We start from the raw sequence: 114,466 nt of genomic DNA on the forward strand, positions 1-114,466 counted from the left end.
GCCCTGGGCGAAGCCGATGCCCGCGGCGATGGCCAGGCCACCGATCAGAGCGATCTCAAGCATGTAGCGGGGCACCGCGCCGAGGAAGGACTGGTCGGCGCGGGCCTGGGACGCCTTGCGCCGCTCCTCCAGCACCACGCGCTCAAGCTCGGCGGCCTTGTCCCGCAGAGTGATCTCCTTCAGCGAGTGGACCATCTCGGACACCAGCCGCACCGAGCGCACGGAGTAGGTGCGGTTGTCCTTGCCAGCGGCCACTGCCCGGCGCAGCACCCACAGGTACATGACTAGGGCGACGACGCCGAAGTAGAGGACGGTGATGGCCGCCATCACGGGCCTGGCAACGAAGAGCACCGCCATGACGGCCACAAAGGTGCACACCTCGCCGGCCAGCTGGGTGAAGGGGATCAGCACGCCGGAGACGGTGGAGGCCACGCCCACATCCGTGGAGCGGACCAGGTCGGTGGAGTGGCGGCGCAGCCGCTCGGCCCAGGGGGCGTAGAAGAATGAGTCGAGCAGCTGTGCGCCCAGGTCCTGCTCGAAGCCGGCGAAGCGCCTGGTGGAGGCACGCTGAATGGCAATGGCGAGCAGGTCCTTGCTGATGATGAGCACGCACACCACCAGCAGCAGCCAGACGGTCCCGGACCCGCCCACGCTCATGCCGATCACAGGAATGGTGAAGGCCGCACCGGTCATCAGCGGGGTGAGCAGGAGGGCGAGCAGACCCAGCGCGGCAACGTCGAGCAGGGACAGCGCCGAGAACAGGCCCGCGAAGGTGAGGATGAAGCGCTTGGCGTCATGCGGCAGGACGCTTAGCAGATTCCTGACGGTGCGCAGCAGCAGACTCACCCGGCGAGTATATCCGGACACATCCGTGCACGTGCCCTTACAGCGGGGGCTTCGCCGTCGCGTCCTGCCCACAGCTGTGCCGATACGGCGGTGGCGAGACGGTGGCAGTGCCGCGACGACGCGGCCGCAGGCCGGTAGAGTCCGGGGCATGAAGGTGCTGTCCGTGGTCGGGGCCCGCCCCCAGTTCGTCAAGCTTGCCCCCATTGCCCACGCCTGCGCCGCCGTCGGCGTGGAGCACGTGATCGTACACACCGGCCAGCACTACGACCCCATGCTCTCCGACGTCTTCTTCCGTGACCTGGGCATTCCCGCGCCCGACGTGCACCTGGGCGTGGGGTCGGGCTCGCACGGGGTGCAGACCGGGGCCATGCTCGCGGAGATGGACGGGGTCCTGGCCGAGCACGCCCCTGACTGGGTGCTGGTCTACGGGGACACAAACTCCACGCTCGCCGGGGCGCTGGCGGCGGTGAAGCTGCACGTGCCCAGCGCCCACCTGGAGGCGGGGCTGCGCTCCTTCAACCGCGCCATGCCCGAGGAGATCAACCGGGTGCTCACCGACCACGCCGCCGACCTGCTGCTCACCCCCACCGCAATAGGTGCTGCGCACCTGGCCGCCGAGGGCCTGGCGGAGCGCACCGTGGTGGTGGGCGACGTCATGACCGATGTACTGCTGCGGGTGCGCGATCAGGTGGCGGGGGCGCCGTCGCCGGTGATGCGTGAGCTGGGTCTGGCGGATAGGGGCTACTCGCTGGCCACGATCCACCGGGCGGAGAACACCGACGACGCCGACCGGCTGCGCGCGGTGCTGGATGCGCTGGCCCGCGTGGATCATCCGGTGGTGCTGCTGGCGCATCCGCGGCTGGTGGCCAAGTGCGCCGAGCACCGCATCGACCTGGAGGCCGTCGGCGGGGCCCCGGGCTCGCAGCTGCTGGTGCACCCGCCCCTGCCCTACCCGGAGTTGATTGCCTCCGCCCTGCACGCCCGCGGCGTGGTCACGGACTCAGGTGGACTCCAGAAGGAGGCCTTCCTGCTGCGGGTGCCGTGTACGACGGTGCGACCGCAGACCGAGTGGGTTGAGACCGTGGAACTGGGCTGGAATGTGCTGGTCGAGCCCGGTGAGTCACTGGTGGCGGCGGCCTCCCGGCCCAGGCCGGCCGAGCCGGACCCGGGCGCGGCCACCCCCTACGGCGACGGTCACGCCGCCGAGCGGGTGGTGGCCGAGCTGCGCGCCCGCGTCGGCAGCGTCACCTTCTGACCGTCCCGCTCCCGGCCGGGCCGTTCTGACTGGCCCGGCTCGGCCGAGCGCCTGGACCGTCACCCGCCTCTACGAGCACAAAGTCGTGTGTCAGTCCGCCGCCGACGCCCCTGCCAACAACACCTCGGCGGCGTCGCGCAGGGCGGCCTGCATGGAGCGGTGCCGCATGACCCACTCCCGACGGCGCTGCGCCGCCTGGGCCCGCTGCGCGTCGTCCGCCCGGGACGCCTCCAGGGCGGCCAGCATCGCGGCGGCGACCTGCTCGGCGTCGTAGTCGCTCGCCCAGCCCAGGGCGTTGGCGGGCAGGTCCGTGCGCGCCGGCCCGGGTCCGGCGTAGACCACCGGGGTGCCGCAGGCCAGAGCGGCGAAGATCTTGGTGGGGTAGGCGAAGTCGTAGCCAAGCCCCGGGCGAATGGACACCACCGAGGCCACCGCCCCGCGCTGCCAGGTGGCGGCCTGCGCGGCCGGCACCAGGTCGCGGAAGACCACGCGCGCGTCCCCGCCCGCCAGGTCCTTCAGCGCCTGCCAGTCGCTGCCCTGCCCCAGGAACACCAGCCTGGCCTCGGGCTCCTCCCGGTGCACCAGGCGCAGCGCCTCAATGAACACGCCCGCCCCCTGCCACTCCGAGGCGGTGCCGGCGTACAGGAAGTACGGCGCCGACGGTGCGTCGGCGGCACGCGCGCCGTCCGGGGTGAACACGTCGGTGTCGATGCCGTTGGGCACCACGGTGACCGCGCGGGCGCCCAGTTCCCGTACCCGCTCGGCCACGCCGTCGTTGACGGCCAGCACGGTGCGGGCGCCGCGCAGCACCAGCCCCTCCACGCCCCGCAGGGCGCCGACCACCCAGCCGGGGGCACCGGTGGAGGCGGCCGCATCGGACCAGACGTCGGCGCGTAGTAGGCGTAGGGGGCGCCGCGCAGGGCGGCGGCCACGCCCACCACCGCCCCGGTGGTGGGCGGCGGCTCGGCGACGATCAGGTCCGGCGCCGGCCCGGCCAGCAGCCGTGCCGCGAGCGGGATGTCGAAGCTGAGGTACTGGGCGTATCCGCGGATGTAGCCGCCCTCGTCACGCAGCGCCGGGGCGGAGCTGACGGTGACCCCGGGGTCGGCGCGCAGCCATGCCCGGCGGGGTGGAGGTCAGCACCCGTACCTGCGCGCCGGCGTCGGCCAGGGCGCGGGCCAGTCCGCGCAGCCGCAGCGCGGCGGCCGCAGGCTCGGGGGCGTACAGGCGGGTCGCCAGCACCACCCGGGGCTCTCCCCGCGCGGACGGGCGCGCAGGGCGGCGGCCGCAAGCACCGCCGCCCCCGCTCCCGCCGCGGCCAGGGCGAGCAGACGGCGGTTCACAGCTGCACGGTGCGGCCCTCGGCAGCGGAGGTGAGCACCGCCTCGACCACGCGCAGCGTGTTGACGCCCTCGGCCATGGTGACGTGCTCACCGCCCACGCCGCGCACGGCGTCACGGAAGCGCTCCTGCTCCAGGGCCAGCGGCTCACGCTTGGGGATGGCGTAGCGGATGACGTCGCCCTCGGTGACACCGCGGAAGTTGGCGACCTGGTCCCAGTCGGAGGCGACGGTGCCGTTGGCGTAGAAGGTCAGGTCCCCGGTGAGCGTGTCAGCGACGAATGCGCCCTTCTCCCCGGTGACGATGGTGACGCGCTCCTTGAAGGGGGTCAGCCAGTTGACCACGTGGGAGACGATCACACCGCTGGCCAGCCGCCCGGAGGCAACCACCATGTCCTCGTTGTCCCGTCCGGAGCGGTGCGCCACCTGGGCGCTGATGGACACGTACGGGGAGCCCGCCACCCAGGCGGTCAGGTCGACGTCGTGGGTGGCCAGGTCCTTGACCACGCCGACGTCGCTGATGCGCGCCGGGAAGGGCCCCTGGCGGCGGGTGAGGACCTGGTAGACCTGGCCCAGCTCACCGGCGTCGAGCCGCTCCCGCAGCGCCCGCAGGGCCGGGTTGCAGCGCTCCACATAGCCGACGGCGCCCACCAGGCCGCGGGACGCGAAGGCGTCGCGCACCCGCTCGCCGGCCTCGACGGAGTGGGCGATGGGCTTCTCCACCATGGTCGGCACGCCCGCCTCCGCCAGCGCCAGGGCCACCTCCTCGTGGAAGACGGTGGGCACTGCGACCAGGGCGGCGTCCAGGCCGGCGTCGATGAGGGCGTGCACGTCCGGCAGCACCGGCAGGTCCCCGGCGACGCCGAAGCGGTCGCCACCCGGGTCGGCCACGGCCACCAGCTCCTCGCCCTCGGTGGCGCGGATGACGCGGGCGTGGTGGCGGCCCATTGAGCCCAGGCCGATCAGGCCGACCCGCAGCGGGCCGCCGGCGTCAGTCTTGATCGTCTCAGTCGTCTCAGACATCTCAGGCACCCGCCTTCACGACTGCGGTGACGGCCTGGACGATGCGGTCCAGGTCAGCCTGCGTCAGGGAGGGGTGCACGGGCAGGGACAGGCACTCGCGCGCCACCAGCTCGGTGGCGGGCAGCTCCAGCCCGGGCGCATAGGGGGCCAGGGAGTCCAGGCGGTGGTTCGGGATGGGGTAGTACACGCCCGAGCCGACCTGCCACTCCTCGCGCAGCGCGCTCTGGGCGGCGTCGCGCTCGGCGGCGGTGGCGCCCTCCAGGCGGATCGTGTACTGGTGGTACACGTGCCGGTAGCCGTCCGGGACAGCGGGGGTGATCACGCCGGGGACGTCGCCGAGCCCGGCGTCCAGTGCCGCGGCGTTGGCGCGGCGCGCCTCGGTCCAGCCGTCCAGTTTCTTCAGCTGCACCCGGCCCACGGCGGCGGCCACATCCGTCATGCGGTTGTTCAGGCCCACAAGCTCGTTGGCGTACTGCTTCTCCATGCCCTGGTTGCGCAGCAGCCGCACACGGCGGGCGAGCTCGGCATCGGGGGTGGTGACCATGCCGCCCTCCAGGGTGGTCATGTTCTTGGTGGGGTAGAAGGAGAAGGAGCCCCACGCCCCGAAGGTGCCCACGGGCTTGCCGTTGATCGCGGCGCCGTGCGCCTGCGCACAGTCCTCGAAGACCGCCAGGTCGTGGCGGGCGGCGATACCCATGATCGCGTCCATGTCCGCGGCCAGGCCGTACAGGTGCACCACCTCGATGGCGACCGTGTTCTCAGTGATGGCGGCCTCCACCGAGGCCGGGTCCAGGGTGAAGGTGACCGGGTCGATGTCGGCGAAGACGGGCTTGGCGCCGGTGATGGCGACGGAGTTGCCGGTGGCGGCGAAGGTGAAGGAGGGGACGATGACCTCCGGCACGCCGCCCTCGGACTTCAGGTCGCAGGCCAGCGTGGCCAGGTGCTGGGCGGAGGTGCCGGAGTTGACGGCGACGGCGTGGGCGCCGGCCACCACCCGGGTGGAGAACTCCTCCTCGAAGGCGGCGACCTGCGGGCCCTGGACGACCATGCCGGAGGCCATGACGGCGTCGACGGCGGCACGCTCCTCGTCTCCGATGATCGGCTTGGCGGCGGGAATGAACTCGCGTGACATCAGTGGGTGACCTCCCGGATCGTGTTTTCGTGACTGTTGCTTGCGATGGTCTCTTCGTACAGCGCGCCGGTGGCGGGGCAGCGCCACATGCGGGTGCCCGCGCCGGACCCGGGGGCCTCGCCGTCGCCCTCCACGGGGACCAGCGGCTCCCCGGCGCGCCCCACCCAGCCGATGCGGCGGGCGGGGACCCCGGCGACCAGCGCATGCGCGGGCACGTCCTTGGTGACGACGGCGCCGGCGGCCACGGTGGCCCACGCCCCGATCTGCACGGGCGCGACACAGACGGCGCGGGCCCCGATGGAGGCGCCGTCCTGCACGGTTACGCCCACCGGCTCCCAGTCGGAGGCGGACTTGAGGGACCCGTCGGGGTTGACGGCGCGTGGGAAGTGGTCATTGGTGAAGGTGACGGCCGGGCCCACGAATACGCCGTCGCCCAGCCGGGCCGGCTCGTAGATCAGCGCGTAGTTCTGCACCTTGCAGTTGCGGCCCATGCGCACGCCCTCGCCGATGTACGCGCCCCGGCCCACGATGCAGCCCGGGCCGAGCTCGGCGTGCTCGCGCACCTGGGCCAGGTGCCAGATGGATGATCCGTCCCCGATACTCGCCTCGGGAGAGACATCGGCGGACGGGGCTATCCGGGCGGGGCTGGCCGGGCTCATGGCGGCTCCTGACTGGGCGGGCGTTCGAAGTGCTGCCGGATACCGCCCCTGCGGACGGCCCTGCGTCGCCATCCTAAGCCAAGCTTGTGCGAGAATGCGGCGGTGACATCCACTGAGGGCTCCCAGACGCGATTCACCACGCCGGTAACCGACGCCTGGCTCGTTGTGCCCCTGTACAACGAGGCCCAGGTGGTACGTGACGTCATTGCGGCGGCGCGCCGGGTCTTTCCGCTGGTCGTGGCCGTCGACGACGGCTCGGCGGACGACTCGGCGGCACAGGCGCAGGCCGCCGGCGCCGTCGTGGTCCGCCACCCCCTGAACCTGGGGCAGGGCGCCGCCCTGCAGACCGGCATCACCTACGTCCTGGAGCGCACCGACGCCCGCTACGTGGTCACCTTCGACGCCGACGGCCAGCACTCGGTGGCCGACGCCGCCGCCATGGTGGGCGCAGCGGAGCAGGAGGACCTGGCCTTCGTGCTGGGATCACGCTTCCTGGACGGGGCCTCCCCCGTCGGCTGGCTAAAGCGCCTGGTGCTCAAGACCGCGGCGGTAGCGGCCTCACGTACCACCGGCATGCACCTGACCGACGCGCACAACGGGCTGCGGGTGATTCGCCGCGACGCCGCCACCAGGCTCGACCTGCGGCAGAACCGGATGGCCCATGCCTCCGAGATCGTCCGGCAGCTCGGCGCCACCGGACTGCCGTGGCGCGAGTTCCCCGTGCACATCGAGTACACCGACTACTCCAGGGCCAAGGGCCAGTCGCTGTGGAACTCCATCAACATCCTGGTCGACCTGCTGTTCTCGTGACCGCCGTCCTGCCCCGCACTGCCCGTTGAACCCGCAATACTTGTTGCCATGAGCTCGCAGATCGTCATCCAGGTGTTCCTGATCGCCGCGGTAGGTGCCGTGGGGTGGATGATGCTGCGCTCCCCGGGCGGCGCCCGCCACCAGGCCGGCCGCCGCCTGCTGACGCTGGCCTTCGTCGTCTTCGCGATCGCCGCGATCCTGGCCCCGTCCCTGCTCACTCGCCTGGCGCACCTGGTGGGGGTCGGCCGCGGCGCCGACCTGCTGCTGTACGCGCTGGTGGTGGCGTTCCTGTTCCAGATCCTGTCGTCCTTCCGGCGCAACGCCGCCCGCGAGCGGCAGATCACCCGGCTGGCTCGGCGCGTGGCCCTCAACGACGCCCCGCCGCCGCCGACGCTCTGAGACGGGCCGGGCGCCGGCCTCAGCCGCGCCTGGCCGCACGCACCGCGATCTCCTCGCGGGCCCGCAGCCCCGCCGACACCGCCCAGCGCACGGGTGCCTGCCACACGGCGGGGTGGCTCGCGCTCACGTAGCGGCGCGCGGAGGCGTGGTGGGCACGGATCATGCGCTCGGGCCGGCTCTTCCAGCTGGCCCCCTGCGCGTGTACGACGACCGCGCCCGGAACCTGCAGGTTGAGCCAGCCGGCTCGTCCCACGCGCGCGCCGAGGTCGACGTCCTCGAAGAACATGAAGTACTCCTCGTCGAATCCGCCCAGGCGCTTCCAGGCGGCCGCGGGCAGCAGCAGGCAGGCGCCGGAGAGCCAGCCGACGGCGTGCGTGGTGTCCTCATTGGTGCCGTGGTAGGCGGCTGAGAAGGGGTTGCCGGGCCATACACGCCCGAGGACCGCGTGCCCCGCACCGCCGATCAGCGTCGGCAGGGCCCGCCCGGACGGGTAGACGCTCCCGTCCGGGTTGAGCAGGCGCGGCCCGAGGCAGCCGGCCCGGGGCTCGGCCCGCCCCGCCTCAATCAGTGCGTCCAGGCTTCCCGGGCGCCAGACGATGTCCGGGTTGGCGACCACGATCCAGTCCTCGGTCAGGTCCCGGGCAGCCAGGTTGGCCCCGCCCCCGTACCCGCGGTTGGTGCCGTCGCCGACGACGCGCGCCCCGTATCGCTGTGCGGCCCGGTTCACGCGCTCATGGTCACTGCCGTTGTCCGCTATGACCACAGTTGGGTTACGAGTTGTGGCGGCGCTCAGGGAGTCGAGGAAGCGCTCCAGCTCCTCGCCGGGGTTGTAGGCGACCGTGACGACGCGAACTGTTCCCGGCGGCGTCTCGGCCACGGCGCGGGGCGGAGTGGGTGGTGCGTCAATCACGCGTGGGAGACTACACGCGCCGGGCGCCCGCGTGTACAGGGCAGCGGGGCGCGGCATCCCGTAGGGTGGGAAGATGACAAGCATCTGAGATTCCTCCTTGCGAGGGACGAAGGATCGCAGCTGCTCACAGACGGGTTCCTTATGATCATGGCCGTGTCATCCCACGACAAAGCCAAAGCTCAAGCGCGACACTCCGCCAAGGACATGACTCGGCGCGCCGCGCGCAAGCTCGTGCTGGCCGGATTCGCCGTCGTGCTGTTCATCGTCTCCGGCGTCGGCTTCGCCTGGTATGACCTCCAGTCCCAGGTGAACAGGCTCGACATCGACGACTTCCTCGGCAAGGACCGCGCCCGCCAGGTGGTGGACAGCTATGAGGGCCGGCCGGTCAACATCCTGATCCTGGGCACCGACTCCCGCGCGGGCGCCAACAACGTGGACGGCTCCGAGGGCAGCGAAGAGGTGGCGGTCGCGCGCTCGGACACCACCATGATCCTGCACCTCCCGGCGGACCGGTCCCGTATCGAGATCGTCTCCATCCCGCGCGATCTGCTGGTGGAAATACCCTCCTGCAAGACCGCCGACGGCGGCACCACCGAGGCCATGTCCTACACGCCGTTCAACACGGCCTTCGCCAACGGGGCCGGCGCCAGCGCCGATGATGACGCCGTCGCCGCCGGCGTGGCCTGCACCATCGCCACGGTCGAGGACCTCACCGGGCTCTACATCGACGAGTACCTGGTGGTGGACTTCAACGGCCTGATCACCACGGTGGATGCGCTCGGAGGCGTCACCCTCTACGTGGACGAGGACATCAACGACACCGAGTTCACCGGGCTGGTGCTCAGCCAGGGCTGCCGTCACCTGGACGGCACGACCGCACTGCAGTATGCACGCGTGCGCCACGGCGTCGGCGACGGCTCCGACCGCCAGCGCATGCCCCGCCAGCAGAACCTGGTGTCGGCAATGCTGCGAACCGCCAAGTCCAAGAACTACTTGACCGACGCCGACGCCCTGTACAGCTTCGCCCGCGCCGCCCTGGGCTCGCTGACCACTTCCCCGGGCATCAGCTCCCTGAGCACTCTGGCCGGGCTGGCCATGTCGGTCGGCAACGTCGGCAGCGACCAGACGGTCCTGATGACCATGCCGAACGAGGAGGCGCCCTGGGATCTCAACCGCGCACTGCCCACAGACGAGTCCGACGCCGTGTGGGCGGCGATCAAGGCCGACACCCCGATTTCGGAGGCCTTGGAGCAGACCGCCGCTCAGGACACCGCCGACGCCTCGTCGCAGGCGGACGCCACCGAGCAGACGCAGGATGCGCAAGCGCCCGAGCCCGATTCCGGGGATGAGCAGACCGACGCCGCCTCGGACAGCCACACTCGCACTCCCACCACCGATGCGACCACGGAGGACCCCGCCGCCCAGTGCTTCTGAGACAGCCAGACGACGCGCACACCGAGCCGCAGGGACAGGAGGCCAGCCAGCAGTGAGCAGCAACGACGATCTTCCCCCGTCATTCGACCCCGGTACCGGTGGGTCGCGACGGCGGGCCGGAGCCGCCGGTTCCTCCTCCCGGCGGGCGGGTCGCTCGGGCCGCCCGTCCGCGCCGCCGCCTCGCAGCCGGGCAGGAGCGCCGCCGACGGCGCCGGCGCACGCAGCGGTGCCGCGCCGCGCCGACCGCGCGCACAGCAGCGGCCGGCCGCGCCGTCCTCAGGCGGCGATTCCGGGACCGCTGCCGCTGCGGGACGTAGCGCTGCGGGAGGTGCAGTCCGCCCGGATGCGGTTCCCGGACCCCCGGGGCGCACGCATTCAAGGAGCCGGGCACGCACCGGTTCCTCGGCGGTGCCGCTGTCCTCCGCATCGTCCCGCCCGGTGCGGGGCGGCGAGGGCACCCGCGTCATGCCGGCCGGGGCCGCGCCCTCCGCCCGCAGCCACAACGTCGCCAGGCCACGCACCACGGTGCACTCGTCGAGGTACAGGCCATCGCCGTCGCTGACCCAGCACACGCAGCCGGCTCCGCCCTCGCCCCCCAGGCGCAAGCGGCGCCGCCCGCTGCGGTGGGTGGCCATCGCGCTGGCCGTCCTGCTGGGGCTCGTGGGCGCTCGCGTCGCCTGGCTCGCCCATAACGTCGACTCCAAGCTGCAGCGCGTGGAGGCCCTCACCGGCGCGGAGAACACCCCCGGTGAGACGTGGCTGATCGTCGGCTCCGACTCCCGGGCCGACGGCGCCGTCGTGGACAACACCGAGGGCGCGCGCTCCGACTCGATCATGCTGCTGCACCAGGCCGGCGGGCAGAGCTCCCTGACCTCCCTGCCCCGCGACACCTACGTGGAGATCCCCGGGTACGGCGGCAACAAGATCAATGCCGCCTACTCCTACGGCGGCCCGTCCCTGCTGGTGTCCACCGTGGAGCAGCTGACCGGGCTGACCGTCGACCATTACGTGGAGGTCGGCATGGGCGGGGTGTCCTCCCTGGTGGACGCCGTCGGTGGCATCAGCGTCTGCATGGGCTACGACGTCGACGATGCCGATTCCGGGCTGGTGTGGGACAGCTCCCAGGGCGAGTGCCAGGAGGTCGACGGCGCCAAGGCGCTGGCCTACTCGCGCATGCGCAAATCCGACCCCGACGGCGACATCGGCCGCGCCCTGCGGCAGCGGGCAGTCATCTCCGCAGTCGTGTCCAAGGCGGTCTCGCCCTCCACCCTGACGAGCTTCTCCCAGCAGGACAGGCTGGTGGACGCGGGCACGCAGGCACTCACCGTGGATGAGGACGCCTCGATGATCGACCTGGGCAGGATGCTGCTCGCCTTCCGCTCCGCGTCGAACGCCGGCCTGACCGGAGCCCCGCCTATCGCCACCGTGGACTACGAGCCGGGCGGCATCGGTGCCGCCGTCCTGCTGGAGGAGACCACCGCGCCGGACTTCTTCGCCAAGCTGCGCGAGGGCAGGCTGACAACCGCGGACTTCAACCAGTCCTGAGCACCCCGCTCGCCCGGCACGCAACAAGCGCCCCGCGCGCCCCCGATTGGGGGGCTGCGCGGGGCGCGTGCCAGGTGGCAATGGGCCTCAGCCGAAGTGGGGACGATCCGGATCGGCCTGCCAGGCGGAGAAGGACGAGGAGACGATGTCGTCCAAGTCGTGCTCCGCCACCCAGCCGAGCACCTCGCGGATCCGGGTGGCATCACCGATCAGCTGCGGCGGGTCGCCGGCGCGACGGTCCAGCTCCTCCGGCTGCACCTCGTTGCCGGTAGCGGCGGCCACGGCGTCGATCACCTTGGACACGACCTCACGCACCGAGGAGCCCTTGCCGGTGCCGACGTTGAAGACGTGCTCGCGCATCTCCTCCTGCCCGTCCAGGTGATCCAGTGCCGCAATGTGCGCGCCGGCGAGGTCACGCACGTGAATGTAGTCGCGGATGCAGGTGCCGTCCGGAGTCGGGTAGTCGGTTCCGAAGATCTTCGGGGACTCGCCGCGGGCCAGGCGGTCCAGCACCATGGGGATCAGATTGAGCGTGGCCATGTCACCCAGGTCGTCCCAGCCGGCGCCGGCGACGTTGAAGTAGCGCAGGCCCGCCCAGCGCAGGCCCCACGCGCGCTCACAATCCGCCATCATCCACTCGCCGATGAGCTTGGTCTCCCCGTAGGGGTTGATGGGGCGGCAGTCGATGTCCTCGGGCACGACCTCCACCGGCGGCATGCCGTAGACCGCCGCTGAGGAGGAGAAGATCATCTGCTCCACGCGCGCCTGCTCCATGGCCAGCAGCATGTTGGCCAGCCCGCCCACGTTCTGCTGGTAGTACCAGGCCGGCCGGGCCACGGACTCGCCCACCTGCTTACGGGCGGCGAAGTGGATGACCGCCTTGACGTTCCTACGATCCATCAGGTCCGCCAGGACCTCGGTGGCGTTGCCGGCGGCGACGTCGAGCTCAACCAGCTCCGCGTCCCCGACCCGCCCCGGTGTTCCGTAGGACAGGTCATCCACGACGACGACCTCATCCCCACGCTCTTGCAAAAGACGCACAACATGGGCGCCGATGTATCCGGCGCCACCTGCAACCAGGATGCTCATGGGGGGCGATCGTACCGGCGAGACCGCCACCCCGTATACGCCAAAAGTCCAAGCAGTGCACGCAGGCCCGGACGGCGCAGGCACGCCGGACGGGCCCCGCCTCACGCGTGCGGCCCGACGCGCACGGACCGGCCGGCCTCAGCCGCGGGGCGGCGACCTCCCGGCGCAGGGCCTCACCCTTGGCGTGAGCGGTATCGGCGAGCTCCGCCTGGAACCCGCGCATGGCTCCGCGCAGCCGCTCGGCCTCGGGCCCCTCCCCCGCCCCCAGGATGCGTGCGGCCAGCAGGCCCGCATTGCGGGCGCCCCCGATGGAGACGGTGGCCACCGGCACGCCGGCGGGCATCTGCACGATCGACAGCAGCGAGTCCATGCCATCCAAGTACTTCAGCGGCACCGGCACACCGATCACGGGCAGCTCGGTGACGGCGGCGAGCATGCCCGGCAGGTGGGCGGCGCCGCCGGCCCCGGCAATGATGACCCGCAGCCCGCGGTCGGCGGCCTCGCGTCCGTAGGCGAGCATCTCGTCGGGCATGCGGTGCGCGGAGACGACGTCGGCCTCATAGGGCACGCCAAGAGCGTCAAGGGCGTCGGCGGCCGCGCGCATGGTCGGCCAGTCGGAGTCCGATCCCATCACGATGCCGACGACTGGTTGCTGGTCCTGCTGCTTGCTCATGAGGCTGCTCCTACGCTGAAAACGCCACTTGGTCCGCTGCCCGGGCCGCCCTCGGGGCGCGACTCGGACGCGTCAAGCCTATGCCGTCCGGGCCGGGCGGGAGCCGACTCAGGCCTCTCCCCGCAGAACCGCGACGACGGCGCGAGCGCGCTCGCGGACGGCGGCGACGCCCGCCGCGTCCGTTGACGTGGTGGTCAGGTTGACGTGCCCCAGCTTGCGGCCGGGACGCCACTGCTTGCCGTACAGGTGGATGCTCGCCTCCGGGTCGAGCGCCATGGCGCGCGCGAGGGCGTCGGCGGGCGCCGCCTGCTCCCCGCCCAGGTAGTTGACCATGACGGTGGTGGGTGCGGTCGGCGCAGTCGCCCCCAGAGGCAGATCGAGGACGGCACGCACGTGCTGGGCGAACTGGCTGGTGACCGCCCCGTCCTGGGTCCAGTGCCCGGAGTTGTGGGGGCGCATGGCCAACTCGTTGACGTACAGGCGGGTGCCACCCGGACCTTCGACGGCGAACAGCTCCACCGCCAGCACCCCGGTGACGTCGGCGCGCTCGGCGATGGTGCGTCCGATCTGCTCGGCCTGGCGGGCGGCCGCAGCATCCAGCCCCGGCGCCGGGGCGACGGCCTCAACGCAGATGCCCCCCGCCTGCACCGACTCGATCACGGGCCACACCGCCACCTGGCCGGAGGGCCGGCGCGCCAGTAGCACGGCGAGCTCACGGGTGAAGGGAACCGCCTCCTCCACCAGCAGGCTCGTAACCGCGCCGCCGCCCAGGCTGCCGCCGCCACCCGCGCCGACGCCGGCACGCCCGGCGCGGGCCTGCGCCGTCGAGTCCAGCCAGGCCGCCGCCGCACCGCCGTCCAGGTCGGCAGCCGTGTCCAGCATGAGTACCCCGTGACCGTCGTAGCCCCCGCGGGGCGTCTTGAGCACCACGGGCCAACCGTGCGCCTGGGCGAAGGCAACCACCTGCGCGCGCATCTGCTGCGCATCGCCCGCGACCTCCATCCAGGCCGGCTGGGGCAGCCCGGCGTCGTCGACGGCCCGACGCATGGCGAGCTTGTCGCGGGCCAGCAGCAACGCCCCGGGGGCGGGGCGCACCGCGACGCCCTCGGCCTGCAACTGGGACAGCAGCGCCGAGTCCTGGTGCTCGTGCTCAAAGGTGAGCGCATCCGCCCCCGCCGCCAGGGCGCGCACGGCGTCGGCGTCGTCGGCCCGCCCCACCGGCGCGTCGACCGTCACCTGCCCGGCCGAGCCGTCGGCCGCCTCTACCAGGGTGCGCAGGTGAATCCCCAGGGCGGAGGCCTCCTCCTGCATCATGCGGGCCAATTGCCCGCCTCCGATGACGGCAAGAACTGGTGTGCTCACGGCGCCAGCGTAGCGGTCACCCCAGCGGCGGCCACGGGAGGTCCGGCTGCCGGGCCGCGCACCTCAGGCATCCGCCCCGGGGAGGTCCGGGTACCGGGGGCGGCGCGGCCGTACGCTGGCGCCGTGTCCGCAGCCTTCTCCCCCGCCGCCTCGTCCGTGCCCGCAGCCTCCCGCGCAGCCGCCGGCGGGCGCCGACGGCAACTCGGCGCAGTGCTGGCGGTCTGGGCCGCCGCAACGGCCCTCTCCCTGCTACTGCTGCGCCTGAGCGCCCAGGACACCGGGGCCACGGTGTGGGCGCCGGCGGCGCCGTCGTGGATGCAGCACGCCTCCTTCTGGGACTCGGGCTGGTATGAGCGCATCGCCCGGGCGGGCTACCCGACGGAGCTGCCGACCGGAGCGGACGGCACGGTGCTGCAGAACCCGTGGGCCTTCATGCCGCTGCTGCCGCTGCTGGCGAGCGCGCTGGCCTGGACGGGCTGGTCGTTCTACGCGTGCGCCACGGTCGTGTCACTGGCGGCGTCGGCGGCGGCGGCGCTGGTCATGGACTGCTGGCTCGAGCCCCGTGTGGGACGGCGGGCCTCCCTGTGGGCGGTGGCGCTGGTGTGGTGCTCGCCGTGCGCCGTGGTGCTGCAGCTCCCCTACGCCGAGTCGCTCGGGCTGCTGGCCGTTGGCGCAGCCCTGCTGCTGGCGCAGCGCGGCCGTTTCCTGGCGGCGACCCCGGCGGTGCTCGCGGCCGCGCTCGCCCGTCCGCTGGGGGTGCCGCTGACGGCGTCCCTGGGGCTGTGGTGGCTGTGGGAGACGGTGCGCGCTCACCGCTCCGCGGCCGCGCAGGCGAGCGGTTTTCGGCTGCGCCTGCTGGGACTGACCGGGGTGGCGGCGGCGGGCACGCTCGCGTGGCCGCTGCTCGCCTGGGTCGTCACCGGCCGCCCGGACGCCTACACCGCCACGGAGACCTCCTGGCGGGGCGGCACGCTGGCGCCCCTGTTGCAATGGTTAACGCGTAGCCAGTGGTGGGTGGGAGACCATCTGGGCTGGGCACTGCTCGCCGGGGTCGTTGCGGTGGGGGGCCTGGTCCTGTCCGCACCCGCGCTGCGGCGCCTGGGCGCGCCTGCGTGGCTCTGGTGCGTGGGCTACTGCCTGTACCTGCTGGTCTTCTTCGACCCGACGACGTCGCTGCTGCGCCTGCTGCTGCCGCTCGCCCCGGCGGGCTGGGCGCTGGCCGCACGGGCGACACCCCGGATGCGCCTGCTGCTGCTGGCCCTCGGCATCATCGGGCAGGTGTTCTGGATCAGCTGGGTGTGGAATGGCTACAGCAACATCACGTGGGTGCCGTAAGATCAGCTCCGTGACGAAAGCGAGACCTGGACTGCTGGCGGTGGAGTCGACGGCATCGGCGCACGCTCCCCGCCATCCCACCGCAGCCGTGACGCAGCCGGACACTTCGGCGCCCAGTGCGGCGGGACATCCCGCCGCCACGACGGCCGACGGCGCCGACGCCCCACGCCCCCTGGGGGCACGCCTACTGGACTGGTTGCGGGAGCTGACCCAGTTCGGGATGGTCGGCGCCCTGGCATACGTAATCGACTCCGGGCTGTTCAACCTGCTCCAGCACGGACCTACGGGCGTGCTGGCGGGCCACCCGAACACCGCCAACATCATCTCCGCGTGCGTGGCCACCTGCTTCTCCTGGGTGGCCAACCGGACCTGGACCTACCGCGGCCGCACGCGCGAGAGCACGGCCCGGGAGGCGCTCCTGTTCGCCTTCGCCAATGTCGGCGGCATTCTGATCACCCAGTTCTGCCTGCTGTTCACCCACCACGTCCTGGGGCTGACGGGGCCGCTGGCGGACAACCTGTCCGCATACGTGGTCGGCTTCGCCCTGGGCACCGCCTTCCGCTTCTTCTTCTACCACTACGTCGTCTTCACCGGCGACGCCGCCGCCGAGTCCAGCTGAGCGCCGGGCCCGCGCGGGCCCGGTGAGCATCCGCCAGCCGCGGCGAGCCTCCGGGCTCACACGCGCGTGCCCGATTCCACAGCCGGGATGCGGCGCTCGTCTCGGCGCACGCCCAGGGTTTGTTCCTACGCTGAGGGGGTGATTGTGCTGCCTACTATGCCCGCCCCTGCTCTCGGTCCTGAATGGCTCGACGCCGCCAACCTCATCACCAAGATCGTCGAATGGTTCGGCCCCTGGGCCATCGTCGGCGTCATGCTGGTCATCTTCGCCGAGACCGGCCTGCTGGTCGGCTTCTTCCTGCCCGGGGACTCCCTGCTGTTCACGCTGGGTATGTTCGTGGCCACCGGCGCCGTCGGCGTGCCCATCTGGGTGGCGGCGCCGCTGGTCTGGGTCGCCGCGATAGTCGGCAACCAGACCGGCTACGCCATCGGCCGCAAGGCCGGGCCGGCGATCTTCAACCGGGAGGACTCGCGCCTGTTCAAGCAGGAGTACGTCGAGCGCACCTCCGCCTTCTTCGCCAAGCACGGCGGCAAGGCGATCACGCTCGCCCAGTTCGTGCCGATCGTGCGCACCTTCACTCCGGTGATGGCGGGCGTGGGCCGGATGCGCTACACCCACTTCTTCGGGTTCAACGTGCTCGGGGCCACCTTCTGGGCATTCGCCATCACCTGGCTCGGTTACTTCCTCGGCTCCATCAAGTGGATCCAGGACAACATCGACGTGATGATCCTGTGCATCGTCTTCGTGTCGGTGCTGCCGATGCTGATTACCGCACTGCGCAACAAGCTGGGCTCTTCCAAGCGCGAGGCCGCCGCCGAGCCCGTCGTGGTGGAGGCGGCCGAGTAAGGTCGCCGATACGCCCGGCGGTTCCACCGGCCCGATTCAGAGTCGGCGGCGCCGCCCCACGCTGACCAACGCACCGCGGGGCAGCACGTTGTTGGGATCCAGCGACTTGGGGACCGCGTTGAGCAGGATTGAGAACACCGCTGGCTTGCGCTGGGACAGCTCGATGCGCCCGCCGTCGGCCTCCACCAGATCCTTGGCCAGGGCCAGGCCAACACCCGTGGAGCCGTGCCCGGACACGCTGCGCTCGAAGACGTTCGGGGCGATGTCCTCGGCCACGCCCTCACCCTCGTCGGCGACGTCGATGAAGACCCCGTGCCCACCGTTGGCGCTGCGCACGGACACGCTCGTGGTTCCGCCCCCGTAGCGCAGCGAGTTCTCGATGACAGTGGCCAGCACCTGGGCGAGTGAGCCCGGCGTTGCCAGTACCGGCATCTCAATCTCGTCGGTGAAGGTGATCTCGCGCCCGGCCTCGTGGAAGGCGGGCTCCCACTCCTCGCGCTGCTGCTCGAACAGGTCTGCCAAGTTGAGCGCCTCGGTGGTGCCGCCCCCGCTGCGCCTGGAGATTCGCAGCAGGTCCTCGACTACCCCGGTGAGCCGGTCTACCTGCTCAATACAGGCACGGGCCTCCTCACGCACATCGTCCTGGTCGGACAGCAGCTCGATCTCCTCCAGCCGCAGGCTCAACGAGGTCAGCGGAGTGCGCAACTGGTGCGAGGCGTCGGAGGCGAACTGGCGCTCGGCGGCGATACGGCCGGCGACCCGCTCGGCGCTGCGCACCAGCTCGGCCTGTACCAGGTCGATCTCCTCGATGCCGCTGGAACGCAGCCGGGGACGCACCTGCCCGGAGCCGAGCTGCTCGGCCTCGGCCGCCAGGTAGATCAGGGGCGCGCTGATGCGGCGCGATCCCCTGGCCGCCACGATGTAGGCGGCCACAAGGGCAACCGCGGCCAGCGCCACGGTGGTCAGCACGACGATGAAGATGACCCGCAGGTGGTCCTCCCTGTCGGAGGAGGCGCTGGAGGCGACGGCGATCCACGCCCCGCCCAGGGGCACCCCCAGAAGGATGACGGCAACGGAGACAGCCGCCATCGTCATCTGCATCGCTCGGCGTCGCATCGCTCCTGCCTTCTTCGACGACCGGATTCAGGCGGGCTAGACCGTCAGCCGGTAGCCCCCGGACTCGGCAGTCAGGCGCGTGGAGGCGTCGGCGTCGTCACCGAGCTTCCGACGCAGCCAGGTGATGTGCATGGTCAGGGTGTGCTCGGTGCCGGTCGGGTCCTCGCCCCACACCTCCTTGAGGATGTCCTCGGTGGACAGCACCTGGCCGGCGCCGCGCACCAGCACGCGCAGCAATTCGAACTCGCGCGTGGTCAGCGTCAGCTCCTCCCGGCCGTTGAAGGCGCGGTGGGCGGCGACGTCGACCCGGATGTTCCCGGCGACCAGCTCATCCTCCGTGGCCTCCCCGGAGGCGCGCCGCACCTGGGCGCGCACACGCGCCAACAGTTCCGCCAGGCGGAACGGCTTGGTGACGTAGTCGTCCGCGCCGGCGTCGAGGCCGACCACCAGGTCGGTGTCCTCGGAGCGGGCGGTGAGCATGAGGATGGGGATGGTCAGTCCCTGGGCGCGCACCTGCCTGGCCACATCAAGGCCGTCGATGTCCGGCAGGCCGAGGTCGAGGACGATGATGTCGGCACCGTCCAGGTCCGCGAGCGCACCCTTCCCGGTGCCGTGGGCGTGGACTTCATAGCCCTCACGGCCGAAGGCGCGGGCGAGAGGCTCGGAGATCGCGGGGTCGTCCTCAACGAGAAGCACAGTCGTCATGCCCTGGATCGTATGCGACCAGGGCGGGAGGCGTCATCCTCCGGGGGCAGGAGGTGTCCAATCTCAGGCCAGGGCGAGCGACCAGGGCGTGACGTTGCCCAGGCCCTTGGCGACCACCTCGTGGCAGGGGTGGACCGTGTACCGGTAGGCGTCTGGCCCGTTGAGGATCTCCATGGCGGTGGCCTCGTCCATGCGGATGCCTCCGGGTTCTGCGGTGTCCACCAGCCGGGAGGCCAGGTTCACGGGGGGACCGAAGACGTCGCCGGAGCGGGACACGACCCGCCCCTGCACCAGGCTGGCGCGCACCCGCATCATCTCCGGCCCGGACTGGAGCTCCTCGACGAGCGCGGTGACGACGTCGGCCGCGGTGGCAAGGTCATCGGCGATGTACATGACGGCGTCGCCGATGGTCTTGACCACACGGGCGCCGCGGGAGGTGACCACGTCGCGGGCGGTCGACTCGAAGTCGTCGAGCATCTCCGACAGCTCCAGGCGGCCCATGGTCTGGGCGCGCTGGGTGAAGGAGACGATGTCCACGAACCCCAGGGAGCGGATCAGCGGGTAGTAGTCGGGGCCGGCGTCCTCGCGGCCGCGGCGGGAGACCTCCGAGTCGGTGCGGTCCAGCAGCGAGGCCAGGTGCCGGCGCCACACGTAGGTCAGCTGGCCGGACAGGGAGTCGATCATCTCGTCGATGTGGTCCAGGGCCACCAGCCGGGCGGCCGTGTCATCCAGGTGGAGGCGCTGGGAGATGTCGGCCACGAGCGTCTCCAGCTGCCAGAGCACCAGGCGATCCATGGTGAAGGACTGGGCGCGCAGCAGTTCCAGGACGCTGCTGGCGGCCAGCCCGCCCCCGGGGGCATCGGCGGAGGGCAGGCCGTCGTCGTTGTCGTCAATGAGGTCGGCGACGTTGCGCAGGGCCACCGCGTCCTGCTCGGTGAAGCGGATCTCGTCGGGGTCGACGTCGGCGAAGCCCATGGCCCGCCAGAAGCGGCGGGCCAGGTCCAGGCCCGTGCCCGCGTGCGCGGCGACCTCTCGCAGGCTGAGTCTGGGGACCCCTTGCAGCAGCCGCTGCTCGTGACCGCTCACAGTGCCCCAGGACTTGCCCGTCGGCGCCCCCGTGGAGGTGGCGCCGGTGGGGTCCCCGGCAGGGGTGCGCGGGTCGGGCGTCTGTTGGGCAGTCACCGCGCAAGAGTAGCGCACATCACAGGCAAGTGATCAATCGCCGAAACAGTCTCCCCGGGCCTTCTCCCCGACGCCGCCCGCTCCCGCCCCGCGCACGTTGCTGACATCTCCTGCGGCGACGACGACGCGCCGTGAGCCGCCGCCCGCGTCCACCCGCAGCACCAGACCCGGCTCGAGGTCGACGGCGGTGCCGGCGATGACGCCGTCGGGGCCGGTTACGCGCACGGCCTGCCCGAGCGTGGCGCAGGTGCCGCGCAACTCGGCCCCCAGAACTCCGTCGCCGCCGTCGGGGTCGCCGCCGGCCGCCTCCCAGGCGGAGACCAGGTCGTCCAGGTGGCGCCCGCAGTCCTCCAGCAGCGGCGCAGCAGCAGCGGCCTCCGCCGAAGCTCCGAGCCCAGTCAGGGATGCGGCCCAGGGCACCGGAAGCCGACCGGGCGGCTGGGTGAGGTTGATGCCGATCCCGACTACCACGGCCGCGGCCCCGCCCCGGTCATCCGGAATGGCGCGGGCCTGCGCTCCGGAGTGGGCGCGCGGGGCGATCAGCTCGGTGAGAATGCCGGCCAGCTTGCGGCTGGCCCCCCAACCCGGCACCGCCGCGGGGCCCGGCGCGGAAGGCACCGGGTGGGCGATGACGTCATTGGGCCATTTGGTGGCGGCCCGCCACCCGGTGCCACACAGGCGCGGAGCGAGGGCGCGGGTCACGGCCAGGCCGGCCAGCAGTGGCAGCCAGGCCAGGCGGTCGGCCGGCACGAGGGGACGCAGCACGATGGAGGCGGTCAGCGCCCCGGAGGGCGGCGTGGTCCAGGTGTGTTCGGCGCGGCCGCGGCCTGCGGTCTGCGTCAGCGCGCGCAGGGCCGACATGTGGGGCCACGCGCCACAGGCTCCCGGATCGAGGAGACCGTCAGGTGCGCTCAGGGCACGCCGCAGGTCCGTGTTGGTGGAGCCGGTGCGCGCAACCACGACGAGTCGGCTGAACGGTGATCTGGCGCTCATGCGGCCAGCCTATGCGACCGCCGAGAGCGGCCGCGGCCGCCTGCCGATGTCCGCCGCCCCGATCAGTGGGGTCCCGCCGGCCGTCGGCGTCGCCGCGGGGCATTAGGCTTGGGCACGTGCTTGTTCTGGCGTCTCAGTCCACTGGTCGGCTGGCTACTTTGCGGGCCGCCGGCGTCGAGCCTCAGGTGCGGGTGTCCGAGGTCGATGAGCCCCGGGTACTGGCAGAACTGGCCGCCTCCTGCCGCGCCGACGGCGCCCCGGCCCCGACACCGGCGCAGCAGGTGCAGGCACTGGCAAGGGCCAAGGCGCTTGACGTGGCCGCCGGCCTGGGCCCGACGGCGTGGCAGGAGGACCCGGACCTGGTCGTCGTGGGCTGCGACTCCATGCTGGAGATCGATGGCGCCGTGGTCGGCAAGCCGGGGACGGCGCAGCGGGCGCGGGAGCGCTGGCTGGCGATGCGCGGGCGCACCGGCACCCTGCACACCGGCCATTGCCTGGTGCACGTGGGTGATACCGCCACCGCCGAGGGCGTGTCATCCACCATTGTTCACTTCGGGTGCCCCAGCGACGCCGAGATCGACGCCTATGTGGCATCCGGTGAGCCCCTGTGGTGTGCGGGAGCCTTCACCATCGACGGCCTCGGTGGGGCCTTCGTAGAGGGCGTCGACGGCGATCCCCACGGCGTGGTGGGGATCTCCCTGCCCCTGCTGCGCCGCCTACTGGCTCGCCTGGGAGTGACCTGGACGGATCTGTGGCACTCCCCCGGGACCGAGGCCGACTGCACGGCGCAGTAGCACGACGCGCCCGTCGGCGGTCAGGGTGCCGTCCGCGTGGATGGTCACCGTCGCCGCCCGGCCCGGCCGTAGCGGCACAGCCCCGCTGAAGCGCAGGTCCACGGCTCCGGCCGCCGGCACGCACGCGAGGCTGAGAGCCCCGAGCAGCAGCCCGTGGGCGACGACGTCGTCCTCCCCCACCGGCATTCCGTGCCGACGTGCCCGGCCGGGGCTGAGGTGGATGGGATTGTGGTCCCCGGTCGCCTCGGCCCAGGCACGCAGGTCGGCGGCGGTCAGGGCGAGCCGCTGCGCCGGAGTCGACGCCGTCTCCCGGATGCCTGCGCCGGGGACGCGCACCGACGCCGTCGCGCGGCGGGCCAGGTCATGGATGACCCGGGCGCCGTCCGGCCAGGCGGGGCCGGCGTCGGTGACGGTGGTGGCGCTGCGGATGAGCTCCCAGCCGCCGCGGGAGCTGCGGCGCAGGGCCTCACCGGCGCCGTGCCGGCCGCCCGCGGCGGCGACTCCCGCCGGGAGGACTAGACAGCGGCGGTGTATGAGCCCCTCCAGGCCGACGGCTCCGGACCCTGCGGCGAGCTCCTGGGCGAGCCGGTCCGCCAATCCGCGCAGCGCCGAAACGGCGGGGAGGAGCGCCTGCGCGGCCCCGGGGGCATCCATATGCCATGCGCCCGGGGCGCGGGTGAGCACGACGGCGAGCACCGCGGCCATGTCCTCGGCCACGGCCGCGGTCGCCGCACTGCCCGCAGGCGCCGGAATACAGCGAGGCCCCGGCGATCGGTGATCGTCGGGGCCCTTGTGCGTGCCGCGCACCGCCATTGTCAGCGGGTCTCGCGGTGCTCCGTGTGCTTGCGGCAACGGCGGCAGTACTTCGACAGAGCCAGCCGGTCCGGCGTGTTCCGGCGGTTCTTCTTGGTGATGTAGTTGCGCTCCTTGCACTCCGAGCATGCCAGAGTGATCTTGGGGCGAACGTCGCTGGACTTGGCCACGCCACTCTCCTCTCACTGATCCTCGAGCAGCCCGTTGGGTGCCATGCTCGAACTTGCGTAGCGGGGGAGGGACTCGAACCCTCGACCTCACGATTATGAGTCGTGCGCTCTAACCAGCTGAGCTACCTCGCCAGATGACACGGCAGGGGCCCGTAGGCCCCCGCAGCATCAGAGCCCCGAAAGGGAATCGAACCCTTGACCTTCTCCTTACCATGGAGACGCTCTGCCGACTGAGCTATCGGGGCAACGAGCGGAACCTTAGGCAGATCGGATTCGCCGATGCAAATCCGCTCACCGTGGCCTCGCTCACCGCGGCCCCGCCCCTGCGGGCGGGCTCTGGATGCGGGCACGAGTGCGCCGCAACCATGGTGGCGGGTGAGGGATTCGAACCCCCGTAGCATACTGCGGCTGATTTACAGTCAGCTCCCATTGGCCGCTCGGGCAACCCGCCGTGCTCCTAGCTCATCGTAGGCCGCTGCCGCGCCCCACGTATTCGCTCGGTGCCGTGGAAGGATAGCAAGCCGACGGCGGCGCGCGCCAATCGCCGCCGTAGGACCCTGCTCACAGCGACGAGGGCGTCGCCTGCAGCGCCGCTCAGTAGCCGGCCATCTGCTCCAGGCGGGCGATGCGCTGCGCCATCGGCGGGTGCGTGGAGAACAGGTTCTTCACCCCGCCGAAGGGGTTGGCGATCATCATGGCGCTGACCGGCTCCAGGCGCGGATCCTGCGGCATGGGCGCGGCGGCCACGCCCGTCTCCAGCTTGCTCAGCGCGGAGGCCAGGGCCAGCGGATCGTTGGTCAGCACCGCGCCGTCATGATCGGCGTCGTACTCGCGGGTGCGGGAGACGGCGAACTGGGTCAGGCCGGCCGCCAGCGGAGCCAGCAGCGCCAGCAGCAGGAGGACGAGCGCGTTGCCGTCACGGCGGTCGCGGCCCCCGCCGAACCACATGATGCCGGTGGCGATCGAGGAGATGACCCCGGCGATGCCTGCCGCGATGGAGCCTGTGAGGATGTCCCGGTTGTACACGTGGGACAGCTCGTGGCCGAGTACGCCGCGCAGCTCCCGTTGATTGAGCAGCTGCAGGATCCCCTGAGTGCAGCACACGGCGGCGTGCTGGGGGTTGCGGCCGGTGGCGAAGGCGTTCGGGCTCATGGTGGGCGCCACGTACAGGCGGGGCATGGGCTGCCCCGCGGCCGTGGACAGCTCGCGCACGACGGCGTACATGACCGGCTGCTGCGCCTCGCTGACCTCTATGGCCCCCATGGAGCGCACCGCAAGCTTGTCGGAGTTCCAGTAGGAGTATGCCGTCTGCACCACCCCGATCGCGGGCATGAGCAGCAGCCACAGCCCCGAGCCGGTTCCGCGCGCCAGCAGCCAGCCGAGCAGGAGCAGCAGCCCCCACAGTCCTCCCATGAGGACCGCCGTCTTGAGGCCGTTGTGGTGGTTCTTGCCTGTCATGGGAGCGAGTGTATGAACACTCGCTGTGACGGGGCTGAGAGCGCGGCGCAGGGACTCAGGCGAGCAGCTCGGCTACGTCGGCGACGTCAAGGTCCAGCGCCTGGCCGACCCCGGCCGTGTACAGGGCCCCGCCGTGGGTGGCCAGGCCGCGGGCGAGTTCCGTCCGTCGTCGGCAGGCCTCACGCCAGCCGTGGTCCGCCAGCGCGACGGCGTAGGGCAGGGTCGCGTTCGTCAGCGCATAGGTGGAGGTGTAGGACACCGCCCCCGGCATATTGCCCACGGCGTAGAAGACCTTGCCGTCCACCTCATAGGTGGGCTCGGAATGGGTGGTGACGTGGGAGTCCTCGAAGCAGCCCCCCTGGTCGATGGCGATGTCCACCAGCACGGATCCGGGACGCATGGCCCTGACCATCTCGCGGGTCACCAGCCTCGGGGTGCGGGCACCGGGAACAAGCACGGCGCCGATCACGAGGTCGGCGCCGGCGACGGCGTCCGCCACGTCCAGCGGGGTGGAGAAGCGGGTGCGGACCGCTCCGCCCGTGAGCTCGTCGATCTGGCGCATGCGGACCGGGTTGATGTCCATGACGGTCACGTCCGCACCCATGCCCGCGGCCACGCGCGCCGCGGCCAGGCCCGCCGTGCCCCCACCGAGGACGACGACGCTGCCGCGGCGCACGCCGGCGGCACCACCCAGCAGCACGCCGGAGCCGCCGTTCGGTGCGAGCAGCGCGTCGGCACCCACCTGCGCCCCGAGGCGCCCGGCGATCTCGGACATGGGGGCGAGCAGCGGCAGGCCGCCGTCGTCGGTGGCGACCGTCTCATAGGCGACCGCCGTGACGCGCCGCTCCAGCAGGGCCTCCGTCAGCGCCCGGTCTGCCGCCAGGTGCAGGTAGGTGAACAGCAGCAGGTCCTCGCGCAGGTAGTCGAACTCGGCGGGGATCGGCTCCTTGACCTTGAGGATCATCTCCGCGTCGCCCCACACGGAGGCGGCTTCAACCGCGATGGTCGCGCCGGCATCGAGGTACTGCTCGTCGGTTATGCCGGCACCCAGGCCGGCCCCGGCCTGCACGGTCACCTCGTGTCCGCGGCCCACGAGTGTGTCCACACCGGCCGGCGTGAGCGCGACCCGGTACTCGTTGTCCTTTACCTCGGTGGGGACGCCAATGCGCATGGGGCTGCCTTTCGACGGTTGAGCTGTGGGCGCCCCAGCCTACCGCCCCACCCGGCGATCAGTCCTGCAACCGGTGCGCGACCCGCTCGGGCACCCGCTCGGGATCCGGCTCGCCGACCAGGTCAGCGGGCGCCTCCGTGCGGCGGGAGATGGCGGTCATGGCGTCGCGGGCGACCACCTTGACGCGTTCGCGGGGCTTGGACTTCCCCCCGGTGACGGTCACCTCACCGAACTCGTCCCCCAGGCGGCGCTCATATGCGTCCAGCAGCTCCCAGCCCTCCCAGGTGGTGTAGGGCACCTCGCGGGATTCGAGCAGGGCGAGCAGGGCGTCGTGGCCGATCTGTGCATCGTCGTCGGTGTTGGCGTGCAGCAGCCCGGCCTGGGCGTCGGCGACCAGGTTGGTGATCGTCTCCTGGGCGTCGGACTTGGTGGATCCGATCAGGCCGACGGGACCCCGCCGGATCCAGCCCGTGGCGTAGATGCCGGTCAGCGGCTCGCCGTCGTCCCCGAGCACCCTGCCGCCGGCGTTGGGGATCACGTGCCGGTCGGCGTCGAAGGGGAGTCCCTCGATCGGGCTGCCCGCGTAGCCGACCGCCCGGTAGACGGCCTGGACCGGCCACTCCTTGAACTCCCCCGTGCCGGATACGGTGCCGTCGCCGTTCAGCCGGGTACGCTCGGTGCGCAGGGCGCGCACGTGCCCGGCGTCGTCGGTCAGGATCGCGGACGGCGCCTGGAACAGGTGAATGTGGATGGTGCGCGAGGCAGTCAGGTCCTCGGGCTCCTGCATCGCGTAGCCCTCCAGGGCCTTGACCACCTGCCGCTGCTGGTTGGATGCGGCCAGGGCCTGGCGAGAGCCCTCGTCGTACTCGAAGTCCTCCTCGTCGACGGTGACGTCGACGTCGGGCTGCTTGCCCAGTTCCCGCAGCTCCAGCGGGGTGAACTTCACCTGGGCGGGGCCGCGGCGCCCGAAGACGTGTACGTCAGTGACCGGGGACTGCGCCAGGATCTGGGCCACATTAGCCGGGATCTCCGTGGTCATCAGGTCCTCCACGTGCTTGGCCAGGACGCGGGAGATGTCCAGGGCGACGTTGCCGACGCCGATCACGGCGACCTCCTTGGCCTCCAGCGGCCAGGTGCGCGGATGGTCGGGGTGACCGTCGTACCAGGAGACGAAGTCGGCGCCGCCGTATGACTCGGGCGCGTCAATCCCGGGGATGTCCAGGGGGGCGTCGGTGTCGGCGCCGGTGGAGAAGATCAGCGCGTCATAGTGCTCGTGCAGCTCGGCGACGCTGATGTCGCGGCCGACCTCCACGTTGCCGATCAGGCGGATGTCACCGCGCTGGAGGATCTTGTAAAGGGCCACGATGATCTGCTTGATGCGCGGGTGGTCCGGGGCGACGCCGTAGCGCACCAGCCCGTATGGGGCGGGAAGGCGCTCGAACAGGTCGATGCTCACGTCCAGGCCCGACTTCGACAGGATGTCCGAGGCGTAGATGCCGGCGGGACCTGCTCCGATGACGGCGACATTGAGGGGGCGTGCGTTCACTGCTCTTCGTTCCTGGTGACTACAAGTGGGATTTCTGGCGACCACGCGTGGGTGGCCCCGGCGCGCACCGGGCGGTGCGCCGCTTAGGTCGGCCCAAGTGTATGCGGGTGTTCGCCGACCGCGGTGTGGCGTGCATCCCGCTCACCCAACCATCCTCTCCCCGCTCCGCTCCCCTCGCCGAGGGCGGCACGGGTAACGCGACGAGATCGGCGGGCGCGTCGCGCCGCAGTCGGCGCCGGGCGATTCCACGGCGGGTCCACAACAACACCACGCGATATAGAATTGATATAATTCTTGCGTTTGGAATGAGGAGCTTCATGAATCGCCGTCATCTTCTCCGCGGCATGCTGGCAGCCGCCGCGCTCCCCCTGGCTAGTGCCTGCCGCCCGCGGACGCCGTCGAGCGACCCCACCGCTCGGACATCCCCAGCCGGAGCAAGCGCAGCGCCCTCCGCAACGTCCGCCCCGCGTACGCCGAGCGCCTTCGCCGACGCCGGAAGTCTGCCGGGGTCAGACTTCCGGCCCGAGTCATTCACCTGGCTCCGTGGCCGCTACCTCGTGGGCAGCAGCGGCAACACCTGGTGGTACGGGGATCCATCCGCCATGAACTACTGGTACTTCACAGCCGACGGCACCGACGCCGACTCCATGAAACTGGTAGCCATGGGCTCCGCCGAAGAGCTTCAGAACCTCGCCCCGCAGGTCGGACCGGCCCAGATCCTCACCGACGAGATCATGGTTGTTGACGCCGCGGCCCGCTTCGGCTATGCCGTCGTCACGGCGGTCCGCACCGGGACGGCTCAGGACTCCGCCTGGCAGGCGCATCTGCTCAAGGTGGATCTGGAGGCTGCGGCTGTCGTGGCAGTGCTGCCGCTCGACGTCGACGCCGCGGTCGACACCACCATCGGCAACTGGGCTATGGCACTGGACGCCGACGGCACCAGGCTGGGCATCGGTACCGGGAGAATCCGTGGCGACACCCGCGTGTGGGCCATCAACACCGAGACGCTGGAGGTTGCCCGCAAGGATCCGCATCAAGTCGGTTATGACGCCTTCCACCAAGTCAGCGGTGACGCGCTGCTGACAGGCACGGCAAGCTCCCCCTACTCCGAGGGCGCATACCCGCCCTACATCGTCTACTCGCTCGAGTCCGGCAACCTGATCACCCAGGAGAACAACCTGGACACCTACTTGTTGGGCTCCTGGCTGTACTGGTTGGAGACCGCCTACGACGCATGGCGTGTTATGGACCTGACGACCGGCGAAGAGGTGTCCATAATCGACCCGCTTCCCGTCGGCTCACCGGACACTCGACCAGTCCTCTGGGAGACGGGCGGGTACTCGGTGATGCGCACCGAGTCCGCGCTGGATGTGCGCCCGCTCGGCTCTCCGACCAGCAGCCTGTCCCTGTCCACCGACGCCGGGGATACCATCCCCGCGGCGCTCGCCGTCCACCGCGATGTGGCTTATGCGGCCCATCCCTCCGCCGCGCATGAGCTGCACCTGATCGATCTCGCCACTGGCGAGGAGCTGGCCACTGCCAGGCTTGGAACCGAGGAGGACGGAATCGATCGTGAGCCGCAGGCGCTGACGGTGTCGGAAGTCGGCGCCGGCTACTTCTACAGCCGGGGCGGGGCCTGCACCTTCTATGCGGCCACCGACTGGCTCAGCTGACCGGTATTGGCGCCTCGCCCGCCCCTACCGGCGGGTGGGCGGGTGGACGGAACAGCCATAAGCTGAGACACGAAGCGCCCACCCCTACCGGCGGGTGGGCGGGCAGCGGAGTCGGCAGGCCGCTCATCGCCTTGCCCGCCTGCTCCGTCCTTGCCGCCACGTCGACGTCCCCACCGGCGTCGGCTACACCCCCACCCTGGCGCCGTCCCTTCCGCATTCAGCGGCCAGTCACTCTGGCCCGGCGATTCCCGCGTGACCACCACCGTCACCGCGGTGCGTAAGCGGTCAAGTCCTGTGTGGCGTAAATCTGGTCATGCGGTGATGGCCATGATGGAGTGGGTGGGCACGGCCTGAGCGCGCCGCACGCTCATTTGCGACACCGTTCTAGAGGCTCTTCGGGTTTGTGGGTGTCGTGGCTGCGGAGGGGTGGGTGTCTGCTGCGCCGGTTGGACGTTAACAACGCTACTTAACGGTCTGCTGTATACCCCTGGGGCCTTCAGCAGACGGTTAACTGGCGTTGTTAACCCCGAAGGGGCGTTGCAGACGGTCCAGCTCCCAGGCGAGCCTGCCAAAGTGCTTGTAGGCGCGGCCGGGTGACGTGGGAGGCGAAGCGAAGGCAGCCGGTCCACCGGGGTGGTGCCCCAGACGAACGGCTGACCGCACATTCGGACAGGCGGATCCCGCAGGCGCAGCAGGGGAACACCTACTTGGACCGCTCACCCCCGGTTGGACCGCTCACCCCCGGTTGGACCGCCTGAGACAGCGTCTAGAGCGGTCCAAGTAGAGGCTGAGCGGTCCAAGTAGAGGCTGAGCGGTCCAAGCAGAGGCAGGCGGTCCACACGACCCCGCCGACCCGAACACGACCCCGCACGCCCGAGAACGACCTGCACCGGTCGAACACGTCCTCATAAGCCCGAAACCCTCCCGAACGTGGAGGGTTTGGGGATGACGAGGACGTTCTCGACAAACCAGCACCCACCGAGCACGACCCCGCCGACCCGAGCACGACCCCGCACGCCCGACAACGACCCCGCCGACCCGAACACGCCCCCGCGCACACCGCGCATCCCGAGCCGAAACCACCACACCCGCAAACCGGAAGAGCCGTTCTAGAGACTTGGCGGAATCATGCGGAAACCACATCAGGCGATGAACGGAGCAGTTGGCTCCCATGTGCGCCGACCCCCGGGGCGCACGTGGGAGCCGACCAGCCTCCTTCGATTGAAAACCACGAACGTTGAGATACCGGGCAAAACTCGCTGTCCGGTCAGAGCGGCAAAGTGACTGAGCGTGCGTCGTCCCCGGGAGCGCTCACCCGACCGGGCCCTAACCACCCGACGAGCTCAACCACCGGAGCTCCCGACCGGGACAAGAGCCGATTCGAGCACAGGCACCCGTACACATCTCGCACCGACCTCGGCACGTAACAACTACCGACCTCGGCACGTAACAACTACCGACCTCGGCATGTAACAACTACCGATCTCGGTGGAGGGAGGGGTCAGTCAGGCGGCGCGGTCCACCAGCAGGTGGGCGAACTGCACCATGCCGTCGCGCACCAGCGCCACCCGTCTCCGGGCGTCGGCGAGGGCCGCCACTCTGCCCTCACCCGTCACGCCCGCAGCGTCGAGCCGCTCCCCCGTGCCAACCAGGACGGCCTCCTCCAGGCCGTCCAAGGCCGCGACGGCCTCTTCCGCCCAGGCCATCGCCATCTGCCGGGTGCGTGCCAGCACCGGGTGGACGCGCAGCTGGGCGACGACATCGGCCAGAACCGCGTCATCGGACAGGTCCCCGCCCGAAAGGGCCGCCAGAATCGCCTGCCCGCCCGCGTCCAGCTCACCCGCCGCCAGCGCCTGGCGCAGCAGCAGTACGGGCATCGTGTCCACGCCCTCGCGCAGGTCGGTGCCTGGAGTCTTGCCGGTGGTGGCGGCATCACTGGTCAGGTCGATGCAGTCATCGGCCAGCTGGAAGGCCACCCCGATCTTCTCCCCGAACTCCTCCACGATCGCCTCGGTCGCCGCACCCGCGTGGGAGAGCATGGCGCCGTACCGAGCCGACACGGCGATCAGGGAACCGGTCTTGTCCGCCAGCACCTGTAAGTAGTGCGCCACCGGGTCGGTACCGGCTGGCCGCGGCAGCGTCTCGTGCAACTGCCCCATGCACAGCCGCTCGAAGGTCTTGGAGTGAGCCAGCACCGCCTGCGGGCCGAGCGCGGCCACGAGTTGAGAGGCGCGCGCCACCAGGACGTCCCCGGTGAGGATCGCCGCGGAGTTGCCCCACACGGTCTGCGCGCTCGGGGCCCCGCGTCGCAGCGGCGCCTCATCCATGACATCGTCGTGGTAGAGGGTGGCGATGTGAGTGAGCTCGACGGCGACTCCTGCATCCAGCACTGATTCGCCGGCCGCAAGCTCCGGGTCGCCGAGCTGAGCGGTAAGCAGCGTGAGCACGGGGCGCAGCCGCTTGCCCCCCGCCGCGGCCAGGTGGGAGGTGGGCGGGTTGATGGTCTCGTCGGCGTTGCTGACGACCTCGAGCAGACGAGTCTCGACGGCGTCGAGCCCCGGGGCGATCCGGTCCTCCAGCTGCGGCAGGCTGAGGGGCAGCGTTCCAATCACGGCAGGAGCATAGCGGCGTTAGTCAACGCGCCTGCCACAGTCTGCGGCAGTACGCCGATGAGGATGGTGGCGGCGGCCGCCAGGCCGATCGTCAGCGCGGTCGGTCCCATGGAGCCGACCACTACCACTGCCTCGCCCTCCGGCTCCCGGAAGAACATGAGCACAATCAGTCGCATGTAGAAGAACGCCGTGGCCACGGAGCTGACAATGGCGACAATGACCAGCCAGGTGGATCCACTGGCGATTCCGGCGAGGAACACCTCGAACTTGGCCATGAAGCCGGCAGTCAGCGGGATACCCGCGAAGGACAGCAGGAACACGGTCATCGCCCCGGCCAGCCAGGGACTGCGACGGCCCAGCCCGACGAAGGCGTCCAGACCGGTCGCCTCGGCACCGGGGGCGCCGTCATGGCTCTCCCGCACCAGGGTGATCACCCCGAATGCACCGACGGTGGCAACACCGTAGGTGAGGGCGTACAGCAGCAGCGCGCTCACGCCCACCCGGTTCCAGGAGACGATGCCGATGAGCATGTACCCGGCATGGGCGATGGCCGAGTAGGCCAGCATGCGCTTGACGTCGTTCTGCACCACGCCGACGACGGTGCCCACGAGCATGGTCAGGATTGCGACCGCCCACAGGAACGGCATCAGGTCCCAGCCGAGCAGCCCGCCTACCACGTAGTAGAAGCGCACCAGGGCGAGGAAGGCAGTGGCCTTGACACCCGCGGCCATGAAGCCGGTCACCGGGGTGGGGGCGCCCTGGTAGACGTCCGGGCTCCAGGCGTGGAAGGGCGCCGCCGCCGTCTTGAACAGCAGGCCGATCGTCACCAGGACGACGCCCGCCAGAGCCAGCCAGTCCATGCCGAGCACGCTCCCGCCGATGATGGCGCCGGCGATGCCCGTGTAAGACAGTGAGTCGGATACGCCATAGAGGAAGGCCGCGCCCATCAGTAGGAACGCGGAGGCGAAGACGCCCAGCACGAAGTACTTCAGGGCCGCCTCCTGGCTGAGCAGCCGACGGTGGCGCGCCATCGCCGCCATGATGTACAGGGGCAGCGACACCACCTCCAGGCTGACCAGCAGCGTGATCATGTCATCCGCCAGCGGGAACAGCATCATGCCACCCAGCGAGAACAGGGTCAGCGGGAACATCTCGGTGGAGACCCAGCCGGCGTGGAGGGACTCGGCCTCCTCGGCGCTGCCGGGCCGGTCGGCGGCCTGGGCGGCGAAGGCGCCGTCGTCGGCCGTGGTGCGGTCGGACATCACGAGGATGGCCAGCAGGCCGATCGTCAGCAGGATGGCCTGGGCGGCGACGCCGAAGGGGTCCTCGACGATGCCGGTGGCCGACTCCCGGCCGGTGCCGGCGGAGACGACGGTCCAACGGCCCGCCAGCGCGACGGCGGAGCCGAGGACGGCAAGCAGGCTCAGCAGCGTCTGGACGGCCGGGCGGATGGTGCGGGAGACGAAGGCCTCCACGAGGACGCCGAGTACGCCGGCGCCCAGGATGATCAGTACCGGGGTGAGGGCGGCCCATTCGATGACCGGAGCGGTGAAACTCACTTCGTGTTCCCTTCTGCGATCACGACGGCGACGGCGGAGTCGGCCGGGGCGGGGACGGGCACCGTGGCCTGGGCGGTCGCCCGCCCGCCGGCATCCAGTGCGGTGACGACCTGCCCGGCGACGTCCTCGAAGGCGTCAGTCAGGAATGCCGGCGCCAGCCCGAGGGCCAGCATGGCGGCGATCACCGGTACCAGGACGAGCTTCTCCCGCCCGTCGAGGTCGGCGCTGCCCACCCGCTCCCGGGCGGGGGCGCCGGTGAAGACGCGCTGGTAGGGCAGCAGCACGTACACGGCGGCGATGACAACACCGAGTACGGCAACGATTCCGAGGGGCACCGACTCGGAGAAGGTGCCCATGAGCACCATCCACTCCGGGACGAATCCGCTCAGTCCCGGCAGGGCGATGGAGGCCAGGCCGGAGATGAGGAAGGTACCGGCGATCAGCGGCATCACCCGCTGGATGCCGCCGAGCTCGCTGATGGCCACCGTGCCGGTGCGGCGGGCCAGGAAACCGGTGACCAGGTACAGGCCGGCGATCGATAGCCCGTGCGCGACCATGTACACCATGGCACCGGTGGCGGCCACCTGGCTGCCGACGAACAGTCCCAGGACCATGAATCCGAAGTGGCTGATCGAGGTGTAGGAGATGAGCCGGTACAGGTTGTCCTGGGCGATGGCGGCCAGGCCGCCGTAGATGATGCCGATCACCGCGAGCACCAGGATCACCGGGGCCGCCCAGGCGGACTCGCGCGGGAACAGCGGCAGCACCAGGGCGGCCATACCGTAGGTGCCGATCTTGTCCAGCACGCCGATCAGCAGCACGGAGGTGCCCGGGGTGGCCTGCTCGGCCGTGTCCGGCAGCCAGGTGTGCAGCGGCACCATGGGCGCCTTGATGGCGAAGGCCACGAAGAAGGAGGCGAAGATCCAGCGGCCGGTCGTGGCCGAGGCGCTGATCTGACCGGCGATGTTCTCGATCAGGTAGGCGTACTCACCGCGGGGCCCGTACACGTACAGGGCGACTACGCCCACCAGCATGACCAGTCCGCCGGCCAGCGAGTACAGCAGGAACTTCAGGGCGGCGCGGCGTCGGCGCTCACCACCGAAGTGGCCGATCAGGAAGTACACCGGCACGAGCATGGCCTCGAAGCAGATGTAGAACAGGAAGACGTCGCGGGCGGCGAAGATGACCACCACGAAGGCCTCCAGCACCAGCACCAGGCCGCTGAACAGGGCCTGGTGGTCCGCGGGCACCTCCCCCCAGCTGGCCAGTAGCACCAGCGGCACCAGGAAGGCGGTCAGCAGCAGCATGGCCAGGCCGAGCCCGTTGACTCCCAGCGCCCAGGACACGCCCAGCATCGGGATCCAGGAGTGGATCTCGACCAGTTGCGTGGTGCCGGCCTGGGAGAAGTCGAAGCGGGCCAGCGCCCAGATGCCGACGCCGAGCGTGGCCAGGGAGAAGAGCAGGCCGATTACCCGCCCCTGGCGCCGCAGCGGCGGCAGGAGCCACAGCAGCAGTGCCCCGAACAGCGGGACGATCGCCATGACGGTCAGGATCGGGAAGGTTTCATTCATGGGCTGCATGTGCTCGTGTCCTCTCAGAACCTGCCGGCCAGCACGGCGATGAGTGCGAGAACCGCCCCGCCGAACATGTACCCGGCGTAGGAGCGGACGTAGCCGGACTCGGTGCGTGCGGTGAGTCGGCCCAGCGCGGCGGTCCCCTTGGCTAGTCCCTCTACGGCGCCGTCGACGACGTAGCGGTCGGACGCACCTGCGGCGAGGACGAGTCCCTGCCCGGGGCGCATGGCCACGGCCTCGTTGATGGTGTCCTGGTACATGTCGTGGCGGGCGGCCTCCACCAGGACGTTCGCACGCTGCACCACTGTGGGCACGTCGCGGCGCACGTACATCGTCCAGGCGGTGATGATCCCGACGATCACCAGCGCAAGGGTGGCGAGCATGATGGCGGTGGCCGGGAGCACCGGCTCACCGTGGGTGGCGTGCCCGGTGACCGGCTCCAACCAGGTGACGAAGGCGTTGCCGACCGTCAGTGCCCCACCCAGGCCCAGTGAGAAGACCGACAGCACGATCAGCGGAAGGGTCATCAGCCAGCCGGACTCGTGGGGGTGAACCTCGCCCTCAATGTCCTTGGCGGTGGTCCACCGGGGGCGGCCGTGGAAGATCATGAAGAACAGCCGCGACATGTAGAAGGCGGTGAGGCCGGCCCCCAGCAGGGCGATGGTGCCCAGGATCCAGGGGCGGGCGCCGTCACCGACGAAGGCCGCCTCGATGATCCGGTCCTTGGACCAGAACCCGGAGAAGGGCGGGATGCCGAGGATGGCCAGCCAGCCGATGCCCATGGTGATCCAGGTGATCTTCATGGCGCGGCGCAGGCCACCGAAGCGGCGCATATTGACCTGGTCGCTCATGGCGTGCATGACGCTGCCGGCGCCGAGGAACAGCTGAGCCTTGAAGAAGCCGTGTGTGAGCAGGTGGAAGATGGCGAAGGCGTAGCCGATCGGGCCGAGTCCGGCGCCGAGCATCATGTAGCCGATCTGGCTCATGGTGGAGGCGGCCAGCACCTTCTTCATGTCGTCCTTCGCGCAGCCGATGACGGCGCCCAGCACCAGCGTGATGGCGCCGACGACGACGACGGCCAGCTGCGCGTCGGGAGCGCCCTCGAAGACGGCGCCGGAGCGGACGATCAGGTAGACGCCGGCGGTGACCATGGTGGCGGCGTGAATCAGCGCGGACACCGGGGTGGGGCCGGCCATGGCGTCACCCAGCCAGGCCTGCAGCGGGAACTGGGCGGACTTCCCGCAGGCGGCGAGCAGCAGGCTGAAGCCGATGGCGGTCAGCCACCCGGCGGAGATGCCCCCTTCCTGGGCGGCGGGCAGCACCGTGTCGAAGGCGACCGAGCCGACCTGTGCGATGCAGGCCATCATGGCCAGCAGCAGGCCGACGTCGCCGATGCGGTTCATGATGAACGCCTTCTTGGCGGCGGCGGCATTCTCCCGGCTGGTGAAGCGCTCTGCCTGCGGGGCGTCGGCGTCGGCGGTGTTCCAGAAGCCGATGAGCAGGTAGGAGGCCAGGCCCACGCCCTCCCAGCCGATGAACAGGGCGATGTAGGAGTCGCCGAGCACCAGGGTGAGCATGGCGGCGATGAAGAAGTTCAGGTAGGCGAAGAAGCGGCGGCGGTCGCGGTCGTGGGCCATGTATGCCACCGAGTACAGGTGGATCAGGAAGCCCACGCAGGTGACCAGCACCACGAAGGTCAGCGACAGCGGGTCCAGGCGCAGGCCCAGGCGCACGTCCAGGTCGCCGGCGCCGAACCAGCGCCACAGGGGCACGCCCAGGACCCGGTCCGCGGCGGGCAGCCCGAGCAGCTGGGTGAGGATGACCAGGCCGAGCCCGGCGCTGAAGGCGGAGGCGAGCACGCCGAGCCAGTGCCCCCAGGGGTCGGCGGCCCGGCCGGCCAGCAGCAGGACAGCGGCGGAGGCGGCGGGTACGGCGATGAGCAGCCACGCCAGCGCGGCGGCGCCGGTGGCCGGGGCGGCGGAGCCGACCACGGACTGGGCGGCGAGCAGCCCGGAGGAGAGCGCGAGAGAGGATGCGGTCATGATCTCGGCTCCTTCTAGTTCTTGAGCAGGTTCAGGTCGTCAACGGACGTGGACCTGCGGGTGCGGAAGACGGATACGACGATGCTCAGCCCAACCACGGTCTCGGCCGCGGCCACGACGATCGCGAAGAAGGCGAACACCTGCCCCGTCAGGTCCCCGTACATGCGGGAGAAGGTGACCAGGACGAGGTTGACGGCGTTGAGCATGAGCTCCACGCCCATCAGTTCGATGATCGCGTTGCGCCGCAGCAGCACGGTCAGGGCGCCGAGGGTGAACAGCACCCCGGCGAGCACGACGTAGGCGGTTACGGGGACGCTCACTTGTGCTCCTCCTCGGTTTCCTCGGCTGATGCCTCGGCGGGAACGCCCTGCGCCGGGGTGGCCGGCGGGGCGACGGGCTGGGCGACAACGGGGGCGGGGGCGCCGGGCATCGCCGGCATGCCGGAGCGGCCGACGGTGGCGTCCTCGCGCTGCGCGATCCGGCCGGCGCGCTGAGCCGCGCCCATCTCCGGGGAGACGTCGGACAGCTCCAGGGCCTGCCCGCGAACACGCAGCACCCGGGAGACCGACTCCTCCAGGGCCTCGCCGGAGGCGGACAGTGCGGGTGCGGCGGCCGTGTTGGTGGCGGCGTATACACCGGACATGGGCTTCTGACCGGGGTGGGTGCCCGCGGCCGCGTAGGCGCGCATCCTGGCGTCGACGCGGTCTCGCTGCGACAGGCGGGGGCGGACCCGCTGGCGGTGGGTGAGGGTCAGTGCCCCGACCGCGGCGGTGATGAGCAGGATGCCGGTCAGCTCCATGGTGACGACGTGGTCGCCGAACAGGACCGCGGCCAGTGACTGCGGGGTGGCGTCGTCGCCGCCCGCCAGGCCGGTGGCGGGCGGGAACACGGTGCGCCAAACGACGGCGGCGATCACTGCGATCAGGCCGATCCCGAACAGGGCCAGCAGCCACTTGGTGGCGGCGGAGTGGGCTGCGACGGGCTCGTCTCCGCCGACGCCCACCAGCATCACGACGAACAGTACGAGCGTCATCACCGCTCCGGTGTAGACCACCACCTGGATGATTCCCAGGAAGGGCGCCTCATTGGCTACATACAGCACCGCCAGGCAGATCATGATCAGGATCATGCTCACGGCGGCGTTCACGGCGCGCTTGGCGGTGAGCAGGATGAGGCCGCAGGCGACCATGATGACGGCGACGACGGCGAACAGGATCGTCTCGCCTCCGGACAGGGTGCCGGCCGCCGTCAGGCTCGTCGGCAGGGTGGTCGTGGGCATCATGAGTGCACCGCCTCCTTCTGTGCCGTCGCCGGCGCCGGGACTGGCCGCGCGGACTTCAGCGTGGGGTCCTCGGGGCGGTTCTCACGCACCCAGTCGACCTGCGCCTGAGTGGGTCCGGTGACGGCTCCGCGGTAGTAGTCGCCGTCCTCGGTGCCCTCGACCATGGGGTGGGGGGCCGCCAGGGCGCCGTCGGGGACCGGTGCCAGCAGGTCCTGCTTCTCGTAGATGAGGCCGGAGCGGGTGGGGCCGACCAGCTCGTCGATCTCATGGGTCATGGTCAGTGCGCGCGTTGGGCAGGCCTCAATGCAGAGCCCGCAGAAGATGCAGCGCAGGTAGTTGATCTGGTACACGCGCCCATAGCGCTCACCGGGCGAGTACTGCGCCCCGGGTGCGTTGGGCGCGGCCTCCACGTAGATGGCGTCGGCGGGGCAGGCCCAGGCGCACAGCTCGCAGCCGATGCACTTCTCCAGGCCGTCGTCGTAGCGGTTGAGCTGGTGGCGCCCGTGGTACCGGGGCATGAGCACCGGCTCCTCGAAGGGGTACAGCTCGGTGACCGTGGGCCGGAAGATGGAGGACAGCGTGACACCGTATCCGGCGACGGGGGCGAATACGCGTCCCAGGGCGCTGGGCTCGTCCCGCAGCCACTGGTCGTGGTCGGTGTCCTCCCGGCCCTCCGGGCGGGGTGCCTGGGGCGTTGGGTCAGTCATCGGTTCCCTCCTGAGCGGTGACGTCGGAGTCGGTGGCCGTCTGGATCGAGGCCGCGGACAGCGAAACATCGCTGGCGGCGTCGAGCACCGGTGCGGCGGCGCGGTCTGCGCGGCGGGCGCGCGGGGACGGCGGCAGCTTCTGCCCGGGCAGCGGCGGCACCGGGAATCCGTCCGCGAAGGCATCGAACTCCTCACCCGGCACGGTGATCGACTCGGCGTCGTCCTCCAGCGTGCCGGAGTCCTCGAGCTCGTCCTCCTCTCCGCCCTCGGGCAGGATCAGCAGGATCACCATGGCCACTAGGAAGATGGCGGCGAGCACGAGCAGCAGCCCCTGGGTGGAGCCGCCGGAGAAGGAGCGGTAGCCCTGCACGATGGCGACCAGCACGAACCACACCAGGGAGACGGGGATGAGGAACTTCCAGCCGAGCTTCATGAAGTGGTCGTAGCGGATACGCACCAGCGTGCCGCGGGTCCAGATCATGAAGAGCATGACGCACCAGACCTTCATGACGAACCACAGCATCGGCCACCAGCCGGAGTTGGCGCCGTCCCAGAAGCTGGCCAGGATGAAGGAGCGCCAGCCGCCCAGGAACAGGGTGGTGCACACCGCGGAGACGTTGAACATGTTGATGTACTCGCCCAGGTAGTACCAGGCGAACTTCATGGAGGAGTACTCCACCATGTGGCCGGCGACGAGCTCGCCCTCCGCCTCGGGCAGGTCGAAGGGCAGGCGGTTGACCTCACCGACCATGGAGACCACGTAGATGAGGAAGCTGGGAATCATGGCCACGCACCACCACAGGCGCTCCTGCGCGCCGACGATGCCGGAGGTGGACATGGTGCCGGAGGCGAGGAAGACCGTCAGGATCGACAGGCTCATGCTCAGCTCGTAGGAGATGACCTGCGCCGCCGAGCGGACGGAGCCGAACAGCGGGTAGGTGGAGTGAGTGGACCAGCCGCCGAGGATGATGCCGTACACACCGAATCCGGTGATGGCCAGCACGTACAGCACGGAGACGGGGAAGTCCGTCAGCTGCAGCGGCGTGGAATGGCCGAACATGCTCACCTGCGGCCCGAAGGGTATGACCGCGTAGATCATGAAGGCGCTGAAGGCGGCGATGATCGGGCCCAGGAGGTAGATGAGGCTCTCGGCGCCCTTGAGCCAGAAGTCCTCCTTCATGATGAGCTTGGCGGCGTCCGCGATCAGCTGCGGCAGGCCCAGTGGCCCGTTGACGTTGGGTCCGGGCCGGGTCTGCATGCGCCCCAGGACGCGCCGCTCCGCCCAGATGGCGAGGATCACGCTGAGGATCAGGAAGACCATGATGAACACGGCCTTGATCAGGGTCAGCCACCAGGTCTCCGCCGAGTAGTCGGCAATGACCCCGCCGCCCTGCGCGGCCAGGGCGGTCGGCGGCAGGGCCGTCACGCTGCTCGGGACACTGGCAATTCCGATCGGATTCACTGGGCCACCTCCGGGCTGTCCGCAGTGGTGAGCGAGAGGGAGACGCGGGCGCCGTGGCCGGCGCCGAGGCTCTGGCGGACCGTGGACCCGGGCGAGCACTCCGGCAGCCAGACGACGCCGTCGGGGACGCCGCCGACGACGGCCGGAAGCGTGACCGTGCCGGTCTGCGTGGTCACGTCGACGCTCTCGCCTCCGGCCAGGTGCAGGCGGGCGGCGAGGTCGGCGCCGACGCGCGCAACGGGGCGCAGGGCGGTCGCGGCCAGGAAGGGCTCCCCGTCCTGGAGGCGGCCGGCGTCGAGCATCGGCTTGTGGGTGGCCAGGACGGCGTCGAGGCCGCTGACGGTGGAACGGCCGGAGGCGGGTGCCTGTGCCGGGGCGTCCGACTCCGGGGCGGGGGTGAAGGTGACGCGGGGGCGGGCACCCGCCCAGAGCCCGAGCGCACTGATCTGCGCGTGCACGTCCTCAAGGGTTTCGACGTCCAGGTCGGCGCCCATCTCGGCGGCCAGGGCGGCCAGCACCTGCCGGTCGGTGCGGGCGCGGGAGACGTGGGCCTGCCCGAAGGGACGCACGCGTCCCTCCCAGTTGACGAAGGTGCCGTTCTTCTCCACCGGCGGCGCCACCGGCAGGACGACGTCGGCGTGCTCACTGACCTCGGTGCGGCGCACCTCCAGCTGCACGGTGAAACCGGAGGCTGAAAGGGCGGTGCGGGCGAGTCCCGGGTCGGGGAAGTCGCGCAGGTCGACGCCGCCGATCACGAGTCCGCCGAGCTCGCCGTCGGCGAGGGCGTCCAGGATCGCGGTGGTGTCGCGGCCGGGCTGTGCCGGCAGCGGCGCGGGGGCGGTGAGCCCGCCCGGAGCCGCCCACTGCTGCTGCACCTGGGCGCGGGCGACGGCGTCCGCCACCGGGCGGCCACCGGGCAGCAGGTGCGGCAGCAGGCCCGCCTCGATGCCGCCGCGCTCACCCGCACGGCGCGGCACCCAGGCCAGGCGGGCGCCGGTGGCGGTGGCGAGCGTGTCGACGACGGACAGCAGGCCGGGGACCGCGGCGGCCCGCTCCCCCACCAGGATGGTGGCGCCCTCCTGGCCCAGGGCCCGGGTCAGCTCGGGATGGGTCTGGGACAGCAGGGCGACGGCGCGGGCCTCGGTGCCGGGGACGGCCAGGACGACCTCGGCGCCGAGCTTGCGCGAGCCCGCGGAGCGGAGGTTCGCGACGGTCGCGACCTTGACGCCGCCGGCCCGCACGCCCTTGCGCAGCCGCAGGAACAGGGAACCGCACTCGTCCTCGGGCTCCAGGCCGATCAGCAGCACCTGGCCGGCGGTCTCCAGGGACCGGTAGGTGACCGCGCCCAGGCCGGTGCCGGCCACCCGCGCGGCCAGGAAGGTGTCCTCCTCGGTGGAGTGCGCGCGCACGCGCTGGTCGATGTCATTGGTGCCCAGCACCGTGCGGGCGAAGCGTGACCAGGCCCAGCCGTCCTCGAGTGTCAGGCGGGCGCCGGGCAGCAGTCCCACGCCGCCGTCCTCGCGGGCGCGGGACAGGCCGCGCGCGGCCACGTCCAGGGCGTCGGACCAGGAGGTCGCAACCAGCTCGCCGGTGTTCTCATCGCGCACGAGCGGCATGTCCAGGCGGTCCTCCAGTGTGGACCAGGGGAAGGCGAAGCGGTCCTTGTCGGTGATCCACTCCTCGTTGACCTCGGGGTCGTTGCCGGCCAGGCGGCGCAGGACGACGCCGCGGCGCATGTCCACGCGCAGCGCGGAGCCGGAGGCGTCGTGCTCGGTGACGGTGTCCGTCGACACCAGGTCCATGGGGCGGGCACGGAACCGGTAGCGGGCGCTGGTCAGGGCGCCCACCGGGCAGATCTGGATGATGTTGCCGGAGAAGTAGGAGGCGAAGGGGCGGCCGGAGACGTCCAGCTCCTCGGCGCCGCCGAGCGTGCCGGGACCGTAGGCGGGTCCGTCCACGACGCCGGGCTGCCCGCCGGGGCCGGCCAGGTCGTCCTCGGGCACCAGGTGCGCTCCGCCGCGCACGGTCTGCGTGGGCCGGGTGGCGAGGGCCTCGGGGTCGTGGAAGTCCAGCACGCCGGAGTCGAAGCGGCCGATCTGCTCGGAGTACAGCCCGCCGGTGATCTCCCCGCCGGCGTGGCCGGCGCCGCGCCCCTGCAGGGTGATGAAGCGGTCGCCGGCGATCTGGTCGGCGAAGCGCACGCAGCGCTGGCACAGGATGCAGCGGTCGCGGTCGAGCAGGATGTTGCTGGTCAGGCGCAGCGGCTTGGGGAAGGTCCGCTTGACGTCGGTGAAGCGGGTGGCCGCCTGGGCGCCGGAGGACATCAGCTCCAGGGCCTGGTTCTGCAGGGGGCACTCACCGCCCTTGTCGCACACGGGGCAGTCCAGGGGGTGGTTGATCAGGAGGAACTCCATGGTGCCGGCCTGTGCCTTGGCGGCCACCTGGCTGGTGGCTTGGGTGGAGACCTCCATGCCCTCGGAGGCGGTCATGGCGCAGGCGGGCTGTGGCTTGGGCATGGGGCGGACGACGCCGTCCCGGCCCGGCATGGCCACCTCGACCAGGCACTGGCGGCAGTTGGCCGACGGCGCCAGCAGGGGGTGGTCGCAGAAGCGCGGGATCCGCACACCCACCCGCTCCGCGGCGCGGATCAGCAGCGTGCCCTTGTCCACCTCGACGTTCATGCCGTCGATCGTGATGTTGACCGTGTCAGTCATGTGGTCACCGTCCGCTCTCAGCCGGGCTGTTGACAATGGAGGAGGCCGCGTGCGGGAACAGCTCTGCCGCGGGAGTGGTGTAGCCGGCCTCGAACTCGCTGCGGAAGCGCTTGATGCCGGACAGCACCGGGGTGGCGGCGGCGTCGCCGAGGGCGCAGAAGGAGCGGCCGGAGATGTTGGAGGCGATGTCCTCCAGCTTCTCGACGTCGCCGCGCTCACCCCGGCCGGCCTCCAGACGGGTCATGATCTGCCGCATCCAGTAGGTGCCCTCGCGGCAGGGCGTGCACTTGCCGCAGGACTCGTGCTGGTAGAACTCGGTCCACCGGGACACCACGCGCACCACCGAGACGGTGTCGTCGAATACCTGCAGGGCGCGCGTGCCCAGCAGGGAGCCGGCACCGACCACGGACTCGTAGTCGAGCGGGATGTCCAGTTCCTCGGGCCCGAAGATCGGGGTGGAGGAGCCGCCCGGCACCCAGAACTTCAACTCGTGGCCCTTGCGGATGCCCCCGGCCAGCTCAATGAGCTCGCGCATGGTGATGCCGAAGGGCGCCTCGAACTGCCCGGGGCTGGCCACGTGCCCGGTCACGGAGAACAGGCCGTGTCCCTTGGAGCGCTCGGTGCCCATGGCCGAGTACCAGGCGGCGCCGCGGGCCAGCACTCCGGGCACGGAGGCGATGGTCTCCACGTTATTGATGACGGTGGGGCGCGCGTACAGGCCCTGCACCGCCGGGAACGGGGGGCGCAGGCGCGGGTGGCCGCGACGCCCCTCCAGGGAGTCCAGCAGCGCCGTCTCCTCACCGCAGATGTAGGCGCCGGCGCCGGCGTGGGCGACGATCTTGAGCGGCTGGTCGCCGTCCAGGCCGAAGCCGTCGGAGAGCAGGCCGGCGTCGGTGGCGTCGTGGATGGCGTGCAGCAGCCGCCGGTAGGCGTGGGCGACCTCGCCGCGCACGTACACGAAGGCGCGGTCGGCGCCGATGGCCCGGGAGGTGATGGCCACGCCCTCCACCAGGGCGTGGGGGTTCGCCATCAGGGTGGGCATGTCCTTGCAGGTGCCGGGCTCGGACTCGTCGGCGTTCACCACCAGGTAGCGGGGCAGGCCGTCCGGGGCGGGCAGGAATGACCACTTGAGTCCGGTGGGGAAGCCCGCGCCGCCGCGGCCGCGGAGGTTGGAGGCCTTGACCAGCTCGATCAGCTCGGCGGAGCTCATGGTCTTGGCCCGGGCCAGGCCCTGGTAGCCGCCGGCGTCCCGGTAGGCGTCAAGCGTCCAGGAGCGCTCCTTGTCCCACATGTCGGTCAGGACCGGGGTGAGAGTGCCCGGGGCGGTGAAGGCCGGCTCCACGGGGCCGCGAGTCTGCTCGCTCACTTGTCCTCCTCCTGGGTGGGTGCCTTCCAGTCGTGCACGCGTGCGAGCCGCAGGCCGCGCAGGCTGGACTCGCCGGCGGCGATGCCCTCATCGGCGCGTCCGTCCTCGAAGCCGGCCAGCAGCCGCTCGTTCTCCCGGAAGGTGGGCACGGTCTCCGGGCCGCGGGTGGGGGTCACGTCCTCGCCGCGCTCCAGGCGCTCTACCAGGTCGACGGCGGAGGCGGGGGTCTGGTTGTCGAAGAACTCCCAGTTGACCATCACCACCGGGGCGTAGTCGCAGGCGGCGTTGCACTCCACGCGCTCAAGGCTGATACGCCCGTCAGCGCTGGTCTCGTCACTGCCCAGCCCGGTGTGCTCGCTGACCGCCTGCCAGACCTCGTCCCCACCCATCACGGCGCACAGGGCGTTGGTGCACACCCCCACGTGGTACTCGCCGGCGGGGTGCCGGCGGAACTGGCTGTAGAAGGTCGCGACGGCGGAGACCTCTGAGCGGGTCAGCTCCAGCTTCTGCGCCACCAGGGCGATGCCGGCCGGGGAGACGTAGCCGTCCACGCTCTGCAGCAGGTGCAGCATGGGGATGATGGCGCTGCGCTGGTGCCCCTCCGGGTAGCGGCCCATGATCTCGGCGATGTCGGCGTCGAGCTGCGCGGCCACCTCGGGGCTGTAGCCGAGTGCGACGCCGGCGGACTCGGCCGTCGGGGCGGGGGTGTTCTCAATGGTGCTCATCAGCGGTCCACGCCTCCCAGGACGGGGTCGATCGAGGCCAGGGAGGGGACGACGTCGGCGATCATGCCGCCCTCGCTCATCATGGCCAGCGACTGCAGGTTGGAGTAGGAGGGGTCACGGAAGTGGACCCGGTAGGGGCGGGTGCCGCCGTCGGAGACGGCCTGGATGCCGAGGACGCCCTTGGCGTGCTCAACCGTCTGGTACACCTGCCCGGCCGGCACCCGGAATCCCTGGGTGACCAGCTTGAAGTGGTGGATCAGGGACTCCATCGACGAGCCCATGATCTCCTTGACGTGCTCCAGGGACTGCCCCTGCCCGTCGGTGGCGATGGCCATGCGCGCGGGCCAGGCGATCGTCGGGTCGGCCACCATGGTGGTGTTGGACGGGTCGTCGCCGCGGGCGGCGATCTCATCGAGCCGATCCAGCGCCTGGGAGACGATCTTGAGTGACTGGTAGCACTCGTCGAAGCGGACCCGCAGCCGGTTGTAGCAGTCGGAGCGGTCGTACACGGGGACCTCGAAGTCGTAGGTCTCATACCCGCAGTAGGGGCGCAGCTTGCGCATGTCCAGCGGGTAGCCGGCGGCCCTGATGCACGGACCGGTCAGCCCCATCGCCATGGCCGCGGCCAGGGTCATCTCCCCGACGCCCACGAACCTGGACTTCAGGATCGGGTTGGCCATGAGCAGGGACTCCAGCTCACCCAGGTCGTTCTTGATGTTCGGCATGACCGAGCGGACGAAGTCGGTGAAGCCCTCCGGCAGGTCCTGGGCCAGGCCGCCGGGACGCACGTAGGCGTGGTTCATGCGCAGCCCGGAGGCCATTTCGAAGGCGCGCAGGATGTTCTCACGGCAGCGGAAGGAGATGGTCATGAGCGTGGTGCCGCCCATCTCGTTGCCGGCCGATCCGACGGCCACCACGTGGCTGGCGATGCGGTTGAGCTCCATGAGCAGCACCCGGGCGACGGTGGCCTTCTCGGGGACGTCGTCGGTGATGCCCAGCAGCTTCTCCACCGCCAGGGCGTAGCCGACCTCCTGGAAGAACGGGGCCACGTAATCCATGCGGGTCACAAAGGTCTCCCCCTGCACCCAGGTGCGGTACTCCATGTTCTTCTCGATGCCGGTGTGCAGGAAGCCGGTGCCGGCCCGCAGCTCGGTGACGGTCTCCCCGTCCGTCTCCAGCACCAGGCGCAGCACACCGTGGGTGGAGGGGTGGACCGGGCCCATGTTGACCACCACGCGGTCGCGCTGGAGGCGGTCCTCCTCGTCGCGCGCGGCGATCTGGGCGGCGATCTCATCCCAGTCCCCGCCGTTGGCGGTGTACTGGGGGGCGCCGGCGGCGATGTCGTCGGTGGCGGGTCCGGTGGCGTGCATTGTGCTCATCAGCGGTACGACCTCCGGGTGTCGGCGGTGGCGGTTGAGGCGCCCTTGTACTCGACGGGGATGCCGCCGAGCGGGTAGTCCTTGCGCTGCGGGTGACCGACCCAGTCGTCGGGCATGGCCGAGCGCGTCAGGTTGGGGTGGCCGTCGAAGACGATGCCCATCAGGTCCCAGGCCTCGCGCTCATGCCAGTCGTTGCCGGGGTATACCGCCACCAGCGAGGGCACGTGCGGGTCGGATTCCGGGCAGGTGACCTCCAGGCGCAGGGCGCGGGCGCCGTGGGTCAGTGAGATCAGCTCGTAGCAGGCGTGCAGCTCGCGTCCGGCGTCGGCCGGGTAGTGCACGCCCGTGACGCCCAGGCACAGCTCGAAGCGCAGGTCCTGGTCATCACGCAGCGGGCGCGCCACGTCCAGCAGGTGCTCGCGGGTGATGAAAAGGGTGAGCTCGCCGCGGTCCACCACTACCTTCTCAATGGCGGCGGCAGGGTCCACGTCCGCCTCGGTGAGGTCCTCGATCAGGGCGTCGACGACGTCGTCGAACCACTCCCCGTAGGGGCGGGTGGCCGCCGGGGCGAGGGTGACCACGCCGGTGGTGCCGCCGTAACCGCTGGTGTCGCCGGCGTCCGGGGCGCCGAACTGGCCGGAGTGGACGCCGATGACCTCCAGGCGCAGCGCCTCGGGCACCGGGTGGCCGGCCACCTCCGGGACCGCCGCGGCTGCGGGCGCGGCGACGGCGTCCGCCTCGGGTGCGGTGTTCTTCTCGGCGTTGTCGGCACTGGCGGTCATGCGAGCAGCCCCTTCATCTCGGCGGTGGGGACGGCCTTGAGGGCGGCGGCCTCAACGGCGCGGGCGATCTCCTCGCGGTGGGCGAAGATCGGCTTGCGCTCGATCTGGCGGGTCAGCTCGAGCATGGCGTTCAGCAGCATCTCCGGTCGCGGCGGGCAGCCGGGCAGGTAGATGTCCACCGGGACGATGTGGTCGGCGCCCTGAACCACGGCGTAGTTGTTGAACACGCCGCCGGAGGAGGCGCACGCCCCCATGGAGATGACCCACTTGGGCTCGGGCATGGAGTCGTAGACGTTGCGCACCACCGGGGCCATCTTGTGGGAGACGCGGCCGGAGACGATCATGACGTCGGCGTGGCGCGGCGAGGCGCGGAAGACCTCCCAGCCGAAGCGGGCCATGTCGAAGCGGGGCGTTCCGGTGGCCATCATCTCGATGGCGCAGCAGGCCAGGCCCATGGTCACCGGCCACAGCGACCGCGCCTGGGCCAGGTCGGCCAGCTTCTCCACGGTGGTGAGCATGAAGCCGGGGCCCTCGACGCTCTCCAGCGCCTGCGCCTGCAGGTCATCCCGCTTGGAGGGGATGTGGAGCATCTTCTCGTTGTACTCGCGCATGTTCATGGGGCTTGCTCCCTCACTCCCAGTCCAGGCCGCCGCGGCGCCACTCCAGGAGGTAGGGCACCGTGATCAGGGCGATGAAGACGAGGGCGGCGCTCAGACCGAAGAAGCCCAGCTGCGCGAAGGCGGTGGCCCACGGGTAGAGGAAGACGACCTCGACGTCGAAGATGATGAAGGTCATGCCGACCAGGTAGAAGGACACGGGGAACCGGCCCTGGTCGACATTGGTGGGGGTGGGATCGATGCCGCACTCGTAGTTGGCGACCTTGACCCGGTTGCGCCGGTTCGGGCTCACGATCGCGGACAGCACCAGGCCGCCGACGGCGACGACCATGGCGACTGCCGCCATGATGAGCAGGGAGACGTACGGATTCATGCTGCCGGCACCATCCTTGTCAGAAGTTGGATGAAGTGGTCGATTCCGTCGCCGCCACGACGCTCCCAGCCATCGGAAAGGAGCTTGGCGACGAGTCGCATGAGGTGCTTGCGCGGCAGCCCGTAGCGGGTGCACACGCGCATCACCTCGGGATGCTCGATCAGGGCGACGAAGATGCGCCCGAGCGTGTAGTAGCCGCCCATCTGCGCCTCCAGGGCGGCGGGGTACTGGGACAGGGCGAGCTCCCGCCCGGCGGCCGTGGTGCGGGCCGCCGCCTGCGCGGCCGCCTCGGCGGCCAGGCGCCCCGCCATGAGCGCCTGGGCGATGCCCTCCCCGTTGAAGGGGGACACCATGCCGCCGGCGTCACCCAGCAGCATGAGCCCGTCGGCGTAGTGCGGCTTGCGGTTGAAGGCCATGGGCAGGGCCGCGGAGGCGATGCGGCCCACCCGGTTCTCCGGGGTGAAGCCCCAGGCGGCGGGCACGTGCTCCAGCCAGCGGTTGAAAACGGAGCGGTAGTCGATGCCGCGGGCGGAGGCAGCCGCCGGCGTGGAGGCCACTGAGCCCAGGCCGACATTGACCAGGCCGTCGCCCACGCTCCAGATCCAGCCGTACCCGGGCAGCAGGTCGGAGCGTCCGGCCGGGCCGTCCCAGAGCTCCAGGCGGGACTCCATCCAGGCGTCGTCGGCGCGCGGGGAGCGGAAGTAGGCGCGCACGGCCACGCCCAGCGGCTTGCGCTCGTTCTTCTTGCGGCCGACGGCGGTGGCCAGGCGGGCGGAGACGCCGCCGGCGTCCATTACCAGGGGCGCACGGACGGTGGCCGGGGCCTCAATGCCCGGCTCGGGGCTGCGGGGGGTGGGGGCGATCTTCACGCCGGTGACGCGGCCGGCGGTGTTGGTAACCGGAGCCGTGGCGGTCACGCCGGTGAGCAGCCGGGCACCGGCGCCGACGGCGTGGGCGGCCAGGTCCCGGTCCAGCTCGGCGCGGCGCCGGGCCAGGCCGTAGGAGGGCAGGCTGGCCTGCTCGGGCCACGGGATGTGCAGCTGGTGCCCGCCGCCGATTACGCGCAGCCCCTGGTTGCGCTGCCAAGTGGAGGTGTCCACCCCCATGCGCACCAGTTCGCGCACGGCGGCGGGGGTGAGCCCATCGCCGCAGACCTTGTCCCGCCCGAGCTCCTGCCGCTCGAGCAGCAGTACGTCCAGGCCCAGCCGGGCCAGGTGGTAGGCGGCGGACGAGCCCGCGGGGCCGGCTCCCACGACCACGACGTCGGCGCTCAGGCTGCCAGCGGCTGCTGCCATTGCTGCGTGCCTCCTTCGCATTGGACTCGTGCGGGACGGGATGTCGGAGCTGTCTGCCGGCCACCGGGGAGGGCGGTCGGGACCCGGACGCCCTGTAGACAGACCGGGACCGGCCGAGACATTACCGGCTGACCTGCGCACCTCGTCGACCGCCCGGGCCCGCGCCTCCGGGACCCCCGATTATTCCCCGCGATTTCCAGGGTAACGCGCGGCCATACGCCACGCACCGGCGAGCGGGCGGACCGCATTCGACACGTATTTAGAGATACCTACCCTTGCGAATTAGCGGTCTCCTGGGCGACGCCCCCGACCCGACCGCCGCAGGCGTACGGACCCGGTCCGGGATCTGCAAGGATCACCCCCATGAGCCGAGCCTCCCTAGCCAAGGACCCCCGCGAGGTAGCGGGCATGTTCGACGCCGTCGCGCGCCGCTATGACCTGACTAATGACGTCATGAGCCTGTGGCAGGTGCGCATGTGGCGCGCGGTCACGCGCGCGGCCGTCGCGGCGCGCCCCGGCATGCGGGTGCTGGACCTGGCCGCCGGCACCGGCACCTCCAGCGTCGACTACGCGGCCGACGGCGCGGATGTGGCGGCCTGCGACCTGTCCGCCGGCATGGTGGCCGAGGGACGCCGCCGCCACCCCGAGATCGAGTTCGTGGTCGGCGACGCCACCGCCCTGCCCTTCCCCGACGCCGACTTCGACGTGGTCACCGTCTCCTACGGGCTGCGCAATGTGCAGGACACGGCGGCGGCGCTGGCGGAGATGGCGCGGGTGACTCGGCCCGGTGGGCGGCTGGTGATCGCCGAGTTCTCCACCCCCGTGCAGACGGCGTTCCGGCGCCTGTACCGCTTCTACCTGGGCACTGCCCTGCCGGCGGCCGGGCGCCTGGTGTCCTCCAACGCGGACGCCTACGGCTACCTGGGCGAGTCGATCCTGGCCTGGCCCGACCAGGAGGCCCTGGCCGCACTGATCCAGGACGCCGGCTGGCGGGGCGTGGGCTACAAGAACCTGTCCGGCGGGATCGTGGCCATCCACCGCGCCACCAGGCCGGGGATCCCCGCGGACCGCAGCGCCGCCGACGCCGCGCCGACGGCCCCGGAGGCCTGAGGTGGCCGGGTCGCCTCCCGAACGGGCCACCGTCGACGCGCGAGTGCTCTCCGCGACGCAGGCCACCGCCTCACCGCCGCGACTGTCCTTCCGCACCACCGCCCTGCCCGCCGGCGTCATCACCCCGGAGGGTGGCGACGGCGGCACGGGGCTGCTCGACCTCCTGGCGGGGCGGGAGGACGTCGTCAGCTGGGTGCGGCACGGGCGTGGCCTAGTCGGCTGGGGGCAGGCGCTGCGGCTGGAGGCGCAGGGGCCGGACCGGATTGAGGCGCTGCGGAGCGCCTGGCGGGCCACCGTGTACGCCTCCTGGTGGCGCGACGCCCTGGTGCGGCCCGGCACCGGCCCGGTGGCCCTGGGCACCATCGCCTTCTCCCCGACCTCAGCCGCCGTCTCCGTGCTGGTGGTGCCGCGCGTGCTCGTGGGCCTGGATGACTCCGGGGCGTGGCTGACCACCGCCGTCGCCGATGGCGAGGCACACCCGGAGGTGGCGGAGGTGCTGGCCCGGGTGCGCCCGTCGGCGTCCGCCCAGACGGGTGCCCCCTCCCCCGACGCCCCCGCGGTCTCGGTCGGCGCACTGCCCGAGGCCGACTACCTGGCCGCCGTCGCGCAGGTGCGTCGGCGCATAGCCGCCGGCGAGGCGCGCAAGGTGGTGCTGGCGCGGGATCTGCTGGTGAGGCCGGCCGCACCCCTGGTGACCGGCGAGCTGCTGCGCCGCCTGGGCGCGGAGTATCCGTCGTGCTGGACCTTCGCCGTCGATTCCATGGTGGGAGCCACCCCGGAGCTGCTGGTGCGCCTGGAGGGCAGGCGCCTGGCCAGCCGAGTCCTGGCGGGGACGGCGCGACGCCATGCGGGTGATGCGTTCGGCCGCGAGCGCGAGGCGGCCCGGCTGGCGCAGTGGCTGGCGGCGTCGGCGAAGAACCGGGCCGAGCACGAACTGGCGCGGGACTCGGCGATTACCGCCCTGGAGCCCCTGTGCTCCGCGGTGGAGGCGGAGCCCCCGCGGGTGCTGACGCTGCCGAACGTGCTGCACCTGGCCACCGACATCACCGGCGTGGTCGCCGGGGACACGGGGGCGCTGTCCCTGGTGGGCGCGCTGCACCCCACCGCCGCCGTATGCGGCACCCCCACCGCCGCAGCCGCCCGCATCATCGCCGAGGTCGAGGGCATGGACCGGGGCCGGTACGCCGGCCCGGTCGGCTGGGTGGACTGGCACGGCGAGGGCGAGTGGTGCATCGCGCTGCGCAGTGCCGCGCTGCCGCCCGGCGGGGCGGGACCAACAGCGCCGGCACGGGTGTTCGGCGGCGGCGGGATCATGCCCGAATCGGAGCCCGCCGACGAACTGGCTGAAACCAAGGCGAAGATGCGCCCCATGCTCACCGCCCTGGGCGCCGTCGGCTAGCCGCCGAGCTCCTCCCCCGCTGGTTCAACTCGCCCGCCGGGGTGCGGACTGCAGGCGCGCGCATGCTCCCGCCCCGTTCACTCCGCTCGTGGTTCCTGACACCTCTTGCCCTCCGGCACCCGGCAGGGAGACGCTCACGACATGACAGTCGCTCTTGTCCTGCAGGTCCTGGCCGTCCTCACCACCGCCATGGTCGCCGGCTTCCTGACCATGTACTGCCTGACGATCGGCGGCTACTTCAGTCACATGGTGCGCACCGAGCAGGTCAATGAACTGCAACGCTCCTACGCCCCATTTCGCCGTCGCACCCACCTGAAAACCACCTACGCCGCCGCCATGCTGTTGCAGTTCTTCGCGGCAGTGGCTGCGCTGGCCGCAGCCTGGCAGCCACCCCTGACCGGCCGCATCCTCGCCGTCGCCAGCCTGCCCCTGCTACTCGCCGTCCACCGGGTCACGGGATTCACCGCCCCGGAGGAGAGACTGGTCTCCGGCCAGGCGGTCTCCGACGCCGCCGCCACCCGGTATCTGCGCCTGAACCGCCCGCTGCACGCCCTGTACGCCTGTGTCTACGCGCTTGCCGCCGCCTGGATGCTGATCGAACTCGTAAGCGGCTGAGGGTTGCGTCCGCACGCGGACCCGCTACCTGCTGCGGTTGGAGCCGGTCGCCTCGCTGTCGGCCGACGACGTCGTGGCGCAGCTGGCACCCGCGCTGCGCTCGGCGTTGACGCCGCACGGCCCGGGGGCTACCAGGGCCAGTCGGAGGTGAGGCAGGCCTCGATGGCGCGATGGCGGAAGCTGTAGGGCCGGGTGCGGCGGATGGCGGATAATGCGTCGGGTGAGGTCCAGGCGCTGCGCCGCGGGTTCCATGAGCACCCGGTCGACCCCCCGGCGCCAGCAGCAGGCGGCCAGCCTTCCATGACAGAGGGCTGGAGGGCGGCCATGCGGCCGGTGTCATCGATGGCATCCAGCGTGATGGTGCGGAAGCGGCGTGCGAAGGTCGCGCCTGTGAGCGCACGGACAGTGACATGCCGGATACAGCCACGGTCCCGACCCGCCGCAGTAGCCCGGCTATACGCTGCGCGCGGCCGTCGAGCCTGCCAGTTGGACCGCTTGTTCCCCCGTTGGACCTCTGTTCCCCCGTTGGACCGCTGTGCCCCCGTTGGACCGCCGTAGCCGCCGTTTACAGCGGTCCAACGGGAAGTGAGCGGTCCAACGGGGCGTGAGCGGTCCAACCAGGGCGGCGCAAGACCCGCCCTCCCCCTTCGGCTGCCGGCAACCAGGCCCACAACACCGCGGAAACGCCGTGGGCCCTGGCTGCGCACAACGATCCTCACCGAGAACACAGGCCCGCCCACCCGGAGGCACCCACATCACCAGCACCGACCCACCGCCACAAACGACTCACACAACACGACCTAGGCGCATCCCCGGACCGACGGCGCTAGTTTCCGCCGCCGCGCTGACCGGGCCCACCGTCATATCGACCGACCTCGGTACGTAACAACTACCGATTTCGGTACGTAAGATCTACCGACCTCGGTACGTAACGGCGGCGAGGGGGTTGTGCGTCAGGCGCGTTTGATGCCGTTGAGCCGCTCGGTCATGGCCAGCCCCAGCGCGGCCAGGGCGAGCAGGTAGAAGGGCAGTAGCCAGAGTCCGACCCGGCTGGAGATGACCCCGAACAGCGGCGGCATGACGGTAGTACCCGTATAGGCGGCAGCCATCTGGATGCCGATGATCGCCTGGGAGTTGCGGCGCCCGAAGTTGGCGGGCGTGGAGTGGATGATCGCCGGATACACCGGTGCCGCCCCGACCCCGGCCAGGGCGAAGCCGGCGAAGGACACCGGCCCCAGCGGCAGCGCGATGATCAGGGAACCGACGGCCCCCAGCAGGAAGCCGCCGCGTATAAGCGCCCGGTCACCGACGCGATCGGCGAAGAAGCCGCACAGGAACCGGCCCGCAGTCAGGCCCAGCACGAACAAGGCGCCGAAGGATGCGGCCGAGGAGGCGCCGAAGCCGCGGTCGGACACGAAGAACGTGGCGCCCCACAGCATTGCCGTCTGCTCGAAGGCGCAGTATGCGAAGAACGCCAGCAGCACGGAGGTGACCCCCGGGATGCGCAGCGCTTCCAGCAGCGACACGTGCGCGTGCGCACCGGCATCGGCCGACTCCACCGCCCGATCCTCAGCCGCCGCGGCGGGGTCCGCACTCACCGCCTCCTGGGCAGCCTCTCCGGGCCGGATCGCCGCGACGCGTCGCCACAGCGGCCCACTGGCCACCAGCACGACGGTCAGCCCGATTTGCAGTAGGCCGATCGCGCGGTAGGCGGCCGGCCAGTTGCCGTCCGCGGACAGGGCCAGGCTCATGACGAAGGGGCTGATGGACGCACCCACCCCCCAGAAGCTGTGCAGCCAGTTCATGTGCCGCGCCGTGTAGTGGAGAGCTACGTAGTTGTTCAGCGCCGCATCGACGGCGCCCGCTCCCAGGCCGTAGGGGATGGCCCACAGGCACAGCATCCAGTACTGCGTGGCGGTGGAGAATCCCAGCAGCGCCACCGCCGTCGCCGCGACGCTCACGGCCGTGACCACACCGGCGCCCAGGCGCCGAGTGAGGCGCTCGGAGGCCAGCGAGGAGACGATTGTGCCGACGGCGATGATGAAGGTGATTCCACCTGCGTAGGAGACCGGCACCCCCAGGTCCTCGTGCATGACCGGCCAGCCGGCGCCCACGAGTGAGTCCGGAAGGCCGAGGCTGATGAAGGCCAGATAGATGATGGCGAGCAGCAGCAGGTACACGGGAGAGGCCTCTCTGCGTGGGGACAGGCGGCACGGACGAGTAGGCGGCATCCGCCACAGAATTAACCGTACATAATATTATAGCGGAGCCCCCGCCCAGTGCCAGTCGCCCTCCAGTATTCCGCCTCCTCCCTAGTCACAGCCTCGCCCCGCGCCTACCGTGGGGGCATGAACGAGCACACCGACTCCCCCGCCGCCAACGCCTACCTCGACCTTCTGAAGGCATCGCTGGACCGCTCCCGGGAGCGCTTCGACCGCGCCCTGGACGGCGTGACCTCTAAGCAGGCGAACACCCAGCCCACCCCGCAACTCGCCCCGCGCATCGACTCCCTCACCTGGCTGGCCTGGCACACCGCCCGCGAGATCGACATGCAGGTCTCCGCCCTGGCTGGCAGCGAGATGCTGTGGACCGCCGCCGGCTTCAAGGACCGCTTCAACCTGCCCCTGCCGGACGACACCGAGGACTGGCGCCACACCCCCGAGCAGGCGGCGCTCGTACGCGTGGACGACCTCACGGTCCTGACCGACTACCTGGACGCCGCCTACACCCTCGCCCGCGAGTACCTGGCCTCGCTGTCGGCGCAGGCGCTGAACGACGTCGTCGACCGCGCCTGGACGCCGCCGGTCACCCGCGGGGTGCGGCTCGCCTCGATTATCGACGACGCCGCCCAGCACTCCGGGCAGGCGGTCTACACCCGCAGGCTCCTGGGCCTGCCCGGCTGAGCGCGCCCGCACGCCTGCCGGCCGGCAACGGCTCATCCTTTCCAGTGCCGTTCAGGCGCACGGAGTATCCTCTTCGGATCGGCGGCCCCACAGGGACGCCGGTCTCCCTGAGACTCACGAGAAGGGCACCCGATGGAGCTCCTCCAACTGCGTAACGCCACCGTCAAGCTGACCTACGGCGGCACCACCTTCCTCATCGACCCGATGCTCTCCCAGCGGGGCGCGCTCGAGCCCTTCCCCTCCCTGCGCGGCGACGAGCGCAACCCGCTTCATGACCTGCCGCTCCCGATCACCGAGATCCTCGACGGCGTCGACGTCGTACTGGTGACTCACTCCCATGTCGACCACTGGGATCCCGAGGCCGCCCGGACCATCCCCAAGCACACCCCGATCCTGGTTCAGGACCGGTTCGACGCCGATATCGTCGCCGCCCAGGGATTCACGGACGTACGGATCCTGGAGAATACGACCGCCTTCGGGCAGGTGACGCTGACCCGGGTGGAGGGGCAGCACTACGACGCCCCGGAGCTGGTACCGCTCATCGTGGATGTAACCGGCACCGCCGCCACCATGGGAGTCGTACTGCGCGCGGAGGGGGAGCCGACCGTCTACTTCACCAGTGACACGGTCTGGTTCACCGGCGTGGAGGAGGCTCTGCGGGACTTCTCCCCGGAGGTGGTCGTGGCCAACGCCGGCGGCAACCGCATCCCGTTGGGACGCCTGGTGCTGGACGACGCGGAGGTGGCGCTGATCAGCCGGGCGGCGCCCGCGGCGGCGATCGTCGCGGTCCACATGGAGGCCGTCAACCACTGGGGCACGTCGAAGGCGCAGTTGCGGCAGACCGCCGCCGCCTCAGGCTTCACCGACCGGCTCTTCGTTCCCGCCGACGGCGAGTCACTCACCTTCCCGCACCCCTGACTCGCCGGTTCGACGCCCTGGGCGCGCCAGATCAGGCGGCGCCTTCCACCACCTCACCGCGGCAGAAGACCGTGACCGGGTTCAGGTCGGCGTCGGTGACCACGACGTCGGCCCACAGCCCGGGCTCCAGCGCGCCGATGGAGTCGTCGCCGAGGATCTCGGCGCCCTGGCAGGAGGCGGCGAAGACGGCGTCGACCAGGTCCACCCCGCCGCGCCAGGTGGTGCGCACCACGTCGAGCAGGTGCGCGGTGCTGCCGGCCAGCGCCCCGCCCTCGGTCAGGCGGGCCACGCCGCCGCGGACCGTGACGGCCTGGGAGCCGAGCACGTAGTCGCCGTCGGGCACGCCGGCGGCGGCGAGCGCGTCGGTGACCAGCACGACGTTCTCCCGCCCCAGCGTCTCGAACATGTCGCGCACGATGGCGGGGTCCAGGTGGACGCCGTCGCCTATCAGCTCCACGACGCACTCCCCGCCGGCGGCCGCGGCCAGGAACTCCGGGACGGGTCCGGGCTCACGGTGGTGCATGGGCCGCATCCCGTTGAACAGGTGGGTGGCGGTGGCACGGGCGGAGCGGACCGGCTCCCCGGCCTCAAGGCGGGCGGCTATACGCGCCGAGGCGTCGGCCAGGCCGGCGCGCACGGGGCCGGCTTCGGAGTCGGTGTGCCCGAAGGAGGGCAGCGCGCCGCCGTCGATCAGCGCGGCGACCACGCCGTCGTCGCCGGTGATGTGCGGCATCTCGGGGGCGATGGTCATAGTGGCCACATGCCCGCGGCCCAGCTCGAGCAGCTCCCGGGTCAGGGCGGCGTCGGGGTCGATGATGTAGGTGGGGTCCTGGGCGCCGCAGCGCTCGACGGAGACGAAGGGCCCCTCGAAGTGGATCCCAGCCAGCTCACCGGCGTCGCACAGGTCGGCGAGCACCCGCGTGCGCGCCTTGAGCACCTCCGAGGCGGCGGTGACGCAGGAGGCGACCAGGCTGGTGGTGCCGTGCCGACGGTGCTCGCGGACGGCGGTCATCGCCTGCTCGGGCGTGGTGGCATTGGGGAAGGACTCCCCACCGCCACCGTGGCAGTGGACGTCCACCAGGCCGGGCAGCAGATAGCCGCCCTCCGGGGCACTGCGAGCAGTGGCGAGCAGATCCGCCCAGCCGGCCCGCGCCGCCTCGGCCGCCGGCCCCACCCAGACCAGGTGGCGCGCAGCAATGACGACGACGCCGTCGTCGATGATCTGCAGCGGAGTGACCACGCGCCCGCGCAGAGCCAAGGGGGCACCCGGACCCGCCTCACGCGGCACGGACTCAGCGGACTCAGCGGCACCAGCGGGGGCCGGTACCGGGCCCGGCACCGAGGAGGCCGACGAGGAACCTGCGGGCATGGCGGCATTGCTCATGCCGCGAGTCTATCGCATTAACCACGCAGACATCAGACGTCTGCTGTCCCGTGGAGCTGGTGGGGATGAGACCGCCGCATCCGCGGCACTCAGCGGCTGAGCCGGCGCTCGATGCGCCGCACCGCCCGCTCCACGGACTGCTCCAGCCGGGCCGAGCGGCGGGCCCCGTCGGCCCACAGCAGTCCCTCCCCCACGGGCCGCACGGCCACCACCCGTCCGCGATCCACCAGCAGCGGGCGGAACATGCCGTTGCTCGCCGGGCAGATCAGCCGCTCCCCGGCCGCGTCGGTCAGGCACAGGCGGTCCTTGTAGCCCACATGCAGCTCGTCGAAGGAGGGCAGGAACAGGGTGCGGGCGACGGCGCGCCGACTGCCCTCCAGCAGCTCGGGCAGGTCGGCGCGCAGGTAGAGGACGTCGCGCCCGGGCCCCGCATCGGCGCCGAGCAGTCGCACGCTCCCCTGCAGCCCGCCCGCGGCGCGTGCGCGCACCAGCGGCACCCGGGCCGCATTCGGGTCCGTCGGGTAGTCGGCGGCGTTCGTGATCTCGACGGCGTCCTCCAGCGCCCGGGTGGCCTCGGCCTGCGGGAGTGTGGTCCAGCGGGCGAGGTCGGCGGCGCTGACCGGCCCGTGGCTGGTGGCGTAGCGGCGGGCGATCTCCGCGAGCGCCGCGCGGTGCCCGGCGGTTCCGTGCGCGGCTCCCCCGCTGCCGCCGGGGCCGGCATCAGCGCCGGGCAGGTCGCGGGCGTCCATGATCAGGTGCTCGTTACCGCGCCGGGGCCCCTGCACCAGCAGGCCCTCACGCTGCAGACGCACCAGCAGGTGCCGCCGCCGCCAGGAGCCGCCGTCGGCGGGGTCGGAATCGAGCAGGCCGGCCTCCTGCCAGGCCCTGATCAGCCGGGCACGGGCCACCGGTCCCTCCCTGCCGATGAGCCCCAACGCGGCATCGGCGGCGCGCCCCAGGACGGCGCCGTCAAGCCCCAGGCGCGCCTCGGTCTGTCGTGTCCAGGCGTCCGAGCGGTGCATGAGTGCCTCGCGCAGCCAGTGGTGGTCGGCGGCGGTGGTGATGTGGATGGTGCCGCGCATCGGCCAGGAGCGCACCAGGCGCCCGGAGGCGAAGGCGGCGTCGACGGCCGAGCCCGTGGCGCCGTCGGCCCGCAGAATCAGCGCGTGCGGGACGGCGGAGGGCTGCTGCCCCTGCACAGCGAGTTGGCGGCGCACCGCCTCGACGACGTCGGGGGCGGTGGTGGCGGGGACGAGCCCCTGGGCGAGGATGCGCAGATAGGACATCTCGCGCGGGGCTGCGGTGCGGGTGGCGGGCATGAGCAGATGCTATTCGGTGTGCCGGACGGCTTATGCGGGCGCGCCCCGGGCCGGCGCGGCGCCACGAAAGCGGCACTGCCCAGCCCGCCGCGGCTCAGTGGCTCCGAGGCGGCGGCGCGCCTCAGAACAGGCGGGAGGAGGGGTCGTCCAGGCCGCGCATGGCGTCGTAGTCCAGCACCACGCAGCGAATACCGCGGTCCTCGGCCAGCACGCGCGCCTGCGGCTTGATCTGCTGGGCGGCGAAGACCCCGCGCACCGGGGTGAGCAGCGGGTCGCGGTCAAGCATGTCCAGGTAGCGGGTCAGCTGCTCGACGCCGTCGATGCCGCCCACGCGCTTGACCTCCACCGCCACCGCGGCACCGGCCGCGTCGCGCACGAGCAGGTCGACCGGGCCGATGGGGGTGGGGTACTCGCGGCGCACCAGGCGGAAGCCGGGGCCGAGCACCTCCACCTGCTCGGCGAGCAGCTCCTGGAGGTGGGCCTCGACCCCGTCCTTGGTCAGCCCGGGGTCGACGCCAAGCTCCACGCTGGTGTCCGAGACGATCTCGAATAGGCGGATGACCAGGCGGTCGTCGCTCTTGGCGGCGGTCACCTCCCAGCGGACGGTGACGCCGGCCTCGGCGTCCTCCTCATCCGGGGCGACCTCCGCCAGGCGGGCGGGCGGGCTCATCCAGTTCAGTGGCTTGTAGGAGCCGCCGTCGGAGTGGACCAGTACCGAGCCGTCGGCCTTGACCATGATCAGGCGGGTGGCCCGGGGCAGGTGGGCGTCCAGGCGGCCGGAGTAGTCCACGGAGCAGGAAGCGATGACGACGCGCACCCCGGCAGCCTACCCGCAACCCGCGCCCGCACCCGCACCCCTCCACCGAGGTCGGTAGATCTTACGTACCGAGATCGGTAGAAGTTACGTACCGAGATCGGTAGAAGTTACGTACCGAGATCGGTAGAAGTTACGTACCGAGGTCGGTAGATATGACGCGGCGCATCCGGCTCAGTCAGTTCGCCCCGCCCGCGGACAGCGGCCCGTAGTACCAGGAGGCCGTGACACCGCCGTCGGCCAGCACGTCCGTGCCGTTGATGTACCCGGCCTCCGGCCCCATGAGGAATCCGGCCAGCGCGGCGATCTCATCGGGCGTGCCGGCGCGCCCGGCCGGGGAGAGCTCGAGCTGCTTGCGGTAGCCGGCGCCGCGCGGCCCCTCGAGCTCGTCGCGCGCCAGCGGCGTGATGACGATGCCGGGACTGATCGCATTGATACGCGCGCCGCGCTCGCCCCAGGTGACGGCGTTCGCCCGCACCCGCAGGCCGTTGGCCCGCTTGGACATCTGGTATGCGTGCAGCGTGGAGGTGATGGCGCCGTCGGCGAGCAGCGGCAGGTCGAGCAGCTCACCCGCGGGGGTGGTCGCCAGCAGGGCGTCCTGCTCACGGGTGAGCGCGGGCATGCGGTAGCCGGACTGGCTGGAGATGACGACGCCGGAGCCGCCCGGGGCGATCACCTTGCCGAACTCCTCCAGGGCGACGGCAAAGCCGTACAGGTCCACCCGCAGGATGGTGGGAATGTCGGCCTGCGACGGCGAGACTCCTCCGGCGAGGATCACCCGGCTGACCGGCCCGAGCGAGGCGGCATGCTCCGCCAAGGCCCGGATGGAGGCGGGGTCGGCCAGGTCCGTCGTCGTCGCCTCGGCGCTGTAGCCGGCGTCGAGCAGCTGCTCGCAGACCTTCTGCGCATTCTCGAGCCGCAGGTCGGCGACGACGACGTGACCGCCGTTGGTGACGCGCCGGGCGATGGCGGTGCCGATGGCTCCGGCGCCGAGCAGGACAGTGACGGGAGGTTTTGTGCTCATGAAAGCGATTGTCCGCCTCGGCGCGCCCTCGGGGCAGGGCCGAGGCAGGCCGCGCCACAGGGGGTCTGAGGGACCCTCCCTATCCTCGTGCGCGCCCCTTCCGCTCGGGCGCCGCTGCGCCGTACGTCATCTCTTCCAGATTGGCTACGGCCCGATCGACCACTTCGAGTACCTCGGGCAGCAGTCGTTCACACTGGGATTTGGTTGGGGCGGTGTCGGGCTCCAGCAGCAGACGGATTGTGCGGGCCAACGCGGCGGCCGGGTCGATCGCCGTAGCGTCAGCGCGCTCCGTCACCTTGCCGACGACGAAGCCGGTCATCACCGCATTGAACACGTAGGCCTGTTCGTGCGCATCCATCTCGGCGTCGTCGCGCATGAGCCCCTCTCGGCGCAGCAGGGGTAGCACACGCAGGCACAACTCCATCGGCATGGAACGTTCCAGGAGCTCTCGAGAATCCCGGTGCGCCGCAAGAACTCGCCGCATGAACACGTCTGAGGCAATGAGCTCGACCAGTTCGTGCCGCCACGAGTCCAGCAGCAGCACCGCCAGGCGCGACAGGCGCAACCGCTCGGGATCACGCACCACCTCCGCGCGCACGGAGCCGATCCACGCCGCGGTCTCGTGGGCGAGCAGGGCCAGCAGCAGCTCCTCCTTGCTGGGCCAGTACAGGTATGCCGTCCCCTTGCCGACGCCGGCCGCCCGGGCGATCTCGGCAACGGTGGTCTTCTGGGGACCGTGTATGGCGACCAGTTCCGCGGCGGCGGTAAGGATCCGCTCCGGGAGGGCGGAGGCGGCTACCGCCCTGGGGGCGTGCCCAGGCTTGCGCATGGGAGCATCATATTGCGGTCAATGACTCCAGCCGTCCGAGATCAGCTCGGTGATCGCAGCCGCGGCGGCGGCCGGCCCATCAATCGACCGCAGCTCGAGCGCCATCCGTTCGGCCCGCGCGCGCAGGCGCCGGCCATTGAGCGCGTCGACCACGAGCGCAGGCCAATCGACGTCGGCCGCCTCCCGGCGTCGAGCCATGACCGCCGAGCCGTAATCGACGCAGCGCTGGATGTTGAAGCGCTGCTCGAACTGAAGCGGGATGCCAATGAAGGGCCACCCCTGCACACTGCTGGTCTGCACGGTCCCCTCCCCGCCGTGGGTGATGGCCAGGTCGACGGCGCCGCCGAGGCGGTCCGCGGGCAGGCGCCCGGTCACGTGGACATTCGCAGGCAGTCCCGCCAGGTCGCGCGGATTCAAGTGCTCCCGGACGGGGGCGAGAATCTGGCAGGGCGCATGTGCCAGGCGAGGCAGCACGTCGAGTACCAGTTCCCGTCCGCCAGACGATCCCACCGCGAAGTAGACAACCGGTTCACCACGGGATGCCAACTCGTTCACCAGCGGGGGAACTGGCCCGGGCAGACTGGCATAGACCGGCCCGACCACCCGATGACCGGGCGGCATGTCAACCCAGGACGGAAGCAGATGCGCCGCGGTGGTGATCAGGTTGAGGTCCGCGGTAAAGAAGCGGACCAGATCCTTATCAAGATGGACCCCATTGGCCTTGGCGATCCGCCGGAACGAACCCGGCGGGCGAACATGTCGGTTCAGCCTCGTCAAGGCGCGCGCGACAAGATCGTCAACGGTCTGCCGCGCGGGGGTGGTGCGCGCGAGGACGCCCGTGGCGGATGAGTCGCGCACCGCCTGCAGGTGGGCCAGGGAGTAGGCGAAGGGACGGACGAATACCAGCGGGACTCCTTCGGCCCGAGCGGAGATGAACTGGCTGAGCGTGGCACCTATGACGACCGCAGACGGACGGAGATCGCGTATGAGCGACCGCTCGGAGGCGACCCTGCCGGCGAGCAGCTCGTCGGTGAAGGGGTTGCGCAGTGCGCGTCCCTGATCCAGGGCGAGAAGCGCCCGCGCATCAGCGTCATCGAGGCGGGGGCTCAGGAGACGGTACTCGAACCCGGCCTCCTCAATGATCTCCCGATTGCGGTCGGAGTACCCGGCGAACACACATTCAACGTCGGGCGGCAGGCGCCGGGCGATTGCGACTCCCCGAGTCACCTCGGCGACGTTGAAGTTCTCCGGGGCGAACAGGACCCGAGCCCGCCGCCCCAGTACTGTCCACTCGCCGTCAGCCGAGATCGCCATTGGCATCTCCCATCGATTCGTCAGCCATCACAGACGGGCCACTCATTTCCGGCATCAGCAGCGTGACGACGCCGGCCGAACCGTCCACCTCGATCGGTTCGCCGTCGCGAATCCGCGCGGTGGCGCCGTCGGCTCCGAGCACTGCGGGTATGCCGTACTCCCGGGCGATGATCGCGGCGTGCGACAGCGGCCCGCCCGCATCGGCGACGACGCCGGCGGCCAGGGAGAACAGCGGCGTCCACGACGGGTCGGTGAACGGGCACACCAGCACCTCCCCGGCACTCAGGCGCCCGAAGTCCCGCGGCCCTAGGATCACCCGTGCCCGTCCGCGGGCCCGGCCGACGGCGGACGGAAGTCCGCGCAGCACCAGTCCTTCTGCGGGTCGGGAGTCGACCGACCCAGCCGCCTCTGTTGCGCCGCAACTGCGCCTCCAGGCCTCCCGGGCCCGCGCGCGGGCGTTCTTGCGTCGGTCGACCAGGCTCGTCAGTTCCACCTCCGCGGTAAGGGTCAGCGCCCGACGCACCTCGGCGTCGTAGAGCAAAACCACATCCTCCGCCTGCTCCAGCACGCCGCCGGCCACCAGCCTGCCGGCGATCTCAGCCATGACCCGGCGGGCCTGGAAGAAGAACTCCTCAATCAGGTACAGGGTGCCCTCCCGTCCGACGTGCAGGGCGCGCTGTCGCGCCACGGACCGGTACCAGCGGCGGCGCAGCGGCGCAGGCAACCGGGCCGCCACGTCCTGCAGCACGGCGGGCCTGTTCCGGGGCTCAATCTCCGTCCGCTCGCGGGCCGAGGCGCTCATACCACGCAGTTGTGCCGCAATGAGTCCGATCAGGTCCTCGGGACGCTCGCGCCATGACCTGGCGGAGAACGCCAGGTAGGGCGATCCGGCGCGAGCACCGTAGTCATCGAGGAACTGGTGCAGCTCGGCGTGAAACCGGTGTCCCGCAGGCGCGGCGTCAAGCTCGTCCAGGAAAGGCTCCGGCCCGTCCCGAAGCAGCCTGCGCTCCAGCCCGAGTGCGTGCACCCGCTCGGCCAGGCGCGCGATCCCGGCGTTAGCCGCCGCGGTCACGTAAGACAGATCCCGGTAGAGGTCCTCCTCCTGCACGCCGTCTCCCAGGCCTGCCATCGCCGTCAGCCGCATGGTGACCGCCCGGTTCACGGTGAGAGGCACGAGGTAGTTGCGGTAGCGGTCGTGCAGGACGTGGGCGGCGGCGTCGACCGTTTCATCCAGAAGTCGGAGGAGCGTTGCCGAATCCGCTTCGGTGCATCGATCGATGCACCGGGTGAGACGAGTAAGGCTTCTGCGGATGGCGGCCTCCTCCTGGGGCCAACGCCCGGGATCATGGCGCAGGCTGCGCCCGACGACGGCGGGCAGGCGCGTGAGCCTCCACAGCCTCTGCGGCGGCAGGGACGCGTGCAGGCGTATGACGCCGTCGGCGTCGCCTTGAAGCAGTGCCTCCGGGGCGGGAGGATTGAACCCGGCGCGGGACAGCAGCGCCGCTACGGCCTCGACGAGCCGGTGCGCGGCGCGCAGGTCTAGGGGGTAGGGGCAGGGCAGGTGCTCAGCCACGTCCGCCCGGATCAGTTCCTCCGCGCGGGCGCGCATGGATCGCGGTGCGGCGGAGCCGACCCGGCCGGCGAAGGCGGTCACCGGCCTGGCCTGGAGGAGCACGACCTCGCCGTCGCACAGCGCCCACTCGATGTCCTGCGCGCATCCGTAGTACTCCTCCAGGCGCCTACCGACCTCCAGCAGACGGAGCAGCTGATCGTCGTCGAGGCACAGTCGGTTGCGGTCGGCCACAGGGACCCGAGTGGTGACGACGCCCTGCGGGCCCTGGTCCATCCGAGTCTCCTTGGACCCCAGGGTTCGGCTGACGATTCGCGGCGGGCTGGCACTCAGCCTGAAGACATCGGGCACCACGAGCCCGGAGACCACGCTCTCCCCGAGCCCGTACGAGGCACTCACCACCGCCGTATCCGCCGCCCCGGCGACCGGGTCGCGGGTGAATAGCACGCCGGAAACGGTGGGCTCTACCATCCGCTGGACGACGACGGCGATCGGTGCCGCTTCCGCGACCCCCCGGCGACGGCGGTACTCGGCGGCCCGCTCGTTGAAGGCGGATGCCCAGCAGGTACGCACGGCGTCGAGCAGTGCAGCCGCGCCCGACACGCCCAGGACAGTGTCGTGCTGCCCGGCCAGGCTGGTTTCGCGGCCGTCCTCATCGGTGCCCGAGGAGCGCACCGCGACTGCGGGCCGTCCCAGCCGGTCATAGGCGTCGAGCAGGGCGGACTCACACCCGGGAGGAAGTGGGAGCATGCTATTCGTCTGCCCATCAACTGCGTCCGACCGAGTGGCGGCTAGGAATGCCTCGGTGGTGACACAGAAGCCGTCGGGGACGGGCAGACCGAGCCGCCGACACCGCGCCAAGGAGGCACCCTTGCCGCCCGTCAGCGAGCCGTTGGAGGCTTCGGCGTCGTCGAGCCAGAGAATCATGGCGCTTCCATTCAGCGGTCGGGGCGCGGGGTACGCCGCAACCAATTCTGACTGCCTGACCAAAACATGTCAATCGGTCAGTCAGTCAGACGGGCGCCGCCACACCCGCTCACGAACCATGCTGGTATCCCCACCAACCACATCAACCGACCTCGGTGGTTATAACTACCGACCTCGGCACGTAACGTCTACCGATCTCGGTGGTTATAACTACCGACCTCGGTGGTTGTATCTACCGACCTCGGTGGTTATAACTACCGACCTCGGCACGTAACGTCTACCGATCTCGGCGAGGGACTTGGGGCTAGAAGAGGGTGGGCTGGGAGGGGGCGGCGGACTCGATCCAGGCGACCAGCGCGGAGTGCGAGTCCTCCACCATCGCCAGCTCGAAGCGCTCGCCGCGGTAGCGGCACGGAACATCCACCACGTGCCCGCCCTGGCCGCGGCGGTGCACCGGGCCCAGCTCAAGGTCGTCACGCCGAAAGCGGCGGCGACGACGCAGCCCGAAGGACACCAGCCGGTGCCACTCCAGGTCGTCGTCGCCGAAGACCGCGATGCCACTGATCCAGCGTGCGCTGCCGGCCGGACGCAGGGCACACTCGAAGGAGCCCACCCGTCCGGCCAGAAAACGCAGCCGCAACAGGAATCCTCCGGTGAGGGCAATGACCACGATCGCTACGGCGACGACCAGTTCCCACACCGGAATCTCCTCCCTCAGTCCCGTATACCCACGCCGGGAATGACGATGGTCTCCGCAATAACGTCGCTCACGGCGACGGTGGAGTCAGTTACCTCCGTGCCGACGGCGTCGGCCGCCACGGTCACCACGTCGCCGTCGACAGAGCAGAAACCGCCCGCCACCGGCATGCTCACCTCGTCGCCGTCAATCGGGGCGATGCGTACACTGCCGCGCCCGAGCACCGCCAGGATCGGCTGCCGCCCGGGCAGCACGCCGAGCTCGCCGTCGGGCAGCGGAACCGAGACCCGGGTGGCTGCGCCGGCCCAGGCCTCGCCCCCGTAACGGGAGACCACCTCCACCTGGAGGGTGCGGTCGCCGGGCATGTCAGGCGTCCGCCATTTCTGCCGCGCGGCGCTCGAGGTCCTCAATGCCGCCGATGTTGAAGAAGGCCTGCTCGGGCAGGTGGTCGTAGTCGCCCTCGGTTATGCGGCGGAAGGCCTCGACAGTCTCCGCCAGCGGCACCGTGGACCCGGGCACGCCCGTGAACTTCTCCGCCATGTAGGTGTTCTGGGACAGGAACTGCTCGATGCGCCGCGCCCGCCCCACGGTCACCTTGTCCTCCTCGGAGAGCTCGTCAACCCCGAGGATCGCGATGATGTCCTGCAGCTCCTTGTTCTTCTGCAGGATGGACTTCACGCGGGTGGCGACGTCGTAGTGCTCCTGCCCCACGTACTGGGGGGCGAGCAGCCGGGAGGTGGAGGCCAGCGGGTCCACCGCCGGGTAGATGCCGCGGGAGGCGATGTCGCGGGACAGCTCCGTGGTGGCGTCCAGGTGAGCGAAGGTGGTGGCCGGGGCGGGGTCGGTGTAGTCGTCGGCGGGCACGTAGATCGCCTGCAGGGAGGTGATGGAGTGACCGCCGGCGGAGGTGATGCGCTCCTGCAGCTGGCCCATCTCATCGGCCAGGTTCGGCTGGTAGCCGACGGCGGAGGGCATCCGTCCCAGCAGCGTGGAGACCTCGGAGCCCGCCTGGGTGAAGCGGAAGATGTTGTCGATGAACAGCAGCACGTCCTGGTGCTGCACGTCGCGGAAGTACTCCGCCATGGTCAGCGCGCTCAGTGCCACCCGCAGGCGGGTGCCCGGCGGCTCGTCCATCTGCCCGAACACCAGCGCGGTCTTGTCGAAGACGCCGGCCTCCTCCATCTCCCCGATCAGGTCGTTGCCCTCACGGGTGCGCTCGCCGACCCCGGCGAACACGGACACACCGCCGTGGTTCTGGGCGACCCGCTGGATCATCTCCTGGATCAGGACGGTCTTGCCGACGCCGGCACCGCCGAACAGGCCGATCTTGCCGCCCTGCACGTAGGGGGTGAGCAGGTCGATGACCTTGATGCCGGTCTCGAACATCTGCTCCTTCGGCTCCAGCTGCTCGAAGGTCGGCGGCTGGCGGTGGATGGGCCAGCGCTCGCCCACCTCCAGGCGCTCGCCCTGCTTGAGGTTGAGCACCTCACCGGTGACGTTGAAGACGTGCCCGAGGGTGACGTCCCCGACGGGCACGGAGATGGGGGCGCCGGTGTCACGTACCTCGCTGCCGCGCACGAGCCCGTCGGTGGGCTTGAGCGAGACGGCGCGCACGATGTTGTCGCCCAGGTGCTGCGCCACCTCGAGCGTGATCTCGTGGGCCTGGTCGCCCTCGCCGGTGGCGTTCACGGTGACCTTCAGCGCGTTGTACATCGCCGGGATCGCGTCCGGCGGGAACTCGACGTCGACGACGGCGCCGATGATCCGGGTGACGTGCCCGATGGCTGGGGTGGTCCCTTGGGTGGTCGTGTCAGTCATGATGCGATTCTTCCGTATCCGTTCTGCCAGCAGCTGTGGGGCGGTGGTTGGGGCTGTCGGGGCGGGCCGGGCGCTATTGGGAGCCCAGGGCGTCGGCGCCCGAGACGATCTCGGTGATCTCCTGGGTGATGTCGCCCTGGCGGGCGGCATTGGCCAGGCGGGTGTAGGTGGCGATGAGGTCCTCGGCGTTGGAGGTGGCCGTGTGCATCGCCTGCTGCCGGCTGGCCAGCTCGGAGGCGGCGGCCTGCAGCAGGGCGTTGCGGATGCGGCTGCGCACGTAGCGGGTGAGCAGGGCGTCCAGGACGGCGTCGGCGCTCGGGGAGAACTCGTACAGGGGCTGGGCGCCGGTCCGCTCGGCCCGGACCCGCTCGACGTCGGCGGCCAGGTCCTCACGGTTGAGCTCACCGGGCCCGTCGACGTCGACGACGGTCAGCGGCAGCATGCGGCGCACCTCGGGCACCTGCGAGACCATGGACACGAAGCGCGTGAAGACGATGTGCACCTCGGCCACGCCACCGGCCTCTGGGCTGGACAGGAAGTAGTCCAGCATGACGGTGGCGACCTCCTCGATCGAGGCGTCGCTGGGGCGGTCGGACTCGCCGGTCCAGGAGAACTCCACCGGGCGGCCCCGGAAGGCGAAGTAGGCACTCGCCCGCCGTCCGTAGGTGAACAGGACCGGCTCCTTGCCGGCCTCCACCAGCTGTTCGACCAGCCGTTCGGTCTCCCTCAGGATGGTGGCCGAGTAGGCGCCGGCCATGCCCCGGTCGGAGGTGAGCACGAGCACGGCCACCCGGTCCGTGTCCTCCCGCTCCCGGGTGAGCGGGTGGTCCAGGGCGGCGTGGGAGCCGACGGCGGCGACGGCCTGGCTCAGGGCGTGGTCGTAGGGGCCGGCCTCCTGGGCGTTGTTGCGTGCGGAACCGATCCGGGAGGAGGCGATCAGCTCCATGGCCCGGAAGACCTTCTGCAGCGTCTGGGTGGACCTGATCCGCTGCTTGTAGATGCGCTGGTTCCCTGCCACGTCGGTCAGCCCCTCTTGACCACGATCTGCTCGGCGGTGTGCTCCGCCGGCACCTCTTCCTCAAGCGCCTCGACCTCGCCGGAGAGCATGCGCCCACCGGCCAGGTAGGTGGTGCGGAAGGACTCCACGGCCTGGCGCAGCGCCTCCTCGGTGTCCTCCTCCAGGCGCCCGGTGTCCCGGATGGTGGCCAGGATGGAAGTGTTGCGCCGCAGGTGGTCCAGGAGGCTGCGCTCGAAGGGCAGCACGTCGGCGACATCGAGGTCGTCGAGGTACCCGTTGGTGCCCGCCCACACGCTGGCGACCTGCTCCTCGACCGGGTAGGGGGTGAACTGCGGCTGCTTGAGCAGCTCCATCAGCCGCTCGCCGCGGGTCAGCTGCTGGCGGGTGGCGGCGTCCAGGTCGGAGGCGAACATGGCGAAGGCCTGCATGGACCGGTACTGGGCCAGCGTGATCTTGAGCGTGCCGGCGACCTTCTTCATGGCCTTGATCTGGGCGTCTCCGCCGACGCGGGAGACCGAGATGCCCACGTCGACGGCGGGGCGCTGGTCGGCGTTGAACAGGTCGGACTGCAGGAAGATCTGCCCGTCGGTGATGGAGATGACGTTGGTGGGGATGTAGGCGGAGACGTCGTTGGCCTTCGTCTCAATGATCGGCAACCCGGTCATGGACCCGGCCCCCAGCTCGTCGGACAGCTTGGCGCACCGCTCCAGCAGCCGGGAGTGGAGGTAGAAGACGTCACCGGGGTAGGCCTCGCGGCCCGGCGGACGGCGCAGCAGCAGGGACACGGCACGGTAGGCCTCCGCCTGCTTGGACAGGTCGTCGAAGACGATGAGCACGTGCTTGCCGCCGTACATCCAGTGCTGGCCGATGGCGGATCCGGTGTACGGGGACAGGTACTTGAACCCGGCCGGGTCGGAGGCCGGGGAGGCGACGATCGTGGTGTACTCCAGGGCGCCGCGCTCCTCCAGGGTTGCGCGCACCGAGGCAATGGTGGAGCCCTTCTGGCCGGTGGCCACGTAGATGCAGCGGACCTGCCGGCTCGGGTCGCCGGTCTCCCAGGCGGCCTTCTGGTTCAGGATCGTGTCCAGGGCGATGGCGGTCTTGCCGGTCTTGCGGTCGCCGATGATCAGCTGGCGCTGGCCGCGGCCGATCGGGATCATGGAGTCGATCGCCTTCAGCCCCGTCTGCAGCGGCTCGTGCACGGACTTGCGGGCCATGACGCCGGGCGCCTGCAGCTCCAGGGCGCGGCGGCCCTCGGAGGCGATCTCGCCGAGCCCGTCGATGGGCCGCCCCAGCGGGTCGACGACGCGGCCGAGGAAGCCGTCTCCGACCGGAACCGACAGGACCTCGCCGGTGCGGTGCACGACCTGTCCCTCGTCGATCCCGGAGTAGTCGCCCAGGATGACCACGCCGATCTGCCGCTCGTCCAGGTTCATAGCGAGCCCGGCGGTGCCGTCCTCGAAGGTGAGCAGCTCGTTGGCCATGGCCCCGGGCAGGCCCTCCACGTGGGCGATGCCGTCGGCGGCGAAGACCACGTGCCCGATCTCGTCGGCGGCCACCTGTGCCGGCCGGTAGGAGTCGACGAACTCCTCCAGGGCGGAGCGCACGTCCTCCGCCGCGATGGTCATGTCAGCCATCTGTCGTCTCCATTCGCTGTGGCTTGCTGCGATTCTCGCAGCGGTTCTTCTGGCTTGTGTGTGGCGCGCGGGCCGCATCATCCGGTGAGGGAGCTGCGCAGCTCCGCGAGTGAGTGGCGCACGGTGGAGTCCATGACGAGGTCGCGCACCATTACCCGGACGCCGCCGATGACCTCTGGGTCGACCTCAAGGTTGAGTTCCACGTCGAATCCCAGCCGCCGGATCAGGATCGCACGCAGGCGGGCCTGCTGCGCCTTCGTCAGCGGGACGGCGGTGACGACGTCGGCGATCACCCGGTTCTGCATGGCTGCGGCCAGCTCGGTGACTCGCCGCAGGTTGTAGGGCACCCCGCCGACGGCGACCTCCGGCTGGTGGCGCACGCACCAGACCACCAGGGTCATGGCCGGGTGGGAGATGCGCGAGGCGAACAGGCGATGTGCCAGGCGCACCCGGGCCTCGGTGCTGGTGCGCCGGGCCGGCTCGAGCGCCTGCCGGATCTCCCGGTTGGCGGCGACCTCGCGGGCGACGGCGAAGACCTCCTGCTCGACGTCGTCGAGGGTGCCGCCGGCCTGGGCGCCGGCGAGGATCGCCTGAATGCCCAGGTCGTGCAGCGCACTGATCAGGTCAACTGCGCGCGACCAGCGGCCGCGCACCATGCCCTGCAGCAGTTCAACGACACGCGCATCGGCCCGGCCGGTGAACAGGCGGCGGGCGAGAGCGGCCTTGTCCTCCGGCTCCCGGTTGGGATCGGTCAGGGGGCCGCGCAACGGGTTCGCGGCGATCTCGTGGGCGACGGCCAGGATCTGCTCACCCAGCTGCTGTCCCTGCGCCCCGGCGGCGGCCAGGACGGGCGCCCAGGCCTCCGCTGTGAGCGCGCGGGTGGCGGAGGTGCCGGCTTTCACCGGACCGTCTCCGCTCGCGCGGCCCAGGCCGGGCTGACCGGCGTTCGCTCCAGCTCGTCGAGGAAGCGGTCGATCACGCGACCGGACAGCTCGGCGTCGGCCAGGTGCTCGCCGACGAGCTTCTCGGCAAGGTCGGTGGCCAGCAGGCCGATGTCGGAGCGCAGCGAGATCTGCGCGGCCTGCTTGTCCGCCTGGATCTGCCGTTCGGCCGCCTCCATGGCACGTCCTGCCTCCCCCGCGGCCTCGGCGCGGGCGTCGGCGATTATCTTGTCCGCCTCCGCCTGGGCCCGCTCACGGATCTTGGCGGCCTCCAGACGAGCTTCCTCCACCAGCCGGGTGGCCCGCGCCTCGGCGTCGGACTGCTCCTCCTTGGCCTTCTCCGTCAGCGCCAGGCCCTCCTCGATCTTCGCCGTGCGCTCATCGAGCACCGCGTTGAAGCGCGGCAGGGCGTACTTGACCAGGACGACGGCGATGAGCAGGAAGCAGAGCGTGCCCCACACCAGGTCGGCCAGGTGGGGCACGAACAGGAAGATCCCCTCCGGGGCCCCGGCCTCTGCCGCCACTACGGCACCGACTGACATGTTGGCCACGACCATCAGCTGAATACGAAGCCGGCGGCGAAGCCGAGCAGACCGAGAGCCTCAATCAGCGCCGCGCCGATGAACATGTTGGTGCGCAGGACGCCCGCGACCTCCGGCTGGCGCGCCGTGGACTCCTGGGTCTTGGCCACGACCATGCCGATGCCGAGGGCCGGTCCGACGGTGGCCAGTGCGTATCCGATCGTCGCGATGGAACCGGTGATTCCCATGTGGTTTCTCCTCGTGTTGATGGGTGCCGAAACGTAGTTGTGGGTTGGGGTCAGTGCATGTGCACCGAGGACTCGATGTACACCGCGCTGAGCAGCGCGAAGATGTAGGCCTGGAGGGCGGCGACGAAGGCCTCGAACAGGATGAATACGACACCCGCCGCGAACGTGATCGTACCCAGTACCTTCAGCTGCGCCGCCGCGTAGACGAACAGCGCGTTGGTGGCCAGGAAGCACAGCGACAGCAGCAGGTGCCCCGAGATCATGTTCGCCATGAGACGGACGGTCAGCGTCAGCGGCCGCAGGACGAAGGTGGACAGGAACTCCACCGGAATGATCAGGGGGTAGAGGAAGCCGGGCACCCCGCTCGGAATGAGCGAGCCCTTGACGAACCTGCCCGCGCCATTGGCGCGCACACCCGCGTAGACGAAGGCGATGTAGGCCACCAGCGCGAACACCAGCGGCATGCCGACCACACCGGTTGAGGCGATCTGCAGGCCGGGGAGGATGCCGGAGATGTTCAGGAAGAACACGCCCAGGAAGATCGTGGTGATGACCGGCGCGTAACGCGCGCCGTACTTCTCACCGAGAATCTCCACCGCGATGTTCTTGCGCACGAACTCCAGGAGCATCTCCAGGACGTTCTGCATGCGCCCCGGGACGACCCGGGCGCGTGCGGCACCGACGCCGAACACAGTCACCAGCAGCAGCGTCATGATGATGCGCACCAGCATGACCCGGTTCAGCTCGAAGGGCGTTCCCGCCAGGGCGAAGGCCTCGGGATAGAAGTCGTCGAGTGAGGGCGGCTCGAAGCCGCCGCCATCCGCCGTCGGTGCGATGACGGCCAAGCCGGCCGCCAGGGTCGCGCTCGTTGTCACCGGACCTCCTCGCGAACTCGTACGGGCTTGGGGGCGCTGCCGGGCCGCCACGCGGTGACCGCGATGCCCGTTGGCATCCGCCACCGCATCCGGGGCCAGCACCTGGCAGTCATGCTACTCCTCCTGACGTTGTTATGACCTTACCTTTATTGGTCCTCGAGCGCACCCCCGCCGGGGCAGGCGGGCACGACCTGCCACTGGCTCGCGGTCGTGCGCGACCATCCCGGGCCGAGGTTCAGGCCGCCGGCGTCCGCGCCCCGGCGCCGCCATCCGGTCGACGCGCCTATGCCTCACCGCCCGCGCCGCCGTCCGACTCGGAACCGCCGGAGGGCGCGTGGGAGCCGGAGCCGAGCGAGGCGACCTCGACGCCCGTCACGCCCAGCAGCACTGCGGCGAATGCACCGAAGAACCAGCCCGGGGCCAGCGCGTCACGGTGCGCACCGAGCAGCAGCACCACCCCGATCATCACTAGCACCTTCCCCGCGAAGGAGGCCACGACGCCGGCCGACGCCAGCATGGGGAAGCGGTCCCAGGGGATGAGCAGCGCGATCACGGTGACTGCGGCCAGCAGGAGCCCGGTCAGGGCGCCCCAGGCCGCGCCCGTCCAGGAGGCGCCGCCTGCGAGCGCACCGGCGGCGGCTGCGGCGGCCGCAGTCACGCCGCCCGCACAGGCGACGCGCTTGGCGGTGCGGCGGAACAGCGCCTGCTGGGACATCCGCTGCGAGGCGGGCCGCGTGCCGCCCCGCATCCGTATGCGCATCACTGCCGGCCTCCTCTGCCGTGCCGGGGGCGGGCATGCCGGGCGTTGAGTCGGCGTGCCCATGCCTGCCGGACTCCGGGCATCAGGTCAACCGTCACCACCAGGGCGAGGACCACACCGACGACGGCGCCCACCAGCACCCAGCTGAGGGGGAAGAAGGCCATGGCGGCCACGGAGTAGGCGGCCACGCCCGCCCACACGTACATCACCAGTACGGCACGGCGGTGGGAGTGGCCGGCGGCGAGCAGCCGGTGGTGCATGTGCATGCGGTCGGGATGGAAGGGGCTGTGACCGGCCCGGGTACGGCGCACGATCGCCATGATCATGTCCATCAGCGGCAGCAGCAGCACCGCCAGGGGGATGAGCACGGGCAGGAACACGGGCACCGCCGTCGCCCCCTCCAGGGTGCCGGGGTCGATCTGCCCGGTGACGATGATCGTGCCGGCAGCACTGATCAACCCCAGCTGCATGGAGCCGGAGTCGCCCATGAAGATGGTGGCCGGATGGAAGTTGTGGGGCAGGAATCCCAGGCAGATGCCGATCAGGGCCGCCATCACAGTGGCCGCCAGGGAGGTGTAGGACTCCGGTGAGGTGTGGCGGGTGAGCACGTAGACGTACAGGAAGAATGCGGAGGCGCCGATGCCGATGATGCCGGCGGCGAGCCCGTCCAGACCGTCGACGAAGTTGACGGCGTTGATGACCGCCAGGACCACGATGATGGTCGAGACCAGGGACAGCCGCGAGGAGCCGATCGTCAGCCCGCCAACGGGGAAGGTGATCAGCTGCACACCCTGCCACGCCATGACGCCGGCGGCCAGCACCTGCCCCACGAGCTTGGTCATCCAGTCCAGCTCCCACAGGTCGTCGATAACCCCGAGGAGGCACACCAGCCCGGCGCCGAGCACCACGGCCCAGGCCGAGGAGTCGATGACCCGCGACAGGTACGGCACCTGGGATGCGACAACCATGGCGGTGGCGAAGCCGGCGAACATGGCCACCCCGCCCAGCCGCGGGATGGGGGTGGCGTGCACGTCCCGCGCCCGTACCGGGGTGAGTGCACCACTGACCAGGGCTAGGTGACGCACGATCGGCACGGCCACGTACGTGACGGCCGCGGCGACCAGCAGTACCAGCAGGTAGACCTTCACGCGCCCGCACCCTCCAACTGAGCCCGGGAGATGACGCCCTCGCGCAGAACCTCCGGCGCGCCGACGCCGGTCCCGGCCAGTGAGACGATGGTGGAGGGCACGGCCCCGGGAGTGGGACCGCCGTCGAGCAGGAGTATGTCCGCGGCTGTGGGCCCCTCCGCTCCGGCGTCCCCGGCGTCGACGACGCGCCCCGGGAAGGCGGCGCGCACTCCGGCGGCGTCGGTGGCCGGGGGCCGTCCCGTGGCATTGGCGCTGGTGACGGCCATGGGGCCGGTGGCGTGCAGCACGGCCAGCGCGAGCGGGTGGTCAGGCATGCGCACGGCGATCGTGCCGCCGGTCTCCCCCAGGTCCCAGTCGAGGCCCGGTGCGGCGTCAAGCACCAGGGTCAGCGCTCCGGGCCAGAAGGCCTCCATGAGTGCCCGAGCAGGCTCGGGGGCATAAGCGACGACGCCGTCGAGCTGGGACGCGGAGGCGATCAGCACCGGCGGCGGCATGGCGCGGCCGCGGCCCTTGACGGCCAGCAGGCGGGAGACGGCGTCCGCGTCGTCGGCACGTACGCCCAGGCCGTAGACGGTGTCGGTGGGCAGTGCCAGTAGTCCGCCGGCCGCGACGTGTGCGGCGGCCCTGACGATCTGCTCGGGCATCGAGTCCGAAGGGGCCTGCTGGGTCACGGCCGTCATCTTCGCACGATTCGACCGCCCCACGCGCGCACGCGCCGTCTACACGATGCGGCGGGCGGCGGCCCAGCGGGTCAGCTCGTTGCGGTTGGACAGCTGCAGCTTGCGCAGCACGGCGGACACGTGGGTCTCCACTGTCTTGACGGAGATGAACAGCTCTGCGGCGCACTCCTTGTAGGTGTAGCCGCGGGCGATCAGGCGCATGACCTCGCGCTCACGGGCGGAGAGCCGATCCAGTTCGGAGTCGGCCACCGCGACCTCCCCCGCCCCGGCGCCGAAGGCGTCCAGCACGAAGCCGGCGAGCCGCGGGGAGAAGGCGGCATCCCCCGCGGCTACGCGCCGCACCGCCTGCGCCAGGTCGGTCGAGGAGATGGCCTTGGTGACGTAACCGCGAGCGCCTGCACGGATCACGCCCACGACGTCCTCGGAGGCGTCGGAGACGGACAGGGCCAGGAAGCGGGTGGCGGGCACGTCCCGGCAGGCGGTGACGACCTCGGCCCCTCCCCCGCCGTTGCCGCCGGGCAGGTGCACGTCCAGCAGGACCACGTCGGGGGTCAGGGCGTGGACGGCGGCGATGGCGCCCTCGACGTCGTCGGCCTCGGCCACCACCTCCAGGTCGGGGGCATCGGCGGCGAGCTCGGCGCGCACGCCGGCGCGCACGAGGGCGTGGTCGTCGACGACGAGGATGCGCAGCGGGGGCTGTTCGGGCTGATCGGAGGTGGGCGGCTGGGTCACGGGGAACTCCTGGTTCTGGATGGGGGTGGGCGGCTGCGTTCTGGACGAGGGCGGGCGACGACGTGGGCCGTCAGTGCGGGGAGGCCGGCCCGGCCGAGGCTCCGGATGCGGGCGACGGCGAGGCAGGCGTGGCCGGGCCGGCCGGTGTGGCCAGGGACAGGTGTACCTCGGTGCCGCTCTCGCGGCAGCGCACGGTGGCGTGGCCGCCATGGCGTTCCATGCGCCCGATGATCGACTCCTTCACGCCGTGACGGTCGGGGGCGACCTCCGCCAGGTCGAAGCCGGCACCATGGTCGCGGACGAACACCTCCAGGTGGTCGGCGGCGATCTCCGCGTAGGCGCTCACCGGCGGCGCCCCGTGGCGCACGGCGTTGGACAGGGCCTCCCGGGCGGCGGCGACCACGACCTCTGTTGCCGCGTCCGGGGGCCGGTCCCCCACGATCACGAGCTCAACCTCGACGCCGTGGCGATCCTCGATCTCGGCCGCCAGTTCGCGCAGGACGTCGGCGGTGGAGGTGGCGGCCTCGGGGCGGTCGGTGTACAGCCAGGCACGCAGCTCGCGCTCCTGGGAGCGGGCCAGGCGGGCCACCGTCTCGGGATCGTCGGCGCGCTTGCGGATCAGGGTGAGGGTCTGCAGGACGGAGTCGTGCAAGTGCGCGGCGATATCGGCGCGCTCGGCCTCGCGGGCCTCGGCGGCGCGGGTGTCCCACAGGGCACGGTTGGTGCGCAGCCACAGGGGCGCCAGCACCAGGCCGATGCCGAGTACGAGGGCGCCACCGGTCAGCGCGCCGGTCAGCAGCACGCGCGGCGGGGTGTCATCCCCGATCCACAGCAGGATGCCGACGGCGGCCAGTACGACGCCGCCGGCCAGGCGCAGCACGGTGCCGGACTCCCGGGCCGGGCCGGTCAGCGCATCGGCCTGGGACCAGGCCAGGGCGGCACCGGAGGCGACCAGGACCAGCGGCAGGAGCCAGCCTGCCCCGCCGGAGAAGGCACCCTGCCGCCAGGCGGCCATGAGCGCGGCGGCCACCAGCAGCGCGGCGCCCCCGACCAGGCCGCGCAGCCGGGGAGTCAGCAGCAGCTGGTCCGCCGTATGCCCCGCCAGCCGTGAGGCCAGGCGGGCGCGCGTCGGCGGAAGGGGCGCGGGACGCAGGGGGTTGCCGGTGGGCACGAGCGCCCATAGCAGCAGGTAGAGCAGGACGCCGGCACCGCTCAGCACCACCAGCACCGCCATGACCAGGCGCACGGCCCCCGTCGGCAGCCCCAGGTGTACGGCGAGCCCCGCGCACACGCCTGCGAGCAGCCGGGAGGGGCAGGGCGCCGCAGCGCGGCGGGGTGGGCGGCGCAGTGGCGGTCGGGACGACGGCGGCGCACCCGCCCCGGGCGTCGACGCCGGGGGCGCAGCTCGATCCACGAATGCGGGTGGAGCGTCGGCGGCCGAGGAGGTCATGGCTCCATGTTGGCACGCCGGAGCCGCCCGGAGCGGGCACGATCCCGGAAATCAGGGCCTGGCCGTGGCTGAATCGGGGACGGCTCAGGGGGTACCCCCATCGCGCCGGAGGCAGGGCGGCGGGGAACATGGAGCCATGAGTGAAGTACCCCCTCCAGACCCGTCCGCCGAGCGGCCCGGCGCCCCGGTCCCACCGCAGGGACCACGCGACGGCGCAGCCCCTCCGCCCGGGACGCAGCCGCCGCAGGAATCCGTGCCCCCTCCGGGTTTCACGCCGCCGCCCGGGGCGATGCCGCCCGGCGGCGGACCGGTACCGCCCGCGGGCGCCGCCGGGCCCGTACCGCCACAGCGGTCGGCGGCCGCGGGTTTCTTCGACTCCCTGCGCCGCACGGGTCTGCTGCGCACGGATGAGCGCTGGATCGGCGGTGTGGCCGGGGGCGTGGCCCGTCGGCTCGACCTGGATCCCACGCTGGTGCGCTGCGTGTGGGTGGTCGTGACCGTCTTCAGCGGCCTGGGGCTGGTGCTGTATGGATTGGGCTGGGCGCTCATGCCGGAGGAGTCCGACGGCCGGATCCACTCCGAGCAGGTCCTGGCCGGTGACTTCGACGCCGGATTCGCCGGCGCCGTCGCCACCTTCGTCGCCGGCTGGGCGCTGATCGACCACGGGCTGATCCCCTCCTGGTACATCGCCGGCTGGGTCGGCTCGGGCTTCTACGACGTCTTCTGGTCCGTCGCAGTCAGCCTCCTGGTGCTGGCGGGCGCCTTCTTGGCCTACCGCGCCGTCCGACGGCGCCGGCACTCCCACCAGCAGCCGCCCGCTCAGGGTGGCCGCGGCGGCCATGTCCGGCCGACGGCGCCGGGCGCCGCACCGTATGCGCCGCAGGGGCCCGCGCCGGCGGCTCCGAACACACCCGGAGCGCGGCCCAGCCCGTATGCGGCTGCCGGGCCCCAGGCCGGCCCGGCGGGGCCGGCACCGGCGGCAACCATGCCCGTGGGCGCTCCCGTCCCCGGGGGGGCCGGACCCGCCCGCCCGCTGCCGGCACGGGACGGAGCCGCGCCGACGGCGCCCGGCTCGGTGCCCGCGCCCACGGCGCATGCACCTGCATCCTCCATGCCGGGCACGCCCCCGCCCCCGGTGCATCCCGCGCCCCAACCGGTCAGGCCTCCGCGTCCGCGCACACCCGGGCCGGGGCGGCGCCTCGGCCTGGCGATTGTGGGCCTCACCTTCTGCTGCCTGGCAGCCATCGTGCTGCTCTGGTCGACCGGACGCATGGGGCCGCTCGCAGTGGGCTTCGCCGGGGTGGGCACCGTGACCGCACTGCTGGGGGCGGGAGTCATCATCAGCGCACTGCGCGGACGCCGCGGCGGCTGGATGACCGGCCTGGGCTGGCTCGCCGCCCTGGCCGCCGTGCCCGTGCTCATCATTGGTACGAGCGTGCCCAACGCCGCCCTCCGTGCCTTCAGCACGACCACTGACACCCCCTCGGGGACCGTCACGCTGACCTGGGATGAGCTGCAGCGGCAGCTTGCCGCCGGTAACGCGAACCAGACCGTGAACCTGGGTGACTACGCCGTCGGCGAGGTCATCCTCGACCTGACCGACATGCCGGCCGGCGAGGAGCCGCGGACGCGGGCGCATCTCAGCATCGGCGTCGGCACGGTAACCATCCGCACCACCATGGGGCAGAGCCTCGGCGTTGAGTCGCGTGTCGGGCTTGGGCTCACCTACGCCAACACCGTGGACAATTGGACGGTTGATGAGCGCTCCATCGACGAGTACGGCGGCTGGTCGGACAACCGTTACACTGTGGCAGGCGACAGCATCGTCACTCGCCACGTGGAGCGGTGGCTGCCCGGTGAAACCACGACCTTCGTCTCACCCGCCGCGCAGAAGACGGATACCGCCCTAACCCTGGACATTGAAGTGGGTACCGGATCTGTACGAATGGACGAGCGACCCGCCGGCATCACCTGGTGGGGGAACATGGATGACGCCGCCTGGATCGTCGAGTACTGGATCGACAACCGCGGCAATTACCACACCGACCTTCCGGTCCCCGGCATGACGCATGCGGCCATCGGCACACAGACCGCACAGACGTGCGTCGAGGCCGTGACCGATGCGCTGGATCAGTCCGCCGCCGACAGCGGGGACGGCGCTGACACCGACGATGCCGACAGCACCGATACCGATGTCTGGACGGACGACGGGTGGTACGGCGACTGGTACAGCGTGTCAGACCTGACCGGGGTGGGCCGCGAGGCCTGGGAGCAGTGCGTGAACGATGCCCTCGCGGCCGATGCGTCCGCCTCAGCGGCAGGCTCCGACGAGCCGTCGCCCGAGCCGACCGCCACGCCCACTGCAACTGCGACGCCGACGGCACCGCCGACCACACCGGAGCCGAGCGCTTCCCCGACCAACTGACCCGCACCGTCTTGCAAGGAGACAACCATGAGCAACAACGACACCTCTGAAAAGGCCGAAGCCTTCGCGGCTCATGACACCGAGCCGGCGGACACGGCCACCGCGCACACGCCGATCGAGGAGCCACAGGCCGAGCAGACGCCGACCGAGGAGACAACCACCGAACTGCCGCTCAGCTCCACCGCGGACGCCTGGCAGGCGCCCGGCGGGAAGCCGCCCGCACCCAAGCAGCAGGAGCCGCCCCAGGACGCCAAGAACCTGCCCCCCGCCACCCCGGAGCGGGACGTGTGGAGCGGGCCGCGCCGTCCCGGTGCGGCGCCGCAGGGCGCCCCCCCCCGGCCGCCCCGCGCGGCGTACGGGCCGGAACCCTGGTGTGGGGGCTGATCCTCCTGGTGCTGGGCGGGCTACTGATTGCTGTCGCCGCCGGGGTGCGGATCGATCTGGTCACCGCAGCGATCGTGCTGCTGGCCGGCGTCGGCGTCGCCCTGCTGATCATGGCGCTGCTGCCCCGCCGCAAGGGCGAGGCCCCCGGGGCGAGCGCCTGAGCGCAGCGGCCGACGCAGCGCGTCGAGGCCGGCACTGACGAGGTGCCGGCCTCGACGCGTCAGTAGTGCAGGCCTCGTGGAGGGAGGCGGCGGCCGCACCGAACCGCCGCGCGCACTCAGTGCTGGTAGACGATGCCGCGCTTGACGGCGTCCACGGCGTCGTCGCCCAGGTAGTGGCGCACGATCTCCAGGCCCAGCTCGATGGCGGTGCCCATGCCGCGGCTGGTGAGCAGGTCGCCGTCGACGACGACCGCGGCCTCACTGGTACGGGCCCCGTGCTCGGCCAGAACCTTCATGAAACTCGGGTTGGAGGTGGCCGCGCGCCCCTCGAGCAGCCCCAGCTCGGCCAGGATCGACGGCGCGGCGCAGATGGCGGCCACGGGGCGGCCGGCCCGCATGCGGGCGGTGACCTCAGCGGTGACGGTCGGGTCGGCCTTGAGGTTGGGCGTACCGGGGATGCCGCCGGGCAGGAACACCAGGTCGTATTCGCCCAGGTCCACATCCCCCAGCAGCACCTCACAGGTGAGCACCAGCTGGTGGGAGGAGGTGACGGTGCGCGAGTCGCCGACGGCCACCAGGTCGGTGCGGATGCCGGCGCGGTACAGGACGTCGACGACGGCCAGAGCCTCGACCTCCTCCAGGCCGTGCGCGATGAGAACGGCTACTTTCTTGTCGGTGGCGAGCTTGTCCGGCGTGGGCATGGTTCCTCCTTGCGTGCAGCTGAGCGCGTTGGCCCGGCCTCGGGCCGATGTCCTCAGCGTACGCGGACCAGGCGGGTCATTCCCCGGTCAATGATCGGGCGGGCCGTTGCGGGCACATACACGGACAGGCCGGTCTCACTGACGGGGAACTCGGCGGAGCCGTCGCCGCCGATGGTGATGGCCCCGTGCCCGCCGACGGCGCAGATCCACCGCTCCCCCGCGTGCCGTGCGCCCACGTACAGGCGCTTGGTGGCCGCCAGCGCGGTGGACAGGACCACGGCGATCCCGGAGCCGGGGTGGTCGTCGTCGCCCTCCCGGGTGAAGCCGACCAGGTCGGCGGCGTTAAAGACGTCATGCTGCGGCCCGTAGGCGAGGCTGCGGCGCAGCCGCATCAGCAGCGGCAGCTCGGTGCAGGCGGAGATGTCCCCGGTCTCCGGGGTGCCGAACAGGTCTCCCCAGAACACGCAGGGCGTGCCCTCCTGGCGCAGCAGGATCAGCGCGTAGGCGGCGGGCTTGAAACCGGGCTCTACGAAGGACTGCAGGGACTGGCCGGGCTGAGTGTCGTGGTTCTCCACGAAGGTGACGGCGTGGTCGGGGTCCGCCTCCACCAGGGTGCGCTCGAAGATCTTCGACAGGTCGAAGTGGTCCTTGAAGGAGGCGTGGTAGAGCCGGTAGTGCAGCGGAGTGTCGAACATGCACATGATCGGGTCCTCACCCAGGTAGGTGCACAGCTCCGCGGCGTCCCGGGACCAGAACTCACCGACGGCCGGCACGTCCCGACCCGTGGCCTCGCGCAGGGCGGGCAGCCAGCGGCGGTAGAACTCCCTGCTCATGTGCTTGAGGGCGTCCAGGCGCACGCCGTCCACGCCCGTGGCCTCCAGGTACCAGCGGCCCCAGCGGATCAGCTCGTCCGACACCCGCGGGTTGTTCAGGTCGACGTCGGCGCCCATCAGGTAGTCGAAGTTGCCGAGCTCGTCGGTGACGTCCTCGTTCCACTCCTTGCCCTCGAACAGCCACACGCTGTTGCGGCGTGACTGTTCGTCCCAGTCCGTGCCCAGGAAGCAGGTGTGGTCCCAGGTGAAGTCGGAGTAGGCGCCGCCCCGCCCGGGGAAGTCGAAGCGCGTCCAGGCGGTGATGGTGGTCGGCTCGGCGATGGGCTTGCGGCGGTCGGCGGCGTCGACCTCGATCGCGCGCACCTGCTCGGCGCCGTCGGCGCCCATGCGGTGGTTCAGGACGATGTCCGCCAGCACCGTCATGCCGGCCGCCCGCAGGGCCGCGACGGCGGCCACGTACTCGTCCTTGGTGCCGTACTTGGTGGGCACCGTGCCCTTCTGGTCGAACTCGCCCAGGTCGTAGGTGTCGTAGACGCCGTAACCGACGTCGTTGACGCCGGCCTGCCCCTTGTAGGCGGGCGGCAGCCATATGGTGGTGACGCCGGAGTCCGCGATCAGTGCGGCATTGTCCGCAAGGAAGCGCCAGTGGCTGGAGTCGGCAGCCAGATCCCATGCGAAGCCTTGGAGCAGGATCGGGTTTTCGCGCCCGCCGGAGCCGAAGGTCGTGCTGTCACTCACGAGGGGCACACTACCGGAGTTACGGATCGGACACCGTCGCCCCGACCCGTTGCCGGCTTCACTCAGAGCGCAGCGCCTCCACCGGGTCCTCCCGGGCCGCCTTGCCCGCCGGTATCAGGCCGGCCAGCACGGTGAGCCCCACGGAGATCAGCACCAGGACCACGCCGGCGGTCACCGGCAGCTGGGCGATGGACTCCACCCCGAAGCGCCCGTGGATGAAGGCGTTCAGGGGCAGGCTCACCAGCAGGGTGATGCCCACGCCCATGAGCCCGGCCAGGAGGCCCTCGATGACGGTCTCGGCGTTGAACACGTGGCGCACATCGGCGCGTGAGGCGCCCACGGCGCGCAGGATGCCGATCTCCTTGCGGCGCTCCAGCACGGAGATGTAGGTGATGATGGCGATCATGATGCTGGAGACCACCAGGGAGATCGCCACGAAGGCGATCAGCATCCAGGAGATGATGTTGACGATCCGGGTCACCGAGCTCATCAGCACACCGACCACATCGGTGTAGGTGATGACCTTGTCATCGGCGCCGGCCGCGGCCTGCCGGGCGTTGTACTCCTCCAGGATCTGCTTGACGGAGTCCTTGGCGGCGAAGTCCTTGGGGTAGATGTCGATCTCGCTGGGGTTGTCCAGGTCCGCCCAGCCCAGCGCGGACAGGTTCGACTCGTAGGTCGCCGACTCGGTAGTCACCAGGGTGGCGAGCAGCTGGCTGAGCTCCTCCGGGGTCATGTCCAGCTGGAAGGCTTGCGCGAAGGCGTCGGCGTCCACGCTCATGGCGTCGGCGAGATTGGCGGCCAGCTGGGTGGTGGCGGCCTGGACCTGGGCGGCGATCTGGGTCTGGATGGCGGTCATCATCTGCGCCATGGCGGTGGCCATTGCCTGTTGCACCGCGCCGGAGAGGGTCTGGGTGATGGATCCGGCGACCGCTCCGGCCACCTGGGAGCCGATCTCCGCCACGAGCTGGTCGCGCACGGCCTCGGAGATGTCGGCGACGGCCGGGTCGGATCCCAGGGCGGCGGTGAGGTTCTCCGTCAGCTTCGCCGAGTCGATGACCTGATCGGAGCCGAGGGTCTGCGCGATGGTTCGCTGCACCTCGTCCTGGGACAGGTAGTCGGTAACCAGCGTGCCCAGGTCGGGGTCGTCGTCGGGGTCGTTCGGGTCCTCCCCGACGGCGTGCTCACCGTAATATTCGGTGAATCCGGAGATCAGACCGGTCATCATGGCGGATACCTGCGCGTCGGCGCCCTCCTTGATGACTCCGTCGGACATGGCCTGGGTGATCAGCTCGACGTAGTCGACGTCGGCAAGCTGGGGGAACTGCTCCTCCAGGTCGGTCAGGCTGAGCGACGACAGGTCCAGGCCGGACAGGTCGATTTCCGGCTGGACGTCGGCCAGGCCGGACAGGTCCAGTCCGGAGAAGTCCAGCTGGGTGGTGTCCAGGCCGGACAGGTCGATGCCGGACAGGTCCATCCCGGACAGGTCCAGTGCCCCGGGATCAATCTGGAAGGCCGCCTGCAGCCGGGACTCGTCGATGGTGAACAGGCTGGACATGTCGAAGTCGGTGTCCCCGGTGGCGTCGGCCTCCTCGGCGAAGCTCTTGCCGGTGAAGACGTCCACCGCCGGGTCGGCCAGCTGCGCCTTGACGATGTCGGAGCTCGCGGCCTGGTCAATCAGGTGCTCGGTCAGCGCGGGGCTGTAGTAGAGGCCGGGGGTGAGGGCGGCCTGGGAGCCGTTCGCGCGCACGATGCCGGCCAGGGTCATGGTCTCCCCGTCGGCGACGAGCTGCGACATGTAGGCGGCGTCAGCGGACTTGTCGGTCCACACGCCGTAGTCGGCGTCGTAGACGTAGCGCTCGTGGGCGGGAACCAGGCTCAGGCTCCGGCCGATCAGGTCGTTGTACGCATAGGTGCGCCCGACGCCGGCGTCCTGGGCGCTACCCGTGGCAGGGTCAGTGGGGGTGGCGGCGGGCGTGCCAGTGGGCGCGGCGCCGGCTGCGGCGCTCGGTTCGGCGGTGGGAACCGCCACGGCCCCGGGCGCGCTGCCGACGTACGTCTGCACCAGCTGCTCAAGCTCGCTGTGATCGCGCAGGCCGAGCGCGTACACGGTCATATCGATCATCCGGCCGTCCTCCGGCAGTACGAGCACCAGCTCGTTGTAGGCGGTGGGCCAGTGGCCGGCCTCGACGTCGTACTGTTCCATGTACAGGTCCGTGTCACTGGCGAGCTGCCGGAAGACGGACATCTGCATGGTGGCCGTCATGGCGCCGAATGAGGAGAAGGCCGAGTCGGGGTTGACCTGGGTGGGCATGGTCGATGACGCCTCGGACACCGGCAGGTACAGCTGCGGGGTGACGTCGTAGAGGTACTCGATGGCGTTGACGTGGTCATCAATGCCGCCGCCGTCGGCATCGAAGTATGCCTTGAGCGCGGCCAGGTCGTTGCTGTTGGCCGAGCCGAACATGTCGCGCACGTCGCCCCGTTCACCGACCACGCCGTCGGGCAGGTCGGCCTGGGCGGCCGTATCGGTGGCCCGCGCGATCATGGCGGTGTAGTCCATGCCGAGCCGCTCGATCTGGAGGGGGTAGGAGGAGAGGGTCTCCTCCTCGGTGCGGGCGATGTAGGCGTTGACACCGTTGGCGAGCGCCAGGATCAGGGCGATGCCGATGATGCCGATGGACCCCGCGAATGAGGTCATGAGGGTGCGGCCCTTCTTCGTCATCAGGTTGCTGAAGGACAGCGACAGGGCCGTCAGCGGCCCCATGCGGGTGCGTCGCGGCGGCCGGGCCTCGCGGGCGTCGTCGGCCGCCGGGTTGTAGGGGGCGGTGTCGGAGGTGATACGACCGTCGGCGAGCTCGACGATGCGGGTGGCGTAGTCGTGGGCGAGCTCGGGGTTGTGGGTGACCATGATGACCAGCCGGTCCGCGGCGACCTCGCGCAGCAGGTCCATCACCTGCACGGAGGTGCCCGAGTCCAGGGCTCCGGTGGGCTCGTCGGCCAGCAGGATCTCGGGGTCGTTGATCAGGGCGCGGGCGATCGCCACGCGCTGCATCTGGCCGCCGGAGAGCTGGCTGGGGCGCTTGTGCACGTGGTCGGCCAGCCCCACCTCCTCCAGGGCCTCGAGCGCGCGGCGGCGGCGCTCCCCGCGGGAGACGCCCGTCAGGGTCAGGGCGAGTTCGACGTTGGCCAGTACGCTCTGGTGCGGGATGAGGTTGTAGGACTGGAAGACGAAGCCGATGCGGTTGTTGCGATAGGCGTCCCAGTCGCGGCTGCGGTAGTGCTTGGTGGAGATCCCGTCGATGACCAGGTCGCCGGAGTCGAAGTGGTCCAGGCCGCCGATGACGTTGAGCATGGTGGTCTTGCCACTTCCGGACTGGCCCAGGACGGCGACGAATTCATTGTCCCGGAAGGACACGTTCACGCCGTCGAGGGCGGTCTGGTCGAAGGATGCAGTGCGGTATGACTTGGTGATCTCGTGCAGCTCAAGCATGGGCTCTCCGGAGCGGGGGTCGAGCCAAAGAGCTTATGCCGTCTTCCTGAAAGAACCAACAAACCCCACGCCCGCCCCGCCCCTTCCCTCCCCGCCCCTTCACCGAGGTCGGTAGATCTTACGTACCGAGGTCGGTAGATCTTACGTACCGAGGTCGGTAGATCTTACGTACCGAGGTCGGTAGATCTTACGTACCGAGGTCGGTAGATATGACGTGCCGAGGTCGGTAGATATGACGTGCAGCCCCGAACTCAGCCCAGTCGCTCACGCAAGGCGGACAGGGCGGCACCGAGGTCGGCGTCGACGAGTATGGAGCGGTCGGCGATCTCGCGGGGCGTGCCCGGCTCCAGCGACAGCGCCGCATAGGTGGCCTCTGGGTTGTCGTGCACTCGCCGCCAGAACGGGTACTTGATGATGCCGGGCGTGTTCATGCCCACCCCGAGCTCGAGGTGGAGCACGCGCCCGGTCCGGTGCGCGTCGACCCAGGCGACGTAGCGCTCGGCGGCGGCGTACCAGCCGACGTCCTGCACGAAGGTGTCGTCCGCGCGCAGGTTCGTGGTCAAGGACTCCCCGCACCGCGGGCAGGTGGGCAGCAGGTGTGTGGGCACACGCATCGGGGTGCCGGCGGCGGCTCCGGCCCGCTCGGCGGCGTCCATGGCGACGACGGCGTCGTGGTTGTCATAGGTGTCCTGGCTGCAGGGCACGGAGCACTGGAACAGGCCGTAGTCGCCCTGCGTGTAGAACAGGCGGTCCTTGGGGAAGCCGGAGTTCTGGAAGCGGTGGTCGACGTTGGTGGTCAGCACGAAGAAGTCGCGCCCGTCCAGCAGGGTGTGCAGGTCGCGGTAGACGGCGCCGGGCCCGGACTCGTAACGCTGGAGGAGGATGTTGCGCGCCCAGAAGGCCCACTTCTCCTCCGGCGTGGGGAAGGGGTAGAAGCCGCCGGAGTAGGCGTCGGTGATGCCGCGGGCGGCGTGGAAGTCGGCGAAGCGCGCCTCGAATGCGGGGCCGGCGTGCGCGTCGCCGTCGGCGACCGACAGCCCGGCGCCGGCGCCGACGAGGACGGCGTCCGCGCCGGCCAGCGCCTCGGCGAGGCGGTCAATACGGGCCAGGTTGACGGCGTCGAGCGGCGGAGACGGCGGGGTGGTAGTCACCCGGGCGATTATGGCGATTCGAGGTATTCGAGGCAAGGGCACACCCCACAGCCGTGCATCACCCGGCCACCACCCCGCCCACCCCGCCGGCAACCGCCGCCTCAGTCGTCCAGGAGGCCCGCCCAGGCCAGGAAGTCCACGGTCCGCCCCATCGCCGTCTCGTAGTTCGCATCCCCGAAGCCGTGGCCCGCCCCCGGAATGCGGTCCAGGCGGGCGTCGGGAAGGGTGCGGGCGGCCGCCTGCGAGACGGCGAGCGGCACGTCGTCGTCCGCATCGCCGTGCACCAGCAGCACCGGGGAGCGGTAGCCGCGCATGGCGGCCTCCACGTCCCGGCCCCACAGGTCGCGGGCGAAGTCGCGCCCGAGGATGATGTCGCGACCATCGACCCGGGAGGTGAAGGTCTCCGGCACCGCGGCGAGTCTTCCGAAGCGGCGCCGCACCGCGGCCGGGGCCGCGAGCGCCGGGTACCACAGCGCCAGTGCGGCGATCTGCGCCGGGTGTGCGGCGGCCGCGAGCATTGCCACCAGCCCGCCCTGGCTGCGGCCGAACAGGGCGGTGCGGGCGGCGTCGACGAACGGCCAGGTGCGGGCCGTGCTCAGCACCGTCTCCAGGTCGGCGAGCTCGGTGGCGATGGTCATGGCGGTGGTGGGGCCCGCCGTCGGGGCCCCACCCCCACGGAAGCTCGGGGCGATGGCGACGGCGCCCGCGGCGGCCAGGCGCTGGGCGACCGGCGCCACGCGCAACCCGGACTCCCCCAGCCCGTGGCAGCACACCACCAGCGGGGCGCGCACCCGCCGGCCGCGGCTGCGCGGGGCACGTATGCCAGGGCGTGGACGAGCCCGCCCGGGTCGGCGCCCGCGGCGGGAACCCGCGCGGTCAGCTCGCGGGCGAGGTATTCGTGCATGCGCGGGGCGCTCCTTAGGTGTTCGGCTGCGGGTGGAGACGAAGATCCGGGCCCGGCCTCAGTCGTCGGGCGCGGGCATGACCAGCCAGGTGCCTAGCAGCATCAGGCCGAGTGCCAGCAGGAAGGTCAGGCCCGGGGCCTGCCGGAACAGCGCCCACGCCAGGATCACGCCGACGAAGGGCGCCACCGAGTAGAAGGCGCTGGTGCGGGCCGCCCCGAGTCCACGCTGCGCCATCACGTACAGGGTGATGGACAGTCCGTAGGCGAGGAATCCGAGCAGCAGGCATCCGCCGAGGGGCCCGGCCTGAGGCATCCGCTCGCCCGCCGCCAGCGCCACCGCCATGGCGCCGCAGCCGGATCCGAAGCCCTTGACGATGACGATCTGCACGGGATCCTTGTGCGCGATGCGGTTCGTGCAGTTGTTCTCCAGTCCCCAGCAGCTGGCGGCGGCGAGCACGAGCAGTGAGCCGACGGAGAAGGACAGGGCCCCGGCGTCGTCCACCGTGAGCAGCGCGCAGGCGGCGGTTATGACGACGATCCCCAGCGTCAGCCGGCGGCTGGGGCGCTCCTTGAACAGGACGAAGGCGATGACGGCGGTGGCGACGATCTCGAAGTTGTTCAGCAGGGAGACGTTGGCGGCCTCGGCCCGGTCCAGTCCGAACATGAGCAGCAGCGGGGCCGCAATATCGAGGACGACCATCGCCACCACGAAGGGCAGGTCCGCGCGCTCCAGCGGCGCCGCCCGTGGGGCCGTCGTGCCGATGCGATTGCGCAGCAGGGCGATCAGGCTCATGCCGGCGCCGGCACCCAGGTACAGGAGGGCGGCGAGCACCCCGGGGGCGACGTCGTCCAGCAGCAGTTTGGACACGGGGGTGGACAGGGCGTACAGGAGGGCTGCGAGCAGCGCGTAGGCCACATAGCGGCCGCGCGCCGCACCCCCACCGCCGGGTTGGGCGGGCGCGGCCGGTCGCTTCCGGCGCGCGACATCGGGGCCGCCCAACGCCTCGCGGTGGGACGGCGGGGCGGGGTGTTGTTCGCTCACGCGACCAAAATGCCTTCCAGCCGCAGCAGGGCGGCCTTGCGCTCGGGCCCGCCCGCGTAGCCGGTCAGGGCGCCGTCGGCGCCGAGCACGCGGTGGCAGGGCACGAGGATGCTGACCGGGTTGCGGCCGACGGCGGAGCCGACGGCGCGGGCGGAGGTGGGGCGGCGGTCGCGGCGGCGAGGTCGGCGGCGATGCGCCCGTAGGTGGTGGTCTGCCCGCGTGGGATGGTGCGCAGCCGGGCCCAAACACCCTGCTGGAAGGCGGTGCCGGTCGGTGCCAGGGCGGGGATCGGGCCGGGGTCCTCGCCGGCGAAGTAGCACTCCAGCCAGGCCCGTGCGGCCGCCAGTGCGGCGGGCTCGTCCGCGTCGCCCGCGGCCACGGTCAGCGCACCGTCGGCCAGCCCGGCCCGGTCGTGCTTCTGCCCGTCGAACCAGGCGCCGACGACGGCGCCGCCCTCGGGCAGCCCCTCCCCCGTGGCGGCGGCGAGCGTCATGGGGCCGAGCGGGGAGTCGAAAGCGCAGAGGTAATTCGTGGCCGGTGGCACAGCCTCTGACTGTACTCGCGTCCCCACGCCCGCCGGTAGCGGCCCGAGGGCGCCGGCGGCGGGTGCGGATCGGCGACGGCGCGAGTGATCGGCCCGGCTGCTGCGCCGCTGCGCCTGAAGTGTCCAAATTCGGGACAACCGGTCCGGCACTGTTAGCGGCCGTGCACAAAACGTTGGAATCATGCGGGCACCGGATCACCTCTGGTGGCCTAAGAGACTCTTTAGTCCCGAATATGGACACCCCTTCCCTGGCGCCCGGTCGCACACCTCCGCGGCACCGGGACAGACGGCTTACCTTCACCGTGCACTCATCCCACCACACCCTCAAACCGGAAGATCCGTTACACCGACCGACCTCGGCGGTTATATCTACCGACCTCGGCACGTAACATCTACCGACCTCGGCGGTTATATCTACCGACCTCGGCACGTAACATCTACCGACCTCGGCGGTTATATCTACCGACCTCGGCACGTAACATCTACCGACCTCGGCGGTTATATCTACCGATCTCGGTGAGGGGAGGGCAGCGAGCCAGCCAAGGGGCGGTCACCTCACCGGTAGGCCCCCGAGGAGGCGTTGGGGTCGTAGTTCGCCACCAGCACCAGGCCGGTCAGGGCGTAGGGGCCGCCGATGTAGGGCATGGCCTGCACCAGGGCGGCGGCGACCTTCTGCCGGGTGTTGCCGGCCTTGATCGCGCCGGCCACGTGCGGCGTGAGCTGGGTGGCGGCGCCGATGGCGGCGATGGCCACCAGGCTGACGATCTCGCGCTCAGCCACGCTCAGCACCCCGCGGGACTCGACCTCGCCGAAGCCGATGCCGGTCAGCAGGTGCGGCACCTGCGTGTCGAAGGGCTCGGGCAGCTTGGCGAAGACGGCCTTGACCTCGTCCCCGTACAGCGGGATCTGGATAGCGGCCCCGGCCTCGTCCCGGTCGGCATAGTCGACGGTGGCGGCGCTGGGCAGGGGCAGCTGGACGCCGCGCTCGGTGAGTACCTCGTTGAGCACCCCGATGGCGTTGAGGGTCTTGGGGTAGCCGATGTAGGGCTGGCACTGGTAGATGACCTCGCGCAGCTGCTCGGGGGTGGCGCCGACGTTGAGGGCGGCGGCCGCGTGCGCGCGCAGCTGCGGCAGGGTCTGCATGGAGGCCAGGCAGGTCACGGTGATCAGCTCGCGCTCGACGTCGGTGAGGATGCCGACGGAGAAGACCTCGCCGAAGATGTGGTTCTGCAGGGTCTCCATGAGCTCGGGGTCGGTGGGGCTGGGCTCGGGGGCGGAGCCGAACAAGCGGGTGAAGGTCTCGATCGCCTCGGGTGTCAGTGCCATGGTGTCTCCTTGCGCTTGGTTCTTGGTGCTTGTGTCGGTGGTCGGTGCCGGCAGTTGTCGGGTTGTGTCTCTGGGGCCGGTCGCGGGCGGCCGGGCCGCCTGGACCACCTGGACCGCCCGGGTCGGTCGGTGACGTCGGTGGCGGGCGACGGCGTCGTCGGGCCCGGGCATGATCCTGCCACGGGCGGGGCCCCGCCCGGCGCCGGTACGCGGCGTCAGACGGGGCCCATTGGTGCCTGGTTTATCCGGGCCCGAGCATGCGGAGCGGAGGGGCTCAGACCTCCGGGGCGGGGGCGACGTCGCCCAGCAGGTGGGCCATGCGCACCACCCGGGCCGCCTGCTTCTCGAGCTCGGCGCGGGTCAGCGTCACGGCCGCCGTCCCCTCGCCGCGCAGGGCCGCGAGGATGTCCTGCCGGTCGGCCTCGCAGCCGGGCATGAACAGCTCGTTGCCGGCCTTGATGGTCGCCGAGGCGGTGGCGCGCGGGTGCTTCAGGTCCGTGCGGGCCATGGAGTCGACCACCCAGTCGGTCATGACCAGGCCCTCAAAGCCCCACTCCTCGCGCAGGATGGTCTCCAACAGGTCGGCGGACTCGGAGGTGTGCACGCCGTTGATCAGGTTGTAGGAGGTCATGAGCGCGTGGGGCTGGGCCTCACGGACCACGATCTCGAAGCTGCGCAGGTACAGGTCGCGGGCGGCCCGCTGGGAGACGTGGCTGTTGGAGTTCAGGCGGTTCGTCTCCTGGTTGTTGAAGGCGAAGTGCTTGACGGTGACGGCCCGCCCCGGGTGCGCCTGGACGCCGCGGGTGATGCCGGCGGCCATGCGCCCGGCCAGCAGCGGGTCCTCGGACATGTACTCGAAGTTGCGTCCGCACAGGATGGTGCGGTGCAGGTTGAAGGCCGGGGCCAGCCACAGGTGGGCACCGAAGTGGTCCATCTCCGCCCCGACCAGGTCGCCGTAGGCGGCGGCCAGTGCGGGGTTCCAGGACTGGGCGATGGCGGTGCCGATCGGGATGGCGGTGGTGTACTGCTCGTAGGTGCGCTCCGGGGTGCGGGGGGCGGCCGCAGAGTCCCCGCCGAGCGCGGCGACGGAGTCGTCGTCCATGAGCTCGGCGAACAGGCCGCCCAGGGCCTCGCCGAGCGGGAAGGCGCCATCGGCGTCCACGCCCACCTGCGGGGACAGGCGCAGGCCGGCGGGGCCGTCGGGCATAACCAGCGAGGGCAGTCCCTCGAAGCGGGTGGTGGTCTGGCCGGCGGCGCCAACCAGTGCCTGCGAGGCCTGGCCGATGATCGACTGCTTCTCGGCGTCGTCGCTGTAGTCGCCCAGGACGATGTAGGACAGCTCGTCGTCGGACAGGTCCTTGACGTAGTCGAGGGCGGCGGCCAGGTCCACGGGGGCGTGGGTGTCCTCGCGGCGCAGGTCGGCGGCGGCCACGGTCAGACGCGGGAGGTCGGCCGGCACCTCGACGGCGACCGGTGCGGCCGGCTTGAAGTCGGTGAAGCCGGGGTCCCCCAGGGCGTCGTGAAGCCGGCGGACGATGGCGGTCTCCGCCAGCTCGACGACGGCGGCCGGCACCGTGTTGCGGCTCGAGGCGCCCACGCGCACCACGTAGTCGCCGGCCTCCAGGACGGTGGCAGACTTGGCGGCGTCGAAGGAGGCGACGTCGGTCAGGTCGAAGGTGACGGCGACCTCCTCGGCGGCGCCGGCGGCGAGCTCACCCGTCTTGGCGAAGGCGGCCAGGGCCTGGTAGGGCTGGTCGAGGTCGCCGGCGGGCACGGAGACGTAGACCTGGACGACCTCCTTGCCCGGGCGGGCGCCGGTGTTGGTGACACTGGTCTTTACGGTGACCTCGGAGCCGACGGCACTGACGGTGGGCGCGCCGATGGTGAAGGTGGTGTAGCCCAGGCCGAAGCCGAAGGGGAAGATCGGGGCGGTGCCGACGGAGTCGAAGTAGCGGTAGCCGACGTAGACGCCCTCGCGGTAGTGGGTGTCGTCCGGGTCGCCGAAGTCGCCCTCGGTGGAGTAGTCCTCCCAGGCCGCCCAGGTGGTGGAGAGCTTGCCGGAGGGGTAGCTCTTGCCGAGCAGCACGTCGGCGAAGGCGTCACCGATCGCGGCACCCAGCTGGGAAAGCAGCAGGATGTTCTTCACGTCCTTGACCGGGCTCAGGTCGACGACGCCGCCGACGTTGAGCACCAGCAGGAACTTCTCGAACTTCGCGGCGAGCGCGGTGATGTCGCGGATCTCGGAGTCGGTTAGCTTGACGTCGCCGGCCTCGGGGTGGCGGTCGTTGCCCTCGCCGGAGTCGCGGGCCACGACGTAGACGGCGGCCTCGCCGTCGCCGTCGAGCGGCAGGTCGAAGGCGGGCGCGGGCTCGACGGCACCCATGCCGAAGAAGATGGCCGGCTGGCCCGCGGCCTTGGCCTGCGCCTTGAGGTCGGCGACGAAGGCCTTGTGGTTCTCCTCGGCGACGCCGTCATAGGCGTCGAGCCAGGACTTGGTGGTGATGGTGAAGCCGGCGTTCTCCAGCCCCTCCTCGACGGAGACGACGTGGCGGGAGTTGACGTCGCCGCTGCCGGTGCCGCCCTTGATGGTGCGCCGCGCGCCGGCCCCGTACAGGGCGATGCGGCCGGGTGCGGCAAGGGGGAAGGATCCGTCGGTCTTGAGGAGGACCATCGATTCGGGCGCTCCCGCGCGCACCGTTGCCAGGTGGTCGATCTCGTACTGGTTGATGTTCTGCTCCACTGTGAGCGCCTCCATCGGGTCAGGTTGTGCGTGCGCTCGCCGAAGAGCACCCGCTGATTGCAATCTTACCGCTTGGTCCATTGTTGTGGAAGGGGTTTCGCGCAGGCAATCCACATCGGCCCTCGCGCAGGGGCGCCGCTCCCGACGAGCCGTCCCGGGCCCGACACACCCGGCCGAACACCCCGAACCGGCCACGGCGCCACACCCCGTATACTATGTCCGAAATCGGACTTGAGTTTTGACGGGAGCCGCATGACCACCGCTCTGATGGAGCTGCAGCAGGCGATCAACGCCATGATCAAACGCACCGACGACGCCTACCACCGCGCCGCCCGAGCGGCGGGGCTGTCGGACGCCGCCTTCGACATCCTCTACGCACTGCACGCCGCGGGCGAGGGCTGCTCCCAGAGTCGGCTGTGCGAGCTCTGCTTCTCACGGAAGCAGACGATCAACTCCGCCATCAAGCGGCTCCAGGAGGACGGCACGGTACGCCTCGAGGCCGGACCCGGGCGAAGCACGCACGTGTATCTGACCGAGCGCGGGCGCGCACTCGTCGCGGAGCGCATCACCCCGATCGTCGACGCCGAGCTCGCCGCCCTGGACTCCGTCCCGCCCGCTCAGCGCGCCGCACTCGCCGCCGCCCTGACTACATATACGACCACCCTGGTGAACAGCCTGAACGCGATCGGAGACGACTGACGCCATGGACATGTCCCAGCACCTGGGGGCCCGCGCCCTATTGCGCTTCACGGCGCCCTCCATCGCCATGATGATCTTCACGTCGGTATACGGGGTGGTCGATGGCCTGTTCGTCGCCAACTTCGCCGGCAAGACGGCGCTGGCCGCCATCACCCTGATCATGCCGTTCATCATGATTCTGGGCACCCTCGGCTTCATGATGGGCTCTGGCGGCAGCGAACTCATCTCCCACACCCGCGGCCGGGGCCACGGCGAGCTGGCGAACCGCTACTTCTCCATGATCGTCTACGTGACCCTCGGCGGAGGCATCGCGCTGGCGGCCGGCGGAGCGCTGGCCATGCGTCCCGTAGCCCAGTTGCTCGGCGCATCCGGCCAGATGCTGGAACTGTGCGTGCTGTACGGGCAGATCCTCATGATCTCACTGCCTGCGTTCATGCTGCAGTACGCCTTCCAAACCTTCGCCTCCACCGCGGGCAGGCCCCGACTCGGCCTGTATGTGACGGTTGCCGCGGGGGTGACCAACATGGCTCTGGACCTGGTGTTCGTCGGCATCTTCGGGTGGGGCGTGGCGGGAGCCGCCTGGGCAACCGTCGCCTCGGAGATGATCGGCGGCCTGGTGCCGTTGGCCTGGTTCGCGCGCCCGAACAGCAGCCTCCTGCGGCTGGGCCGCCCGGCCGCGGATCTGGCCGCACTGGGCCGGGTCTGCGTCAATGGATCGTCGGAGATGATGGCGGTGGTGGCCATCTCAGTGGTCAGCATCATCTACAACCTGCAGTTGCTCAGGCTCATAGGCCCCGACGGGGTGGCCGCCTACGGCGTCGTCATGTACGTAAGCATGATCTTCACCGCGGTCTTCGAGGGCTTCTGCATGGGAGCGGCCCCGCTGATGAGCTACCAGCACGGCGCCGCGAACAATACGGAGAAGCGCAGCCTGATGCGCACCTCCCTGGCCATACTCGCCGTCGCCGGGGCGGTAATGCTGCTGAGTTCCCAGCTGCTCGCGCATCCGCTGGCCCTCATATTCGCCGGCCGCGATCGTGGTCTCACGGAGCTGACCGAGACAGCGCTGCGCATCTTCTCAGTCTCCTTCCTGCCCATGGGCGTGAGCATGTACGGCTCATCGTTGTTCACCGCGCTGGGCAACGGCCCCGTCTCGGCGGCCCTGGCCGCGGGCCGCACCCTCGGCCTGGAGGTCGGCTCGGTCCTGCTGCTTCCACTGCTCATAGGCCCCATGGGCATCTGGGCCGCGATCATCGTGGCCGAGGTCATGGCCGCACTGGCCGTGGGCGTGCTCATCAGGGCGCTGGGGCCGCGGTATGGGCTCCGCGACCGCCGCCGAGACCGCAACACCATTCCCGCGGGGCAGACGAGCTCACCCATGGCCGGCGCTCCGGCGCCCTGATTCCGCGACCGCTGAAGCCGCCGGGAACGACGGCGTCCGTATCGCCGACTCAACCATCGGTTGAGTGGCGGAGATTCGGCGGCTCGGCTCACGGGTTAGGTGATCAACATATGCGTGCTACCGTCCGGCGCACCATTGCGGACATGATCGATCACACGCCGTCGCTCCCGGCAGACCGCGGGACTGCGACGAATCAGGGACACCCTACAGGCGCCCTGAAAGCCAACGATCAAGAAGCATGGAGACAAGGATGAAGAACTCTGTCGGACGCAACATCGCCGGCCTTCGACTGTCACGGGGGATGACCCAGGAGCAGCTCGCAAAGCGCATGGGCGTCACCCCACAGGCGGTCAGCAAGTGGGAGAACGATCTGAACTACCCGGACGTGGCGACGCTGCCCGCCCTGGCGGCGCTGCTCGGCACGAGCGTTGATGCGCTGCTGACGGTGCCGGACAGCGACGGCGCAGCCAACGACCGTCCCACGCCGGCACCGGCCCGCCCCACATCGGCGTCGTCACCCGTCTCCGCCCCTTCGGCGCCGTCGCCCGTCTCCGCCCCTTCGGCGCCGTCGCCCGCGGCGCCCGCATCCACCAACTTCGAGCTGATTCGCCCCGAGCCCGCCGTCGGGCGGTCCCGGTCCCGTAGCGCCGCCGGACGCAGTCTCCACATCGAGGTTCGGGGCCCGAAGAACAATGTGGACCTGGCCTTCCCCATGCAGGCGGTCTCCGCGCTGGCGGCTCTCATTACCAACGTGCCGCAGGTGCGCACCGCCGTCGGCACCCATGGCATTGACCTCGACGCGATAGTGACGACGTCGCTCGGCGCCCTCGACAGCACCGGTCCCGCCACCCTCATCGACGTCACCGACGACGAGGACCACGTTCGCATCTGGGTCGACTAGCCCGACCCGCTGAACCCATCTTCATCCCTGATTCGTCGGCGCCATTGGATGGGCTCAAAATGTCCAAAACCGGCACAAACGAGCCCGCCGCAGCGAGAGAGCCACCGGAATCATGCGGTTGTGAAACCGGCTCGTAGCGCCGAATCCGACGTTTGCGCCGATTCCGGACATTCTGCGGCCTCGTCGGCCAAGCGACCGGGCCGCAGCGCCGCTTCAACCGATCACGGCACATGACTTGGCTCTTCCGGTTTGTGGGCGGCGGTGGTCCGGGTCGGGGTGTGGTGGTCGCTGTCGGGAGCGGGAGGGCGAGTTCGGGTATGCGAGGACGTTTTCGGGGCGGCGAGGTCGCACTCGGGCGCGCCAGGTCGTACTCGGGCGGTCGGGCGGGGTCGTTCTGGGGCTTGGGAGGACGTCTTCGGGCCGACGAGGTCGTATTCGAGTACCCCACGCCGGTCGAATACGACCTCATCCGCCCCAAACCCTCCACATTCGGTAGGGTTTCGGGCTGACGAGGACGTTTTCGCCGAACCCGGGACGTTTTCGGGTAGATGAGGTCGTTCTCGGGCCGACGAGGACGTTCTCGGGCTCGTGGCCGGTGGCAGCTGACGACTCGTTGGAATCGCCTGGATCAAGCAGTTCCCGGGTCGCGGTGGCGGCCGTTGGCGACGCCAGCCGGTGATTCCGCTGAGTCCAGCACTTCTGATGCGGCGCCCCGGGCGCCCGGGGCGCGAACCTGGCCGCCGCGGGGGCGCAGGCTTTTCGCGTACTCACTCGTGCGCCCCGCGCGGGACGCTGCGCGACGGTTCGTCATGAACGATGACGGTTCGGCAGTTAGCACCAACGATTCGGCATGAACCGCGACGGTTCGTACCTCTAGGTGCCGAACCGTCGCGAGAAGTGCCGAATCGTCGACCGGAGCGTACGAACCGTCGTCGGAACACACGAACCCTCACGCGGAGGTACGAACCACCGCACCCGACCTGCCGCGCACGCAACCGACAACCCAGACACATATCAACCATCAACCCACCCCACGTCCCAAACGGATGGAGCACGTAACTACAACCGACCTCGGTACGTAAGATCAACCGACCTCGGTACGTAAGATCTACCGACCTCGGTACGTAAGATCTACCGACCTCGGTACGTAAGATCTACCGACCTCGGCGAGGGGGGCGGCTCAGACCGCGCGGCTGCGCACCCAGTCGAAGACATCCGTGGCCTCGCTGCGCCCACCGGGCTGCAGCAGCAGGTAGAAGGTGGCATGGGCCATCGCATCCCGAATCGGCACGACGACGCGGTCCGAGGCGAGCGCCGACAGGGCGGGCGCGTCGGAGACGAAGTGGGGCAGCGGAGAACTCTTGACCAGTTGTTCGAAAACGCCACGGTCCTCCTGCACCACGAACTGGGAGTGGGGCAGGTAGCGGTCGCAGCGCTCGCGCCAGAAGCCGATGTCGGCCAGGAGCAGGAAGGTCTCGCCGTCCAGCTCCGCGGCCGTCACCTGCTCGCGGTTCGCGAGCGCGTGCTCAGCGGGCAGGGCGACGGCGAGGTTCTCCACCATGAGCCAGGCCGAGCGCACGCTCGGCAGCGGATGGGGGCGCAGCGAGATGCCCAGGTCCAGCTCGCCGCTAACAACCCCCTCCTCGACCTCCTCCCTGCCGAGGCTCTGCGAGGTGAGCACCAGGCCGGGGAAGCGCTCGATGATCAGCGAGGTCAGCCGCCACAGCGGCGCCGGGGCGACCGCACCCACGCGCAGCGCCCGGGTACGACGGGCGACGTCGTCGAGGGCGGTGCGCATGGCCTGCTCCTCGCGCAGGATCCGCCCGGCATGTTCCAGAGCCACACGGCCCGCCTCGTTGAGCACCAGGCGGCGCCCCGGGCGGTCGAAGAGCGACTGGCCGAGCTCTGCCTCCAGCCGCTGCAGCGAGCGGCTGAGGGCCGGCTGGGACAGGTGCAGGGTGCGCGCGGCGGCACTGAGGGTGCCCTCCCGCGCGATCGCCTCCAGCTGGCGCAGCTGCTCGAAATCCACCAGTCCCCTCCCTCTGCTTATGCACGTAGCGCATCAAGAGTTCCGATATTGGCATTTTACATCCGCGCTCCTGGGGCGAAGACTTATGCACAGCGGGACGGCATTGAGCTGGTCCCGAAGCAAGTCCCAGGAGCGCATCAATGACCACCATCCCGTCCTTCACCATGAACAACGGCATCGACATCCCGGCGCTGGGCTACGGCGTCTTCCAGATGACCTCCGACCAGGTGCGCGAGCACCTGCCGCAGGCCCTCGAGCTGGGCTACCGGCACATCGACACGGCCAACGCCTACTTCAACGAGGTCGCCGTCGGCGAGGTGGTGCGCGATGCGATCGCCGCCGGCACCGTGAAGCGTGAGGACCTGTTCATCACCACCAAGCTGTTCCCGCAGTCCTACCCCTACGCGCAGGCCGTCCAGGACATTGACGCCACCCTGGAGCGCCTGGGTCTGGACTACGTTGACCTGCTGCTGTTCCACCAGCCCTACGGCGAGTACACCTCCGGTTGGAAGGCCATGGAGGAGGCCGTGGCCGCGGGCAAGGTCCGCTCCATCGGCCTGTCCAACTTCCCCATCGCCAAGTTCCAGGAGATTCTGGACGTCGCCGGCATCAAGCCGGTCGTCAACCAGGTGGAGGCCCACCCGCGCTGGAACCAGCACGAGCTGAAGGCGCAGATGGACCGGGCCGCCGGGGCCGAGGTCCTGGTGGAGGCCTGGTACCCGCTCGGCCACGGTGACAAGAGCCTGCTGGAAGAGCCCGCGATCACCGCGGCCGCGCAGCGCACCGGCGCCACTGCCGCCCAGGTGATCCTGGCCTGGCACCTGGCGGAGAAGAACATCACCTTCCCCAAGACCCTCAACCCCGCCCACATGGCCGACAACCTCGCCGCCCTCGACGTTACGCTGACGGAGGCGGAGATCGCCGCGATCAACGAGATCCCGCAGGCCCCCTACTACGTGATCCCGGACGAGCCGCCCGCCTTCACGACGACGGTCATGGACTACTCCCAGCAGGCCTGAGTCGACCGCCCCGACGGCGGGCACCGTCACCCACCGCCCACAGCCACCACCTACCAGGAGAAAGACAATGACCACCACCGTTCCCACCAGGACCCTCAACAACGGCGTCGAGATGCCCGTGCTCGGCTACGGCGTCTTCCAGACCCCGCCCGATGAGACCGAGCGCTGCGTGAGCGAGGCCCTCGAGGTCGGCTACCGGCTCATCGACACCGCCCAGGCCTACGGCAACGAGGAGGGTGTCGGCGCCGCCGTCGCGAAGAGCGGCCTGCCGCGCGAGGATGTGTTCATCACCTCCAAGATCTGGGTGTCCAACATGAACTACGAGCGCGCCACCGCATCCATCGAGGAGTCGCTGGAAAAGCTCGGCACCGACCACATCGACCTGATGCTGCTGCACCAGGCGATGGGCGACTACCCGGGCGCCTACCGGGCCATGGAGGACGCCTACAAGGCCGGCAAGCTGCGCGCCATCGGCGTGTCCAACTTCTACCCCGAGCGCCTGGTGGATGTGGCCGCACTGGCCGAGATCACGCCGGCCGTCAACCAGATCGAGACGCACCCCTTCCGCCAGCAGGACGCCGCGCACGCGGTCATGGCCGAACTCGGCGTCGTCCACGAGGCCTGGGCGCCCTTCGCGGAGGGCCAGAACAACATCTTCGCCAACCCGACCCTGGCCGAGATCGGCAACAAGTACGGCAAGAAGCCGGGCCAGGTGATCCTGCGGGCGCTGATCCAGAAGGACGTCGTGGTCATCCCGAAGTCCACCCACCGCAACCGCATGGAGGAGAACTTCGACGTCTTCGACTTCGAACTCGACGACTCCGACCTGGCCACCTTCTCCGCCCTGGACGACGGCACGCTGCCGCGCATCTTCGACCACTACGACCCGAAGGTCGTCGGCTGGCTGCTGCGCGACCTGGTCAAGACCCAGCAGCTCGGCGGCGGCTCGCTGTACTGATCAGCATGCGGTCCTCCTTGCACCTGCGGGTGGTACCCGTGGTGCCTCCCGCCAGGGTCCACAGGTGCGTAGGGTTTCGATAACGACGCCCGAGCTCAGCCCGTCGTCAGGTCCAGCGGCCCGGACGCCTGAATGCTGTCGACCTCGGCGTCGAATCACCAACGAAGGAGACGATCATGACCACCATCGCTATTGTCGGCGGCGGGCCGGGACTCGGCCGCGCCGTCGCCCGCCGCTTCGGCCGAGAGGGCTTCGACGTCGCCCTCATCTCCCGCAGCCGCGAGCACCTGGACGAGCGGGTCGCCGCCCTGAGCGCCGACGGCGTCAACGCCCGCGGCTATGTGGCCGACGGCCGCGACGGCGAGGCCCTGACCCGTGCACTGGCCGACGCCGCCGACGAGCTCGGCCCCATCGAGGTGCTCCAGTGGAGCCCCGTGCCGGCGCGGGAGTTCATGAAGCCGGTGCTGGAGACCAGCGCCGCCGACCTGGTCGGCCCCGTCGAGATGTCCGTCTACGGGCCCGTCACCGCGGTGCGCCAGGTGCTGCCGGGCATGCGTGAGCTCGGCCGCGGCACGATCCTGCTGATCAACGGCGGCTCCGCCGTCCGCCCCGGGGCACGGGTGACCGGCACCTCGGTGGCCTTCGCCGGGGAGAGCGCCTATGGGCAGCTACTCCACGACGCGCTCGCCCCGGAGGGGATCCACGTCGCCCAGCTGATCATTCCGCGCGGCATCGGTGGCGGCGAGCCCTCACACGAGCCGGCCGCCCTGGCCGACCGCATCTGGGACCTGCACGCCCGGCACGACGGCGACTTCCGCACCTTCGTCGCGCCCCTGGACGCCTGACCCGGACCGTGCACGCCCGCCGGGTCCACGAACCACGCGGCGGGGCATGCGCCGACGCGGCCCTGCCCGAGCGCTTGCCCGCTGGAGAAGTCGGGCGGCATCATGGCGGGGAGCCACCCGGCTGCAACCGGATGGCTCCCCGAGGCAGGCAGTTCAGTTGAGCCACTTGCTGAGGGCATCCACAAGGACACCAATAGCCCGGAAGGTGAGCGACGGACTCAATCACTTCGCTCAACCTTCGGGCCATTCCCTTGCCCTTGCGGACTTCTGTCTGTCGGCCCCTCGGCTTGGACATGGCCCCACCTCCTTCCCGGCTCCTACCTTCTCGGCCAAGGACATGGAATGTTCCGAGAGGAGGTGCCGAATCAGGCGGTTCCACCATAGGTGACGGCAACGACACGAATCGGTACGGCCTGCGCCGTCGCCCACCTGGAGCAAGCCCACCCGCCTGGCGGCACGGTCAACCGCACGGCGCCGGGATCACCATCGGGGTTCACTGCCGACAAACTTCACCGCCACTGGCGGTAAACTTTGGCGGTGATCGGCGTCTCAGGCGGGACGCCGTCGGCCCGGACAGGAGGCAGATGGGCTACGCGCCGCCATTCACCCGCACCCCCGCCATCGACGACCTGTGCATGCAGATCGCGGAGCGCGTCGGGGCGCTCGGTCCCACCTCACCCCTGCGCACGAGCCCGCGTCTGCACCGCGAGCTGCGTATCCGCACAATCCGCTCCTCGCTCATGATCGAGGGCAACACCCTGTCCCACGACGCTGTGACGGCAATCATCGACGGCAAGCGCGTCCTCGGTCCCGCCCGGGAGATTCGCGAGGTCGAGAACGCCAACCGGGCCTACGGGCTCATGGAGGAGTTGGATCCGCACTCGCTGGCGGACCTACTACGGGCCCACGGCGTCATGATGACGGGACTGGTGGACGATGCGGGACGATTCCGCAATGCCAACGCCGGCGTCTTCGACGGCGAGAGGCTCATCCACGCGGGCACGCCCGCCGCTCACGTACCCGAGGTGATGGCGGACCTGTTCGGCTGGATGTCTCGCACCGACCTGCACCCACTGCTCGTGTCCTGCATCTTCCACTACGAGTTCGAGTTCATCCATCCCTTCACCGACGGCAACGGGCGCACCGGACGCCTGTGGCATACGCTGCTGCTGTCCCGCTGGCGTCCCGTCCTGGCCTGGCTCCCGATCGAGACCGTGATCCGGGACCGGCAGCAGGACTACTACGCGGCGCTCGCCCGCTCCAACGCAGCGAGCTCATGCGAGGACTTCGTGGCGTTCATACTGACCGTCATTCGCGACGCCCTGGTGCCCTACACGTCCCCTTTCACCACGGACGCTGTGCCGGCCGGCGGGGACGACCGCGCCGAGCGGGCCCTGACCCTCCTCTCGGAAGAGCCGACGGCGACGGTCGCCGACCTGGCCGCTCACCTCGGCTGCTCCCGCCGGACGGCCGAGCGCGTCATAGCGGGCCTGCGCACCTCCCGGCGCCTGGCACGCGAGGGCTCCGCGCGGGCGGGCAGGTGGCGGGTCGTAGGTGCTCCCGGACAGACGCCCGCCGTCGAGTAACGCGGTGCCGTTCCCGGGGAGCACTACCAGGGCCCCGCAGCATGTTCGGGTGGCATCTAGCATCAAGGCAAATTCCGGGCACTGGATGGAACAGCCGGCGAAAGGCGCCACCATCGCGCCCGGTTGAAGGGAGTCACCAGTCATGGAAGCGCAAATGCTCAAGGGTCAGATAGCCCTGATCACCGGAGCCAGCTACGGAATGGGCCGCACGATGGCGGAGCTGTTCGCCAATGAGGGGGCCGCCGTTGCCATCACCGCCCGCCACGCCGAGCAACTAGAAGGAGTCGTTGCGGGCATCCGCGCCAAGGGCGGGCGGGCCATCGGCATCGTCGCCGATGTCACCAGCCCGGAGGACACCGAGCGCGTGTTCGCGCGCGTGCTGGAGGAGTTCGGAGATCTGGACATCCTCATCAACAACGCCGGCATCGGTGAGCAGAAGACGATCGACGACACCGACGACGACTGGATGCTCTACGTGCTGAACACCAACCTCGCCGGCCCCATGCGCTACATCCGCGAGGCGCTGAAGATCTTCCGTCCCAAAGACGAGGGCTGCATCATCAACATCTCCTCGGTCAACGGGGAACGCCCCTTCTGCGGCGCCGCCTATACGTCGAGCAAGGGTGGACTGAACACGCTGACGAAGAACGTGGCCATGCTGCTCAACGACACGAACATCCGCTGCAACGCCGTCGCACCCGGCGCCACCGTGACGCCGGCACACGAGGCCAACAAGGCCGGCGAGCAGCCGGGAGGTCAGAAAATGCTGGAGCACTCCCAGCACTACGTCTACTTCCCCGGGCCGGAGTGCGACCCCCTGGACCAGGCCTATGCCTGCCTGTACCTGGCGTCGAAGATGGGGCGGGCCGTGCGCGGCCAGGTGATCCAGGTGTGCAACGGCGCCTTCCTCTGAGTCCCCGGCAGCCGGATGTCCAAATCCATGACAAACGCCGGACTCGATGCCCGGATTGATTACCGCAACCGCACGATTCCAACGTTTCACGAGTCGTGGGCCAGCGCCTCAGACCCGTTTGTCATCATTTTTGACAATGCTCCCGCCCGAGAGCCGTCAGATCGCGGTGTAGCCGCCGTCCACCGGGATGGCCGTGCCGGTCACGTACGCGGATGCGGGCGAGGCCAGGAACAGTGCTGCGGCATCCAGCTCCCCCTCCGCGCCGTACCGGCCCACCGGGATGGTGCGCCTGGCGTGCTCCTGGAAGAACTCGGAGTCGAGGGTCTGCGTGGTCAGCTCGGTGTAGAAGTAGCCGGGGCAGATCGCGTTCACGGTGATGCCGTGCTTGCCCCACTCGGCGGCCAGCGCCCGGGTGAGGTTCACGACCCCGCCCTTGGCGGCGTGGTAGGGCGCGGAGCCGGCCACCATGTTGCCCACCAGGCCGTACATGGACGCGATGTTGATGACGCGGCCGTACCCGGCCGGGATCATCGCCTTCTTCGCCGCGGCCCGTGCCACCCGGAAGGTTCCCAGCAGGTCGATGTCGAACTCGTGCTGGAACTGCTCGTCGGTCATGTCCTCAGCAGGACCCACCGCGCCGGTGCCCGCGTTGTTGACGACGACGTCCAGCCGACCGAACCGCTCCAGGACGGCATCCACAACCGCCTCCACATTGGCCGCGTCGGTGATGTCGCAGCGGACCGCCAGGGTCTGCACGCCGAACTCCTCGGAGATATCGGAGGCGACCGCCTCGATGCGTTCCACGCGGCGCGCCACGGCGACGATGCTCGCGCCTGCCGAGGCCAGCGCCTTGGCCATTTGCACGCCCAGCCCGGAGGAGCAGCCGGTGACGAGGGCGACCTGTCCGGTCAGATCGAAGTAGTTGCGGTCCATGGTGTCCTGGAGGCCTTTCTATCGGGAGTCGGCGGCCGTGCCGGGTCTTGAAAGGTGGGTTGCAGGTTCGGCGAACGAACCCGAACTCGCGCGGCCCGGTCGACTACGACCGGCCCGGCTGATGCGGCGAGCCTATGTGCTCAAAGCACCTTCCGGGAAGGTATGTCGCAACAATTCGCCCGGCGCCGGCTGCGGTCCGTGGTCTCGGTGGAGCCGGATCGGCCCGAAACGCCTTCACGACAACGAGGCCTGCTGCATCAGTAGCGGTGAATGCCGCAGGCCTCCTTGATGCGCCGGATCCGCGGCGGAAGCTGGTCCAGGGGCATGGTGCGCGGGGCGTCGCAGGATCCTGCCGCCGCGGCAACCTCATAGAACCAGCACTTGTAGTCGATGAAGTCGAGGGTGGTCTGCAGTTCCTCCAGCTCGCGCAGGACCTCGCGGCGACGCGCCTGCACCATGCTGCGGCGCTGCTCGATGGTGGCGTCACCCTCGAAGTAGAGCCGCACATACTCCCGGATCTCCTTGATGGGCATGCCCGACCGCTTCAGCCGCTCCACGTACCGGATCCACTCCAGGTCGTCCTCGGTGAAGCGCCGCGAGCCTCCGCCCGTGCGAGCAACACTGGGAATGAGGCCCTCCCGGTCGTAGAAGCGCAGGGCCGACGTCGTCAGTCCGGTCTCCCGGGCGGCCTCCCCGATCGTGTAGACCTGTTGCGCGACTGCGGCTGGAGCACTCATAACGGCGAATCCCCTCGAATGTGACGACGGCCGCCCGCCGGCCGCTTGACCTGAAGCTCACTTCAACTTGAAGACTATCCCCATCGGCGAGGTGCGCGGCTGCGGCTACGCCGGGCCGAGCACGACCGCCGCTCTTGCGCAGTCCCGTAGCAGCGGGACTGCCGACCCATGTTGTTCAAGGAGCACTCGTGTTCGTCATTGACCTGACCATCACCGAAGAGGTCGACGACGCCGTCGCGGCCGAGCACCTGGCCGCCCACCGGCGTTGGTTCGCCTCCCACGTCGAGTCCGGGGACTTCCTCCTGCTCGGACCCCGCCGGGACCGCTCCGGTGCCGGAATCATCCTCGCCCGCGCCGAGTCCCGGGCGGCGCTCGAGGAGATCCTCGCCGGCGACGTCTACCACCCGGAAGGCGCCACCTACGAGGTCGCCGAGTTCAAGGCGACCATGGGGGCACCGGCCCTGGCCGAGCTGCTGGAGTCCTGAGGCCGCGCCGGGTTCCGCCAGTACCTGGCGGCCGGAGCCCGCGAGCGCCCAGGTTCGTGGCCGGTTCATCCGAGCCGGCCTCCCCGGCGGGCCATACTTCGCCCGGGGAGCCCCCACCAAACCAACCACTCTCATCCGCTCTTCGAAGGAGTTCTCTCGAAGACCACCGTCCTTGTCTTCCACCCCCGCCTGACTGCCGGCTCGCGCGTCAATGCGCGCCTGGCGCAGGCCGCCCAGGCCGCCGGCACCCCCGACGCGCCCATCGAGGTCCGGGACCTGTACGCCCTGTACCCGGACTTCCGCATCGACGTCGAGGCCGAGAAGGCCGTGCTGACCGCCGCCGACCGCATCGTCTGGCAGTTCCCCATGTACTGGTACTCCACCCCCTCGCTGCTCAAGCAGTGGGAGGACGACGTCCTAGAGCACGGCTGGGCCTACGGCTCCACCGGCACCGCCCTGCACGGCAAGGAGCTCGGCGTGGCCGTGTCCCCCGGCGCCCCCTCCGAGCGCTACGACCACGGTGGTGCCTTCCGCTACACGGTCACCGACCTGCTGCGCCCGCTGCAGGCGACCAGCAACCTGATCGGCACCCGCTTCCTACAGCCCTTCGTCACCACCGGTGCCATGGCCATCTCCGACGCCGACCTGGAGGCTCAGGCCGACGCCTACACGGCATGGCTGACCGGCGAGGTGCCCGCGCTCGGCGACTTCGAGTAAGTCCGCTCTCCTCGGCCGCGCCTCCCCCACGGCCGAGGAGACTGCGCGGGGCTCTCGTACCCGTCTGGGCAGTGGGCGGGATGACCTTCGACCGGCGTCGTTTCGCCTAGGAGTGGGCATGTCTGTGGCTGCAAGCGGGCACGGGGCGCCCGAACAGGTTGGCCCCAAGGCGCTGATCACCCAGTTCACCGATCCCATGATGGGGCTGTCATGGGAGTGCGAACCGGCTCTGCGCAGGGTGGAGACGCACTTCCCGGGTGCGGTCGACTTCGACACCGCGATGGGCCTGCTGGTGCGCGACGTGTCCGACTTCATGACGCCGGCCGAGCGCACTCTGGATGCGGCCGCCGGCATCCGCGCCTACAACGCCAGGCTGGCGGATATCTACCGCAAGGAGGAGCCGCTCGCGGGCATGCCCATCAACATGGAGGGCTTCTCCCTGTTCTCCCCGGCCCGGCGCTCATCGCTCCCGCTCAACCTCGCCTATGAGGCGGTCCGGTTGATCGCCCCCGGCCAGGCGGAGCGTTTCCTCTACCGGCTGCGCTTCGCGACGGTCGTCGAATGCCGACCCACCACCGCGACCGAGGAGCTGGTGGAGGTGGTGCGCGCCTGCGGCCTGGACATCGGCGCCTTCCTGGCGGCCTGCGACGGGCCGGCGGCCAGGGCGGCCCTGCGGGCGAGCCTCGAACGCCGAGCGGCCCTGGGCATCAGGGGTCTGCCCGCATTCATGATCAGCTACGGCGATGTCAGGATGCTGCTGGGCGGGGTCTGCGACTACGACGCCCTCGCCGCTGCGCTCGAGCGCGTCTCCGGCGGCCGGCTGCATCCGGCCGCCGTCAGCCCGACGACGACGACGGTCGATGAGCTGTTGGCGGCCCACCCGCTGCTGTCCGACGTCGAGATCGGCGCAGCCCTGGACCTGAGTGGGCCGGATCAGGCACGTGACTTGGCCGCTCCCCTCCTCGACGCCGGCCGGGCCCGGCGCCTTCAGGCACCACGAGGCTGGTTCATCGAGCGGGCGTGAGCGCGCCCCGTTGCATAGCGGGCATCGGCGGTCAGGGAAGCCTGGAGCCGCGGTAGTAGAGCACCGCGATCTGAGTGCGGTTGCGCAGGCCGAGCTTGGCCAGGATGGCGCTGATGTGATTGCGCACCGTGCCCTCGCTCAGGTGCAGCCGGTCCGCCGTCTCGGCGTTGTCGAGCCCCCCGCTGATGGCCTGAACCACCTCGTACTCACGCTCGGTCAGCGCGGCAAAGGCCGGAGGGCGTACGTCTCCGGGCGTCGCCGCACCCGTCGCCATCCCCATGGCGGCGGTTCGCTCGAGTACCCGCCCCTCCAGGACGCTCATCCCGGTCATGACACTCCGCAGCGCGGGGGCTATCTGCGCCACGTCCTGCTTGATCAGGTAGCCGCGGGCCCCCAGTTGCAGCGCCCGTGCAATGTACTCATCGTCGGCGAAGGTGGTCAGGAAGACCACCTTCGCGCCCGGATCCAGGGCGAGGATCTGCTCGGCCGCATCTAAGCCGTCGGCTCCGGGCATCTGTATGTCCAACAACACCACGTCGGGGTGCGCGTCTCGGAAACCGGCTACCGCCTCCAGGCCGCTGGCGCCCACACCGACCACGTCGATATCCGCCTCGGCCCCCAGGATCGTCGCCAGGGAATGGGCGAGCAGACGATCGTCGTCGACGATTAGTACCTTCACGCGGTCTCCTTCGGGATGGTGGCGAGCACCGTGAACCTCGGAGAAGTCAGGATACGGAGCGTTCCCCCCAGGGACTCGACCCGATCGGTCATGGAACGTGTGCCGAGCCCCATGCCGTCGGCGTCCGGACGTGCGCTCAGCAGCGGCTGTGGGGACTCGGCCCACGCCGGGACGGAGCCGTCGTTGGCGATCGTCAGCCGCCAGAATCCGGGGAAGTCCGCGACCGTCACCCAGGCGGTCCTCGCCTCGCCGTGGCGAGCGGCGTTGGTCAGGGCCTCGCGTGTCACCGCGACCAGGCAGCGCGTCACCAGTGCCGGTGGAGACGCGTCGGGAGCACAATCGACCCTCACCTGCGCGACGCCACAGCCCGCAGCGAGCCGGTTGAGCGCCACGGCCAGGTCCTCGCCCGTGTCGTCCAGGGCATGAACCCCTGCGCGCATGGCCGACAGCGCCTCGTCAGCTGTCTGCGCAATCTGCCTCAGTTCGGCCACCGCCGCAGAGTCATCCCGGTGGGAGGTTTGGGCGGCGTGCACCTGGAACAGTAGACGAGTGAGCAGGTGCCCGACGCCGTCGTGAATCTCCCGGGCAATCCGGGTGCGCTCGGACAAGGCCGCGGCACGCGTCTCGTACTCTTGAGCCTGCTCCAGCCGAGCCTGCGTCTCCTGCAGCGCGGTAACCCGATGCTGTAGATCATCCCGAACGGCGTGCAAGGCGCTGCGGGCACGGTCCACCTGCCCGGTGCGCACCGCCAGCAGTGCGGCCACCGCCGCCAGGGCCGCCGCCACCGACACGACGACCCCGGAATCGCGCCGCAGCGCCAACGCCAGGGGTGCCACACAGATCACCGCGCCGCCCCATGCCCAACGGCCCCGATCCGAGACCGCCCCCACCAGCTCATAGACGGCCAGTGGCACTCCCACGGCGGCCGCAGAGTCCGCGCATCCCGCCAGCAGGTAGGCGGCCGGCAGGGCACCCACGGCCGGCCACCGCCCCCAGGCGGCACAGGTCCCACTGCAGGTGACGGCAACCAGGAACCACACGATCGTCGTCGGCGTGGGCATCCCGAACACCAGCACCAGGGGGACGCAGGCCGCCAGCACCACGGTCCTGTCCGTCAGCTCCCTCACGCACCGATTATCAGCCACGGCGGCGCGGCGAGTGCGCGGACGGTGACAGCCCCTGACATTTGTCACGACCGGGCCGCCACCTCATGACAGCAGGCACTTCCGGCACCGTGCCGCCTCGCGCAACCATGGCCCCGAACCCGATCGACGGGCGAAAGGAGACGACGTGTCCGACATGGCGGTGGTCGTTGATGACCTGGTCAAGCGCTACGGGGAGCTGGTAGCCGTGGACGGGCTGTCGCTGGAGGTCGCCTCGGGCGAGATCCTCGGGCTGCTCGGCCCTAACGGCTCGGGTAAGACCACGGCGATCAATTGCATACTGCAGTTGCTTACCTACAACCGGGGCGAGATCCGCGTATTCGGCGAGCCGATGTCGGCCACCGCCTACGAGCTCAAGCGGCGAATCGGGGCGGTGCCGCAGGAGGTGGCCGTCTTCGAGGAGCTCACAGTCCGGGAGAACATCGACGCCTTCTGCGCCCTGTACGTCTCCGATCGCGCCCGCCGTCGCGAGCTGGTGCAGGAGGCGATCGACTTCGTGGACCTGGGGCGGTTCGCCAGGTTCCGCCCGGGGAAGCTCTCCGGCGGGCTGCTGCGCCGCCTGAACATCGCCTGCGGCATCGTGCACCGCCCCGATCTAATCATCCTGGATGAACCCACCGTGGCCGTCGACCCGCAGAGCCGCAACGCCATCCTCGACGGGATCAAACAGCTCAACACCCGCGGCGCCACCGTCATCTACACCAGTCACTACATGGAGGAGGTGGAGCAGCTTTGCACGCGGATCATCATCATGGACCGGGGCAGGCAGCTCGCCAGCGGCACCGCCAGCGAGCTCAAGGCGATGATCGGCACCGGTGAGCGCATCCGCGTGGAGGTCGTCTCCCCCGCCGAGCTCGGCGAGCGCGAGCTGGAGGCGGTGCGTCGAGCGGAGCACGTCCGCACCGTCGCCTACGAGCCGCCCGAGCTGGTCATCGAGTGCACGCCGGGGGCGCACAACCTGGCCGACGTCCTGGCGGCGCTCGCCGCGGCGAATGTGGCCTGTGGCCGGGTGACCTCCGAGCCGCCGACCCTGAACGACGTGTTCCTGGAGATCACCGGCCGGGCGCTGCGCGACGAGGCGGCCTGATATGGGAACCGTCTTCCGCTACCAGGTCCTGCGGCTCCTGCGAGACAGGATTCTGCTGCTGTGGGCACTGGGCCTGCCTATCGCGCTCTCCCTGATCTTCATGGCCATGTTCGCCGGGTTGGAGGCGGGATACGCCGTCGACCCGATGCGGGTCGGGATCGTGCACGATGATGCCTACGCCTCCGAAGCCGGGCTGGATGCCGCGCTCGACGCCGTCTCCGCCGCCGACGCCGAGCCGCAACTGCTCGATCCGGTGGTGTACGACACCGCGGAGCAGGCCGAGGCTGCGGTTCGCGACGGCACAACAGTCGGCTACATCGCGGTGCAGGACGGCGATCCTGTACTGCACCTGTCCGCGGAGGGAGACGAGCTGTCCACGACCCCGGTGCTGCGGGCGATGCTGGACACCTATGTGCAGAGTCGCGACGAGCTAACCGCTCTGCTCGCCGCAGGAGCACCACCCGCAGAGGCCGCCGCGGCGGTACAGAACCGCCATGCATTCACCACCGAGCTTCAGGTCACCCGCGTGCCCGGCAAGCCCGAGGTGCCGTATTACTTCGCGCTGCTGGCCTTCACCAGCGGTATGGGCATGACGATCGCCGTCGTCGCCGTGCAGGAGATCACCGCCCCCGCCGGCCCGTTGGCGGCGCGCCGCAACCTGGGGGCACTGCCGCGGTGGAGGCTGCTGCTCGGGACACTGGCCGCCGCCTGGGTGTGCACCTGGGCCTGCCTGGTACTGGCATTCATATTCATGCGATTCGTGGTGGGTGTGGACTTCGGCCCCTACGCGGTGCTATGCCTGTTGGCCATCGGGATCTCCAGCCTCATGGCCTGCGCCGCCGGCTCGGTCCTGGGAACGTTCCCGCGGATGCCGCTGGGAGGAGTGTCGGCGATCAGCTGCCTGCTGGCCCTGTTCTGCGGACTGTACGGCACCGCCTCACAAGAGCTGGCCAACCGCGTCGAGCTCAGCGCTCCGCTGCTGTCTCAGCTCAACCCGCTGTGGCAGGCGTCCCGATGCTTCTACGGGCTGCTCTACTACGACTCCCTGGAGCCATTTGCTCGCAGCTGCGCCGCGCTTGCGGGCATGACCGTCGTGTTCTTCATGATCGCCATGATCCGGATGCGGAGGACCAACCATGAGCACATTTAGGACTTCGCTGCGGATCCTGACCGCGCACCGCCTCTATATTCTGGTCTACCTGGTGCTGATGAGCGCGGGTGGCCTGTTCATCGGGGTCGGCTCAGGCAATGCCACCGCCGACGGCGTCACCCAGGTGACGGCGAAGGTGGCCGTGGTCGACCGCGACGACTCCGCGGCCTCCCGGGCACTGGCCGATTACGTGAACGCCGTCGGAGAGCCGCAGCAACTCGACGACACCCGGCAAGCCCTCCAGGACGCCACCTCCAAGGACCGCATCCAGTACATCCTGATCATCCCCGCAGGCTTCGGGCACGACCTGCAGGCGGCCGCAAACGAGGGAACTGCTCCGCCCACGGTGGAGACCGTTATCAGTTACCGGTCCTACATTGGCTCGCTAATGGATGTGCGCACCAATGCGTACCTGAACCAGCTCTATGACTACCTGCGCGTTTCAAGCTCGGACACCGTCGGCACCGCCTCCGCCGAGGAGTCCGTGGCGCAGGCCGTGAGCCTGGCCGATGACTCGATGGGAGGCGGCGCCACCGCGAAGCTCATCACCGACGGCGCCCTCCCCCTGCCGGATTCTCTGAAGCTGTACGTGCTCTTCTCCCTGTTCCCGCTGATGGCGTTCTGCGTGGTCGCGATCGCAGTGCTCATGACCTCACTCAACCGGCCTCCCGTACACTCCCGCGTATCGGCTGCGCCCGTGACCGCCCGCTCGCGCGGCCTGGGGCTGCTGGGCGCATGTGTTTTAGTCGGACTGGTCGCGTGGTTGTGGTTCTTCTGCCTGGGCACTGCGGTCTTCGCCGCCGATCGCATCGTGGATGCGGCACCACGGCTGGGGGTGATCGGTCTCGCACTGGCCGCGTACACACTCAACGGAGTTGCTGTGGGCTTCCTCGTGGGTCAACTGCGGCTGGGAGACAACGCGGCCAATGCCATTGCGGTAATCGGCGGGATGGCACTGTCCGCGCTGGCGGGCGCGTGGGCGCCCCTGGACATGCTGCCCGACGCGGTGGCCGCAGTATCGCGGCTCACTCCCGGATACTGGGCGGCGCAGGCCATCGGCGGCGCGTTCACCTCCGACTCCGCCTCTATGCAGGTGCTGATGCCGCTGCTCGGGTACTGCGGGATATGCGCCCTGTTCGCCGTCGCCATCGGAGCCGTCGGCCTGGGTGTCGGCCGCTCACGGGCACGTGCGGCGGTCTAACCAGACATCGCGTCATCGGCAGAAATGTCCATCGGTGCCGACTTTCACCGCAACCAGCCCTTAGTTTCACGGCTCTTCGTGTTTGTGGGTGTGGTGGTTCGGGCTCGCGGGTGGTCGTGTTCGGCGCGGACGGGTCCGACTTGGTGGTGGTGTTCGGGACTGGGAGGTCGTGCTCGGGCGTGCGGGAAGCGAGGTCGTGGGTCCTGCGCGGACGTTCTGAGGCTGACGACGACGTCACCGGCGGCGGGGATGTCCTCGGGGCGGTGTCACGGGCGTGGAGCGAGTGGGATCGAGGCCAGGGCACGGTCGTTGGGTACGCCCCTTCGGCGTCTGCTACGCCCCATTGGCGTCTGCTACGCCCCTTCGGCCTCCGCTGAAGGTCCCAGACCCCTTCACTTCAGCAGACACCCAACCGGCGTAGTAAACAGGCGCTTCCGGTTTGGGTTGTGGCGTTCGGCC

General features: G+C 70.6%; 104 protein-coding genes, 3 tRNA genes and 1 pseudogene (1 of these 108 cut by a window edge). 33 read left to right on the forward strand and 75 right to left on the reverse strand.

Annotated elements, in window-relative coordinates; genetic code table 11:
• Positions 1-846, reverse strand: the start of a protein-coding gene (locus tag E4J16_RS10295) for an ABC transporter ATP-binding protein (protein ID WP_168709489.1). 1,014 nt of this gene lie to the left of the window's left edge; only the first 846 of its 1,860 coding nucleotides appear in the window; it begins with the start codon at positions 844-846; the stop codon falls past the left edge of the window.
• A 148-nt stretch (positions 847-994) separates the two neighbouring features.
• On the opposite strand from E4J16_RS10295, the gene wecB reads away from it, so the two are divergent.
• On the forward strand, positions 995-2,101 hold the full coding sequence (wecB, locus tag E4J16_RS10300) for a non-hydrolyzing UDP-N-acetylglucosamine 2-epimerase (RefSeq protein ID WP_136313944.1): 1,107 nt from the start codon (positions 995-997) through the stop codon (positions 2,099-2,101).
• A gap of 90 nt (positions 2,102-2,191) precedes the next feature.
• Here the strand turns inward: wecB and E4J16_RS10305 are convergent, their stop codons facing one another.
• The 5 genes from E4J16_RS10305 to E4J16_RS10320 form a co-directional block, all read right to left on the reverse strand.
• Complete coding sequence (locus E4J16_RS10305) at positions 2,192-2,944, reverse strand: glycosyltransferase (protein ID WP_240038112.1); 753 nt, start codon at positions 2,942-2,944, stop codon at positions 2,192-2,194.
• Between the two features lie 222 nt (positions 2,945-3,166).
• Entirely contained in the window at positions 3,167-3,346 is a 180-nt protein-coding gene (locus E4J16_RS15785) for a hypothetical protein (RefSeq protein ID WP_240038113.1), read from the reverse strand.
• A gap of 94 nt (positions 3,347-3,440) precedes the next feature.
• On the reverse strand, positions 3,441-4,463 hold the full coding sequence (locus E4J16_RS10310) for a Gfo/Idh/MocA family protein (protein ID WP_136313945.1): 1,023 nt from the start codon (positions 4,461-4,463) through the stop codon (positions 3,441-3,443).
• Between the two features lies 1 nt (position 4,464).
• Positions 4,465-5,595 (reverse strand): DegT/DnrJ/EryC1/StrS family aminotransferase, encoded by a 1,131-nt coding sequence (locus E4J16_RS10315; protein WP_136313946.1) that lies wholly within the window; start codon positions 5,593-5,595, stop codon positions 4,465-4,467.
• The gene (locus tag E4J16_RS10320) at positions 5,595-6,254 is read right to left on the reverse strand and encodes an acyltransferase (RefSeq protein WP_136313947.1); all 660 of its coding nucleotides are present in this window, start codon (positions 6,252-6,254) and stop codon (positions 5,595-5,597) included. The genes E4J16_RS10315 and E4J16_RS10320 overlap by 1 nt, the downstream gene beginning before the upstream one ends.
• 102 nt (positions 6,255-6,356) lie before the next feature.
• Here E4J16_RS10320 and E4J16_RS10325 point away from each other — a divergent pair, with 102 nt between their 5' ends.
• A complete protein-coding gene (locus tag E4J16_RS10325; RefSeq protein WP_136313948.1) occupies positions 6,357-7,064 on the forward strand; it encodes a glycosyltransferase family 2 protein in 708 nt (235 codons plus the stop codon).
• A gap of 48 nt (positions 7,065-7,112) precedes the next feature.
• Positions 7,113-7,463: a DUF2304 domain-containing protein gene (locus tag E4J16_RS10330; RefSeq protein ID WP_136193387.1), complete on the forward strand. Its 351-nt coding sequence runs from the start codon at positions 7,113-7,115 to the stop codon at positions 7,461-7,463.
• Positions 7,464-7,482: 19 nt separating this feature from the next.
• On the opposite strand, the gene E4J16_RS10335 is transcribed toward E4J16_RS10330, so the two are convergent.
• Positions 7,483-8,373 (reverse strand): glycosyltransferase family 2 protein, encoded by an 891-nt coding sequence (locus E4J16_RS10335; protein ID WP_240038114.1) that lies wholly within the window; start codon positions 8,371-8,373, stop codon positions 7,483-7,485.
• A 204-nt stretch (positions 8,374-8,577) separates the two neighbouring features.
• Here E4J16_RS10335 and E4J16_RS10340 point away from each other — a divergent pair, with 204 nt between their 5' ends.
• Both E4J16_RS10340 and E4J16_RS10345 read left to right on the forward strand, forming a co-directional pair.
• Complete coding sequence (locus E4J16_RS10340) at positions 8,578-9,807, forward strand: LCP family protein (RefSeq protein WP_136313949.1); 1,230 nt, start codon at positions 8,578-8,580, stop codon at positions 9,805-9,807.
• Positions 9,808-10,434: 627 nt separating this feature from the next.
• Positions 10,435-11,352 (forward strand): LCP family protein, encoded by a 918-nt coding sequence (locus E4J16_RS10345; protein WP_136193475.1) that lies wholly within the window; start codon positions 10,435-10,437, stop codon positions 11,350-11,352.
• Between the two features lie 87 nt (positions 11,353-11,439).
• On the opposite strand, the gene galE is transcribed toward E4J16_RS10345, so the two are convergent.
• The 3 genes and pseudogenes from galE to E4J16_RS10360 form a co-directional block, all read right to left on the reverse strand.
• Positions 11,440-12,441: a UDP-glucose 4-epimerase GalE gene (galE, locus tag E4J16_RS10350; protein WP_136193385.1), complete on the reverse strand. Its 1,002-nt coding sequence runs from the start codon at positions 12,439-12,441 to the stop codon at positions 11,440-11,442.
• Positions 12,442-12,595: 154 nt separating this feature from the next.
• Positions 12,596-13,114 (reverse strand): annotated as a pseudogene (purE, locus tag E4J16_RS10355) (5-(carboxyamino)imidazole ribonucleotide mutase); the annotation flags it as partial.
• A gap of 108 nt (positions 13,115-13,222) precedes the next feature.
• Entirely contained in the window at positions 13,223-14,476 is a 1,254-nt protein-coding gene (locus E4J16_RS10360) for a 5-(carboxyamino)imidazole ribonucleotide synthase (RefSeq protein ID WP_136313950.1), read from the reverse strand.
• Between the two features lie 123 nt (positions 14,477-14,599).
• Here E4J16_RS10360 and E4J16_RS10365 point away from each other — a divergent pair, with 123 nt between their 5' ends.
• From E4J16_RS10365 to E4J16_RS10375, 3 genes are all read left to right on the forward strand, one after another.
• Entirely contained in the window at positions 14,600-15,811 is a 1,212-nt protein-coding gene (locus E4J16_RS10365; RefSeq protein ID WP_420809310.1) for a hypothetical protein, read from the forward strand.
• Between the two features lie 172 nt (positions 15,812-15,983).
• Entirely contained in the window at positions 15,984-16,430 is a 447-nt protein-coding gene (locus E4J16_RS10370; RefSeq protein WP_240038460.1) for a GtrA family protein, read from the forward strand.
• Between the two features lie 156 nt (positions 16,431-16,586).
• The gene (locus tag E4J16_RS10375; RefSeq protein ID WP_136193381.1) at positions 16,587-17,276 is read left to right on the forward strand and encodes a VTT domain-containing protein; all 690 of its coding nucleotides are present in this window, start codon (positions 16,587-16,589) and stop codon (positions 17,274-17,276) included.
• A gap of 36 nt (positions 17,277-17,312) precedes the next feature.
• Here E4J16_RS10375 and E4J16_RS10380 read toward each other — a convergent pair whose 3' ends face one another.
• The 4 genes from E4J16_RS10380 to E4J16_RS10395 form a co-directional block, all read right to left on the reverse strand.
• Positions 17,313-18,392, reverse strand: a complete 1,080-nt coding sequence (locus tag E4J16_RS10380; protein ID WP_136193380.1) for a sensor histidine kinase — start codon at positions 18,390-18,392, stop codon at positions 17,313-17,315.
• Between the two features lie 36 nt (positions 18,393-18,428).
• Positions 18,429-19,097, reverse strand: a complete 669-nt coding sequence (locus E4J16_RS10385; RefSeq protein WP_136193379.1) for a response regulator transcription factor — start codon at positions 19,095-19,097, stop codon at positions 18,429-18,431.
• Between the two features lie 63 nt (positions 19,098-19,160).
• Positions 19,161-20,279 carry an adenylate/guanylate cyclase domain-containing protein gene (locus E4J16_RS10390; RefSeq protein ID WP_396027312.1) on the reverse strand — a complete coding sequence of 373 codons (1,119 nt, stop codon included), beginning with the start codon at positions 20,277-20,279 and terminating at the stop codon, positions 19,161-19,163.
• A 33-nt stretch (positions 20,280-20,312) separates the two neighbouring features.
• On the reverse strand, positions 20,313-21,272 hold the full coding sequence (locus E4J16_RS10395; protein ID WP_136313951.1) for a biotin--[acetyl-CoA-carboxylase] ligase: 960 nt from the start codon (positions 21,270-21,272) through the stop codon (positions 20,313-20,315).
• Between the two features lie 116 nt (positions 21,273-21,388).
• Here E4J16_RS10395 and E4J16_RS10400 point away from each other — a divergent pair, with 116 nt between their 5' ends.
• The gene (locus tag E4J16_RS10400; protein WP_136193376.1) at positions 21,389-22,066 is read left to right on the forward strand and encodes a Maf family protein; all 678 of its coding nucleotides are present in this window, start codon (positions 21,389-21,391) and stop codon (positions 22,064-22,066) included.
• Here the strand turns inward: E4J16_RS10400 and E4J16_RS15140 are convergent.
• The 8 genes from E4J16_RS15140 to E4J16_RS10440 form a co-directional block, all read right to left on the reverse strand.
• Positions 21,989-22,783, reverse strand: a complete 795-nt coding sequence (locus E4J16_RS15140) for a MaoC/PaaZ C-terminal domain-containing protein (RefSeq protein ID WP_168708144.1) — start codon at positions 22,781-22,783, stop codon at positions 21,989-21,991. The two genes, E4J16_RS10400 and E4J16_RS15140, sit on opposite strands and share 78 nt — an antisense overlap.
• 98 nt (positions 22,784-22,881) lie before the next feature.
• On the reverse strand, positions 22,882-23,049 hold the full coding sequence (rpmG, locus tag E4J16_RS10410; RefSeq protein ID WP_136193375.1) for a 50S ribosomal protein L33: 168 nt from the start codon (positions 23,047-23,049) through the stop codon (positions 22,882-22,884).
• 58 nt (positions 23,050-23,107) lie between these two features.
• A tRNA-Met gene (locus E4J16_RS10415) sits at positions 23,108-23,181 on the reverse strand.
• Between the two features lie 40 nt (positions 23,182-23,221).
• Positions 23,222-23,294, reverse strand: a tRNA-Thr gene (locus E4J16_RS10420).
• 121 nt (positions 23,295-23,415) lie between these two features.
• Positions 23,416-23,500: transfer RNA gene (locus E4J16_RS10425), tRNA-Tyr, on the reverse strand.
• A 143-nt stretch (positions 23,501-23,643) separates the two neighbouring features.
• Positions 23,644-24,507 (reverse strand): zinc metalloprotease HtpX, encoded by an 864-nt coding sequence (gene htpX, locus E4J16_RS10430; protein WP_136313952.1) that lies wholly within the window; start codon positions 24,505-24,507, stop codon positions 23,644-23,646.
• Positions 24,508-24,562: 55 nt separating this feature from the next.
• Positions 24,563-25,678 (reverse strand): alanine dehydrogenase, encoded by a 1,116-nt coding sequence (gene ald, locus E4J16_RS10435; protein WP_136193373.1) that lies wholly within the window; start codon positions 25,676-25,678, stop codon positions 24,563-24,565.
• Between the two features lie 58 nt (positions 25,679-25,736).
• Positions 25,737-27,224, reverse strand: a complete 1,488-nt coding sequence (locus tag E4J16_RS10440; RefSeq protein ID WP_136313953.1) for an FAD-dependent oxidoreductase — start codon at positions 27,222-27,224, stop codon at positions 25,737-25,739.
• 602 nt (positions 27,225-27,826) lie between these two features.
• Between E4J16_RS10440 and E4J16_RS10445 the strand changes: the two genes are divergently transcribed.
• Positions 27,827-28,897 carry a hypothetical protein gene (locus E4J16_RS10445; RefSeq protein ID WP_136313954.1) on the forward strand — a complete coding sequence of 357 codons (1,071 nt, stop codon included), beginning with the start codon at positions 27,827-27,829 and terminating at the stop codon, positions 28,895-28,897.
• Positions 28,898-30,402: 1,505 nt separating this feature from the next.
• On the opposite strand, the gene E4J16_RS10450 is transcribed toward E4J16_RS10445, so the two are convergent.
• From E4J16_RS10450 to E4J16_RS10525, 16 genes are all read right to left on the reverse strand, one after another.
• Positions 30,403-31,509, reverse strand: coding sequence for a polyprenyl synthetase family protein (locus E4J16_RS10450; RefSeq protein ID WP_136193370.1), 1,107 nt, complete (start codon positions 31,507-31,509; stop codon positions 30,403-30,405).
• On the reverse strand, positions 31,506-33,068 hold the full coding sequence (nuoN, locus tag E4J16_RS10455; protein WP_136313955.1) for an NADH-quinone oxidoreductase subunit NuoN: 1,563 nt from the start codon (positions 33,066-33,068) through the stop codon (positions 31,506-31,508). The genes E4J16_RS10450 and nuoN overlap by 4 nt, the downstream gene beginning before the upstream one ends.
• Complete coding sequence (locus tag E4J16_RS10460; RefSeq protein WP_136313956.1) at positions 33,065-34,648, reverse strand: NADH-quinone oxidoreductase subunit M; 1,584 nt, start codon at positions 34,646-34,648, stop codon at positions 33,065-33,067. Before E4J16_RS10460 ends, nuoN begins: the two co-directional genes overlap by 4 nt.
• Positions 34,649-34,662: 14 nt before the next feature.
• The gene (gene nuoL, locus E4J16_RS10465; protein WP_136313957.1) at positions 34,663-36,684 is read right to left on the reverse strand and encodes an NADH-quinone oxidoreductase subunit L; all 2,022 of its coding nucleotides are present in this window, start codon (positions 36,682-36,684) and stop codon (positions 34,663-34,665) included.
• Between the two features lie 14 nt (positions 36,685-36,698).
• Positions 36,699-37,004, reverse strand: a complete 306-nt coding sequence (gene nuoK / locus E4J16_RS10470; RefSeq protein ID WP_136193366.1) for an NADH-quinone oxidoreductase subunit NuoK — start codon at positions 37,002-37,004, stop codon at positions 36,699-36,701.
• Positions 37,001-37,966 (reverse strand): NADH-quinone oxidoreductase subunit J, encoded by a 966-nt coding sequence (locus tag E4J16_RS10475; RefSeq protein WP_136313958.1) that lies wholly within the window; start codon positions 37,964-37,966, stop codon positions 37,001-37,003. Before E4J16_RS10475 ends, nuoK begins: the two co-directional genes overlap by 4 nt.
• A complete protein-coding gene (gene nuoI, locus E4J16_RS10480; RefSeq protein ID WP_136193364.1) occupies positions 37,963-38,673 on the reverse strand; it encodes an NADH-quinone oxidoreductase subunit NuoI in 711 nt (236 codons plus the stop codon). The genes E4J16_RS10475 and nuoI overlap by 4 nt, the downstream gene beginning before the upstream one ends.
• A complete protein-coding gene (gene nuoH / locus E4J16_RS10485; RefSeq protein WP_136193363.1) occupies positions 38,666-40,135 on the reverse strand; it encodes an NADH-quinone oxidoreductase subunit NuoH in 1,470 nt (489 codons plus the stop codon). The genes nuoI and nuoH overlap by 8 nt, the downstream gene beginning before the upstream one ends.
• On the reverse strand, positions 40,132-42,849 hold the full coding sequence (locus E4J16_RS10490; RefSeq protein WP_136313959.1) for an NADH-quinone oxidoreductase subunit G: 2,718 nt from the start codon (positions 42,847-42,849) through the stop codon (positions 40,132-40,134). Before E4J16_RS10490 ends, nuoH begins: the two co-directional genes overlap by 4 nt.
• Before the next feature lie 4 nt (positions 42,850-42,853).
• A complete protein-coding gene (nuoF, locus tag E4J16_RS10495) occupies positions 42,854-44,140 on the reverse strand; it encodes an NADH-quinone oxidoreductase subunit NuoF (protein WP_136314665.1) in 1,287 nt (428 codons plus the stop codon).
• A 71-nt stretch (positions 44,141-44,211) separates the two neighbouring features.
• Entirely contained in the window at positions 44,212-44,940 is a 729-nt protein-coding gene (gene nuoE, locus E4J16_RS10500) for an NADH-quinone oxidoreductase subunit NuoE (protein ID WP_136313960.1), read from the reverse strand.
• The gene (locus tag E4J16_RS10505; RefSeq protein ID WP_136313961.1) at positions 44,940-46,319 is read right to left on the reverse strand and encodes an NADH-quinone oxidoreductase subunit D; all 1,380 of its coding nucleotides are present in this window, start codon (positions 46,317-46,319) and stop codon (positions 44,940-44,942) included. Before E4J16_RS10505 ends, nuoE begins: the two co-directional genes overlap by 1 nt.
• Positions 46,319-47,101 carry an NADH-quinone oxidoreductase subunit C gene (locus E4J16_RS10510; RefSeq protein ID WP_136313962.1) on the reverse strand — a complete coding sequence of 261 codons (783 nt, stop codon included), beginning with the start codon at positions 47,099-47,101 and terminating at the stop codon, positions 46,319-46,321. Before E4J16_RS10510 ends, E4J16_RS10505 begins: the two co-directional genes overlap by 1 nt.
• On the reverse strand, positions 47,098-47,718 hold the full coding sequence (locus tag E4J16_RS10515; protein ID WP_136193358.1) for an NADH-quinone oxidoreductase subunit B: 621 nt from the start codon (positions 47,716-47,718) through the stop codon (positions 47,098-47,100). Before E4J16_RS10515 ends, E4J16_RS10510 begins: the two co-directional genes overlap by 4 nt.
• A gap of 13 nt (positions 47,719-47,731) precedes the next feature.
• On the reverse strand, positions 47,732-48,091 hold the full coding sequence (gene ndhC / locus E4J16_RS10520) for an NADH-quinone oxidoreductase subunit A (protein ID WP_136193357.1): 360 nt from the start codon (positions 48,089-48,091) through the stop codon (positions 47,732-47,734).
• A complete protein-coding gene (locus E4J16_RS10525) occupies positions 48,088-49,386 on the reverse strand; it encodes a geranylgeranyl reductase family protein (protein ID WP_136313963.1) in 1,299 nt (432 codons plus the stop codon). Before E4J16_RS10525 ends, ndhC begins: the two co-directional genes overlap by 4 nt.
• 363 nt (positions 49,387-49,749) lie before the next feature.
• On the opposite strand from E4J16_RS10525, the gene E4J16_RS10530 reads away from it, so the two are divergent.
• The 4 genes from E4J16_RS10530 (at position 49,750) to E4J16_RS16270 (ending at position 52,661) form a co-directional block, all read left to right on the forward strand.
• Complete coding sequence (locus tag E4J16_RS10530) at positions 49,750-50,496, forward strand: demethylmenaquinone methyltransferase (RefSeq protein WP_136313964.1); 747 nt, start codon at positions 49,750-49,752, stop codon at positions 50,494-50,496.
• Between the two features lies 1 nt (position 50,497).
• Positions 50,498-51,895, forward strand: coding sequence for an isochorismate synthase (locus E4J16_RS10535; RefSeq protein ID WP_136313965.1), 1,398 nt, complete (start codon positions 50,498-50,500; stop codon positions 51,893-51,895).
• Positions 51,896-52,036: 141 nt separating this feature from the next.
• Positions 52,037-52,510 carry a hypothetical protein gene (locus tag E4J16_RS10540; RefSeq protein ID WP_136313966.1) on the forward strand — a complete coding sequence of 158 codons (474 nt, stop codon included), beginning with the start codon at positions 52,037-52,039 and terminating at the stop codon, positions 52,508-52,510.
• A gap of 31 nt (positions 52,511-52,541) precedes the next feature.
• On the forward strand, positions 52,542-52,661 hold the full coding sequence (locus E4J16_RS16270; protein ID WP_420809343.1) for a hypothetical protein: 120 nt from the start codon (positions 52,542-52,544) through the stop codon (positions 52,659-52,661).
• Between the two features lie 802 nt (positions 52,662-53,463).
• On the opposite strand, the gene E4J16_RS10550 is transcribed toward E4J16_RS16270, so the two are convergent.
• Positions 53,464-54,741 carry an MFS transporter gene (locus E4J16_RS10550; RefSeq protein WP_240038115.1) on the reverse strand — a complete coding sequence of 426 codons (1,278 nt, stop codon included), beginning with the start codon at positions 54,739-54,741 and terminating at the stop codon, positions 53,464-53,466.
• Positions 54,742-54,858: 117 nt separating this feature from the next.
• Here E4J16_RS10550 and E4J16_RS10555 point away from each other — a divergent pair, with 117 nt between their 5' ends.
• Positions 54,859-55,413 (forward strand): mycothiol transferase, encoded by a 555-nt coding sequence (locus E4J16_RS10555; protein WP_136313967.1) that lies wholly within the window; start codon positions 54,859-54,861, stop codon positions 55,411-55,413.
• Between the two features lie 132 nt (positions 55,414-55,545).
• A complete protein-coding gene (locus tag E4J16_RS10560) occupies positions 55,546-56,331 on the forward strand; it encodes an MBL fold metallo-hydrolase (RefSeq protein WP_136313968.1) in 786 nt (261 codons plus the stop codon).
• A gap of 31 nt (positions 56,332-56,362) precedes the next feature.
• Here the strand turns inward: E4J16_RS10560 and E4J16_RS10565 are convergent, their stop codons facing one another.
• The 21 genes from E4J16_RS10565 to E4J16_RS10665 form a co-directional block, all read right to left on the reverse strand.
• Positions 56,363-57,715: an N-acetylglucosamine-6-phosphate deacetylase gene (locus tag E4J16_RS10565; RefSeq protein ID WP_240038116.1), complete on the reverse strand. Its 1,353-nt coding sequence runs from the start codon at positions 57,713-57,715 to the stop codon at positions 56,363-56,365.
• Positions 57,716-57,804: 89 nt separating this feature from the next.
• Complete coding sequence (locus E4J16_RS10570) at positions 57,805-59,034, reverse strand: DNA glycosylase AlkZ-like family protein (protein WP_136313969.1); 1,230 nt, start codon at positions 59,032-59,034, stop codon at positions 57,805-57,807.
• A gap of 121 nt (positions 59,035-59,155) precedes the next feature.
• Entirely contained in the window at positions 59,156-59,851 is a 696-nt protein-coding gene (gene nucS, locus E4J16_RS10575) for an endonuclease NucS (RefSeq protein WP_136193349.1), read from the reverse strand.
• A 175-nt stretch (positions 59,852-60,026) separates the two neighbouring features.
• Positions 60,027-60,872: an SDR family oxidoreductase gene (locus E4J16_RS10580; RefSeq protein WP_136193348.1), complete on the reverse strand. Its 846-nt coding sequence runs from the start codon at positions 60,870-60,872 to the stop codon at positions 60,027-60,029.
• A gap of 79 nt (positions 60,873-60,951) precedes the next feature.
• Positions 60,952-61,701, reverse strand: a complete 750-nt coding sequence (locus tag E4J16_RS10585) for a TetR/AcrR family transcriptional regulator (protein ID WP_136313970.1) — start codon at positions 61,699-61,701, stop codon at positions 60,952-60,954.
• A gap of 18 nt (positions 61,702-61,719) precedes the next feature.
• On the reverse strand, positions 61,720-63,021 hold the full coding sequence (locus tag E4J16_RS10590) for a glycosyltransferase (RefSeq protein WP_420809311.1): 1,302 nt from the start codon (positions 63,019-63,021) through the stop codon (positions 61,720-61,722).
• Positions 62,999-65,512, reverse strand: a complete 2,514-nt coding sequence (locus tag E4J16_RS10595) for a PEP/pyruvate-binding domain-containing protein (protein ID WP_136313972.1) — start codon at positions 65,510-65,512, stop codon at positions 62,999-63,001. The genes E4J16_RS10590 and E4J16_RS10595 overlap by 23 nt, the downstream gene beginning before the upstream one ends.
• Positions 65,513-65,816: 304 nt before the next feature.
• Positions 65,817-66,212, reverse strand: a complete 396-nt coding sequence (locus E4J16_RS10600) for a DUF2550 family protein (protein WP_240038117.1) — start codon at positions 66,210-66,212, stop codon at positions 65,817-65,819.
• Positions 66,213-66,226: 14 nt separating this feature from the next.
• Positions 66,227-66,574, reverse strand: coding sequence for a F0F1 ATP synthase subunit delta/epsilon (locus tag E4J16_RS10605; RefSeq protein ID WP_136313974.1), 348 nt, complete (start codon positions 66,572-66,574; stop codon positions 66,227-66,229).
• A gap of 1 nt (position 66,575) precedes the next feature.
• On the reverse strand, positions 66,576-68,027 hold the full coding sequence (gene atpD, locus E4J16_RS10610; protein ID WP_136193342.1) for a F0F1 ATP synthase subunit beta: 1,452 nt from the start codon (positions 68,025-68,027) through the stop codon (positions 66,576-66,578).
• 73 nt (positions 68,028-68,100) lie between these two features.
• Positions 68,101-69,045 carry a F0F1 ATP synthase subunit gamma gene (locus E4J16_RS10615; RefSeq protein ID WP_136193341.1) on the reverse strand — a complete coding sequence of 315 codons (945 nt, stop codon included), beginning with the start codon at positions 69,043-69,045 and terminating at the stop codon, positions 68,101-68,103.
• Positions 69,046-69,050: 5 nt separating this feature from the next.
• Positions 69,051-70,682: a F0F1 ATP synthase subunit alpha gene (atpA, locus tag E4J16_RS10620; RefSeq protein WP_136193340.1), complete on the reverse strand. Its 1,632-nt coding sequence runs from the start codon at positions 70,680-70,682 to the stop codon at positions 69,051-69,053.
• A 77-nt stretch (positions 70,683-70,759) separates the two neighbouring features.
• On the reverse strand, positions 70,760-71,584 hold the full coding sequence (locus E4J16_RS10625; RefSeq protein ID WP_136193339.1) for a F0F1 ATP synthase subunit delta: 825 nt from the start codon (positions 71,582-71,584) through the stop codon (positions 70,760-70,762).
• A complete protein-coding gene (locus E4J16_RS10630; protein WP_187271329.1) occupies positions 71,581-72,165 on the reverse strand; it encodes a F0F1 ATP synthase subunit B in 585 nt (194 codons plus the stop codon). Before E4J16_RS10630 ends, E4J16_RS10625 begins: the two co-directional genes overlap by 4 nt.
• 14 nt (positions 72,166-72,179) lie before the next feature.
• Positions 72,180-72,386 (reverse strand): ATP synthase F0 subunit C, encoded by a 207-nt coding sequence (gene atpE / locus E4J16_RS10635; protein WP_136193469.1) that lies wholly within the window; start codon positions 72,384-72,386, stop codon positions 72,180-72,182.
• A gap of 56 nt (positions 72,387-72,442) precedes the next feature.
• Positions 72,443-73,267, reverse strand: a complete 825-nt coding sequence (gene atpB, locus E4J16_RS10640; protein ID WP_136313975.1) for a F0F1 ATP synthase subunit A — start codon at positions 73,265-73,267, stop codon at positions 72,443-72,445.
• Positions 73,268-73,550: 283 nt separating this feature from the next.
• Positions 73,551-74,027: a hypothetical protein gene (locus tag E4J16_RS10645; RefSeq protein WP_136313976.1), complete on the reverse strand. Its 477-nt coding sequence runs from the start codon at positions 74,025-74,027 to the stop codon at positions 73,551-73,553.
• On the reverse strand, positions 74,027-75,175 hold the full coding sequence (locus E4J16_RS10650; RefSeq protein ID WP_136194348.1) for an MraY family glycosyltransferase: 1,149 nt from the start codon (positions 75,173-75,175) through the stop codon (positions 74,027-74,029). The genes E4J16_RS10645 and E4J16_RS10650 overlap by 1 nt, the downstream gene beginning before the upstream one ends.
• On the reverse strand, positions 75,172-75,855 hold the full coding sequence (locus E4J16_RS10655; protein ID WP_136313977.1) for an L-threonylcarbamoyladenylate synthase: 684 nt from the start codon (positions 75,853-75,855) through the stop codon (positions 75,172-75,174). The genes E4J16_RS10650 and E4J16_RS10655 overlap by 4 nt, the downstream gene beginning before the upstream one ends.
• A gap of 39 nt (positions 75,856-75,894) precedes the next feature.
• The gene (locus E4J16_RS10660; RefSeq protein ID WP_136194346.1) at positions 75,895-76,587 is read right to left on the reverse strand and encodes a response regulator; all 693 of its coding nucleotides are present in this window, start codon (positions 76,585-76,587) and stop codon (positions 75,895-75,897) included.
• A gap of 70 nt (positions 76,588-76,657) precedes the next feature.
• Positions 76,658-78,037, reverse strand: coding sequence for an ATP-binding protein (locus E4J16_RS10665; protein ID WP_136313978.1), 1,380 nt, complete (start codon positions 78,035-78,037; stop codon positions 76,658-76,660).
• Positions 78,038-78,290: 253 nt separating this feature from the next.
• Between E4J16_RS10665 and E4J16_RS10670 the strand changes: the two genes are divergently transcribed.
• Genes E4J16_RS10670 through E4J16_RS15150 form a run of 3 tightly spaced genes read left to right on the forward strand, consistent with a single transcriptional unit; the run spans position 78,291 to position 81,007 of the window.
• The gene (locus E4J16_RS10670; RefSeq protein ID WP_136313979.1) at positions 78,291-80,462 is read left to right on the forward strand and encodes a PspC domain-containing protein; all 2,172 of its coding nucleotides are present in this window, start codon (positions 78,291-78,293) and stop codon (positions 80,460-80,462) included.
• A gap of 27 nt (positions 80,463-80,489) precedes the next feature.
• Entirely contained in the window at positions 80,490-80,846 is a 357-nt protein-coding gene (locus E4J16_RS10675; RefSeq protein ID WP_136313980.1) for a hypothetical protein, read from the forward strand.
• Positions 80,834-81,007, forward strand: coding sequence for a hypothetical protein (locus E4J16_RS15150; RefSeq protein WP_168709490.1), 174 nt, complete (start codon positions 80,834-80,836; stop codon positions 81,005-81,007). The genes E4J16_RS10675 and E4J16_RS15150 overlap by 13 nt, the downstream gene beginning before the upstream one ends.
• Before the next feature lie 116 nt (positions 81,008-81,123).
• Here the strand turns inward: E4J16_RS15150 and E4J16_RS10680 are convergent, their stop codons facing one another.
• From E4J16_RS10680 to E4J16_RS10720, 10 genes are all read right to left on the reverse strand, one after another.
• Positions 81,124-81,708: a DJ-1 family glyoxalase III gene (locus E4J16_RS10680; RefSeq protein ID WP_136194342.1), complete on the reverse strand. Its 585-nt coding sequence runs from the start codon at positions 81,706-81,708 to the stop codon at positions 81,124-81,126.
• Between the two features lie 53 nt (positions 81,709-81,761).
• Positions 81,762-83,279: an alpha-amylase gene (locus E4J16_RS10685; protein ID WP_136313981.1), complete on the reverse strand. Its 1,518-nt coding sequence runs from the start codon at positions 83,277-83,279 to the stop codon at positions 81,762-81,764.
• Between the two features lie 58 nt (positions 83,280-83,337).
• Complete coding sequence (locus E4J16_RS10690) at positions 83,338-86,772, reverse strand: ABC transporter ATP-binding protein/permease (RefSeq protein ID WP_136313982.1); 3,435 nt, start codon at positions 86,770-86,772, stop codon at positions 83,338-83,340.
• Positions 86,773-87,023: 251 nt separating this feature from the next.
• On the reverse strand, positions 87,024-87,923 hold the full coding sequence (locus E4J16_RS10695; protein ID WP_240038118.1) for an SIR2 family NAD-dependent protein deacylase: 900 nt from the start codon (positions 87,921-87,923) through the stop codon (positions 87,024-87,026).
• A gap of 101 nt (positions 87,924-88,024) precedes the next feature.
• Positions 88,025-88,714: an alpha/beta fold hydrolase gene (locus E4J16_RS10700; RefSeq protein WP_240038119.1), complete on the reverse strand. Its 690-nt coding sequence runs from the start codon at positions 88,712-88,714 to the stop codon at positions 88,025-88,027.
• 171 nt (positions 88,715-88,885) lie between these two features.
• Positions 88,886-89,869, reverse strand: coding sequence for a DMT family transporter (locus E4J16_RS10705; RefSeq protein WP_204519801.1), 984 nt, complete (start codon positions 89,867-89,869; stop codon positions 88,886-88,888).
• Complete coding sequence (locus E4J16_RS16075; RefSeq protein WP_338028848.1) at positions 89,866-89,973, reverse strand: MGMT family protein; 108 nt, start codon at positions 89,971-89,973, stop codon at positions 89,866-89,868. Before E4J16_RS16075 ends, E4J16_RS10705 begins: the two co-directional genes overlap by 4 nt.
• Entirely contained in the window at positions 89,934-90,362 is a 429-nt protein-coding gene (locus tag E4J16_RS10710; RefSeq protein ID WP_338028849.1) for a methylated-DNA--[protein]-cysteine S-methyltransferase, read from the reverse strand. The genes E4J16_RS16075 and E4J16_RS10710 overlap by 40 nt, the downstream gene beginning before the upstream one ends.
• A gap of 606 nt (positions 90,363-90,968) precedes the next feature.
• Positions 90,969-91,739, reverse strand: coding sequence for a carboxymuconolactone decarboxylase family protein (locus E4J16_RS10715; RefSeq protein ID WP_136313983.1), 771 nt, complete (start codon positions 91,737-91,739; stop codon positions 90,969-90,971).
• A gap of 274 nt (positions 91,740-92,013) precedes the next feature.
• Positions 92,014-94,410 (reverse strand): glycoside hydrolase family 3 protein, encoded by a 2,397-nt coding sequence (locus E4J16_RS10720; RefSeq protein WP_136314670.1) that lies wholly within the window; start codon positions 94,408-94,410, stop codon positions 92,014-92,016.
• 321 nt (positions 94,411-94,731) lie between these two features.
• Here E4J16_RS10720 and E4J16_RS10725 point away from each other — a divergent pair, with 321 nt between their 5' ends.
• The 3 genes from E4J16_RS10725 (at position 94,732) to E4J16_RS10735 (ending at position 97,481) form a co-directional block, all read left to right on the forward strand.
• A complete protein-coding gene (locus tag E4J16_RS10725) occupies positions 94,732-95,178 on the forward strand; it encodes a MarR family winged helix-turn-helix transcriptional regulator (protein WP_136313984.1) in 447 nt (148 codons plus the stop codon).
• Positions 95,179-95,182: 4 nt separating this feature from the next.
• Entirely contained in the window at positions 95,183-96,580 is a 1,398-nt protein-coding gene (locus tag E4J16_RS10730; protein ID WP_136313985.1) for an MATE family efflux transporter, read from the forward strand.
• A gap of 250 nt (positions 96,581-96,830) precedes the next feature.
• Positions 96,831-97,481, forward strand: coding sequence for a helix-turn-helix domain-containing protein (locus E4J16_RS10735; RefSeq protein WP_136194332.1), 651 nt, complete (start codon positions 96,831-96,833; stop codon positions 97,479-97,481).
• Between the two features lie 1,180 nt (positions 97,482-98,661).
• Here the strand turns inward: E4J16_RS10735 and E4J16_RS10740 are convergent.
• Positions 98,662-99,510, reverse strand: a complete 849-nt coding sequence (locus E4J16_RS10740; RefSeq protein WP_136313986.1) for a LysR family transcriptional regulator — start codon at positions 99,508-99,510, stop codon at positions 98,662-98,664.
• A gap of 140 nt (positions 99,511-99,650) precedes the next feature.
• Between E4J16_RS10740 and E4J16_RS10745 the strand changes: the two genes are divergently transcribed.
• From E4J16_RS10745 to E4J16_RS10765, 5 genes are all read left to right on the forward strand, one after another.
• Positions 99,651-100,529 carry an aldo/keto reductase gene (locus E4J16_RS10745; protein ID WP_136313987.1) on the forward strand — a complete coding sequence of 293 codons (879 nt, stop codon included), beginning with the start codon at positions 99,651-99,653 and terminating at the stop codon, positions 100,527-100,529.
• 67 nt (positions 100,530-100,596) lie between these two features.
• On the forward strand, positions 100,597-101,487 hold the full coding sequence (locus tag E4J16_RS10750; RefSeq protein ID WP_136313988.1) for an aldo/keto reductase: 891 nt from the start codon (positions 100,597-100,599) through the stop codon (positions 101,485-101,487).
• Positions 101,488-101,663: 176 nt separating this feature from the next.
• Positions 101,664-102,332 (forward strand): SDR family NAD(P)-dependent oxidoreductase, encoded by a 669-nt coding sequence (locus E4J16_RS10755; RefSeq protein WP_136313989.1) that lies wholly within the window; start codon positions 101,664-101,666, stop codon positions 102,330-102,332.
• A gap of 584 nt (positions 102,333-102,916) precedes the next feature.
• Positions 102,917-103,918 (forward strand): Fic family protein, encoded by a 1,002-nt coding sequence (locus E4J16_RS10760; RefSeq protein ID WP_136313990.1) that lies wholly within the window; start codon positions 102,917-102,919, stop codon positions 103,916-103,918.
• A 142-nt stretch (positions 103,919-104,060) separates the two neighbouring features.
• Positions 104,061-104,831: an SDR family NAD(P)-dependent oxidoreductase gene (locus E4J16_RS10765; RefSeq protein ID WP_136313991.1), complete on the forward strand. Its 771-nt coding sequence runs from the start codon at positions 104,061-104,063 to the stop codon at positions 104,829-104,831.
• Positions 104,832-104,987: 156 nt separating this feature from the next.
• Here E4J16_RS10765 and E4J16_RS10770 read toward each other — a convergent pair whose 3' ends face one another.
• Both E4J16_RS10770 and E4J16_RS10775 read right to left on the reverse strand, forming a co-directional pair.
• Positions 104,988-105,764: an SDR family oxidoreductase gene (locus E4J16_RS10770; protein WP_136313992.1), complete on the reverse strand. Its 777-nt coding sequence runs from the start codon at positions 105,762-105,764 to the stop codon at positions 104,988-104,990.
• 257 nt (positions 105,765-106,021) lie between these two features.
• The gene (locus E4J16_RS10775) at positions 106,022-106,501 is read right to left on the reverse strand and encodes a MerR family transcriptional regulator (RefSeq protein WP_136194325.1); all 480 of its coding nucleotides are present in this window, start codon (positions 106,499-106,501) and stop codon (positions 106,022-106,024) included.
• Positions 106,502-106,689: 188 nt separating this feature from the next.
• On the opposite strand from E4J16_RS10775, the gene E4J16_RS10780 reads away from it, so the two are divergent.
• The 3 genes from E4J16_RS10780 (at position 106,690) to E4J16_RS10790 (ending at position 108,727) form a co-directional block, all read left to right on the forward strand.
• Positions 106,690-106,986: a YciI family protein gene (locus E4J16_RS10780; protein ID WP_136194324.1), complete on the forward strand. Its 297-nt coding sequence runs from the start codon at positions 106,690-106,692 to the stop codon at positions 106,984-106,986.
• 93 nt (positions 106,987-107,079) lie between these two features.
• Positions 107,080-107,703 (forward strand): NAD(P)H-dependent oxidoreductase, encoded by a 624-nt coding sequence (locus E4J16_RS10785; protein ID WP_136313993.1) that lies wholly within the window; start codon positions 107,080-107,082, stop codon positions 107,701-107,703.
• Positions 107,704-107,821: 118 nt separating this feature from the next.
• Positions 107,822-108,727, forward strand: coding sequence for a DsbA family protein (locus E4J16_RS10790; protein ID WP_136313994.1), 906 nt, complete (start codon positions 107,822-107,824; stop codon positions 108,725-108,727).
• Positions 108,728-108,758: 31 nt separating this feature from the next.
• On the opposite strand, the gene E4J16_RS10795 is transcribed toward E4J16_RS10790, so the two are convergent.
• Positions 108,759-109,406 (reverse strand): response regulator transcription factor, encoded by a 648-nt coding sequence (locus E4J16_RS10795; RefSeq protein ID WP_136313995.1) that lies wholly within the window; start codon positions 109,404-109,406, stop codon positions 108,759-108,761.
• Positions 109,403-110,533 (reverse strand): sensor histidine kinase, encoded by a 1,131-nt coding sequence (locus E4J16_RS10800; RefSeq protein ID WP_240038120.1) that lies wholly within the window; start codon positions 110,531-110,533, stop codon positions 109,403-109,405. The genes E4J16_RS10795 and E4J16_RS10800 overlap by 4 nt, the downstream gene beginning before the upstream one ends.
• 172 nt (positions 110,534-110,705) lie before the next feature.
• Here E4J16_RS10800 and E4J16_RS10805 point away from each other — a divergent pair, with 172 nt between their 5' ends.
• From E4J16_RS10805 to E4J16_RS10815, 3 genes are read left to right on the forward strand one after another with little or no spacing between them, the layout of a single operon-like run.
• Positions 110,706-111,656 carry an ABC transporter ATP-binding protein gene (locus E4J16_RS10805; RefSeq protein ID WP_136314672.1) on the forward strand — a complete coding sequence of 317 codons (951 nt, stop codon included), beginning with the start codon at positions 110,706-110,708 and terminating at the stop codon, positions 111,654-111,656.
• 1 nt (position 111,657) lies between these two features.
• Positions 111,658-112,806 (forward strand): ABC transporter permease, encoded by a 1,149-nt coding sequence (locus E4J16_RS10810; RefSeq protein ID WP_136313996.1) that lies wholly within the window; start codon positions 111,658-111,660, stop codon positions 112,804-112,806.
• Positions 112,793-114,007, forward strand: a complete 1,215-nt coding sequence (locus E4J16_RS10815; protein WP_204519803.1) for an ABC transporter permease — start codon at positions 112,793-112,795, stop codon at positions 114,005-114,007. Before E4J16_RS10810 ends, E4J16_RS10815 begins: the two co-directional genes overlap by 14 nt.
• Positions 114,008-114,466 lie beyond the last annotated feature (459 nt).

Source organism: Actinomyces procaprae, from assembly GCF_004798665.1.
Classification (GTDB): Bacteria; Actinomycetota; Actinomycetes; order Actinomycetales; family Actinomycetaceae; genus Actinomyces; species Actinomyces procaprae.

What these genes read in the sequence shown, in the direction of transcription:
- wecB (WP_136313944.1), top strand. Translation starts at nt 995, where the DNA reads ATGAAGGTGCTGTCCGTGGTCGGGGCCCGCCCCCAGTTCGTCAAGCTT.
- E4J16_RS10310 (WP_136313945.1), bottom strand. Translation starts at nt 4,463, where the DNA reads ATGTCTGAGACGACTGAGACGATCAAGACTGACGCCGGCGGCCCGCTG.
- E4J16_RS10315 (WP_136313946.1), bottom strand. Translation starts at nt 5,595, where the DNA reads ATGTCACGCGAGTTCATTCCCGCCGCCAAGCCGATCATCGGAGACGAG.
- E4J16_RS10320 (WP_136313947.1), bottom strand. Translation starts at nt 6,254, where the DNA reads ATGAGCCCGGCCAGCCCCGCCCGGATAGCCCCGTCCGCCGATGTCTCT.
- E4J16_RS10330 (WP_136193387.1), top strand. Translation starts at nt 7,113, where the DNA reads ATGAGCTCGCAGATCGTCATCCAGGTGTTCCTGATCGCCGCGGTAGGT.
- E4J16_RS10340 (WP_136313949.1), top strand. Translation starts at nt 8,578, where the DNA reads ATGACTCGGCGCGCCGCGCGCAAGCTCGTGCTGGCCGGATTCGCCGTC.
- galE (WP_136193385.1), bottom strand. Translation starts at nt 12,441, where the DNA reads ATGAGCATCCTGGTTGCAGGTGGCGCCGGATACATCGGCGCCCATGTT.
- E4J16_RS10375 (WP_136193381.1), top strand. Translation starts at nt 16,587, where the DNA reads ATGCCCGCCCCTGCTCTCGGTCCTGAATGGCTCGACGCCGCCAACCTC.
- E4J16_RS10380 (WP_136193380.1), bottom strand. Translation starts at nt 18,392, where the DNA reads ATGCGACGCCGAGCGATGCAGATGACGATGGCGGCTGTCTCCGTTGCC.
- E4J16_RS10385 (WP_136193379.1), bottom strand. Translation starts at nt 19,097, where the DNA reads ATGACGACTGTGCTTCTCGTTGAGGACGACCCCGCGATCTCCGAGCCT.
- E4J16_RS10395 (WP_136313951.1), bottom strand. Translation starts at nt 21,272, where the DNA reads ATGAGCGCCAGATCACCGTTCAGCCGACTCGTCGTGGTTGCGCGCACC.
- htpX (WP_136313952.1), bottom strand. Translation starts at nt 24,507, where the DNA reads ATGACAGGCAAGAACCACCACAACGGCCTCAAGACGGCGGTCCTCATG.
- ald (WP_136193373.1), bottom strand. Translation starts at nt 25,678, where the DNA reads ATGCGCATTGGCGTCCCCACCGAGGTAAAGGACAACGAGTACCGGGTC.
- E4J16_RS10445 (WP_136313954.1), top strand. Translation starts at nt 27,827, where the DNA reads ATGAACTACTGGTACTTCACAGCCGACGGCACCGACGCCGACTCCATG.
- E4J16_RS10460 (WP_136313956.1), bottom strand. Translation starts at nt 34,648, where the DNA reads ATGCAGCCCATGAATGAAACCTTCCCGATCCTGACCGTCATGGCGATC.
- nuoL (WP_136313957.1), bottom strand. Translation starts at nt 36,684, where the DNA reads ATGACCGCATCCTCTCTCGCGCTCTCCTCCGGGCTGCTCGCCGCCCAG.
- E4J16_RS10475 (WP_136313958.1), bottom strand. Translation starts at nt 37,966, where the DNA reads ATGATGCCCACGACCACCCTGCCGACGAGCCTGACGGCGGCCGGCACC.
- nuoI (WP_136193364.1), bottom strand. Translation starts at nt 38,673, where the DNA reads ATGACTGACCCAACGCCCCAGGCACCCCGCCCGGAGGGCCGGGAGGAC.
- E4J16_RS10490 (WP_136313959.1), bottom strand. Translation starts at nt 42,849, where the DNA reads ATGACTGACACGGTCAACATCACGATCGACGGCATGAACGTCGAGGTG.
- nuoF (WP_136314665.1), bottom strand. Translation starts at nt 44,140, where the DNA reads ATGTGGGACAAGGAGCGCTCCTGGACGCTTGACGCCTACCGGGACGCC.
- nuoE (WP_136313960.1), bottom strand. Translation starts at nt 44,940, where the DNA reads ATGAGCACCATTGAGAACACCCCCGCCCCGACGGCCGAGTCCGCCGGC.
- E4J16_RS10505 (WP_136313961.1), bottom strand. Translation starts at nt 46,319, where the DNA reads ATGAGCACAATGCACGCCACCGGACCCGCCACCGACGACATCGCCGCC.
- E4J16_RS10510 (WP_136313962.1), bottom strand. Translation starts at nt 47,101, where the DNA reads ATGACCGCCAGTGCCGACAACGCCGAGAAGAACACCGCACCCGAGGCG.
- E4J16_RS10515 (WP_136193358.1), bottom strand. Translation starts at nt 47,718, where the DNA reads ATGAACATGCGCGAGTACAACGAGAAGATGCTCCACATCCCCTCCAAG.
- ndhC (WP_136193357.1), bottom strand. Translation starts at nt 48,091, where the DNA reads ATGAATCCGTACGTCTCCCTGCTCATCATGGCGGCAGTCGCCATGGTC.
- E4J16_RS10525 (WP_136313963.1), bottom strand. Translation starts at nt 49,386, where the DNA reads ATGGCAGCAGCCGCTGGCAGCCTGAGCGCCGACGTCGTGGTCGTGGGA.
- E4J16_RS10530 (WP_136313964.1), top strand. Translation starts at nt 49,750, where the DNA reads ATGAGCCGAGCCTCCCTAGCCAAGGACCCCCGCGAGGTAGCGGGCATG.
- E4J16_RS10540 (WP_136313966.1), top strand. Translation starts at nt 52,037, where the DNA reads ATGACAGTCGCTCTTGTCCTGCAGGTCCTGGCCGTCCTCACCACCGCC.
- E4J16_RS10550 (WP_240038115.1), bottom strand. Translation starts at nt 54,741, where the DNA reads ATGCCGCCTACTCGTCCGTGCCGCCTGTCCCCACGCAGAGAGGCCTCT.
- E4J16_RS10555 (WP_136313967.1), top strand. Translation starts at nt 54,859, where the DNA reads ATGAACGAGCACACCGACTCCCCCGCCGCCAACGCCTACCTCGACCTT.
- E4J16_RS10560 (WP_136313968.1), top strand. Translation starts at nt 55,546, where the DNA reads ATGGAGCTCCTCCAACTGCGTAACGCCACCGTCAAGCTGACCTACGGC.
- E4J16_RS10565 (WP_240038116.1), bottom strand. Translation starts at nt 57,715, where the DNA reads ATGAGCAATGCCGCCATGCCCGCAGGTTCCTCGTCGGCCTCCTCGGTG.
- E4J16_RS10570 (WP_136313969.1), bottom strand. Translation starts at nt 59,034, where the DNA reads ATGCCCGCCACCCGCACCGCAGCCCCGCGCGAGATGTCCTATCTGCGC.
- E4J16_RS10580 (WP_136193348.1), bottom strand. Translation starts at nt 60,872, where the DNA reads ATGAGCACAAAACCTCCCGTCACTGTCCTGCTCGGCGCCGGAGCCATC.
- E4J16_RS10585 (WP_136313970.1), bottom strand. Translation starts at nt 61,701, where the DNA reads ATGCGCAAGCCTGGGCACGCCCCCAGGGCGGTAGCCGCCTCCGCCCTC.
- E4J16_RS10590 (WP_420809311.1), bottom strand. Translation starts at nt 63,021, where the DNA reads ATGCCAATGGCGATCTCGGCTGACGGCGAGTGGACAGTACTGGGGCGG.
- E4J16_RS10595 (WP_136313972.1), bottom strand. Translation starts at nt 65,512, where the DNA reads ATGATTCTCTGGCTCGACGACGCCGAAGCCTCCAACGGCTCGCTGACG.
- E4J16_RS10605 (WP_136313974.1), bottom strand. Translation starts at nt 66,574, where the DNA reads ATGCCCGGCGACCGCACCCTCCAGGTGGAGGTGGTCTCCCGTTACGGG.
- atpD (WP_136193342.1), bottom strand. Translation starts at nt 68,027, where the DNA reads ATGACTGACACGACCACCCAAGGGACCACCCCAGCCATCGGGCACGTC.
- atpA (WP_136193340.1), bottom strand. Translation starts at nt 70,682, where the DNA reads ATGGCTGACATGACCATCGCGGCGGAGGACGTGCGCTCCGCCCTGGAG.
- E4J16_RS10630 (WP_187271329.1), bottom strand. Translation starts at nt 72,165, where the DNA reads ATGTCAGTCGGTGCCGTAGTGGCGGCAGAGGCCGGGGCCCCGGAGGGG.
- E4J16_RS10645 (WP_136313976.1), bottom strand. Translation starts at nt 74,027, where the DNA reads ATGCGCATACGGATGCGGGGCGGCACGCGGCCCGCCTCGCAGCGGATG.
- E4J16_RS10655 (WP_136313977.1), bottom strand. Translation starts at nt 75,855, where the DNA reads ATGACGGCCGTGACCCAGCAGGCCCCTTCGGACTCGATGCCCGAGCAG.
- E4J16_RS10665 (WP_136313978.1), bottom strand. Translation starts at nt 78,037, where the DNA reads ATGACCTCCTCGGCCGCCGACGCTCCACCCGCATTCGTGGATCGAGCT.
- E4J16_RS10675 (WP_136313980.1), top strand. Translation starts at nt 80,490, where the DNA reads ATGAGCAACAACGACACCTCTGAAAAGGCCGAAGCCTTCGCGGCTCAT.
- E4J16_RS10680 (WP_136194342.1), bottom strand. Translation starts at nt 81,708, where the DNA reads ATGCCCACGCCGGACAAGCTCGCCACCGACAAGAAAGTAGCCGTTCTC.
- E4J16_RS10690 (WP_136313982.1), bottom strand. Translation starts at nt 86,772, where the DNA reads ATGCTTGAGCTGCACGAGATCACCAAGTCATACCGCACTGCATCCTTC.
- E4J16_RS10710 (WP_338028849.1), bottom strand. Translation starts at nt 90,362, where the DNA reads ATGACGCTCGCCGCCGCCACGGGGGAGGGGCTGCCCGAGGGCGGCGCC.
- E4J16_RS10715 (WP_136313983.1), bottom strand. Translation starts at nt 91,739, where the DNA reads ATGGCACTGACACCCGAGGCGATCGAGACCTTCACCCGCTTGTTCGGC.
- E4J16_RS10720 (WP_136314670.1), bottom strand. Translation starts at nt 94,410, where the DNA reads ATGGTCCTCCTCAAGACCGACGGATCCTTCCCCCTTGCCGCACCCGGC.
- E4J16_RS10725 (WP_136313984.1), top strand. Translation starts at nt 94,732, where the DNA reads ATGACCACCGCTCTGATGGAGCTGCAGCAGGCGATCAACGCCATGATC.
- E4J16_RS10730 (WP_136313985.1), top strand. Translation starts at nt 95,183, where the DNA reads ATGGACATGTCCCAGCACCTGGGGGCCCGCGCCCTATTGCGCTTCACG.
- E4J16_RS10735 (WP_136194332.1), top strand. Translation starts at nt 96,831, where the DNA reads ATGAAGAACTCTGTCGGACGCAACATCGCCGGCCTTCGACTGTCACGG.
- E4J16_RS10745 (WP_136313987.1), top strand. Translation starts at nt 99,651, where the DNA reads ATGACCACCATCCCGTCCTTCACCATGAACAACGGCATCGACATCCCG.
- E4J16_RS10750 (WP_136313988.1), top strand. Translation starts at nt 100,597, where the DNA reads ATGACCACCACCGTTCCCACCAGGACCCTCAACAACGGCGTCGAGATG.
- E4J16_RS10755 (WP_136313989.1), top strand. Translation starts at nt 101,664, where the DNA reads ATGACCACCATCGCTATTGTCGGCGGCGGGCCGGGACTCGGCCGCGCC.
- E4J16_RS10760 (WP_136313990.1), top strand. Translation starts at nt 102,917, where the DNA reads ATGGGCTACGCGCCGCCATTCACCCGCACCCCCGCCATCGACGACCTG.
- E4J16_RS10765 (WP_136313991.1), top strand. Translation starts at nt 104,061, where the DNA reads ATGGAAGCGCAAATGCTCAAGGGTCAGATAGCCCTGATCACCGGAGCC.
- E4J16_RS10770 (WP_136313992.1), bottom strand. Translation starts at nt 105,764, where the DNA reads ATGGACCGCAACTACTTCGATCTGACCGGACAGGTCGCCCTCGTCACC.
- E4J16_RS10775 (WP_136194325.1), bottom strand. Translation starts at nt 106,501, where the DNA reads ATGAGTGCTCCAGCCGCAGTCGCGCAACAGGTCTACACGATCGGGGAG.
- E4J16_RS10790 (WP_136313994.1), top strand. Translation starts at nt 107,822, where the DNA reads ATGTCTGTGGCTGCAAGCGGGCACGGGGCGCCCGAACAGGTTGGCCCC.
- E4J16_RS10805 (WP_136314672.1), top strand. Translation starts at nt 110,706, where the DNA reads ATGGCGGTGGTCGTTGATGACCTGGTCAAGCGCTACGGGGAGCTGGTA.
- E4J16_RS10810 (WP_136313996.1), top strand. Translation starts at nt 111,658, where the DNA reads ATGGGAACCGTCTTCCGCTACCAGGTCCTGCGGCTCCTGCGAGACAGG.
- E4J16_RS10815 (WP_204519803.1), top strand. Translation starts at nt 112,793, where the DNA reads ATGAGCACATTTAGGACTTCGCTGCGGATCCTGACCGCGCACCGCCTC.